Below are 115343 nucleotides of genomic sequence, written 5' to 3'. Positions count from 1 at the left end.
TCGTGAACTCCTCGGTGCTCACGTACCGCACCCGCATCCCCGGGAAGAGCCGCTGGGCGTAGTGCCCCACCGCGTGCAGCAGGTGGGTCTTGCCCAGCCCGGACTCGCCCCAGATGAAGAGCGGGTTGTACGCGCGCGCCGGCGCCTCGGCCACCGCCACCGCCGCGGCGTGCGAGAACCGGTTCGACGCCCCGATCACGAAGGTGTCGAAGGTGTACTTCTCGTTGAGCCGGGTCTGCGACCGCGGCGCGACCGGATCGCCCGCCTGCGGCGCCGAGTAGGTCGGCCAGACCTCGGGCCGGCCGGGCCCGAGCGGACCGGCCTCGCCCGGCACCGGCGGCTCGACGCCCGCGGGCTCGGGCAGCTGCGCGGCCGCGGCCGGGTCCACCGGGATGCCCGACGGCGGGGTCGGCGCGTCCTGCGCGACGCCCGCGGAGCCGTTCTGGGCCGGCGGGGACAGCCCCGGCAGGGGTGCCGTCGCGACGGCGGGGCCGCGGCCGTCGGCGATCTCGCCGAGCGACGGGGCGCCGGGCCGGACGCGGGAGGGCGGGTCGGGTACGTCCGTCCCGCCGGAGGCGGCGTTGGCGTCGACCACCACCGCGAGGTTCACCTGCACGCCCATGTGGCGGCCGATCGCGTCGCTGATCGGGCGCCGGAGGATGCGCTCGATCGCGTCCTTCGCGAACTCGCTGGGCGCGGCGAGCAGGGCCGTGCCGTCGAGGAGCCCGAGCGGGCGGGTCAGCCGCAGGAAGGCGCGCTGCTGCGCGGACAGTCCGGGCGAGCCCGGATCCGTCGCGGGTCCGGCGAGGTCGGCGATGACCAGGCTCCACACCTGGGCGAGGTCACCGGGTTCGGCCACCGCTCGGCCCCTCTCCGCGTGCCGACCTGCTGGGGAGCGGTGGGCACGACCTCGTTCGTCGTCTCGTCGGCGTGGGCTGGGAATCCCCAGACTTATCCACACATGTGCGTAGACCGTACGCAGGGGAGTACGGCGGGCCGCGACCACCCTCCCGTCGGGGGGCGCGCCCGCAGCGTCCGTCGTGGTGACAGTCGGAGAAGCCCCGATCCCCCCGGATGGAACTGCGAAGCCCGCACGCTAACAACGACCGCCCCGAGGTCACAAGACGCGCAGGTCACGAGGCTGTGCGGGGCCGTTCGGGCCGCGGTCGTGGCCTGCGGGGATGACGCAGCGCAGCCGCGTCGTCACCCCGGCGCGGATCCGCGCAGGGGTGGTTTGCGCCGCTCGGAAACGGCTGCGTACCCTGGTCTGCAGGCGCGGTCCGTCGCCGGCACCCCCGTGTGCCCGCCGACCGGTACCCGCGCGACGACCGAGATCAGAAGCTACCGACGGCCCGGACCCCGCGGCGCCGTCGACCGGGAGAGTCGACCGTGAGCAAGCGCACCTTTCAGCCGAACAACCGCCGCCGGGCCAAGACGCACGGTTTCCGGCTCCGGATGCGCACGCGCGCCGGGCGCGCGATCATCTCGGCGCGCCGCCGCAAGGGCCGCACGCAGCTCTCGGCCTGATCCCCGCGCCGTCGGAGTGCTGCCCGCCGGCGCCCGGCTGACCCGTCGGGACGAGTTCGCCTCGACGATCCGCCACGGCCGTCGTGCGGGCCGCTCCCGGCTCGTCGTGCATCTGGACATGGCGTCCACCATCGACCCGGCCTCGCAGGCTCCGCCGCGGGCCGGGTTCGTCGTGAGCAAGGCCGTGGGGAACGCGGTGGTCCGCCACCGCGTCACCCGGCGGCTGCGTCATCTCGTCGCGGCCCGGCTCGGCACCCTGCCGACCGGGTCGTCGCTCGTCGTGCGGGCGCTCCCGCCCGCCGCCGCGGCGACCTCCGCCGAGCTCGGCGCGGACCTGGACTCCGCGCTGCGCTCCGCGTCGAAGAAGCTGCGGGGCCGGGAGCCCGCCCGGTGAGCCCCTCCCCCGTGGCCCGCGTGCTGATCGCGGCGGTGCGCGTCTACCAGCGCTGGATCTCCCCCGCGCTGCCCCCGACCTGCCGCTTCTACCCGAGCTGCAGCGCCTACGCGCTCGAGGCCGTGCAGGTGCACGGCGCGGCGCGCGGCACGTGGCTGGCCGTGCGACGGCTGCTGCGCTGCCACCCGTGGCACCCTGGCGGGGTGGACCCGGTCCCGCCCCGGGCCCCGGAACAGGACCCGGAGCCCGAGCAACCCGATCGCCCCGCCCGCCCCGACGACCGTCGAGCCGCCGACTGCACTGAGAAGTGCGAGGAGCAAGCGCCGTGCTGAACTTCATCTACTACCCCGTGTCGTTCATCATGTGGGTCTGGCACAAGGCGTTCGGCTTCGTGTTCGGCGCGGACTCCGGCGTCTCCTGGGTCCTCGCGGTGATCTTCCTCGTCTTCACCCTGCGCGCCATCCTGTACAAGCCCTTCGTCGGGCAGGTCCGCTCCATGCGGAAGATGCAGGAGATGGCGCCGGAGATGCAGAAGCTCCGGAAGAAGTACGCCAACGACCGGCAGAAGCTCGCCGCGGAGATGCAGAAGCTCCAGTCCGAGAACGGCGCGAACCCGCTCGGCGGCTGTCTCCCGATCCTGGTGCAGGTCCCGGTCTTCATCGGCCTGTTCCACGTCCTGCGCGAGTTCAAGCCGGGCAAGACCGAGAACTACTTCTTCGGCGCCGACGAGGTGCGCTCCTTCGTCGACTCGGACTTCTTCGGCGCCAAGCTCGGCGCCACCGTCATCAACACGCAGTACTCCACGACGACCCTCGCCGAGCTCGGCGGGAACCTCACCAGCCAGCTGATCGTCATGATCCCGCTGATGATCCTCGCGGGCATCTTCACGCACATCACCGCGCGGCACTCGGTCGCTCGCCAGATGGCCAACCCCGCGGCCATGGCGAACCCGCAGACCGCGATCATGAACAAGCTGATGCTGTACGTGTTCCCGATCGGCGTCGTGGTCGGTGGCCCGTTCCTCCCGCTGGCGATCCTCTTCTACTGGGTCGCGAACAACCTCTGGACCCTCGGCCAGCAGTACGTCGTCTACAAGAAGATCGACGCCGAGGAGGCGGAGAAGAAGGAGAAGGCGACCGCGCAGCGCAACTCCCTCGCTCCGAAGCCGGGTCAGAAGCCGCAGCGCGACGTCCGCGACACGTCGGCGAACGGGAACGGCGCCGGGCCCGACGCGGTGGAGGCCGGGTCCGACGGCAGCCTCGACGGCGGTGTCGCGGGTGGCACCGACGGCGGTGTCGCGGGTGGCACCGACGGCGGTGTCGACGGCGAGGCGTCGTCCGCGCCGGCGAAGAAGCCGGGCGCCAAGCCCGTGAACAAGCCGAAGCCGGGTGCGAAGCCCGTGGGCGGCAAGCCGGGGAACCGGCCGGCCGGCCAGGCCGGGCGCCCCGGTGGCGGCGGCAACCGGACGCAGGCCCGGAAGGGCAAGAAACGCCGGTGACCCCCGGGTCGGTCACGCACCGACCCCGACGGACCTTCGAGCGGGCGGCCCGGGCGGCGCCGCCCGCTCACGTCGTCCGACCCGCCCGGGCGGAGCGGACGAGCTGACGTGGAGAGGAGACACACGTGCCGAAGACCGCGGAGAGCGGGTCAGAGGACCAGCTGATCAAGGAGGGTGACATCGCGGGCGACTACCTCGAGCGCCTGCTCGACATCCTCGACTACGACGGCGACATCGACCTCGACGTCGAGGCCGGCCGCGCGATCGTCAGCATCGACGGCGGGGACGACCTCGTGAAGCTCGTCGGTGACCGCGGTCAGACGCTGGAGGCGCTGCAGGAGCTGACCCGGCTCGCGGTGCAGCAGGCCTCGGGCAACCGCAGCCGACTCATGCTGGACATCGCCGGCTGGCGGCAGAGCCGCCGGGACGAGCTCACCGAGCTCGGCACCCGTACGGCGCAGGAGGTCAAGGAGTCGGGGCAGTCCGTGCGGCTGCGGCCGATGACCCCCTTCGAGCGCAAGGTCGTGCACGACGCCGTCGCCGCGGTCAAGGGCGTCTCCAGCGAGAGCGAGGGCGAGGAGCCGCGCCGGCAGGTCGTCGTCTTCCGCGACAAGTGAGGCCGGGTCCCTCCGGACCCGCACCCCAGCACCCGCCCGCGCCCTCCGTGTCCGCACCGGACCGGAGGGCGCGGCCGTGTCCGGCCCCTGGAACACCTGGACGGTTTCACGTGGAACATCCTCCTGCCGCGGCGGAGAAGGTCTTCGGCGACCGGCTCGACCGCGCCGCCCGGTACGTCGAGCACCTCGCGACGTCCGGCGTCGAGCGCGGCCTCATCGGCCCGCGCGAGGCGGACCGCCTGTGGGATCGGCACGTCCTGAACTGTGCCGTCGTCGCGGAACTCGTGCCGGACGGCGCGAAGGTCGTGGACGTGGGTTCGGGAGCGGGCCTCCCCGGGATACCGTTGGCGCTGGCTCGTCCGGATCTTCGGATCGTGCTCGTGGAGCCGCTCGCCCGCCGGGTGGAGTGGCTCGGCGAGATCGTCGACGATCTGGGCCTGTCGCTCACCGTGGAGCGGGGACGGGCCGAGGAGAATGCGATTCGGCGTCGATGGGAGGGGGCGGACGTGGTGACCGCTCGTGCCGTCGCGCCGCTCGCCCGGCTCGCCGGCTGGTCGATCCCCCTGCTGCGGGTCGGCGGCAGGCTGCTCGCGGTCAAGGGCGCGTCGGCGCCGGACGAGATCGCCCGGGACACCGCGGAGGTCCGCCGGCTCGGCGGCGGCACGCCGGTGATCGAGCGGTGCGGCCTGGGCGTCGTCGACCCGCCGAGCACCGTCGTCTCGGTCGAACGGGAGAGCCGGCCCGCAGGCAGGCCACGGAGGAGGCGCTCGTGATCCCGCCGATCCACGTGACACGTCGTCAGGAAGGCCCCGTGCGATGAGCATCGGCTGGACCCCCATCGCCGAGGAGGCGGAGCGTGCCGCCCGTCTGCGGCACCCCGACCGGCACTCGATGCCGAAGCCGGCGCACCGGCGGATCCTCACCGTCGCCAACCAGAAGGGCGGCGTCGGGAAGACCACGAGCACGGTCAACATCGCCGCCGCGCTGGCGATGCACGGCCTGCGGGTGCTGGTCGTGGACCTCGACCCGCAGGGCAACGCGAGCACGGCCCTCGGCGTCGAGCACCGGGCCGGCACACCGTCGATCTACGAGGCGCTGCTCGGCGAGATCGGGATCGTCGAGGCCGCCGCGGTCAGCACGGCGTCGGACAACCTGCTCTGCGTGCCGGCCACGATCGACCTGGCCGGTGCCGAGATCGAGCTGGTCAGCATGGTCGCCCGCGAGTCCCGGCTGCGACAGGCGCTCAACGACGAGGTGCTCGACGAGCTCGCCGTCGACTACGTGCTGATCGACTGCCCGCCCTCGCTCGGCCTGCTGACGGTCAACGCGCTCGTCGCCGCCGCCGAGGTGCTCATCCCGATCCAGTGCGAGTACTACGCGCTGGAGGGCCTCGGACAGCTGCTCAGCAACATCGACCTCGTGCGCTCGCACCTCAACACCGCACTGCACGTGTCGACGATCCTGCTGACCATGTACGACGGCCGCACCAAGCTCGCCGACCAGGTCACCTCGGAGGTGCGCCAGCACTTCGGCGGCACCGTGCTGCGGACGGTCATCCCGCGCAGCGTCAAGGTCTCCGAGGCGCCGGGCTACAGCCAGACGGTGCTCGCGTACGACCCCGGATCGCGCGGCGCGATGAGCTACGTCGACGCGGCCCGGGAGATCGCGGTGTACGGCTCGCGGATGGGCGGGCCGGAGACGAACGGGGCGTAGATGGCCGAGCGCAAGGGCGGGCTGGGCCGCGGCCTGGCCGCGCTGATCCCGACGGCACCCCCGGGCGAGCAGCCCGGCCGTCCCTCTCCCCCGACGCCGTCCTCCCGGGTGCCGGACTCGTGGGACCGGGGCATGCCCTCGGGTCCGTCCGTGCCTGCGGCACCGTCGGTGCCGGGGGCGATCGCCGAGGCCGGGGCGGTCTACCGCGAGATCCCGGTCGCGGCGATCCGCCCGAACCCCAAGCAGCCGCGCAGCCAGTTCGACGACGAGCACCTCGCCGAGCTGGCCCACTCCATCCGCGAGTTCGGGCTGCTGCAGCCGATCGTCGTGCGCGAGACCGGCCCGAGCGACTTCGAGCTCGTCATGGGCGAGCGGCGCTGGCGGGCCTCGCAGCAGGCCGGCCTCGAGGTGCTGCCCGCGATCGTGCGCCGCACCGGCGACGACGCCATGCTCCGGGACGCCCTGCTGGAGAACATCCACCGCGTCCAGCTGAACCCGCTGGAGGAGGCCGCCGCCTACGAGCAGCTGCTCGCGGAGTTCGGCGTGACCCAGACCGAGCTGGCCGACCGGATCGGCCGCAGCCGGCCCGTGGTCACCAACATGATCCGGCTGCTGCGCCTCCCCGTCGCCGTGCAGCGGCGGGTCGCCGCCGGCGTGCTGTCCGCCGGCCACGCCCGGGCCCTCCTCGGGCTCGACGACGCGGAGGCGCAGGAGGAGCTCGCCGCCCGGATCGTCGCCGAGGGCATGTCCGTGCGCGCCACCGAGGAGGCCGTGGTGCTCGCGCGCAACGAGAGGTCTCCGGGCAAGCAGCGGCAGTCGCGCTCCCGGCCCGGCCCGACCGCGGGGATGACGGAACTGGCCACCCGGCTCTCCGACCGCTTCGACACCACGGTGAAGGTGGAGATGGGCGCCCGGAAGGGCCGGCTCGTCGTCGAGTTCGGGTCGGCGGAGGACCTGGAGCGCATCGCCGGGTTGATCGAGCGCAGCTGATCCCCGTCCGTCAGCGAGAACGGCGTCGCCCTGATGGGCGGCGCCGTTTCACGTGGAACATCAACCCCGTTCGACGGCGCGTTCCACGAGTGCCGCGAACACGGCGCCCAGGTCGCTCCCCTCGGCCGCGACGGCGGTGGGCAGCAGCGAGGTGTCCGTGAGACCGGGCGACACGTTCACCTCCAGGATCTGCACCCGCCCGTCCTCGTCGACGACCGCGTCCATCCGGGAGACGTCGCGCAGACCGAGCAGCGCGTGCGCCTGCAGCGCGGTCTCCCGGAGGCGGTCGAGGACGTCCTCGGGTAGGCGGGCGGGGCAGTGGAAGCTCGCAGCACCCTGCGTGTAGCGGGCGGTGTAGTCGTAGACGCCGCCCGGCACGTCCACCTCGACGGGTGGCAGCGCGCGCGCCTCGGCGCCGTCGTGGACCACGGACACGGCGACCTCGGTGCCGGACACGAACCGCTCGGCCAGGACGGTGTCGGCGTAGGCGAGGCAGCTGACCATCGCGGACGGCAGCTCGGCCGCGGAGCGGACCACCTGGGCGCCGAGGGCCGAGCCGCCCTGGTCCGGCTTGAGCATCAGCGGCAGTCCGAGGCGGTCGACCATCGCGTCGAGCACGGCCTGGGCGCCCAGCTCGCGGAACGTGGTGTGCGGGAGCGCGATCCAGTCCGGCGTGTGCAGGCCGGAGCGGGCGAGCTCGGCCTTGGCGGTCGGCTTGTCCCAGGCACGCCGGCACGCCGACGACGCGGTGCCCACGAACGGCACGTCGAGGAGCTCCAGCACGGCCTGGACGGCCCCGTTCTCGCCCTCTCCCCCGTGCAGCGCGACGATCGCCGCGTCGGGCCGCTCGGTGCGCAGGCGCTCGATCAGTGCGGCGTCGGCATCCCACTCGCGCACCTCCAGGCCGCTGGCCCGGAGCGCTCCCGCCAGTCGACGCCCGGATCGCAGGGACACCTCACGCTCGTGGGACAGTCCACCCGCCAGCACGGCCACGCATCGATCGCTCACCCGGGCATTCTGCGCCACCGTCCCGCCGGGCTCTGCGTCCGGTCCGCGCTGTTCCACGTGAAACATCGACCTCTCGGGGACGGACGATCGGCAGCCGAGCGAGGGAAGTTCGACCCTGTCGGAGGACGCCTCGACGCGCGAGGGTGGCGCGATGCTCCTCTCGCACCTGGCGCTCACCGTGCGTGACTCCGAGCGCTCGTGTCGTTTCTACCTCGACACCCTCGGCCTCGACGGCACGGCGATCCGGGAGAAGTGGGGCTACCGGCTGCGGATGTCGGACGGCGTGATGTTCGCCCTCCTCGACGGCGAACCACCTCCGCCGGAGCTCCTCGCTCGCATCCACTTCGGCTGTGCCCTGCCCGACCCCGAGGCCGTGCACGCCGCGCGCGAGCGGCTCGCGAACGAGGGAGTCCGGGAAGTGGAGTGGTGGGACGAGCCCGGCTACACGTCGGTCAAGGTTGCCGACCCCGACGGCTACGTCGTCGAGCTCTCCTTCGAGACGGACTGAGCCGCCCCTGTGTTCCACGTGAAACGGGTCCGGAACGACGAACGCCCCGCGGCGTGTACCGCGGGGCGTCCGGAGGAGCAGAGTTCAGGCCGTGTCGGGGCTCGGGGTGTGCGACCCCCTCCGCAGCTCGGGTGCGGGGACGGCGGGGAGACCGAAGGTGCGCCGGACGTCCAGCTCCGCCTCGATGACGCCGGCGAGCCGGCGGACGCCCTCGGTGATGCGCTCCGGCGTCGGGTAGCAGTACGAGAGCCGCAGCTGCCTGCTGCCGAGCCCGTCGGCGTAGAACCCGGTACCCGACGCGTACGCCACGCGGGCCGTGACGGCGCGCGGCAGCATCGCCTTGGCGTCGACCCCCTCGGGCAGCGTGACCCAGACGTAGAAGCCGCCGTCCGGCACCGTCCAGGTGCAGCCCTCGGGCAGGTACGTGTCGAGCGCGGTGAGCATCGCGTCCCGCCGCTCCCGGTACTGCTCGGTGTACGCCTTCACCTGCGCGCGCCAGTCGTGCTTCTCCAGGTACCGCGACACGATCATCTGCGTGAAGCTCGGCGGGCAGAGCGTGGCGGACTCCGCCGCCAGCACGAGCCGGTCCCGCACCGCCGGCGGCACGAGCGCCCAGCCGACCCGGAGGCCGGAGGCGAAGGTCTTGGAGAAGGAGCCGAGGTACACCACGTCCCGGTCCAGCGAGCGCAGCGCCGGGTAGCGCGTGCCGCTGAAGCCGAGCAGGCCGTACGGGTTGTCCTCGACGACACCCACGCCGTACTCCGCGCACAGGTCGAGCACCCGCTGCCGGCGCTCGACGGCCAGGGTCACGCCGGCCGGGTTGTGGAAGTTCGGGATCGTGTACAGGAACTTCGGGGTGACACCCTGCGCCGCGAGCGAGCGCAGCGCCTGCTCCAGCAGCTCGGGGACGAGCCCGTGCTCGTCCATCGCCACGTGGATCACGCGTGCCTGGTACGCCGCGAAGCTGCCGAGCGCCCCGACGTAGGAGGGCCCCTCGGCGAGCACGACGTCCCCCGGGTCGCAGAACAGCCGCGTGACGAGGTCGAGGGCCATCTGCGACCCCACGGTGACGACGACGTCGTTCGGGTCGGCCTCGATCCCCTCCTCCCGCATGACGTCGCAGATCTGGGCGCGCAGCGCGGGCACGCCCTGCGCGGAGCCGTACTGCAGCGCGACCTGTCCCTCGCGGGCGACGAGGTCACCGATCTCGGCCGACAGCGCGTCGAGCGGGAGAGCGGCGAGGTTCGGCATGCCGCCGGCCAGCGAGACGACCTCGGGCCGGCTGGCGACCGCGAACAGCGCGCGGATCTCGGAGGCGACCATCCCGGAGGTCCGTGCGGCGAACCGCTCGCTGGGCGGGACCGGCGCGGCTGCCGCCGCCCGCTCGACGGAGGCGTCGGGCTGCTGCGGGGACGGCGGGATCGTCACGGTGGATCCTCCAGATCGACTGCGGGACGGAGCGGACGTCGGCACAGATCGCCGCCCGGCGGCCACGCGCGCGCAGCCTCGGGGAGCGAAAGTGGCTCCTGAGTGTAACCGGGACGGGTGTACGTCCTGCCCTTCGGCGAGGCTGAGACACCGGTCGCAGCAGCCGGGGTGTCGCAGGGCCCCCGACCGACCTACCATCGAACGGCCTTCGTGATCACACGGGGGCTCTCGACCACGCGGAACCCGATCGGGTCGCCCGCCCGGAGGTAGCACGTTGTCCTGGCACGTCGCCGCGGTCAACCTCGACAACCTGGGGGACCTCCCCAAGCGTTGTCGCTCCTGCGTCTTCTGGGAGCTCGCACCGCACCTCGCCAAGCAGGCCGAGGAGTTCGGCACCACCGAGCTCGAGAAGGAGGCCTGGGTCTCGGAGATCCTGCTCGAGTGGGGTTCGTGCGGGAAGGTCGTCTATGTGCGCGGTGCGCCCGCCGGTTACGTCATGTACGCGCCGCCCTCCGCCGTCCCCCGCGCCACCGAGATGCCGACCGGCCCGGTGAGCGCCGACGCCGTGCTCCTCACGACCCTCCAGGTGATGCCGGAGTACGCCGGCGAGGGCCTCGGACGCATGCTCGCCCAGTCGGTGGTGAAGGACCTGACGCGCCGCGGCGTCAAGGCCGTCGAGGCGTTCGGCGAGGCGCGGCCCGGCTCCGAGCCCGGCTGCATCATCCCGGCCGACTTCCTGCGGAGCGTCGGGTTCAAGACCGTCCGGCCGCACCCGCGCTGGCCCCGCCTGCGGATGGAGCTCCGCTCGGGGATCACGTGGAAGGAGGACGTCGAGCACGCGCTCGAGCAACTCCTCGGGACCGTCACGATCCCGATGCAGCCCGCGGCGCCGGTCGAGCAGCCCGGGTACCGGGTACCGGCCCCCACCGGGGGGTGCGTACGCGCGATCTGAGGGCGCGCTGTACGGGCCGCTGAGCGGCGAACTACACGGGTGTAAGTGAGAGGGCCGGGAACGCCGACATGGCTGTTCCCGGCCCTCAGACCGATTCTCCCGGCCTCAGATGGCCTGGGCCTGGTTCCGGTTGATCTCGTGGGCCAGCACGTCCGAGAACGTGAACGTGCCGGTCGGCTGGTCGTTCTGACCGAGCAGGTACAGCCGCTTGACGGCCACGAGGATGCCCTCGGCCACCACGTCCCGGAAACCGGGGTCGAGCAGCTTGGTGCGGTCGCCGATGTGCGTGAGATAGCCGAGCTCCACGCGCACGGCGGGCATCTGGGTCAGCCGGAGCAGCTCCCAGGTCCGCGCCTGGCTGCCGCAGTCCAGCATCGCGGTGCGGGTGAGCAGCTCGCGCTGGATGAGCCCGGCGAGCGCCTCCCCCACCGTCGAGGTGGCGCCCGAGCCGTTGCCGAAGTGGAAGGTGGCGAGGCCCTGGGCGTACATGCTGCGGTTCGCGTCCGAGTGCAGCGAGAGCACGAGGTCGGCGTTCGCCTCGTTGGCGAACGCGGCGCGCTCGGCCTCGGCCGGGCAGGTGTCCTCCCGGCGAGAGAGCAGCGCCTCCATGCCGGTGGCGGACATGCGGCCGACGAGCCGGCGGGCGAGGTCCCACATCAGGTCGGCCTCGCAGACCCCGGCCACCTGGACGCCGCGGTCGAGGCCGCCGTGCCCGGGGTCGACGACGATCCGCTTGCCGCGCAGCCGTGGGCCGGCGCGGCGGAGCAGCTCCTGCTCGCGCAGCAGGCCCGGCCGGCCGCCGACCACCTTGCGGCCGAGCTGCCGCAGCGCGCGCAGCGTGCCCGGACCGCACACGCCGTCGGGGGTCAGCCCGTAGTCCCGCTGGAAGCCCCGCAAGGCCTGCTCGGTGCGCTCGTCGAACACACCGGACGGGCGGCCGGGGTCGTAGCCGAGCTCGAGCAGGCGGGTCTGCAGCTGGCCGACGTCGTCGCCGCTCATGGGGGCGGACACCATCAGGGCGAGCATCCGGTCCCCGAGCTTCCACCCGGCCTCACGCAGCGCGCGGTAGGTGTCCGGGCCGACGATCCCGTCGGTGATCAGCCCGCGGCGCTGCTGGAACGCCTGGACGGCCCGCTCGACGGCCCCGTCGAACACGTCGTCGGATCCCGGGGCCGGGGCGGCGGCCAGCAGGCCGAACCGCCGCAGCGTGGTCCTGATCTCGACGACCGCCGGGCCGCGGTCCCCGCGGCGGAGCAGCTGCATGCACCCCTCGCTCGATCTCCGTCGCGCCGGCCACGGCGCGTCTCGATGGCCCGGGACGGCTCACCTGCGACACGGCACACGGTCTGCCGTCTGCGGCGTGCCGACCCGGTTCCCGGCCGTCGACCATTCTGCCCTGCGGCACCCCGTCCGGGGGACAGCGGGGCGAGCGCGGGCGTGTCCGCGCAGCCAGCGGGCGCAGAAGGCGCCGAACGGCCGAACGGCCCGCCGACCGATCGCCCGGTGTTCCGGACGATCGGCGACAGGCCGTGTCGGGTCGGTTGCGGAGCGCGCTACAGATAGTCCGACAGGTCGCTCAGCAGGGCCGCCTTCGGCTTGGCACCGACGATGGTCTTGACCGGCTGGCCGTCCTTGAAGAGGATCATGGTCGGGATCGACATGACCTGGTACTGCTGGGCGGTCTTGCCGTTCGCGTCGATGTCGAGCTTCGCGACGGTCAGGTTGTCCTTGTGCTCGCCGGCGATCTCGTCGAGCACCGGGGCGACCATCTTGCACGGCCCGCACCACGTGGCCCAGAAGTCGACCAGCACGGTCTTGTCGCTCTTGAGGACGTCCTGCTCGAACGTGGCGTCGGTGACGTCCACGGTGTTGTTGCCCATCGCGATGCTCTCCTTCGGTACTGCGCCGGGTCGGTGTGGAAGCGGAAGGGGTCAGTGGACGGCCGCGGCGACGTCCTCGGCGTCCGTGCCGTAGCCGCCGCCGGCCATCTCGGGCGTGACCGGCTCCTCGGCCAGCCAGCGCTCGGCGTCGATCGCGGCCGAGCAGCCCGAGCCGGCTGCGGTGATGGCCTGCCGGTAGGTGTGGTCGACCAGGTCACCGCAGGCGAACACGCCCGGGAGGTTGGTGTAGGTCGAGGGGGCGTTCGTCTTCACGTAGCCCTCCTCGTCCAGCTCGACCTGCCCGCGGACCAGCTCGCTGCGCGGGTCGTGCCCGATCGCCACGAACATGCCGGACACCTCGAGGGTGGACTCCTCACCGGTCACCGTGTCCTTGAGCTTGAGGGCGGTGACCCCGCCCTCGCCGAGGACCTCGAGGACCTGCTTGTTGGTCGCCCAGTGCATCTTCGGGTCGTTCTTGGCGCGCTCGAGCATGATCTTCGAGGCGCGGAACTCGTCGCGGCGGTGCACGATCGTGACGGTCTTGCCGAAGCGGGTGAGGAAGGTGGCCTCCTCCATCGCGGAGTCGCCCCCACCGATCACGGCGATGTCCTTGTCCCGGAAGAAGAACCCGTCACAGGTCGCACAGGCCGACACGCCGCGGCCGAGCAGCTCCTGCTCGCCCGGCACGCCGAGGTAGCGGGCCGCGGCGCCCATGGCGAGGATGACCGCGCGGGAGCGGTAGGTCACGCCGTTGGCGACGACCTCCTTGACCGGGCCCTCCAGCTGCAGGGACTCGACGTCCTCGGCGCGCAGGTCGGCGCCGAAGCGCTTGGCCTGCCCGCGCATCTGCTCCATCAGCTCCGGGCCCATGATGCCGTCGGTGAAGCCGGGGAAGTTCTCGACCTCGGTGGTGGTCATCAGCGCGCCACCGAACTGGGTGCCCTCGAACACCAGGGGCGCGAGCTGGGCGCGCGCGGCGTAGATCGCCGCGGTGTACCCGGCCGGTCCGGAGCCCACGATGATCAGGTCGTGGATCTTCTGCTCGGTGCTCACCGATGCCTCTCTTCCCGCTCGACTCGCTCGGCCCACTCAACACGATCCTAGGAGCGGGCATTCCCCCGCCGGGCGGCGCACGGAACGCACCGTCGCCCCGGTCACCCGCCCGTGGTCAGGTCGGCGAGCACCGTCTCGCAGCCCTCGGCGGGCACCACCGCGCGCACCCGGCCGAGCACGCCGGTCCCCAGGACGAGCAAGGTCCCCCGTCGCCCCCCGACGACGACCGGGCGCCCGGCGAGCAGCGGACCGCGGGCCGGCGCGGCCCCGCCCCGGGCCAGGCACGCCGCGAGCGCCGCGGGGTCCCGCAGCCCGCCGACCTCGAGCGTGCCCTTCGCGAGGACCCGTGCGGCGGCGGAGGCCGGGTCGACCGCCTCCCGATCCGGGCCGGTCGACGGTCCGACGACGGCCGCGGCGACCAGCGCGGCCGCCGCGGCGGTCAGCAGCAGGGGACGGCGACGCACCTGCCCCGACCTGCGGCGGAGTCGCCGTAATGGAAAATCGTCACTTCGACGACTGTCGCCGCTCATGAGTCCCGGAGCGGCGTCCGCCCGGTCGACCGCGTCGAATCCCGCCGCCAACCGGGCGGCGACGGCGGTGGGCATCGGGGCCGGTGGCACCGCCGCGAGCTCGGCCCGGGTCGCGGCGAGCGCGGCCAGTACCCGCCCACTGCCCGGCTCGGACGCCGCGATCACGCGGGCGGCCGCCTCCTCGTCCGGCAGGCCGGCCTCGGCCTCGGCCAGCCGGGTCAGCCAGCCGCTCCCGCCCTCCCACTCCCCCGGTCGGCTCACGCGCCCTCCTCCCGCAGGTGCCCGAGCAGCCCGGCGAGCCGGACGCGGCCACGGGCGCAACGGCTCTTCACGGTGCCCACGGGCACCTGCAGGATTGCCGCCGCCTCGGCGACCGGATATCCCATCACATCGACGAGAACAACCGGTATGCGCTGGTCAGCGGGCAGGTGAGCCAGGGCGTCGAGCACCGCGAGCCGGGTGGTGGCGCCCTCGGCGGGATCACGCCCGACCGGCACCCGGTGCGGGTGTCCGTAGCCCGACGGCGGGCGCGCGCGGTCGTACCGGATCCGGTCGACACACTTGTTCACCACGATCCGGTGCAGCCACGTGCTCACCGACGCCTCCCCGCGGAAGCCCGCCGCGCGACGGTAGGCCGACTCCAGCGCGTCCTGCAGGACGTCCGCGGCGTCCTCCGGGTCGCGCAGCACCCGCAGCGCCACCGCCCAGAGCCGGTCGCCGTGCCGGCGCACGAGCTCGTCGAACGCGCGGCGCTCGCCGGACCGGTGCGCCTCCAGCAGCTGCAGGTCGGACCGGGCGTCGAGCAGGGGCACGCGGCGGACGCTAGGAGCCGGGCGCCCCTGCGCGGTCCGGAACGGCGGAACCGTTCACGCCAGCGAACGACGGACCGGTCGACCACGATCCCGTCGACCACGGACCCGTCGACCACGGACCGGCCGGGCCACGGACGGGGACTACACCCCGGCGCGGTAGAAGGTGAGCTCGTCGATCTGGCTCACGTTCGCGTCCCCGCCCCCGCCGAGCTTCGTGATCCACACCAGTACGTGCTGCGTGGGCTGGCTGTCGGCGAGCGAGATCGTGGTGCTGCCGGAGCCGAGGGTCTCCGTGGTGAGCAGCTGCGTCTCGTCGAGGTCGGCGTCGACGGACGGCGCCGACCGGATCTCGACGACGGTCCCGGCGCTCGGCGAGCGCACGGTGAGCCGGGAGAGCTGCTCGACCGAGGCGAAGGAGGCCATCAGGCCCACGCCCGGCTTGAGCGCGGGGAGCTGCTGCTTGTAGGTGAAGGTGGCCCAGCTCGTGGCGGGGTCGCCGTCGACGGCCCGCTCGACGTCCGAGGCGTTGTCCCGGTCACCGGTGCGGTCGTACACCTCGAGCGACACACCACTGACCGCCACGCTGACGGCCGGGCCGCCGGGCGCGGTCGGGGCCGGTGCGCCCGCCGCCGCGCTGTCGCCGACGACGATCGCGGGGGCGTTCGGCTCGCCGAACATGGCACCGAGCTGCACGCCCAGGTACCCGAGCACGACGAGCACGCCCGCACCGAGTACACCCAGGCCGATCAGCAGCTTCCGCCGCCGGTCCGGGTCCTGCGGCGCGGCCTTGCGCGTCTTGGCCTGCCACACGTCCCCGGGCTCGGCGCCCACGCCGTCGTGCTCCGGCGGGAAGAGCGCGGCCCGGTCGTCCTCGAGGACGACCTCGCCGATCATCCGGTGCACCGCGGCGGCCGTGTGCACCCGGCCGACGACCGGTCCGGCGCCGTGCGCGCCCAGCGCGGCCGTGCAGACCGCGTCGAGCTCGACCGGGATCCCCGGGCGCAACGCCGACGGCGGCACCGGGGCGCCGTGCTCGTCCCGCTCCGGGGAGGGCAGCCCGGCGCGGGCGGCGTCGGACCCGGACAGCGGCCAGCGCGAGGTGAGCAGCGTGTAGAGCACGGCCCCGAGGCCGCGGACGTCGTCCTCGGGCGTGAGGCCGGGCCGGGGCAGCACGAACGCGACCTGTGCCCGCCCGTCCCCGGTGACCCGGATCCGCTGTGGGTGGTCGGTGCCGAGGACCAGGCCCCGGCCGTGCGCCTCGTCGGCGGCCGCGGCGAGCTGCTGCACCATCCGCGCCGCGCGCAGCGGCTTGATCAGCCCGCCCGCGACGGCCTCGGTCAGGCTGTGCTCGGCGACCCACTCCGTGACGGCGGCGCCGAGCACGTCCGACGGGACGCCGGGCGAGCCTGCGGCCAGCACGTCGAGCAGGCGGGCGCACCCCGGGTGCTCGAAGCCGCCGGAGCGCAGCGCGCGGACGATCATCTCGCCGGCGCGGGCGGTGCCCTCGGGGTCCTCGTCCGCCTCGTCGGCGGGGAGCCGGCGCAGGACGGTGACGCCGACGTCCCGCTGCAGGATCGTGTCCTCGGCCCGCCAGAACTCCGCGCCCGCGCTCAGGTCCGACCCGACGCGCAGCACGAGCCGGTAGCGGTTGCCGAGGACGGTGCCGGGGCCGGTCGCCGCCGTGGAGCGGACGGCGCCCCCTCGGGCGAGCGGGGCGGCGGTCACCGGAGGGGCGGACTGGACCGAGCGGACCGTGGCCGCGTCCGACGGGCCGGCCGGGCTCGGGATCGCGGTGCCCGGGACCTCGGGGGTGGCGCCGGCGACCGGAGCCGCGGCGACCGGGGCGGCGGCTGCGGCGGCACCGGTGCCCGGGCCGGGCACAGGCTTCTCCTCCGTCTGCCCGCTCACCGGTCGCGACCTCCACCCCGTGCGCCCCGCGCGACTGTCGTGTCCCCCTGCTGCCGCCGAGTCGTCAGCCTACGGCAGATCGCCGTCCGACGCGGTGACCCCGCGCCGTGACGCGTGCCGGAGCCCGGGCGGGAACTCGGCGGGCCCCACGGACGTTCCGGTGGGTCGCTCGGCGGGCCGCCGCGCAGGTCCGGGGCCCTCCGGCCCGCCCGTGACCGGCGTGTCGGCGGGGCCCGGGCCGGCACCGTTCGGTGCCGGGACGCCGGGCGGGCGCACCGGTACGGGCGGCCGGACGGGCCCGGTGGGCGGTCCCGAGCCGGGTCCGCCCGGTCCCGTCCCCCCGTCCGGACCTGACCGGTCGCCCCGGATCCGGCGGACGATCCGCCGGGCGGCGAGCAGGACGAGCAGCACGCCGGCCACCGCCGTGAGCCAGATCGTGACCGTGCCGTACACCGTCGAGCGCACCTGCAGCCGGGTCGGCTCGCCGAGCGCCCCGCCGTCCGGAGTACGGACCGAGGCCTCGACGGTGAACTGGCCGGCGCGGAGGACCTCGGCGCTCACCCGGACCTGCACCCGGCCGAGCGGGGGCACGCGCTGCACCGGGATCGGGGCGACGCGCAGGCCGGCCGTGCTGGCCAGCTCGACCCGGACGGTCATCGTGATGGGCAGCCCGTTGGCCACGGTCAGCGGCACCGGGGCGTCCCGTGTGCCCAGGGAGAACGGCCCCGGTGGCTCGAGCACCCGCACCGACCCGACCAGCTCGTCGATCCGGGTGCCGACCAGGTCGGCCTGGGCGCGGGCGGCGGCGGGGTCGCCGCGCCACCACCCGGACACCGCCCGCAGCAGGCCGCGCAGCAGCGGGTCGAACACCTGCTCCGGCGGTGCGCCGACACCCGTCTCGTAGTCGGCCGCCGCCCGGAGCCGCTCGACGTCGTCCCGGTCCGCGGCGACGGAGGCGACGACGGCCGGCGGGATCTCCTGCGCCCCCATCCGCACCGGATAGGCCAGCCGCTGCCGGTCCGCTCCCGGCGGGGCCCCGGCCGCGACGGAGGCGCCGAGCGCGCGCGGCTCGGCCAGCCCGGCGGCGATGAGCCGGCCGGCACCGTCGAGCAGGGCGTCCGCGCCGCGGCCGTCGATCGCCCAGCGGTGCGGCGGGGCGAGGACCAGCGGCCCGGCGGTGCGGGCACCCGCGCTGAACGCCCGGAAGGCCAGCGCGCCGAGCGCGTCCTGCGTACCCAGGGCCCCGGCTCCACCGGCCGGGCTCGCGCTGGTCGTGGCGGCGGGGCTGCCGCCGGCGGCGAGGGTCAGCAGCGGATCGGTGAGCACGCCGACCGTCGACGTGCCGCTCGCGGCCGGGTCGGCCAGCGGGACCACCCCGGAGACCTGCGCGGCCCCGGGCTGCTCGACGGAGTCGGCGGAGAGCAGCGCGGCCGACGACCCGTCGCCGGCCTGCCCGACGTCCGCCAGCGTGGCCTCGTCGAGCGCGCCGTCCGCCGGCCACACCGTGTCGGCCAGCACCGGCGTGCCCAGCAGCCGCCCGGTCAGCTCCCGGCCGTCGACGAGCGCCCGCCGGGCCAGGTCCGACGCCCCGGACCGGACGAGGGCGACCAGGTCGGCGTCGCTCTCGGCGAGGGCGAGCACGCAGCTGCCGCGCAGCGTCGCGGAGAGCCGGGCCAGCCACGCGCGGGCGGCGTCGGCGCCGGTGCCCGGCACGACCGTCCCGTCCGGGGCGCGCACCTGGTAGCCGTCGGCCATCTGCGCGGCGGTCTCGACGAGGTCGGGGTCGACGGCGACGCACACCCCTGCCCGCAGCGGCGAGCCGACGGGGGCGCGCGCGGACAGGGCGTCGACCAGGCCGGCGAGCCGGCCGCCGGGGGCGAAGGAGGCGGCGAGGCCGTCGTCGGTGAGGGTGACCGGCTCGCCGGGCACGGTCGGGAGCCGGCGCGGCGGCTCGACGATCGGGTAGAGCAGCGTCATCGGGGTCGAGCCGGTGGGCTGCCCGGTCGGCCCGGTCGGCCCGGTCGGCGCGCCCGTGGCGCCCGCGGGCAGCGAGAGCACCGGCAGCAGCATCCGCACCGCGGCCATCCGGGCGCGCAGGCCCTCACGGGTGCCGTTGACGTTGACCAGCAGGGCGTGCACGCCGGTCCGGGCCAGGGCGAGCGTGCTCGACGGCGGCCCGGTCAGCGCGACCGACAGGGTGACCGGGGCCGACGCGCCGGCCGCGAGGTCCGGCAGATCGGTGAAGGCGGGGGTGACGGCGTCGGCGGCGTCGTCGCCGGCCAGGGCCTCGCGGACCGCCGCCTCGCTGCGCAGCGGGTCGCTGCGCTGGACGCGGACGCCGAGGTCGGTCACCGGGGTGGAGCCGGTGTTCGTGAGGGTGCCGGTGAGGGTGAGGGTGGCGGGGCCGTCCGCGGTGACGACCCGGGGCGAGGCGGCCGTGAGATCGAGCCGCAGCCCGGTGTCCGTGGCGGGCGGGGCGTCCGGCTGCGCCTGCGCCGTCCCCGCCGTGCCGACGAGGGTCACGAGCAGGGCGAGGATCGCGGCGGCCGCCGCGACCGCTCTCACGCGGTCTCCTCCAGCAGTTCGGTCGCCCGCCGGATCAGCCGTCGCTCGTCGGCGTAGGCCAGCCGGCCCTCCAGCTCCCCGAGCGGCACCCAGGCGACCTCGGCGACCTCCACGTCGTCGTCGCACAGGTCGCCGCCGAGGGCCCGCATCAGGAAGTGGTGCACGGTCTTGTGCACCCGGCGGTCCTCGGCGACGAACCAGAAGTCGATCGTGCCCAGGGGTGCGACCACGCGCCCGATGATGCCGGTCTCCTCCTCGACCTCCCGCACCGCCGCCTCCTCGGCGGTCTCACCGGCCTCGATGTGCCCCTTCGGCAGGGACCACAGCAGCCGGCCGCGGCGGTCGAGACGGCCGATCACGGCCGCGCGGCCCAGCTCGTGGTCGACGACGAGGCCACCCGCGGACGTCTCGTCGACCGTCCGCAGGCGACGGCGCCGGTCGGCGGGTCTCCCCGCGCGGCGCCCCCCTGAGCGGCCGCGGGAGGAGGACATGTGGCGATGGTAACGAGCCGGGGCCCCCGCGGTCGGGTTCCGCGCGAGGCCGTGGGTCACGAGCCGTTCCCGTCCCGGTACCCGGCGTGTCCACCGGTGTCGATCACGCGGCGGATCCCCGGGGCGGTCCCGCGGCGCGCCGCCTACACTGGCCCGCCGTGTCTTCCCCGCTCGTGACCTCCGGTACCGCCCTCGTGGCCGACCCCGCAGGCGCTCCGGACCGGCCCGACGCGCTGCGGCGCGCCCAGGAGAATGCGCTCGTGGAGCTGCTCGACATCCCCGCCGTCGCCGACGAGCTCGGCGACCGGTTCCGCGCGGCCGGGCACACGCTCTACCTCGTGGGCGGCAGCGTCCGCGACGCGCTGCTCCGCCGCGGCGGGGCGGACCTCGACTTCACCACGGACGCCCGGCCCGAGCGCATCCTCGAGATCGTCGCCGGCTGGGCGGACGCGACCTGGGACACCGGCATCGAGTTCGGGACCGTCGGCGTGCGCCGCGGCGCCGACACGCTGGAGATCACGACCTTCCGCGCCGACGCCTACGACCGGGTCGGGCGCAAGCCGCTCGTCCGGTTCGGCGACTCGCTCGAGGGCGACCTGGTCCGCCGCGACTTCACCGTGAACGCGATGGCCGTCGAGCTGCACACCGCACCCGGCGACCGCCGGTTCGTCGATCCGTACGGCGGCCTCGCCGCGCTGGCCTCGGGGGTCCTGGACACCCCCGCCTCGCCGCAGGAGTCCTTCGCCGACGACCCGCTGCGGATGCTGCGCGCGGCCCGGTTCGTCGCCCAGCTCGGCTTCACCCCCGCCGACCGCGTGACGTCCGCGATGGCGGCGATGGCCGGCGAGCTCACCCGGATCACCAGGGAGCGGGTCCAGGCGGAGTTCTCCAAGCTGCTGCTTGGCGCGCACCCGCGGCGCGGGATCGAGCTTCTGGTCGACTCCGGCCTGGCCGAGCACGTGGTGCCCGAGGTGCCCGCGATGCGGCTGGCGATCGACGAGCACATGCAGCACAAGGACGTCTACACGCACTCGCTCGTCGTCCTGGAGCAGGCGATCGACCGCGAGGAGCCGGGCGAGCCGGACCTGGTGCTGCGGCTCGCCGCCCTGCTGCACGACGTCGGCAAGCCGCCGACCCGGCGCAAGGAGCCGGACGGCCGGGTGAGCTTCCACCACCACGAGGTGGTCGGCGCGAAGATGGTGCGCAAGCGGCTCCGCGACCTGCGGTACCCGAAGCACGTGGTCGACGACGTCGCCCAGCTCGTCTACCTGCACCTGCGGTTCCACGGGTACGGCAAGGGCGAGTGGACGGACTCGGCCGTGCGCCGGTACGTCGCCGACGCCGGGCCGCTGCTCGACCGGCTGCACAAGCTCGTCCGCTCCGACTGCACCACCCGGAACCGCCGGCGGGCCGCGGCGCTGCAGCGCTCCTACGACTCGCTCGAGGAGCGGATCGCCGAGCTGCGCAAGCAGGAGGAGCTCGACGCCATCCGCCCGGATCTCGACGGCAACGCGATCATGCAGATCCTCGGGATCCCGCCGGGCCCGCAGGTCGGCAAGGCCTACAAGCACCTGCTCGCGCTGCGGATGGAGCACGGGCCGATGAGCCCGGAGCAGGCCGAGGCCGAGCTGCGGTCGTGGGCGGCGGAGAACCTCTGAGTCAGGTGCGCCGGCGCAGCTGCGCCTCGTGCCCGGCCAGGCCGAGCAGGTAGACCAGGGCGGCCGAGCCGAGCAGCCACGGGGAGTTCCCGTCCGCCGGGGCGAGCAGCGCCGCCGCGGCGACCGCGACGACGTAGCAGGTGTTGAACAGCGCGTCGTAGAGGGCGAAGACCCGGCCCCGGGCCTCGTCGGCGGTCTCCTGCTGGATGGCCGCGTCGGCGCACAGCTTGACCACCTGACCGGCGGTGCTCAGCACGAAGGCCGCGGCGAGCACCGTCGGGATCGTCGTCACCGCCGCGACGCCCACCTGGGCCAGCGCGGCGACCACGAGGCCCGTCCGGATCGTGGTCGCGCGGCCCAGGCGGTGGGTGAGCCACGGCGTGACCAGCGCCGCCACACCGACCCCGGCGCCCGCGGCCATCACGACCTGCCCGACGCCGGCGAGCCCGGCCCGCCAGATGCCGGCGTCCTGGAAGGCGTAGCGGAAGAGCAGCAGGGACAGCAGCGTGCTCATGCCGAAGGCCAGCCGATGGGCGCCGACCGCGCAGAACGAGGCACTCGCGGTGGGCACCCGCACCACCGCGCGGGCCCCGTCCAGCCACCCGCGGGCGACGGCGGCGGCGCTGCTGCGCGGCTCGGTCCCGTCCGGCCCGAGGGCCCGGCGGGCGAACCCGGCCGCCGCCAGGGCCGCGACCAGCGACCCGAGGATCGCGAGCGCCGTCGTCACCCCGGAGCCGGCGTCGCCCGCCCCGACGAGCTCCCGGACGCCGATCGCCATCGCCCCGCCCAGCGCCGCCGAGGCCGCCCCGGCGGTCGACGCCACGACGTTGGCCTCGACCAGGTTGCGCGGCTCCACGACGTGCGGCAGCGCCGCGGACAGCCCCGCCCCGACGAACCGGCTCACCCCGACGACGGCGAGGGCGCCCAGGTAGAGCGGCGGCCCCGCCACCCCGGTCCCCACGGCCACGGCGACGATCGCGATGAGCACACCGCGGAGCAGGTTCGCCGCGAGCAGCACCCGGCGGCGGTCCCAGCGGTCCAGCAGCGCGCCCGCGAAGGGCCCGATGAGCGAGTACGGCAGCAGCATCACCGCGAGCCCGGCCGCCACCGCGAGCGGATCGGCCTGGCGCTCGGGGTTGAACAGCACCGCGCCGCCGAGCGCGGCCTGGAAGAAGCCGTCCCCCCACTGCGCCGGGACCCGCGAGGCCATCAACCGGCGGAACCCGCGGCCCTGCAGCAGCGCCCGAACGCCGACCTTCCCGCCTGCCACCGGGGTCACGGGCGGAGCGGGGTTCGGGAGGGACACGGGGGGAGCGTACGTCCCGGGGAGCGGGTGCGAATATGGGCGAGTGAGGGACGACCGACCCGGCAGGCAGGCCACCGCACCGGTCGGTCCGGGCACCCTTCTGGTGGCCGCGCCGAACCTCACCGACCCCAACTTCTCCCGCACGGTCGTGTACCTCGTCGAGCACCGCGAGCACGGCAGCCTCGGCGTGGTGCTCAACCGCCCGTCGGAGGCCTCGGTGCGGGACGTGCTCCCCCGGTGGGCGTCGCTGGCGTCCGGGCCCGGCACCGTGTTCGTCGGCGGCCCGGTGGACGGGACCACCGCGCTCTGCCTCGCCAGCCTGCGGCCGGGACAGCGGGCGGACGGCGTCGACGGCGTGGTCGCGGTGAACGGGCCGGTCGTGCTGGTGGACCTGGACAGCGAGCCGGCGGCCTTCGCCTCGCGGGTCCGCGGGCTTCGGGTGTTCGCCGGGTACTCGGGCTGGGACTCCGGGCAGCTCGCCGGCGAGATCGCGCGCGGGGACTGGTTCGTGGTCCCGGGCCTGCCGGACGACGTCATCACCGACCGGCACGCGGACCTCTGGGGCCGGGTGCTGCGCCGCCAGGGCGCGCCGCTGGCGCTGCTGTCGACCTTCCCCGTGGAGATCGGGCTCAACTGACGCGCCGCGGGTTCTGCTGCCCTGCTGCCCTGCTGCCCTGCTGCTCGGGTGACGCGTTCGTGACCGGCCGGACCTTCCGCCGGCGCGGTCCGGCGGGGACCCTGGGGAACCCCGCACGGACCGAGGAGGCCGGATGTCCGCTCGCGTCCCGTCGCGCGCCCGTCTCGCCGCCGCGGCCGCGCTCGCGCCCCTGCTGGTCTCGTGCTCGGTCCTCGTGACCGGCACCCCGACCCCGGCCCCGCCGCGCACGATCGACGGGGCGCAGCTGGAGCACGACGTGCGGGAGGTGCTCGCCGCGAACCCGTCGACGGAGGCGCTGGCGTCGGCGCCGGTGCAGTGCCCGCAGCAGGTCGTCGTCTACCCGCAGCTGGTGCTGTTCTGCCAGGTCGTGCAGGGCAACGTGATCCGCTCGATCCCGGTGACGGTCCTCGACCGGGACGGGAACTACCAGGTCGGCAAGCCGTTCTGACGTCCGTTCACCATCAACGTCATACGTACGTGTAGGACGTTCGTACTGGAAGTCCCGCGAGTCGCGAGGTCCGCCGGCGAGAGTTAGGAGTTCCGACCGCGCGAGTCGCGAGTTCCGGCGGCGCGAGTCGGGAGTTCGGGCCGCGCGAGTCACGAGCTTCGGCCGCGAGTCGGAGCTGTGGCCGCGCGAGTCGGGAGTTGTGGCGAGGCGAGTCGGCAGTTGTGGCGAGGCGAGTCGGCAGTGTGGCGGCGAGTCGGACGTTCACGTCGACTCGCGCCGCGATGCACCCCGAGGAGTCCTCCCACACCCGCGTGACGCCACCTCACACTCCGTCGGTCCGTCCCACACCCGGCCGACGGCCCGTGGGACGCCTCGCGAGATGTACGGGCCCAGGCGCGCGGGTGCGCGACAGGGTCGATCGAGAGCCAGGGTCGATCGAGAGCCAGGTGGCTGATCGAGAGCCAGGGCTGATCGACAGCAGGGTCGATCGAGAGCCAGGGTCGGCGGAGGACCGGTCACCGACGTCGAGACCGACGCCCCGAGCGGCCCGAGGCCGGGAGCCGACCGACGCTCGGCGCGGATCGGCGCTCAAAGCGGACGGACGCTCGGAGCTTCGGGGCTCGGAGCTGATCGGGGCCCGGAGCCGACCGCCGCCCGGAGCTGTCCGCCGCCCGGAGCTGTCCGCCGGCCCGGAGCTGTCCGCCGCCCGGAGCTGTCCGAGGCCCGGAGCCGACCGACGGTCGGAGCTGATCTGCGCCCCGAGCTGACCGGCGCCTGGAGCTGATCGAGGCCTGGAGCTGATCGAGGCCCGGCTGATCGGGGCTCGGAGCTGATCGGGGCCGGGAGCTGGTCGGAACCCGGAGCGGATCGTGCGCTCGGAGCCGACCAAGGCCGGGACCGCACGAGGCCCGGAGCGCCCGACGCCCGGAGCCGGCACAACCGAAAGCGCCGCTCACACCGCGTCGACAGGGTGTGGCGCTGAACTGCAGGGTGTGCGGAGGGGTCCGGCCGGCTGTGCCAGGTTCAGCCGGGTATGGCGGGTCGGGCCGGGTTTGCCGGGTCGGGGTGCTCGTGTCGGGCCGATCCGTAGCGGCCACATTTCCGGCGGCGGCCCATCTCCGGGCGGCTGCTCCATCTCAATGCGGCTGGCCCATGGACGGCGCACCGAGAGGTGCTGCGAGGCCATGTCGAGAAGCCAGGCACACCGGTCGACCGGATCGGCCGAGACGTCGGCGTGCACCTCGGCGTCGGCGCCGCCCGGTGGGGTGGCGTGCCGGCCGTTGCGGTCAGCGGGTGGCGGTGCGGCAGCCTTCGACGAGGTCGCAGCCCGCGCAGGAGCCCGTGCAGCCGCTGTCGGCGGACTCGGCGGCGCGGACGGCGGTCTCGATCCGGCCGGCGCGGTCGCCGAGCGCCCCGCCGATCCCGGCGAGCACGAGCGACCCGATCGCCCCGATTCCCGTCACGGTCCAGCCGAGCGCGGGCGTCGGGCCGGCCAGCAGCACCACCCCGGCGAACAGGCAGATCGCCCCGGCCGCGGCGAGCGGCGGTGCCGCGACACGGTTCGCCGAGACCCAGGCGGGCGCCGACTCGAGCGTGGCCGCGGTGCGGACGCCGGCCCAGCGGTTGCGCGGGAGCAGCGAGCGCGCCCCCAGCACGGCGACCGTGACCAGCGCGACGCCGGCCAGGACGAAGAGCACACCGAGGACGAGGCGCAGGGTCGCGGGCACGCCACCAGGGTAGATCGGGCTCCCCGCGGCCCGCCGCGCGCCCGGCGCACTCCCGCCGGGCGCCGCCGGCACCCCGCCGCACCGCCACACCAATGGCGGCCGCGCGACCGGACCCCGCGCCCGGCCGCAACCGGACGCGCCGACCCCCTGCCGGACCGCACACCGTCGGCCGCCGCGCGACCGGACCGCGGGCACACGCCCCCCGGCCGGGCGCCGCCAGCACGCCTGCGGGACCACACACCGCCGCCCGCCGCGTGGCCGGACCCAGGACACACGCACGCCCGGCCCGGGCGCCGCCGGCACCCCCGACGGACCCACACCGCCGGCGACCGGGACACCGAGCACCGCACCCCCGCCCAACCCCGTCGAAGCCCGTCGGCCAGCGGCGTTACCCTGGGTACGCGTTCCACGGCCCGCCGGAAGCCCGGCCTCACCGGCGCCGCGCCGAGCCGCACGCCGCCGACCACCCGGGCCGACCGGGCACGGGCGGCGCGGCTCCCGGCGAACCGCACGAGCAGGCCGACCGGCGAACCGTCTGCGACGGTTCATCCTCGAGGTAGAGCGGGATCATGAGCACGGAGAGCACGACCATGGCGCCCGGAGACGCTCCCGCGTCCCCGCCCCATCGCTACGACGCGCGCCTGGCCGGCGAGATCGAGCGCCGCTGGCAGGACCGGTGGGAGGCCGAGGGCACGTTCCACACGCCCAACCCGGGCGAGCCGGGCTCGGAGAAGCCCAAGGCGTACGTGATGGACATGTTCCCGTATCCCTCGGGCGCGGGCCTGCACGTCGGGCACCCGCTCGGCTTCATCGGCACGGACGTGCTGGGCCGCTACCTGCGGATGACCGGCCACAACGTGCTGCACCCGATGGGCTTCGACGCGTTCGGCCTGCCCGCCGAGCAGTACGCCGTGCAGACCGGCACGCACCCGCGCACGACCACCGAGGCGAACATCGCCCGGTACAAGGCGCAGCTGCGGCAGCTCGGCCTGGCGCACGACCCGCGCCGGTCGATCGCCACCACGGACGTCTCGTACTACCGTTGGACCCAGTGGATCTTCCTGCAGATCTTCGAGTCCTGGTACGACACCGACGCCGACCGCGCCCGGCCGATCGCCGAGCTCAAGGCGGAGTTCGAGGCCGGCACCCGCTCGACCCCGGACGGTCGCCCCTACGCCGAGCTGGAGGAGGCGGAGCGCCGGGCGCTGATCGACTCGTACCGCCTGGCCTACATCTCCGAGGCGCCGGTGAACTGGTGCCCCGGCCTGGGCACGGTGCTGGCCAACGAGGAGGTCACCGCCGACGGCCGCAGCGAGCGCGGCAACTACCCCGTCTTCCGCCGCAACCTCAAGCAGTGGATGATGCGGATCACCGCGTACGCGGACCGGCTGGCCGCCGACCTGGACCGGGTCGACTGGCCGGAGTCGGTCAAGGCGATGCAGCGGAACTGGATCGGCCGCTCCGAGGGCGCCCGGGTGCGCTTCCCCGCCGCCGGCGAGCAGATCGAGGTCTTCACCACCCGCCCGGACACGCTGTTCGGCGCCACCTACATGGTCCTGGCCCCGGAGCACCCGCTCGTCGACGTGCTGACGCCGGCCGCGTGGCCCGAGGGCACGGACGAGCGCTGGACCGGCGGGGCGGCCACCCCGGCCGAGGCCGTGGCCGGGTACCGCGCCGAGGCCGTCCGCAAGTCGGAGCTGGACCGGCAGGAGAACAAGGAGAAGACCGGCGTCTTCACCGGTGCGTTCGCCGTCAACCCGGTGAACGGCGAGGAGATCCCGGTCTTCGTCGCCGACTACGTGCTGATGGGCTACGGCACCGGCGCGATCATGGCGGTGCCCGCGCAGGACCAGCGGGACTGGGACTTCGCGACGGCGTTCGGGTTGCCGATCGTGCGCACCGTCGACCCGGGCGAGGGCTGGGAGGGCGAGGCCTTCACCGGCGAGGGCCCGGCGATCAACTCGGCGAACGCCGAGGTCAGCCTGAACGGGCTGGGCGTCACCGAGGCGAAGCGCGCGATCATCGACTGGCTGGCGGCCAAGGGTCACGGCGAGGGCGTCGTCCAGTACAAGCTGCGGGACTGGTTGTTCTCCCGGCAGCGCTACTGGGGCGAGCCGTTCCCGATCGTGTGGGACGAGCACGGCCCCGTCGGGCTGCCGGAGGACCAGCTGCCGGTCGTCCTGCCGGACGTCGACGACTACTCCCCCAAGACCTACGACCCGGACGACGCCGACACCGAGCCGGAGCCGCCGCTGTCGCGCGCCGAGGACTGGGTGAACGTCGAGCTCGACCTGGGCGACGGGCCGAGGAAGTACCGCCGCGAGACCAACACGATGCCGCAGTGGGCCGGGTCGTGCTGGTACTACCTGCGCTACCTGGACCCGGAGAACGACGAGCGGTTCACCGGCGTCGAGGCCGAGAAGTACTGGATCGGCAAGGAGCCGGAGATCTCGCCGGTCGACCCGGGCGGCGTGGACCTCTACGTCGGCGGCGTCGAGCACGCGGTGCTGCACCTGCTGTACTCCCGCTTCTGGCACAAGGTGCTGTTCGACCTGGGGTACGTGACCAGCGAGGAGCCCTTCCGGAAGCTGTTCAACCAGGGCTACATCCAGGCCTACGCCTACACCGACTCCCGCGGGCTGTACGTGCCGGCCGAGGAGGTCGTCGAGGACGAGAACGGCCGTTTCACGTGGAACGGCCAGCCCGTGAACCGTGAGTACGGGAAGATGGGCAAGTCCCTGAAGAACGTCGTGACGCCGGACGAGATGTGCGACCGGTACGGCGCGGACACCTTCCGGCTGTACGAGATGTACACCGGTCCGATGGAGGCCTCGCGGCCCTGGTCGACCCGGGACGTCGTCGGACCGCAGCGGTTCCTGCAGCGGGTGTGGCGCAACCTGGTCGACGAGAACACCGGCGAGCCGCGGGTGACCGACGACGAGCCCGACGCGGACACGCTGCGGGCGCTGCACAAGGCCATCGCCGGCGTGCGCGAGGACTTCCCGGCGCTGCACTACAACACGGCGGCCGCGAAGCTCATCGAGCTGAACAACCACCTGACCAAGGCGTACCCGGGCGGGGCGCCGCGGGCGGTGGCGGAGCCGCTGGTGCTGATGCTGGCGCCGCTGGCCCCGCACATCAGCGAGGAGCTGTGGCAGCGGCTGGGCCACGAGGCCACGCTGGCCTACGAGTCCTTCCCGGCGGCGGACGAGCGGTACCTGGTCCAGGAGACGGTCGAGTACCCGATCCAGGTCAACGGCAAGGTGCGCTCGCGCGTGACCGTCCCGGCCGACGCCGACTCCGCGGCCGTGCAGGCCGCCGCGCTGGCCGACGAGAAGATCGTCGCCGCGCTGGCGGGGGCCGAGCCCCGGAAGGTGATCGTGGTGCCCGGCCGCCTGGTGAACGTCGTCCGCTGACGGCCGGTCGCTCAGCCCGTCTCCGACGCCCGCCGCCGCTTCAGCGGCCGCACCGCCCGCCGGGTCGCCCCGGTCCGCGGGGGTGCGCTGCGGGCCGGGTCGTCGAGCCACTCGTCGACCTCGGTGAGGACGAGCTCGGCGTCGGCGAGTGCGGCCCGCGCCTCCTCGACCGGTGCCGCGGCCCAGGAGCGCTCGGCGAGCGCGGCACGGTTGAGCAGCGAGCGGAGCAGGCGCCCGGTGACCGGGTCCATCGCGCGCTCACGCACGACCCGCCGGACGTAGGCCGAGACGATGTCCGACGGCTGGTCGCGGGTCTCGTCGAGCGCCCCCAGCGCCACCTGGGCGGCGTCGAGTGCCGCGCGGGCGGCCGCGGTCACCGCCTGACCGGCGAACCCGTTGCCGGCGAGCAGCTCGGCCGCCGCCAGCTCCCGCCGCGCCCGGGCCATGCCGGGCCGCGGACCCGGAGCGGGCGCCTCCGCGTTCGTCACCGCAGCCGCACCGCCTCCGTGCGCGCACGGACGAGCCACGGCTCCTCCGGCCGGGACAGCTGGGCCTGGGTCACGGGGTAGGCGCAGACGGTGATCCCGGAGCGCTCCGTGTGCCGCCACAGCACGGACTCGAGGGTGCCCAGCTCGGCCCAGGGCGACTGCATGTCGTCGAGCACCACCAGCAGGTCCAGCTCCGACTCGACCGAGCCCTCCCCGCTCGCCCACGGCCCCACCAGCAGGATCTGGTGGAGCCGGTCGCCGTAGTGCGCCGCGATCTCGGCGGCGACGGTGGCGGGCAGGTCTTCGTTCTCCGGCGCCGGGTCGGGGTACGCGGCCGCGGCGCGCTCGGCGGCGCCGGGGTCGACGAGCCCGGCGTCGGCCAGCCAGTCGAGCGCGCGGCGCCGGGCCCGGGCGTCCCGGAACCGGAACCACTGGTCCCGCACCTCGGGGAACTCGAACAGCGTGTTCTTGAAGCGGCGGAAGGCGCCGCGGCCGTTGAGCGCGCGGTCGAGCATCTCGGCCGCCCGGCGGTGCTGGACGCCGGCGGTGAAGTCCGCCATGTCCTGGTAGCCCTCGCGCGAGCCGGTCTGCTCGATCGGGACCCAGCCCTGCTCCTCGAGCTCCTCGGAGTCGTCGGGCTCGCCGGTGCACCCCTCGGGCATCGTCGGGACGATGCGGCCCGTGCGCGGGTCGATCCACCACTGCACCTCGGGGTGGCGGTCGTCGAGGGCGTTCGCCAGCTCGCCGAGATCGACCTGCGCCGGATCGAGCATGGCTCGCACCCTACTCACGCGCGGGCCCGGCGAACCGGTGGTCGCCCGGGCGGACCAGCCGCGACCGGGCTCGGCCGCTCAGCGCGGCCGGATCACGATCTCCGGGAGGTGGGCGTCCGCGGTCGCGGTGACCGCGCCGACGACCGCGGCGGCGACGCTCTCCGGGCGGAGGAACCTCGAGCCGTCGTACTCCCCGCCCTCGTGCGCGACGACGGCCCGCTGCATGTCCGTGTCCACCCGCCCGGGGTGCACGGACGTCACGCGCAGGTCGGGTTCCTCGGCGCGCAGCGCGTCGGCGAACGCGCGCAGTGCGAACTTGCTGGCGGCGTAGGAGCCCCAGCCGGCCCGGGCGGTGAGCCCCGAGCCGGAGTTGACCAGGACGACGTCGCCGCGCGCCGCCCGCAGCGCGGGCAGCAGCAGCCGGGTCAGCCCGGCCACCGCGACGACGTTGACCTCGAACTGGTGCCGCCAGGTGTCCGGCGCGGTCTCCTCGATCCTGCCGAGGAGACCGACGCCGGCGGAGTGCACCAGGACGTCGAGCCGCGCCAGGTTCAGCCCGGCCACGGCCGCGGCGACGGAGCCGTCGTCCGTCAGCTCGACCGGCCAGGCCCGTGCGCCCGCGAGCTCGGCCGCGAGCGACTCGAGCGCCACCGTGTCCCGCCCGCCCAGCAGCAGGTCGTGCGTGGGGGCGAGGGCACGGGCGACGGCGGCGCCGATGCCGCGGGAGGCGCCGGTGACGAGGGCGAGCGGCCGGGGGTCCACGGCCGCCACCCTAGATCGGCGGCCGGGACCCCGCGGCTCGGACGCCGACCGGCCTCTCGGATCAGACCCGGCGGGCGCCGCTGAACGGCATCGCGTTCAGCGAGCCGATCTTCACCGGCTGGCCGCTGGTGCTGGCGTGCACGACCTGGCCGTTGCCGATGTAGATGGCCACGTGGCTGACCGGCTTGTAGAAGAACACCAGGTCGCCGGGCTGCAGGCTGCCCTTCGAGACCGGGGTCCCCACGGTCGACTGGGCGCGGCTGGTGCGCGGGATCGAGATCCCGGCCTTCTTGAACGCGAAGCTCGTGAGGCCGGAGCAGTCGAACGCCGACGGGCCGGCGGCGCCGTAGCGGTACGGCTTGCCGACCTGCGCGAGCGCCGTGGACAGGGCGGAGGCGCGCTTCGCGGCGGGCGAGAGGCCGCTGGTGGCGGCCTCGACGGCCTGGGCGGGTGCGGTGAACGCGACCGTCCGCACCGCGGCCTCGACGGGGGCGGCGGGAGCGACGGCGGCCGGGGCGGCGGCCGGGGCCTCGGCGACGGCCCCGGTGGAGGCGGGCGCGAGGGAGAAGAAGGCGGCGGCCGCTGCGGTGGCGGCGACCAGGGTGGAACGCAGGAGCGCAGGTTTGTGCTCGGGCACCGGTGTGCATCCTCGTGGAATCGCACCGCCCGACGGCCGCCGGACCCGCTCGGGGGAGAGCGGGGACCGGGCTGACGGGTGCGGTGGGGAGTACTCCGGCCGTGCTGAGGGAGCCGTGTGGGAGCCCGGGCCGGCGACGCACCCGCCCGTCCGGGCGGTGACCCCGTGCCCGTCCTCCCGGGTGGAGGGCGGTGTCGCGAGGCCGCGAAGGAAATTACGAACGCATTACTGTCGTCGCCATGACGCAGATTACATTTCTCACCGGAAATTCGGGTGACCGTCCTCACCGAATTGGTGACACGTTCGGAGCAGTCGTGATCGTGATCAGCACGTGATTGTGTGCTCAAACTCGTCAATGCAGGTGAGAGAGCTTGGTGTCGGTCACGTGATGTGGCCGTAATGGCTCCGTCCGGGTGAAATCATTTCCGCTCCGGAAGCTCCACGAACATTTCCGGAAGGCAAGCAAAAAAGGAACCCCGGCCGAAGCGGGGCTCCGGCCGGGGTCCTGGCGAGGGTGGCGGGGGGTCTAGCGCTCCCGCTCGCCCCGGATGAACTCCTCGACGGCGGTGCGGGCCTCGGAGTCGCTGTACTGCTCCGGCGGGGACTTCATGAAGTAGCTCGACGCGGAGAGGATGGGACCGCCGATCCCGCGGTCCTTCGCGATCTTCGCGGCGCGCACGGCGTCGATGATGATGCCCGCGGAGTTGGGCGAGTCCCACACCTCGAGCTTGTACTCGAGGTTGAGCGGGACGTCGCCGAACGCGCGGCCCTCGAGCCGGACGTAGGCCCACTTGCGGTCGTCGAGCCAGGCCACGTAGTCCGACGGGCCGATGTGCACGTTGTCCTTGCCCATGTCCCGGTCGACCTGCGAGGTCACCGACTGGGTCTTGGACACCTTCTTCGACTCGAGCCGCTCGAGCTCCTTCATGTTCAGGAAGTCCATGTTCCCGCCCACGTTGAGCTGCATCGTGCGGTCGAGCTGCACGCCGCGGTCCTCGAAGAGCTTCGCCAGCACCCGGTGGGTGATCGTGGCGCCCACCTGCGACTTGATGTCGTCGCCGACGATCGGGATGCCGGCGTCGGCGAACTTCTGCGCCCACACAGGGTCCGAGGCGATGAACACCGGCAGGGCGTTCACGAAGGCCACGCCCGCGTCGATCGCCGCCTGCGCGTAGAAGCGGTCGGCCGCCTCACTGCCCACCGGCAGGTAGGAGACGAGCACGTCCGCCCGCGTGTCGCGCAGGACCTGGGCGACGTCGACGGGCTCCTCGTCCGACTCGGCGATCGTCTCCCGGTAGAAGCGGCCCAGCCCGTCGAGGGTGTGGCCGCGCTGCACCGGGACGCCGAGCGGCGGCACGTCGGCGATCTTGATCGTGTTGTTCTCGCTGGCCGTGATGGCCTCCGAGAGGTCGCGGCCGACCTTCTTCGCGTCGACGTCGAACGCGGCGACGAAGGTGACGTCGCGCACGTGGTAGCCGCCGAAGTCGACGTGCATCAGGCCGGGGACGCGGGTGGCCGGGTCGGCGTCCGCGTAGTACTGGACGCCCTGGACCAGCGACGCCGCGCAGTTGCCGACGCCGACGACGGCGACACGCACCTCACTCATGCCGGCTCTCCTTCTTTCTCGGTCGGGGACTTGGGCCTTCACGGCCTGCTGGGTCCGGCCTCGTCGCCGGGGTGACGCTCCCGCTCGATGAGCTCGTTCAGCCACCGCACCTCGCGCTCGGTGGTGTCCAGGCCGAGCTCGTGCAGCTCGCGGGTGTACCGGTCGATCTGCTCGCCGGCCCTGGCGAGCGCGGCGCGCAGCCCCTCGCGGCGTTCCTCGACCGCCCGCCGCCTGCCCTCCAGGATCCGCATCCTGGTCTCGGCGGGCGTGCGGGAGAAGAACGCCAGGTGGACGCCGAAGCTCTCGTCGTCCCAGGTCTGCGGGCCGGACTCGGCCAGCAGCTCGCCGAACCGCTCCTTGCCGTCGGCGGTGATCCGGTAGACGCGCCGCGCGCGCCGGGACCAGCCGCCGCCCGTCGCCGGTGGGCTGCCGGACCTGTCCGGGTCCTCGACGATCAGACCCGCGCGAAGGAGCCTGCGCAGCGCCGGGTAGAGCGAGCCGTAGGAGAAGGCGCGGAACCCGCCGAGCCGCAGCCCGAGCTGTTTGCGCAGCTCGTAGCCGTGCATCGGGGCTTCCAGCAGTAGCCCGAGGATGGCGAACTCGAGCATCCGCCTCCCTCCTCCCACGCGCCGCCCGGGAACCCCGCTGTCCCCGGCGATCGGTCGGAGCACTATATCGACCCGATACATCCGCGCACAGCCCTCGACGCGCTGTCGGTCGGGTGCGGGCCCGCGGCCGAGATCCCGGCCACCCTCTCGACCTGCGACTGCACCGGGCGCTCACGCCCGTCCGGGCGGTTCGGGGACCGCACGGCCGGGTGGCTGAGTACCCTGGTCGGGTGCTCACCCAGCGACAGGTCGTCGACTACGCGTTGCAGCGCCGTGCGCTGCTCGCGGAGGTCTACGCCGGTCGGGTGGGAACCGCGGAGGTCTGCGACGCGAGCCCGTACCTCCTGCGCGCCGCCCGCTTCCACGGCCGGCCGACGCAGCAGCAGTGCCCGGTGTGCCGCAAGGAGCGACTGACCCACGTCTGGTGGGTGTTCGGCGAGGAGCTCCGCCACGTGTCCGGCTCGGCCCGCGACCCCGAGGAGGTCGAGGAGCTCGCGGCCCGGCACGGCGAGTTCTCCGTCTACCTCGTGGAGGTCTGCCGCACGTGCAGCTGGAACCATCTGGTCCAATCGTCGGTGCTGGGCACCGGCGCCCGGCCCGACCGCCCGCGCCGCCGGAGGACCGCCGCCGAGTGACGAGCCCCGCCCCGATCCCCGCCCGATGAGCCCCGACCCCGTGAGCCGTACAGCGCCCGCACCCCACGCCCCAGCCCGGTCCGCCCATGCTCCCCGCAGGCGGACCGGAGAAGCACGGAGCCCGCGGTGACCGATCAACGCAGCGACCGACCAGGAGCCGGTGGTCCGCCGCCCCGGCCCGGAGTCCCGGACGTCTGGGACATCCGCCCGAACCAGGGCCCCCCGCCACCCGGTGGGGGGCCCTGGCAGGGTCCGGTCCGATCCGGCCCGCCGCCGCAGCAGCGGCCGCCGGGGCCGCGGCCGGTGCCGCCCGGGCAGCCGGGTCCGTACGGCCCCCCGAACCGGCCGGTGCCGCAGCGCGTCGGCCCGGGTCCGCAGGGTCCACAGGGTCCGCAGGCGGGCCCCGGCGGTCCGGCGCAGCCGCCCGCGCGGCCCGCGCCGCTGCTCACCCACGACCCGAGCACCTCGGGGCCGGACGACCGCCCCACCTCCCTGGCGCTGGCCGATCCGCCCGGCCCCCCGCCCCGCCGCCCGGGCCCCGGCGGCAACGGCGGCGACGGTCGACCGGGAGGACGGAAGCGGCTCGTGCGCCGGATCGTGCTGTGGGCGCTGGTGGCCCTGGTCCTCGGGCCGTTCCTGGCCTTCGCGATCGGCTGGGTGGCCTTCAGGGTGCCCAGCGCGGACGACGTCGCCAACACCCAGGTCGCGACGTTCACCTTCGCCGACGGCAGCCCGCTCGCCACGGTCCGGCCCAACAACATCAACCGGACCAACGTCGCCCTGGACCAGGTGCCGGCGCCGGTGCAGCACGCCGTGCTGTCCGCCGAGGACCGCTCGTTCTTCTCGAACCCGGGCTTCGACATCTCCGGCATCGGCCGGGCCGTGTGGAGCCAGCTGACCGGCGGCATCGGCGGCGGCTCCACGATCACCCAGCAGTACATCAAAGTGACCACCGGCCAGGACCAGTTCTCGCTCTGGCGCAAGTACAAGGAGATCGTGCTCGCCGCGAAGATCTCCAAGGAGCAGACCAAGCAGGAGATCCTGGAGAACTACCTCAACGCGATCTACCTGGGCCGCGGTGCCTACGGCATCCAGGCCGCGAGCCAGGCCTACTTCGGCAAGGACGTCCAGCAGCTGAACGCCTCCGAGGGCGCGATGCTCGCCGGGCTGATCCAGTCGCCCTCGCGCTGGGACCCGGCGAAGAACCTGGAGAAGTCCCAGGAGCGCTGGAACTTCGTGCTCGACGGCGAGGTCCAGATGGGCTGGATGACCCCGGCCGAGCGCGCGCAGCAGCAGTTCCCGCGGTGGCTGCAGCCGACCGCCGCCGAGGGCGGCATCCCCGGGGACGCGAACGGCCACATCTACAACCAGGTCCGCGCGGAGCTCGAGCAGAACGGGATCTCCGAGGCGGAGATCAACACCGAGGGCCTCACGGTCCAGACCACGATCGACCCGGCCAAGCAGAAGGACGCGGTCGACGCGGCCAACCAGGTGCTGAAGGGCCAGCCGGACAACCTGCGGACGGCCCTCGTGTCGATCGACCCCAAGACCGGCGCGGTGCTCGCCTACTTCGGCGGCAACGACGGCGTGGGGCTGGACTACGCGCAGGCGTCCAAGCAGCCCGGCTCGTCGTTCAAGCCGTTCGTGGTGGCCGCGGCCCTGCAGCAGCCGGACCCGATCGGCCTGGGCACGCAGTACGACGGGTCCTCCCCGCAGACCCTCGCGGGCCAGAAGGTGTCCAACTCCGAGGGCGTCAGCTGCGGCCGGTGCTCGGTCAAGACGGCGATGACGCAGTCGATCAACACCGTCTTCTACCGGATGGCGCTGGACGTCGGCCCGCAGAAGGTCGCCGACGCGGCGATCAAGGCGGGCATCCCGGCCGGGCCGCTGGCCAACCCGACCGGTGGCATCTCGCTGGGCGACAAGAACGTCACCACCGAGAACATGGCCGCCGCCTTCGCCACGTTCGCGGCGGACGGCGTCGCCCGCCAGCCCTACCTCGTCGCCAAGGTGACCACCAGCGACGGCCGGGTCATCTACGACCACGGCGCGGGCACCTCGGCCGGCACGCAGGCGTTCAGCCAGCAGGTCGCGCGCAACGTCACCGAGTCGATGACGGACGTGGCGAGCTCCTCGCGGATCGGGCTGCGGGACGGCCGCCCGGTCGCCGCCAAGACCGGCACCGTGCAGAGCAGCATCGAGGGTCAGAACAACGACGCCTGGACCGTCGGCTACACCCCGCAGCTGGCCACCGCGGTGTGGGTCGGCACGGACGACAACTCGCCGATCAAGAACTCCGCCGGGCGGCCGATCTACGGGCGCATGCTGCCCGGCTCGATCTGGCAGCAGTACATGTCCGACGCGCTGCGGGGCACGGAGGTCGAGCCCTGGTCGAAGTTCACGCCGATCGGCCAAGCCCCGGTCTCCGACTACGCCGGCCAGTCGAGCTCGCCGACGCGCTCCGTGGACTCGGACGACGGCGGCGAGGACGCCCAGCAGTGGCGCAGCCGGGACGGCGGCGACAGCAGCGGCGACAGCGGCAACCGCGACTCCGGGAACGGTGACTCGGGCCGCGGCAACGGCAACAGCGACTCCGGGGACGGCAACGGGAACGGGAACGGGAACGGGAACGACGGCGACGAGGACGGCGGCGACTAGGTGACGTCGCGGCCGGTCGCACCGGAGGACGCCCCGTCCCCCGCGGCCCGGCGGCCGGCGCGCAGCCCCGAGCCGCCGCGCGAGCCCGCGCGGGTGGTCCCGACGTGGACCGAGCCGCTCGCCGCGGCCGCGAGCCGGGTCGTCGGCGGTCCGCTCGGCCGGCACGCGCTGGTCGGCCGCGCCGCCTTCTGGACCCCGCTGCGGGTGGTGCTGCTGCTCGCCGTGGTCACGCTCGCGCTGAGCTGGCTCGGCAAGTCGCCGTGCCTGCAGCAGTACCGCACGGGCGACGGGCAGCTGGCGCTCGACTGGCAGAACAACCGCCAGTACGTGGCCCTGTGCTACTCGGACACGGTGCCGCTCTACGGCATCGAGCGGCTCGACGACCCCACGGCCGTCCCCTACCGCGACGCGTGGACCGACACCTCCGGCGGTGGCGCCCCGCAGACCCGGTACATGGAGTATCCGGTGCTCACCGGCTTCTACCAGTGGGCGGCGGCACGGCTGACCGACGGTTGGCTGGCCGCCGCCGAGGCACTGCCGCTGCCGAGCGCGCTCCCGGTCGTCGTGTACTTCGACCTCGTCGCCCTGGGCCTGGCCCTGGCCTGGATCGTGGCGGTGTGGGCGGTGGTCCGGCTCCGCCCCGAGCGGCCCTGGGACGCGGCGCTGGTCGCGGTCTCCCCGCTCGTCGCGGTGCACGCCTTCACCAACTTCGACACCCTGGCCGTCGCCCTGGCCTGCGGTGGGCTCCTCGCCGTCGCCCGGCGGCGGCCCCTCCTCGGCGGGGTGCTGCTGGGCCTGGGCGGCGCCGCCAAGCTCTATCCGCTGCTCCTGCTGCTGCCGGTGCTGCTCGTCGCCGCCCGCCGGCGCGAGCTCGGCACGGCGTGGCGGACGATCGGCGCCGCCGTCGTCACGTGGCTCGCGGTGAACCTGCCGGTGGCGCTGGCGTGGCCCGCGGGGTGGTGGGAGTTCGTCCGGCTCAACCGGACGCGCCCCGCCGACCCGGACTCGCTGTACTACGCGCTCTCGTACTTCACGGGGTGGAGCGGTTTCGACGGCCCGCTGCGCGCCGACCAGGCGCCGAACACGCTCAACGCCGTCACCGCGGCCCTGCTCGTGATCGCCTGCGCCGGGCTGGTCGTGCTCGCGGCCAAGGCACCCCGGCCGCCGCGGCTGGCGTCCCTGGCCTTCCTGATCGTCGCCGCGTTCCTGCTCGTCAACAAGGTCTGGAGCCCGCAGTACTCGCTGTGGCTGGTCCCGCTGGCCGTGCTCGCCCTGCCGCGGTGGCGGCTGCTGCTCGCGTGGATGGCCGTCGACGCGCTGGTCTGGGTGCCGCGGATGTTCTTCTACGTCGGCACGGAGGACAAGGGGCTGCCGCCGGACTGGTTCCTCGGCGCGGTCCTGCTGCGGGACGCCGTCGTCGTGCTGCTGTGCGTGCTCGTGGTCCGCTCGATCCTGCGGCCCTCGCGGGACCCGGTGCGGGCCCGCGATCCGGGCCGCGATCCCGACCGGGACCCGGACTGGCCGGTGCGACAGCGGTCACAGCCCAGCGCACGCCGCGTCCCGGTGGGGCAGAGTCCGGAGCATGGCAACGGGTGAGGGCGGGGTCGACGTCGACCCCGGGAGCCGGGTCACGGAGCTGCGCGCGGCCGTCGGGCAGCGGCTGGCGGAGTTCGAGCGACGGGCCGTCGAGCGGCCCGACCTGAAGCACTCCGCGGTCACCGTCACGCTGGTCACCACCGGCGGCGCCGGTCTGGCCGACGGGCTGGCCTTCCTGCTCACCCGGCGGGCCGCCACCCTGCGCCGGCACTCCGGGCAGTGGGCGCTGCCGGGCGGACGCTGCGACCCGGGCGAGACGATCACCGAGACCGGTCGCCGGGAGCTGCTCGAGGAGGTCGGGCTCGAGCTGGGCGAGGACGCCGTGCTCGGGCTGCTCGACGACTACGTGACCCGCTCCGGGTACGTCATCACGCCGGTCGTGCTGTGGGGCGGCGAGGTCGGCGAGCTGACCCCGAACCCCGCCGAGGTCGGCGAGCTGCACCGGATCCCGCTGGCGGACATCGACGTGGAGCCGCGCTTCCTCACCATCCCCGAGTCCGAGGCTCCGGTCATCCAGGTGCCGCTGTTCGACCGGTTCGTGCACGCGCCGACCGGGGCCGTGCTGTACCAGGTCCGGGAGCTGCTGCTGCACGGTCGCCCGACGCGGGTGGACCACCTGGAGCAGCCGGTGTTCGCCTGGCGGTGAGATCGGCGCCGGTCTCCGGCTCGCGGGCGTCGACCGTCGTGGGCGTGCGGAGGAACAGCACGAACAGGAGCACCAGCAGGACCGCCTTGCCCCACACCCCGAGCACGACCGCCTGGGCGGCGAACCCGGCGCCGATCCCGGCGTCGGCGCCGGCGTCGAGCAGGTGGAACCAGCGGAAGATCCCGATGCCGATCAGCGCGTCCGCCGCGAGGTAGGCCGTGATCCAGCCCCAGCGGACCCGCAGGAGCACCAGGAACGGCAACAGCCAGAGCGTGTACTGCGGCGAGTGCACCTTGTGCAGCAGCAGGAAGCCGCAGAGCATCGCGGCGCTGACCCCGATCCAGGGGTAGACCGCCCCGCGCCGCCACCGCAGCATCCCCACCGCGGCCGCGACCACGAAGGACAGCAGCACCAGCGCGGGCGACAGCACGGCGACGACCGGCTCGAACTGTTCGCCGGCGCCCAGGTCGGCCATCAGCGGCCGGACGCCCCAGAACCAGACGGAGTTGGTGCTGACGTCGATCGGGCGCTGCTGTTGGAAGGCGAACGAGGCGGCCCAGCCCGGGAAGCCTAGCACCGCGAAGGGCAGGTTCACCGCGACCGCGGTCAGCGCGCCGGCCAGGCACACCCGCACCGCGCCCGTGACGTCGAGGCCCGCGCCCGGCGGGCGTCCGCGGGTGAGGACGTAGAGCGCCAGGGGCAGCAGGAACGCCCCGGGGTAGAGCTTCACCGCGAAGCCCAGGCCGAGCAGCACCGCGGCCGCGGTGGCGCGCGTGGACAGCGGCACCTCCCGCCGCAGGCCGTGCAGCACGAACACCGCGCCGACCGCGCACGCGACGGCCGGCAGGTCCCAGTTGTGGAAGGCGTAGAGCACGAGCGGTGGGCCGAGCGCCCACACCAACGCCCGCCAGCGCGCGAGCCGGCCGAGCATCCACCCGGCGACCAGCCCGAACGGGGCCAGGATCAGGGCTGAGGCGAGCAGGAAGCCGGCGTCCGTCGAGGCCCCGAGCGCGCCGAGCCACATCAGCACGCCGGTGAGCACGGGGTACTCGACGGTGCCGCCCCGCAGCTGCCCGTCCGGCGAGATCGAGCCGTGGACGTAGGGAAAGACGTGCCGGTCGACGTCCCGCCCCAGCCACAGCTTCTGGACGTCCGAGTAGCAGACGTCCCGGTACTGTCGGACCGCGAAGTCCGGGGCCGAGCGGCCCGCCGCGTCGAACTCGGGGCCGGTGCAGCGGGCCTTGTTCGCGTAGCCCAGCAGCAGGGTCAGGCCGGTGAGCAGGACGAGCAGGACCAGGCCCGCGGTGCCGAGGGGCGCGCGGGCGGCGCCCGGCGAGGCGGAGTGGTCCCCGGACCCGCGCGCGGCGGGGCCGGCGGGCCGCGCGGCCGGGGAGCCCGCGGCCGCGCGCTCGCTCACCGCCCGAGCTTCTCGCGCAGGAACGCGATGTCCGCCGGCTGGCCCTCGGCGGGTGTCTCCACGACGACCGGGGCGCCCGCCGCGGCGCACACCGCCGCCAGCACCTCGGGCTCGATGGTCCCGGACTCCACGTTGGCGTGCCGGTCCCGGGCGGAGTCGAACTCGTCCCGCGAGTTGTTCAGGTGCACGAGGTCGATCCGGCCGGTGATCGCCTTGGCCCGGTCCACGACGTCCACCAGCTCCTCGCCGGCGGCGAAGGCGTGGCAGGTGTCCAGGCAGAAGCCGACGCCGAACTCGCCCACCGCGTCCCACAGCCGGGCCAGCGCGTCGAACTTGCGGGCCATCGCGTTGTCCCCGCCCGCCGTGTTCTCGATGAACACGGGCACCGCGAAGCCGCCCTCGTCCTGCTGACGCTGCACGAACTTGCGCCAGTTGTCGACGCCGACGGCCGGGTCCTCGTCCTTCGTGACGTGCCCGCCGTGCACCACCAGCCCGATCGCGCCGACCGCCTTCGCGCCCTCCGCGTGCTGCACCACCAGCTTGCGCGAGGGGATCCGGATGCGGTTGTTCGGCGAGGCCACGTTCACGACGTACGGCGAGTGCACCACGGTGGCGACCTCCGCGGCCACCAGCGCCTCCGCGTGCGGATGGGGCTGCGGCTTCTTCCACCCCTGCGGGTCGGCGAGGAAGAACTGCACGATCTCCGCCCCGCGCTCGGCCGCCGCGGCGAGGGGGTCGTCGTCGCGGACGTGGGCACCGATGAGCATGCCGACGAGGGTAGTGACCCCCACCGACACTCCCGCACTCCCGGCGGCCCCGCGCCCCTCCGGCCCGTCGGGCGACATCGTCGCCCGGGCCGACCGCCCGGCCCGGCCGCCGTTCCCGACCGGGAACGATCGCGGGGTGGGGCCGGACGGGCGAGAACGCGCTGGTAACCTGGTGTCCAACCGCTCCGACCGGTGGCCATCCGGGCCGCCGCGACGAGCCGGGTCCGGGCCCCGTATCCCGGCCCGGCCCGATTCTGTCGGTGCGGGGTGAGAACCTCCTGCCGCGGAAGCGCCGCGGCCGTTCCAGTCCACAGGAGGTGAGTGGTTCTCATGCGTCACTACGAGCTCATGGTCATTCTCGACCCGAGCCTGGACGAGCGCACGGTGCAGCCGTCGCTGGAGACCTTCCTGAACGTCGTCCGCTCCGACGGCGGTTCGGTGGAGAAGGTCGAGGTCTGGGGCAAGCGTCGCCTCGCCTACGAGATCGCCAAGAACGCCGAGGGCATCTACGCGGTGCTCGAGGTCCAGGCGGAGCCGGCCACCGTGGCCGAGCTCGACCGCCAGCTGGGTCTGAACGAGTCCGTCCTGCGCACCAAGGTGCTGCGCAAGGAGCCCAAGAAGGCCGCGAAGGCCGCCCCCGCGCGCACGCCCGCCCCCGCCGCGAGCTGAGGAGGCCCCCATGGCCGGCGAGACTGTGATCACCGTGGTCGGCAACCTCACCGCCGACCCGGAGCTGCGGTTCACCCCGTCCGGGGCGGCCGTCGCCAACTTCACGGTGGCGTCCACGCCGCGCACCTTCGACCGCCAGTCCGGCGAGTGGAAGGACGGCGAGGCGCTGTTCCTGCGCTGCAACATCTGGCGCCAGGCCGCGGAGAACGTCGCGGAGACGCTCACCCGCGGTGCGCGCGTCATCGTGCAGGGCCGGCTGCGGCAGCGGTCGTTCGAGACCCGCGAGGGTGAGAAGCGCACCGTCATCGAGATGGAGGTCGACGAGGTCGGCCCCTCGCTGCGGTACGCCACGGCCAAGGTCAACAAGGTCAGCCGCGGCGGTGGCAGCGGCGGCTTCGGCGGCGGCGGTGGCGGCGGCGGTTTCGGTGGCGGTGGCGGCCAGGGCGGCGGCTACGACGACCCGTGGGGCTCCGCCCCGCCGGCCGGCAGTGGTCCCGCCGCGGACGACGAGCCCCCCTTCTGACCTCGATCCACACCCCCGCCGAGCGCGGGGACCGGTACACCCAGGAGCACCAGCAATGCCCAAGCCCGTCCTGCGCAAGCCGAAGAAGAAGGTCTGCGCGTTCTGCAAGGACAAGGCCCAGGAGATCGACTACAAGGACACCGGTCTGCTGCGGAAGTTCATCTCCGACCGCGGCAAGATCCGGGCCCGCCGCGTGACCGGCAACTGCCGGCAGCACCAGCGGGACGTCGCCGTCGCGGTGAAGAACAGCCGCGAGGTCGCCCTCCTGCCGTACACCTCGACCGCCCGCTGACCGAGGAAGGAGTAGCACCGTGAAGCTCATCCTCACCGCCGACGTGCCGAACCTGGGCGCCCCCGGCGACATCGTGGAGGTCAAGGACGGCTACGGCCGTAACTACCTGCTGCCGCGCCAGTTCGCGATCGTCGCGACCCGTGGCGCCGAGAAGCAGGTCGAGCAGATCCGCCGCGCCCAGAAGGCCCGGCAGATCCGCGACCTGGGCCACGCCCAGGAGGTCGCCGGCTCGCTGAAGGAACTGGCGGTCAGCGTCAAGGCGAAGGCCGCGGGCGACTCGGGCCGGCTGTTCGGCTCGGTCACCCCGGCCCAGATCGTCGAGGCCGTGCGCGCCGCCGGCGGTCCGGCCCTCGACCGGCACTCGGTCGAGATCGCCGAGCAGATCAAGTCGGTGGGCACCCACCCGGTGAAGGTCCGCCTGCACCCGGAGGTCACCGCCGAGCTGCAGGTGGCGGTCGTCGCCGCCTGACACCCGGCACCGGCGGGCCCCAGCCCGTCACGTTCCGTCACGAGGGCGGGATCGTGGTCGTCTCGACCGGGTCCCGCCCTCGCGGCGTTCTCGGCGACGTGATCGCCCTCGGTGTCGATCGCACTGCGGATCTTCGGACGGGTCTCGACGAGCGGCGGCACACCGACCGTCCGGCGCGTGCGAGCGACACGCGGAGGTTGCGCCCGCGTCGCTCGGTGACCCCCCGGGTGCGCCAGGTGGACAGGCGGTGACCGCCTCCGACACGCCCGCCGGGGGACGCGCCGGGCCGCCCGGAAAGAAAGTTGTCCACACCGGGTCCTAGGGTCCTGATCTGCGGAAAGTCGCCCTCATCAGGGGTTGTCCCCACGGTGTCCACAACTCGGTGGGGAGGCTCGCCTGCCCTGTCCCCGATCCGTCCCCACGCCCTCCCCAGGGTTGTCCACACGCGGGTTTGGGCGTGGGCGCCGCGTCCCCTACCGTCACGTGCCCGGGCCGCGTGGACGATCGCCGGCGCCCCGCGCACCGTTCGTCGCACGCCGCCCGAGGGCGTGACCTCGGACGGGTACCGGCGGGAGGGGACGATCGTCGCGCGGCCGGGAGAACCGGCTGCGGATCGAACTCATGTTCGATACGATGGGGCCACGTGGTGACAGGGGGTGACGTCGGGCATGGCGGTGACGGATGACCGTCCCAATCGGCCGCGAGCCGTCCGCGACGGCGAGGGCCGTCCCGGAGGGGACTCCGCGGGCGGGGTGGTCCCGAACCCGTTCGACCGCCAGCCGCCGCAGGACCTCACCGCGGAGCAGTCCGTGCTCGGGGGCATGCTGCTGAGCAAGGACGCGATCGCGGACGTGGTGGAGGTGCTGCGGCCGGACGACTTCTACCGGCCCGCGCACCAGACGGTCTACGACTGCATCCTCGACCTCTACGGGCGGGGCGAGCCGGCCGACGCGGTCACGGTGTCGGCGGAGCTGCAGCGCCGCGGGGAGCTGATCCGGCTCGGCGGCGCGCCGTACCTGCACACCCTGATCGCCACCGTGCCGACCGCGGCGAACGCGGCGTACTACGCCGAGATCGTGGCGGAGAAGGCCACGCTGCGGCGGTTGGTCGAGGCGGGCACCCGGATCGTGCAGCTGGGCTATCACGGGGCCGAGGGTGCGGAGGTCGAGGAGGTCGTCGACCGGGCCCAGGCGGCGATCTACGAGGTCACCGAGCGGTCCACCAGCGAGGACTACGTCCCGCTCGAGGAGTTGCTGCAGCCGACGATGGACGAGATCGACGCGATCGCCTCCCGCGGTGGCGTCTCGCTGGGCGTGCCGACCGGGTTCGCCGATCTCGACGCGTGCACCAACGGGCTGCACCCGGGGCAGATGATCGTCGTGGCGGCCCGGCCGGGTCTGGGCAAGTCCACGCTCGGGCTGGACTTCGCCCGCTCGTGCTCGATCAAGCACCAGATGACCAGCGCGGTGTTCTCGCTGGAGATGAGCAAGTCCGAGATCGTGATGCGGTTGCTGTCGGCGGAGGCGCGGATCCGGCTGGCCGACATGCGCGCGGGCCGGATGAGCGACGACGACTGGACGCGGATGGCGCGGCGGATGTCCGAGATCTCCGAGGCGCCGTTGTTCATCGACGACTCGCCGAACCTCACGCTGATGGAGATCCGGGCCAAGGCGCGGCGGCTCAAGCAGCGCAACGACCTGAAGCTGATCATCCTGGACTACCTGCAGCTGATGACCTCGGGCCGCAAGGTCGAGTCCCGCCAGCAGGAGGTCTCGGAGTTCTCCCGGCAGATCAAGCTGCTGGCCAAGGAGCTCGAGGTGCCGGTCGTGGCGATCTCGCAGCTCAACCGTGGCCCGGAGCAGCGCACGGACAAGCGGCCGATGATCTCGGACCTGCGTGAGTCGGGCTCGATCGAGCAGGACGCGGACATGGTGATCCTGCTGCACCGGCCGGACGCGTTCGAGCGGGACGACCCGCGCGCCGGCGAGGCCGACCTGATCCTGGCCAAGCACCGTAACGGCCCCACCAACACCATCACGGTGGCCCACCAGCTGCACTACAGCCGCTTCGCCGACCTCGCCCACGGCTGAGCCGGATGGGTCCGGGCCGCGTCGGTTCGGCTCGCGTCAGGTCGGCCGCGTCAGGCGCGGTCGGGTCCGGTCGCGTCGGCCCGGGCGTCGATCCGGGCGACGGCGTTCCGGGCGTTGATCCTGGCGGCGGCGTTCCGGAGGACACGGGGTACGAGGGCACGGTGGACCGCGGAGGCCGGGCGCCACAGCAGCCTGCCGGCGCGGTGCTCGTAGCGGACGAACGTGGCGAGCGCGGCGTGCCCCTCGCTCGTCGTCACCACGAGGTTCGCGCTCAGGAGCGGTCCGGCGGTGGCCAGCCGGATCCAGCCGTCCCTGCGCCCGGTGACGCGCCAGCCGGCCACGGTGTCGGGGCCCCGCTCGGGATCCAGCCGTAGCCCGAGCAGGACCTGCCAGATCAGTTGCTCGCCCGGGGTCGGCACGGAGCCGAACATCGCGCGGGCCCACTGCTCGGCGGACGCGTTCCCGTCCTGGGACGGCACCGTGAACAGATCGGCGTAGTCGACCGTGGACAGCGCCGCCCGCGCCCGCACTGCCGGCGGGATCTCGGAGACCCCGCGGACACCCTGCACGGCCATCACGCACCTCCTATACGGTGGCGTACAACAGAAGCCTGAATATACGGCTGCGTACAACAGACGGGAAGGGGTCGAGCGTGGGCGTCGCCCGGACACCGCGCCGGAGCTGGATCGAGGCCGGGCTGCGCGCGCTGGCCACGGGCGGGCCCGACGCCGTCCGGGTCGAGTCCCTCGCCAAGAGCCTCGGGGTGACCAAGGGCGGCTTCTACGGGTACTTCGCGGACCGGGAGGCGTTGCTGCAGGCGATGCTCGACACCTGGGAGCGCGAGAGCGTCGACGAGGTGCTGGCCCGCGTCGAGCGCGAGGGCGGCGCCCCTCGGACCCGGATCCACCGCGCCGGGATGTTGACCTTCTCCGGTGACAGGCTGCTGCCGATCGACCTCGCGGTCCGCGCCTGGGCGCGCCGGGACGAGGCCGTCGCGGACCGCCTGCGCCGTGTCGACAACCGCCGCATGGCACTGCTCCGCGAGATGATCGGCACCTTCTGCGCCGACCCGGACGAGGTCGAGGCCCGTAGTCTGATCGCCTTCTGCGTGGCGATCGGCGAGCACTTCCTCGCCGCCGACCACGAGGGGCGGAGCCGGGCCGAGGTGCTGTCCCGGGCCGCCGACCTCGTCCTCGACCGGCCGGCGCGCGGGATCCGCTGAACCGCCCGTCGTGGGGCCGACCCCGAGCCCGGTCGGCGCCGACCCGCCGCCGATCAGGGGCCGAGCAGCGGTCCTCGGTGTGGGCCGCCGCCGAGTCGCTCGGTGATCAGTGGCAGGTGTCCTCGTGCCCCACGTGGGCGTGCCGCTCCACCTGCAGCGTGCTGTGGGCGAGCCCGAACCGCTCGCGCAGCGTGGTGCCCGCGCGGTCGAGCACCGAACCGCCGCAGCCACTCGCATTGGGCTCGTGGTCGGCGACCACCAGGTGCGCGGACATGGACGGCGTGCGGTCGTTGATGGCCCACACGTGCAGGTCGTGCACGGCCGTCACGCCCGGCACGGCGAGCAGCGCGGAGCGGACCTCGGCGACGTCGATCCCCGCCGGCGCGCCCTCCAGCAACACGTGCCAGACCTCGCGCAGCAGGCCGACGGCGCGAGGCAGGATCAACGCGGCGATGAGCAGCGAGGCGAGGGTGTCCGCGTAGGGCCAGCCGGTGGTCACGAGCACGGTCGCCGCGACCATGACGCCGACCGAGCCCAGCGCGTCCCCCAGGACGTGCAGCATCGCCCCGCGCAGGTTCATGTTGCCGCGGTCGCCGCCCGCGAGGATCACGAGCGAGACGACGTTGCCCACGAGCCCGGCCGCGCCGATGACCAGCAGCGGCAGCCCGGGGATCGCGGCGGGTTGGAACAGCCGGGACACGCCCTCCACGGCCACCCACACGACCACCGCGACCAGCGCCACGGCGTTGAGCCCGGCGACCAGCACCTCGACCCGGCCGAGGCCGAAGGTCCGGTGGTGGCAGGCCGGCTTCGCCGCGAGCACCGACGCGGCGACGGCGGCGGCGAGCGCACCCGCGTCCGTGAGCAGGTGGCCCAGGTCGGCGAGCAGGGCGAGCGAGCCGGTGAGCAGCGCACCGACGCCGCCGAGCACGGCGCAGGCCATGGTCACGAGCAGCGCGGCGACCAGCCGGCGGCGATCGCTGCCGGCCGCATGGCCGTGCCCGTGCCCGTGCCCCGTTCCCATGGCCCGCACGCTACCTATGCGTGATCGTGCATGCAAAGAGGAGGGTCACCTCACCGGGCGACGCCGATCACATCCGGCGTCCGGTCACAGCCCCGCTCAAGGTCACGATTCGGTCACCTACACTGGTACCCGGTGCACCCGGATCAACGGCGAGCGGGCCGCTCCGTTCCCCAGCCAGGCCTTGTGATCCCGGGGGTGCCCCGAACGATGCTCAGCGACCGTGAGCGCAGCCAGTTCGCCCTGATCGAGCAGGGTCTCATGTCCGGCGATCCGCTGTTCGTCGCCCGGTGCAGCGCGCTCGGACGCAAGCTGCGCCGGCACCGTCCGGCCCCCTCCCGCACCGGCGGCCCGGCCGGCCGCTCGGTGCACACCGCAGGGCTCGTGCCCACGATCCTGCTCGGCGGCGGCCTGCTGCTGCTCGTCCTCGGCGGGGCGGCGGCCGCGGTGCCCATCGTCGTCGCCGGGATCCTCATGGCGATGGCCGCGCTCGGCCTGGCCCTGACCGCGCCGCAGCGGACGACGCGGCCGGACACACCGTAGGACGCGCTCCTCAGGTCAGGTGCCCGAGGAGGAGGTGGTTGGCCTCCTCGGCACTCTGCATCGTCGCGAGGTGCCCGCCGTGCAGCACCTCCAGGTGCGCCCCGGGGATGCCCGCGGTGATGGTGCGGGCGTGCGGCTCGACGGGCGTCGGCTTGTCCTCGTCCCCCGCGATCACGAGCGTCGGCGCGGTCACGTCGCCCAGCCGGTCGCGGTGGTCCCACACCTCGATGGCCTCGCAGCAGGCGATGTAGCCGTCGTCGGGGGTGTCGGAGACCCACCCGATCGCCCGGGCGACCACGTCGGGGTGCTGCTCCGCCCACTCCGGCGTGAACCACCTCTCGACCACGCCCGGCGCGATGCCCGCCGTGCCCCCGGCCTTCACGGCCTCGATGCGCTGCCGCCAGATCGCGGGGTCCGGGAAGTTCGAGGAGGTGCAGCACAGCACGAGCCGGGCGATGCGGTCCGGGTGCTCGGAGCCCAGGTACATCCCGACCATGCCGCCGAGCGAGAGTCCGCACCAGTGCACGCGGTCCACGCCGAGCGAGTCGAGTGTGGCCAGGACCGCCTCGGCCAGCATCTGCATCGTGTAGGGGCCCGCCGGGTTGGGCGAGGCGCCGTGTCCAAGGTGGTCCATGCGGATGACCCGGAAGTGCTCGGCGAGGGCCGGGACGTTCGGCTCCCACATGTCGAGCGTGCTGCCCAGCGAGCCGAGCATCACGAGCGCGGGCCCGTCCTCGGGTCCGTCCGTCCGGGTGTGGAGCAGGTCGGTCATGGGCCCGATCCTGTCACCCGGCCCGCAGGGCGGCGACCTCCGCGGCGGTGGGGGGCGCCGTGACGCCCACCTCGTCGGCGACCTCCAGCGGCCAGCCGGTCTCGGCCCGCACCCGGTCCACCGAGACGCCCGGGTGCACCTCGGTGAGCACGAGCTCGGCGGTGGCGGGATCGGGCCGCAGCACCCCCAGGTCGGTGACGACGGCGACCGGGCCGGCGCCCCGCAGACCCACCTGCGCGCGGTCCAGCGGGCCGGTCAGCGCGCCGGGTGCGGTGACGAAGTCGACCCGCTCGACGAACGCGGACAGCCGGTGCGGCAGCAGCACGACGACCCGGCCCGCGCCCGTCGCGATCTCCGCGGCCGCGCCGGCGCCGGAGAGTCGGGCCGTGGGCTCGTCGTACTCGCCGAGGACGGTGGTGTTGACGTTGCCGAAGGCGTCGACCTGGTCCGCGGCGAGCAGCCCGACGTCGACCCGGCCGCCCTGCAGCCAGTAGGCGGCGAACTCGGCGGCACCGGCCGTCGCCGCGGGCACGCCGTCGACGGTCCCGTCGTCGCCGAGCACGGTGAGTCCGGGCGCGTGCGTGGCGCGGGCGAGCCGGGCGGCCCGCCGGGCCGGACCGCAGCCCGCGACGCACACCTCGCCGTCGCCCAGCAGCCGCGCGGCCGTGACGAGCATCTGGTCGCTCACGCGCGGATCCCCTCCAGCCAGGTCGTGAACCGGTTCCGGTCGCCCGAGACCGCCGCCCAGGCGAGGTCCACGCCGTCGTCGCAGGGGTCCGCGCCCGGGTGGCGCTCCGGCCCGGCGGGCACGACGGCGATCCGGGTGACCGCGAACGCGGGGAGGACGACCGCGCCGTGCTCGGGCTCGAGCTCGTCGACGACCTCCTCGACCGTGACGAGCGCCTTCCGGGCGGCGAGCACGGCCTCCTTCCGCAGCCCGGGGACCCCGCCGAGCTGCACGTTCCCGGCCCGGTCGGCGCGCTGCGCGTGCACCACCGCGAGATCGGGGCGCAGCGCGGGCAGCGCGGTGAGCTCCTCGCCGGTGAACGGGCACCGGACCGTCGCCGCGTTCGTGACGGCCGCCAGGTCGGTGCCGGCGTAGCCGTCGCGGACGGTCGCGAAGGGCAGCCCCGACGCGCCGGCGACGTACCGCGCGGCCATCCCCGCCTGGGTGTGCTCCTCGATCTCCAGCGGCGCCGGCCAGCCCGCGACCAGGGCGTCCCGGATCCGGTGCAGGGCCGGGTCGAGCCGGGCGAACACCAGCCGCGTCACGCACCCGGCGCCGACGAGCTGGTCCCCGGCCGGGCCGGGCGCGGTGCCGACGAGCGTGATGTCGCGCGGCCGGCGCCGCAGGATCGCGTGGGCGGCGGCCACGGGGATCGACGCGCCGAGTCCTTCGAGGGCGATCTCCGCGCCGTCGTGCACCAGGGCGTCGACGGCGTCGGCCAGCGCCGAGATCGTGGCCACGGCGCGAAGCTATCCGCCGCGCGGAGGGGCGGCAACCGGACGCACGTGACCGCCGTGACCCCTGCGGTGCTGGTCACGATCGGGGGCGGCCCGGACACCCACGGTGCCACCCTCGTCCCATGACCAGCGTCTTCCCGCAGAACGAGGCCGCCGAGGGTGCCGGTCCCGCCGCGGCCGCAGGCACCTTCCGGATCGGCGAGGGACCCGTGGTCCACCGCCTGGGTTTCGGGGCCATGCGGATCACCGGGCCCGGCGTGTGGGGCCCGCCCGCCGACCCGAAGGCCGCCATCGAGGTGCTGCGCCGCGCCGTCGACCTCGGCGTGAACCTGATCGACACCGCCGACGCCTACGGCCCGGGCACCTCCGAGGAGCTGATCCGCGAGGCCCTGCACCCGTACGAGGGCCTGACCGTCGGCACGAAGGCGGGCCAGCTGCGCCCCGGACCCGGGCAGTGGACGCCGTGCGGCCGCCCGGAGTACCTGCGCCAGCAGTGCGAGCTGAGCCTGCGCCGGCTCGACGTCGAGCGGATCGACCTGTTCCAGCTGCACCGGGTGGACCCGACGGTCCCGGCGGCGGAGCAGTTCGGGGTGCTCGCCGAGCTCAAGGCCGAGGGCAAGATCGGCGAGGTCGGGCTGTCCGAGGTCTCGGTCGAGACGATCGAGCAGGCCCGCGGCATCGTCGAGGTCGCGACCGTGCAGAACCGCTACAACCTCGCCGACCGCGCGAGCGACGACGTCCTGCGCCACTGCACGGAGAACGGCATCGGCTTCATGCCGTGGCACCCGGTCGCGGCCGGTGCGCTCGCCCAGCCCGGCGGCGCCGTCGCCGAGATCGCCTGGGCGCACGGCGTGACCGCGCCGCAGGTCGCGCTGGCGTGGCTGCTGCAGCGCTCGTCGGTGATGCTCCCGATCCCGGGCACCGCCGACCTCGGCCACCTCGAGGACAACTGCCGCGCCGCCGGGCTCGAGCTCGACCTCGCCGAGATCGACCGCCTCGACGCGGGCCTCACCGAGCTGTAGCCACGGCTCGTCGCGGCGGCCCGTCGCTCCGGCTCGCGGTGAGGGGACGTCTACGACGCCCTCCGCTCGGCCCCGGTGCCCGCGGGGGCGGCACGTTCGGCGGTGCGGGTGATGTTGCGGACCATGCCGCCGAAGACGATGCCGTGGAAGGGCGCCACCGACCACCAGTACAGGTGGCCGGCGAGGCCGTGCGGCACGAACACCGCCCGCTGGGTGTAGCGCGAGCCCGCGGCGTCCGGCGCGACGCCCATCTCCAGCCAGGCCAGCCCCGGGACCTTCATCTCGGCGCGCAGCCGCAGCAGGGTGCCCTCGTCGAGGGCCTCGACGCGCCACCAGTCGAGCGCGTCGCCGACGTGCAGCCGGTCGGGGTCGCGCCGCCCGCGCGCCAGCCCGACGCCGCCGACGAGCCGGTCCATCCACCCCCGCACGGACCAGGCCAGCGGGAACGAGTACCAGCCGCGCTCGCCGCCGATCCCGACGACGACCCGCCACAGGTCCTCGGGCGGCGCGGTGCACGGCTGCGCGCGGTCGTCGGTGTACACGCTGCCGCCGGACCACTCGGGGTCGCTGGGCAGCGGGTCCGACGGCGCGCCCTCGACGGCGGCGCCGGACCAGTGCGTCTCGACGTCCCCGCCCCTGATCCTGGCCAGGGCCAGCTCGACGGCGCGGTCGTAGCCGATGCGGCCCTCGGGCGGGTCCGGGACGTACCGCAGGATGTCCTGCTCGCGGCACACCACCTCGTGCACCAGCGACTCGATGAGCGGCGCCGCGATGCCCTTCGGCACCGGCGTGACGATGTTGACCCAGTGCGCCGAGAGCCGCGGCGTGAGCACCGGGACGCCGATGACGCGGCGCCGCCGGAGTCCGGCCACCGCGGCGTAGCGCTGCATCATGTCCAGGTAGGTCAGCACGTCCGGGCCGCCGATGTCGAAGGTCCGGTTGACGTCCGGCGGCAGGTGGGCGGCGCCGATCAGGTAGCGCAGCACGTCCCGCACCGCGATCGGCTGGATGCGGTTGCGCACCCATTGCGGCGTGAGCATGACGGGCAGCCGCTCGGTGAGGTAGCGCAGCATCTCGAAGCTCGCCGACCCCGAGCCGAGGATCACCGCGGCCTGCAGCGCCGCCGTCGGCACCCCGCTGCGGAGCAGGACCTCGCCCACCTCCGCGCGCGAGGTGAGGTGCTCGGAGAGCGGTCCGTCCGGGTGGAGCCCGCCCAGGTAGACGATCCGCCGCACGCCCGCGTTCCGGGCCGCCTCGGCCAGGATCAGCGCGGCCCGGCGGTCGATCGAGGAGAAGTCCCGGTCGGCCAGGGAGTGCACCAGGAAGTAGACGACGTCGACGTCCTCGCAGGCCCGCCGCACGCTCTCGGCGTCGAGCAGGTCGCCCTGCACGATCTCCGCGTGCCGCGCCCACGGCACGTCGCGCAGCTTGCCGGGGTCGCGGACGAGGCAGCGCACCGCCGAGCCGGGCCCGCCCTCCTCGATCAGCCGCGGGGCGAGCCGTCCGCCGATGTACCCGGTCGCGCCGGTGATCAGGTATCGCACCCGCCCGATCCTCCCGCCGACGGGCGGGATCGGCACGTCAGGCCGAGCGGCGCAGCCGGCTCTGGACCCGGCTCCACCAGGACGGCACCCGGATGCGGTGCGCCGTCTCGGCGTTGGCCTCGTGCGGGTCGACGGCGTTGATCGTGCGCGCGGGGGGCTCGTCGTCCCGGACGAAGGAGCGGATCGCGGCGCTGAGGGTGGCGAGCAGCGGCACGGCCAGCAGCGCGCCCGGGATCCCGGCGATGACGACGCCGCCGGCGACCGCCAGCACCACGGCCAGCGGGTGCAGCCGGACCGCCCGCCCGAGCAGCAGCGGCTGGAGCACGTGCCCCTCAAGCTGCTGCACGGCGATGACGATGGCGAGGACGATCACGGCTGGGACCGGGCCGTTGGCCACGAGCGCGATCAGCACCGCGACCGCGCCGGTGACCACGGCGCCGACGGTCGGGACGAACGCGCCGAGGAACACCAGGGCGGCAAGCGGGACGACGAGCGGGACCCCGACCGCCCACAGCCCGATCCCGATGCCGATGGCGTCGACGAACGCGACGAGCACCGTCGCCCGCGTGTAGCCGACGAGCGTCGCGAAGGCGCGCCGCCCGGCGATGTCGACCTTCTCCCGGCGCGCGCGGGGGGCGGCCTTGAGCAGGAAGATCCAGATCCGCCGGCCGTCGTACAGGAAGAAGATCAGCGTGAAGATCGTGAGCGCGAGCCCGGCGCCGACCTCGGTGATCGTCGCGGCCGTGGTGAGCACCCCGGACGTCAGGTTGGCCTGGCTGTTGGTGAGGGCCTGCCCGATCTGCGCGGGGATGGTGCGCAGCTGCTCGTAGCTGAGGTTGAAGGGCGGCCGGGCCAGGAACTGCTGGATGGACGTGAGGCTCGCCGTGAGCTGTTGCTGCAGCTCCCCGAAGCCGCCGACGAAGGTGTTGACCACGAACGACAGCAGCCCGCCGAGGACGCAGAGGCCCGCGACGATCGTGATCGCGACGGCCGGGCCGCGGGGCACGCGGCGGGCGACCAGCCAGTGCACCACCGGCGCCAGGAGCGCGGAGATCAGCGTCGCGATCGCCACCGGGATCACGACGACCCGGAGCTGGATCACCAGGAACACGAGCAGCCCGAGGGCCGCGGCGACGATCAGGCCGCGGGCGGCGACCTCGGAGGTCACGCGCAGCGGGGTGGGCACGGAGGAGGCCGCGCTGCGGCGGCGCTGCTCCGGGACGACCGGCGACGGCGGCGGGACCGGCGTGCCCGCCGCTTCCGGGGTGGACGGGGCCGGCCTGGTGATCTCGTCGTCCGCCACGGGGTCGATCTTCGGGCCGCTCTCGCCCGCCCGATCGTCGGTCATTGGCGAACGGTAGCCCCTCGGGCCCGGTGACGTGCGCGGATCCGCCGTGATGTTGGCCGGCCGGGGCCCGCGCTGCTCCGTTCCGGTGGCCAGGAGTTGCGCTGTCCACCGCGTTGGCCTAGCGAGACGACCGCTTCATCACGGAACGCCGAATTACACCCGTGTAGTTGACACCCTCCGGAACGACGGCTGGTGCGCCCGGGTGAGAAGCTCGTGACGCTCCGGAGTACGCGGTGCTTGCGGCGTCACGGAGGACCGTAGTGATCGGCGACCGCCCGGCGCCCGGCCGACACGCCGCTCGACGATGATCATGCTCGATGGTGTGGCCGCCACGCCCGCCGGGCCCGCGGTGCGGTGGCGCGGGGACCAGCGCGGACGTCGTCGGCCGGCGCCGGCGCCGCGCGGCCTCGCGGCCGTTCCCAAGATCGTCCGGAGGGGCCACGCGGCCGGCGCGGGAGCCGTCGGTCCCGATCGGGTGAGGAGGAGGCGGAGGTGCTGGTCCCGACCCCTCGCCGGGCCGTCCGAGGCCTTGGCGAGCCCCGCCGGGGCGTCACGGAGCGTCCCGAAAGTGGCGAAGTCGACTGCGCAGAGCGACAACGTCTGCACGGCCGTGCCGCCACACCACCCGAACGAATGGACATGGCCCGAAAGCGGGTAACGACCGTTCCCGGCCCGTTTCCCCGGGCAGGTGACCCCGTTGTGGGTGGTGTGTGCGGCCGAACGGCCCTGTGGGGACAGGGCCGATGGCAGCATCGCGCGGCACACGGACGACGCGAGGTGGAGACATGACGGAGGTGCGGGGCGTGACCGACAGGGAGCGAGCCCTCGACGGGGCGGTCGGCCGGCGGAAGGCCACGGTGCGGGTGCGGGGCGTCGAGGACACCGGTCCCTTCCCGGGGCGGCACGCGAGCCGGACCGAGATCGCGGCGGAGACGCCGATCTTCCACGCCCTCACGGTCGGCGGCTGGCGCGGCCGGCAGACCGAGCAGACCGCCCGGCAGGCCCCGGCCCGCCGGCCCGGCCGCCGCTCGGCCGAGGCGCTGGACGACTTCCGCCGCGACCCGCTGACCGCGCCGATCCCGGTGCAGGCCTACTCGACGCTGACCCAGCGCACCACCTCGCCGGTGCCGCCGGTGCCGCCGGTCCAGCCGCTCCCGTCGATGCCGTCGGTCCGGTCGGCGCAGCCGGAGCCGGTCCCCGCCCCGGTGTCGGCGGGGTACGACCGCGCGCCGCTCTACGCCGCGCACGTCCCGACCTACGCGCCGGCCGCGCCCGCGTACACCTCGCTGACCGACACCGGCCCGCACGCGCTGGCCGAGCTGTCCTCGCGCACGGGCCGCCACCACCGCCGGGCCGTCGGCTCGGGTTCGGGGCACCACCACCTGGCGTACTGACGCCGCGCCGAGCGTCCGCTAGCGGAGCTCGCGGAGCGCGCATCTGGTACGGGGACGAGGACCCCGGAGCTGGGGAGCCCCGGTGATGAAGGAAAGAGGACCCGGCGCCGAGAGGCCCCGGTGATCAGGAACGGACCGCGGCAGCTTCGGGCCGCGGCGGACGTCGGTCGGCTGGGGAGCGGATCGGCGTCGACCAGGGGCCGGTGGCCCGGGGTCCGGGGGAGTGACCGGATCGCGGAACCACCGGCCCTCGTCGTTCGCGCCGATCAGGGGCCGAGGAGGGCCTCGAGGTGGTCGCCGCCGAAGAGGCGGTCGGGATCGAGCCGGTCCCGGACGGCGACGAACTGCGGCAGCTCCGGGTAGGCCAGCGCCACGTCGGCGGCGGTCCAGTCGTGCCGCCCGGCCCAGTGCGGCCGCCCGCCCATCCCCTCGAGCACCGAGCCGACGAGCCGGAACAGCGGCCCGTGGTCGTCGCCCCGCTGGGTCCGGACGGTGACCCAGGCGGTCGCGCGGCCGTGGGCGGGGTGCAGCCAGCCCGTCTCGGCCGGGCCCGTCCGGACCTCCACCGGCCGCCGGACCTCCCGGTCCCGCGCCGCCGTCGCCGCCCCGAGCTCGCGGATCGCCCCGGCGAGGGCCTCGCGCGGCAGCGCCCACTCGGTCACGCCCCCGCGACCGGGGTGCGGATCGGGCAGCAGGTCGTGCGGCGACCCGGTCACCACGCCCTCCCAGCGCGGGACCGGCCGGGAGCGCTGCGCCGACCACTGCGCCGACGCCGTGTGCCCCAGCCGCGTCACGACCCGGCCGAGCGCCTCCACCGGGCCGGTCGAGGCGGGCTCGGGATCGGGGTCGACGACGGGGCCGGCCCACCGCAGCAGCGCCTCCCCGCTGGGCAGGTGCAGCTCCACCGCCGCGAACCGGTGCTCGTCGAGCGGGCCGCCGACCTCCAGGACCTCCTCGGCCCCGACCGCCTCCTCGTGCGCCTCCACCTGCCCGGCCGGCACGGTCCGCAGCTCCACCTCGGTGACGACGCCGAGGGCGCCGAGGTGGGTGCGCAGCGCCTCGAGCTCGGGCTCCCCGGCCGCGACCTTGCGGAGCCGGCCGGTGCCGTCCACGAACCGCATCCCGACGACCTGGTCCGACAGCGAGCCGATCGTTGCGCCGCTGCCGTGGGTCCCGGTGGCGACCGCGCCGGCGACGGTGGCCCCGGGTCCGTGCGTGACGGTCGCCAGGGCCCGCCCGCGCTCGGCCAGCGCCGCCTGCACCGAGGCGAGGGTGGCGCCCGCCCGGGCGCGGACCGTGTCGGAGGTGACGGCGACGATGCCGGTGAGCGCCGAGCAGTCGACGTGCACGTCGTTGGTGAGGGTCAGGGTGCTGTCGGACCAGCCGGAGCCGAGCGGGCGGACCGTCTGCCCGCGCTCTCCGGCGCGGCGCAGGGCGGCGACCACGCCCGCCTCGTCGAGCGGCCGGTCGGTGCGCCGGGGCCGGCACTGCTGCCCGCCCCACCAGTTGACCCACATCGCGTCGAGCGTAGGAGCCTCAGCCGTGCAGGCGCGCGGCGGCGGCCCGCAGGTCGGCCCGGGCGCGGGCGGCGTCGACCTTGACCGGCTCGCCGTCGTCCACCACCTGCTCGCCCGCGACCCAGACGTCCCGGACCAGCCGCGACCCGCCCGCCCAGACCAGGTTGGACAACAGCTGGGCGTCGTCCTCGGGGTCCACGAAGGCCTGGTCGTCGAGGTCGACGTGCACGAGGTCGGCCCAGCGGCCCGCCTCCAGCGCCCCGAGGTCGGACCGGTCGATCGCCTCGGCGCCCTCCCGGGTGGCCATGAGCAGCACGTCGGCGGCGGTGAGCGCGGCGGCGTCGTCCTCGCGGACCCGGGCGAACAGGGCGGCGAGCCGCGCCTGGTGCCAGAGGTCGAGGTCGTCCCCCGACGCCGGCCCGTCCGTGCCGAGTCCGATGCGGACACCGGCCCGGCGCAGGTCCGCGACCGGTGCGAGGCCTGCCGCGAGCTTCCCGTTCGACCCGGGGCAGTGCGCCACCGCGACGCCGTGCCGCCGGTAGAGCGCCACGTCCGCCCCGGAGAGCTGGACGGAGTGCGCGGCGAGGACCCGCCCCCCGAGGGCGCCGACGGCCTCGAGCTCGGCCGGCACGGAGCCGAACTCCTCCCGCTGCGCGAGGTCCTCCTGCCGGGACTCGGCGACGTGCACGTGCAGCAGCGCGCCGCGTTCCCGGGCCGCCGCGGCCGTGGTGGCCAGCGCCTCGGGCGGCAGCGTGTAGGCGGAGTGCGGCCCGTACCCGAGCTCGATCCGCTCGTGCGGGCCGGACCGCAGCCCGTCCGCGTCGATCCGGGCGGAGACGTCGTCGCGCATCTCCTCCCAGGTACCGAGCCGGTCCCAGCCGGGCGCGGCGATGATCCCCGGGGTCAGCAGCACCCGGGAGCCGGCGGTGAGCACGGCGTCGATCACGGCGTCGGCGACGAAGTACATCTCCACGGAGGTGGTGCAGCCGGTCCGCAGCAGCTCCACGGCGCCGGCGGTCATCCCGACCCGGACGTCCTCCTCGGTGAACCTCGCCTCGGCCGGCCACATGACGTCCTGCAGCCAGGACATCAGCGGCAGGTCGCCCCCCATCCCGCGCAGCGACAGCATCGGGGTGTGGCAGTGGGTGTTGACCATGCCGGGCATGAGCAGGCCGGGCAGCTCGTGCACCGGGCCCCCGGGCGGGGGCGCCTCCGCGCGCGGGCCGACGCGGACGATGCGCCCGTCCGGGCCGACGTCGACGATCCCGTCCCGCAGCACGGGGAACCCCGGCCCGCAGGTCAGCACCACGGGCGCGGCGAACCGTTCGCCCCCGGTGGCCCGTGCGGCCGACCCGGAGGTCACCGGCGCGGGTCGAGCAGCGAGCGCAGGGACCGGAAGGGCGGCAGCCAGGCGCCGGTGTCCGGCAGGGTGTCGAGGGTCATCCGCGGCAGCGGCTCGCGGAACACGCCGTCGATGTCCTCGAGGTCGAGGAAGGAGATCGTCTCGGAGTTCAGCGCGAAGTTCGCGTACTCCCGGAACCCGATGACCGTGACGTCCGTGTGCTGCTCGATCAGCTTCTCGAGCGGCTCCCGGAAGGCCCGCCCGTCCCCGGACGCCACCACCACGTGCCGCAGGTGGCCCTCCTCCTCCCGCATCTGGATGTGCCGGAGCATGTCGTCGTCGATGTCGGAGTCCTCGGTGACCTTCGGCTTGGCGAAGACCGCGAACCCGACGTTGCGCAGCGCCTCCACCCAGGGCCGCACGACCTCGGTCGACCCCGGCACCACGTTGGTGAACACGCAGGCCTCGGCCACTGCCTCCGGCCCGGCGAGGTCGAGCAGCCAGCGGCCGACGGCGTCGAACCGCGGGCGGAAGGCCGCGGTGGGCCGCGCGCCCAGCAGGGAACCGAGGCTCATGTCCATGTTGGGCGCGTCCCAGACGAGCAGCACGCGCGGGAGGGGGCCGGTCGACGTCACGGGGTCCGGGTCTCCCGAGGGTGGGTGCGCATGCCCGTGACCCTATCCCGCCGGGGACCCGGGTGTGGGCCCGTCACACTGACCGGGTGAGCACGAATGCAGCGGCCGATCCCCCGACCGATCCCCGGGCGACCGCGGAGCGGGTCGCCAAGGCGATGGTGCACCACGACGAGGCGATCCGCGGGGCGGGCATCCGGCTCGTCGACGTCGGGCCGGGGCGGGCGCGGACCGCGCTGACCGTCGAGGAACGGCACGTCAACGGGCACGGCATCGTGCACGGCGGGTACCTGTTCTTCCTCGCCGACGCCGCCTTCTCCTTCGCCTGCAACAGCCACGGCGTCTCGACGGTCGCCTCGGGCGGCGACGTCGCCTTCCTGCGGGCCGCGCGGGTCGGCGAGGAGCTCGAGGCCGAGGCGGTCGAGCGTGCGCTCGTAGGGAGGACGGGGCTGTACGACGTGACGGTGCGGACCGCGGCCGGCAAGGTGGTCGCCGAGTTCCGGGGCCGGTCCCGCGCGGTGCCGCACCTGCCGGCGCCCACCCTCGACCAGCACGACTAGCGCACGTACAGCAGGTCCCGGATCGCCCGGCCCTCGCGCACCGCGCGCTGCTCGAACTTCGTCAGCGGACGCGAGTCCGGCCGGGGGAGCCAGCCCTCCGGGCCCGCGTCGGGCGCGCGGTGCAGCAGGGGGCAGGCGTCGCACACCTCGCGCATCTGCAGTGCGTAGTGCTCCCAGTCCGTGGCCAGGTGCAGCCATCCGCCCGGCCGCAGCCGGGACGCGGCGAGCGCGACGAACGCGGGCTGGACCAGCCTGCGCTTGTGGTGCCGCCGCTTCGGCCACGGGTCCGGGAAGAAGATCCGGATGCCCTCGAGCAGGCCCTCGGGGACCGCGCGCTCGAGGAGGTCGACCGCGTCCCCGCGGAGCAGCCGCAGGTTCTCCAGACCCGCCTCCTGCCGCAGCATGAGCAGCCGGGCGAGCCCGGGCTCGTAGACCTCGACGGCCACGTGGCCCACCTCGGGCGCGGCGGCGGCCATCGCGGCGGTGGCGTCCCCCATCCCCGGGCCGATCTCGAGGATCACCGGCGCCGCGCGGCCGAAGAGCGCCTCGGGGTCGAGCCGCCCGAGCGCCGCGACGTCGCCGCCGTACTCCGGCCACCACCGGTCCCACGCGTGCTGCTGGCCCTCGCTCAGCCGGTTGCGCTGGTGGACGAACGAGGGGATCCGCTGATGCGTCTCAGGCACCGTCGGCCGCGGGCAGGGAGACGTGCGAGGTCGCGCCGGGCAGCTTGCCCCGGACGTACCCGGCGGTGGTGAAGCCCAGGCAGAGGACGACGGCGGCCGCGGAGGCGGGCCGCTTCGCCTTCACCTCGCGGATCAGCGCCTTCGGCAGCACGGTCGCCACGTACCTGCTCTCGGTCGACAGCGCGTCCCCCTGCCCGACGAGCTTGGAGACGGCCGCCTTCGACAGGCCCTCCGCCCAGCTGCGGCGGCGCAGGTAGGACCAGTCGACGCGGTCGTCCGAGACGCGGTGGTCGACCTCGGCGCGCGGCTCGAAGAGGATCTTCACCTCGCGCCCGTCGGCCTTGTAGGCCTGCCGGGCCCGGATGCAGAGCTCGGTCTCCTCGCAGCCCAGCGGGTTCTTGCCGATCCGGCCGATGTCCTCGGCGAACCCGCCGACCCGCTTGAACACCTCGCGACGCAGGGACATGTTGCAGCCCATGAGGTTGCGGACCTCGGCCTGCTCGGTCGGCTGACCGGTGTAGGTGCAGCCGACGACCCAGTCCAGCTCGCCGGTCGCGTCCCGCCCGCCGGGCGCGCCCGGGAGGGTGGCGGGGCGGCCGGAGTCGTCGACGGCGGTGCGGGCGACCGGCCAGCGCGGGTGCGCCACGCCGCCGACGCCGATCACCGCCGGGTCGGCGTAGGGCGCCAGCAGGGCGCGGAGCCAGCCGGGGCGGGCGGTGGCGTCGTCGTCGAGGAACACCACCACGTCGCCGGTCGCCAGCTCCACGGCGGTGTTGCGGGCACCGGACAGGCCCTGCTTGTGCGCGTTCGGCACGACCTGCACCCGCGGGAACGCCTCGCGGGCCCGCTCGAGCAGCCCCTCGTTGTGGTCGACGACCACGATCGTCTCCACCGGCAGCACGTCCTGCGCCGCCACCGACTCGACGGCGGCGACGATGTCGGCCCACCGCTTCTCGGTGTAGACGCAGACGACGACGGTCGCGGTGACCGGCGGCTCGGGCGCGGGCTCGAACAGGTTCACGGGGCGAGGTCCTCCGGGTGCGGTCCGCCGGCGGCCGACTCCTCCCGCGGTCAGTTCTTCCGCTTGTCGGCGCGCCGGTGCTCGGACAGCAGGGTACGCAGCACCCGGGTGCCGTCCGCGAAGGTGCGCAGGTTCGTCTCGCCGAACATGCGCTGCTTCTCGACCGACGGCACCTCGGTGATCTTCAGGCCGGCGGCCGCGACGCGGCAGTTGAGCACGGTCTCGATCTCGAACCCGTCGCCCCAGAGCATCGTGCCGTCCTCCGGCTGCGGCTCCGCCGGGTCCGGCAGCTCCAGCAACGGGAGCAGGTCGGCCCAGAAGGCGTTGTAGCCGTAGCAGAGGTCGGTGTACGACGTGCCGAACAGCGCGTTGGCCACGGTGTTCAGCCCCGCGTTGCCGGTGCGGCGCAGCAGCGTGATGTCGTCGCTGCCGCCGCCGGCCGCGAAGCGGGTGCCCTTGGCGAAGTCGGCGCCCGCGACGAGCGCGGAGACGAACGCGGGGATCTCCGCGGGGTCGGCCGAGCCGTCCGCGTCGAACATCACGACGACGTCCCCGGTGGCCGCGGCGAACCCGCACGCCATCGCGTTGCCCTTGCCCTTGCGGGTCTGCGTGATGCAGCGCACCCACGGCAGGGTGCGACGCGCCGTGCCGATGGTGTCGTCCGTGGAGTTGCCGTCCACGACGATGATCTCGTGCACCGCGGGGCGCACCGCCGCGATCTGCGGCAGGACGACCTCGAGGTTGCGGGCCTCGTTGCGGGTCGGCACCACGACCGTCACGGCCGGGTTGGCCGAGCGCCGCGGCGACGGCCGCGGCCGCGGCCTGCGGATGCCTGCGGGCGGTCCCGCGGGCGGGGCGTGGAAGGGCCCGGGCGGCAGGGCCCCGGGAGGGGCACCCGGCGGCATGGCCCCGGGCGGGCCGGGGCGGTAGCCGGCGGGCGGGGGCCCGTAGGGACCCGGGCGCGGGTTCGGTCCGGGATGCTGCCCGGGGCCGCCGGGCCGAGGTCCGCGGTACGGCGGCGCCCCGGGCGCCCCGGGGGGCACCGGCGACGATGCCGGACGGGCGGGCGTTACGGCGCTCACACAACCTCCAGACGGGTCCGCTCCACTCGGGACAACGAGCGTCCGCGACACCCGGTTACGGGTGATCGCGATCTCACTCGCCGGGGACCGGGCCGGTCGGGGAGCGTGACCGTGTCGTGACCCGATCCTCGTAGTCGTACGCATCCTGACGCGTCCGATCGGCGGCAGGCTCGACGGTATGTCCGAACCGACCGGTCGTCCCCCCGCGCTCGACGAACGGCTGCTCTCCGTGGCCCTCGAGCTGACCCGCCTGGGCAGGCGGGTCGACGAGCTCGGCGGAACGGTGAACGCGCTGGTCGCGGAGTTGCGCGGCGGTGCGGCGGGCGGGGTCCCGGGTGGCCTCGCGGAGGGCTCGGCGGCGGGTCCGGCGGAGGCCGCGCGACCGTCCGCCGACGCGTCGGGACCGCCCGTCCCACCGCGCGTGTCGCGCCACTACACCCCCGATCCTGTGGCCACGCTGTGGACGCCACCGTCGGGTGTGTCGTCGGCGCCGGTGGGTGGCCCGTGGGGACCCGTCCACCCGGGGTTCCAGTACCCGGCGCCGATCGGGCCGCGCCCGCCCACTCTCGTCGAGCGGCTGCGGGGCCGGCTCTCCGGCCCGGCCCTGCTGGCGGTGACCGGCGCGGCCGTGACGCTGCTCGGCGTGGTGCTGCTGCTCGTGCTGGCGGCCTCGCGGGGATGGTTCTCCCCGTCCGGGCGGGTGGCGGCGGGAGCGCTCCTCGGCGCCGTCCTGGTCGGTCTGGCGCTGCGGCTGCACCGCAGGCCCGAGGCGCGGACCGGTGCGCTCGCCCTGGCGGGTACCGGCATCACGACGCTGTACCTGACGGTGGCGGCCGCCACCGCCCTCTACGACCTCCTGCCGGACGTCGCCGGGCTCGTCGCCGCGCTCGCCGTCGCGGCCGGCGGGGTGGTGCTGGCCGACCGCCGGCGTTCCCAGGCGCTCGCCGTCGGGACGGTCGTCGGCGCCGCGCTGCTCGCGCCGTTCGTCGCCGACGGACCGGGTCCGCTGCTCGTCGCGCTCGTCGTGGTGCTGCAGGCCGCCGCGGTGCCGGCCGTGGTGCGGCAGGGCTGGGGCGGGCTCGCGGCCACGGCGGCCACCGCGCCGGCGCTCTACGGCCTGGTCGACCCGTACGACGAGCCGCTCGTCCCGGCGATCGCGGCCGCGGTCGCCGCGCTCGTGGTGGGGCTCGTGCCGACACCGCTGCTCGACCGGCTGCTCGACCGGCCCGGGCACCGCACCGCCCCGGTCGCCGTGGCCTGGGTGGTCGCGGCCGCTCCGCTCCCGCTGCTGGCGCTCGCCGCGCGGACCGACCGGTGGCCCGGCGCCGGGCTGGCCCTGCTCGCGGCCGTGGCGCTGCTCGCGCTCGCGATCCCGGCCGGGCGCGCGGCCGTGCGGCTCACGGCGCTCGCGGCCGGCTCGGTCGCGGTCCTGGAGGCCACCGTCGTGGCGTTCGACGGCGGCACCCTGCACGCGGTCCTGCTCGGCGAGGGGGTGGTCGTCCTCGTCGCCGCGGCGGTCGTGCGGAGCCGGCCAGCGTTGCTCGCGGGCGGCGGTTTCGCGCTGATCGGCTACCTCGGTGCGCTGGCCGGTGAGCTGCCCGACCCGACCTCGGTGCCGGCGCTCCCGGTCCCGTTCCGCGGCCTCGTGCTCGCCGTGCTGGTGCTCGCGGCGGCGGTCGCGGCGCTGGTCGCGGCCGGCCGCACCGGGCTGATCCGGGCCGACGCCCGCACGGCGGTGCTGTGGGGCCCGCTCGCGCTCGTCGCGCTGCACGGCGCCACGACGACGGTGGTGACCGCCGCCCTGCTCGTGTCGCCGGACCGCACGGGCTTCCTCGCCGGGCACGCCCTCGTCACCGTGTCGTGGACGGTCGCGGCCTTGGTCCTGCTGGCGCGCGGGATCACCCGGCCCGCGCTACGGGTGGCGGGGGCGGTCCTGGTGGCGGCGGCCGTCGGCAAGCTGGTGCTGTTCGACCTGCTCGCCCTCGACGGCCTCGCCCGCGTGGCGGCGTTCCTCGGCGCCGGGCTCGTCCTGCTGGCGGCCGGGCACCGCTACGCGCGGGTGGTCGCCGGCGGCGCAGCCGGACGCGAGGAACGGGACCAGGAGTGACGGCGTGGCCTCGGCCGCCAGCCGCAGCGCCTCCCGGCCGTCGACGTCGTGGGCGTGGAAGGCGCCCCGGCCCGCCGCCGTCGTCGCGCCGAGGGTGACGAGCCCGGTGCGCCGCTGCAGGACCGTCTGCCGCACGGTCCAGCCGATCACCCCGTCGAGGTGCAGGGCCACGGTGGTGCGCCGCAGCGACCCGGCGCGCACCACGAGGTAGCCGCCGACCAGGGCGTGGCCCAGTCCGCGGTAGGTGTCGATCGCGATCGCCGCGCCGACCGGCGCGCCGACGGCGAGCAGGACGGCCGCGGCGACCACGGGCCACCCGGCCCCGGTGGTGACGCCGGCGACGACCAGCGCCACCACCGGCGGCGCGACGACGAGTGCGGCCCGGCGGAGCCTGCGGCGGCGCGCGGCGGGCGGGTGCGGGCGCAGCGCCGCGGCCGTCGGCGAGCGGGACTCGCCGAGGATCACCGCCGCGACCCGCTCGGCCAGCCGTCGCGGCGCGGTCGGCAGCAGGGTGCGGTGCTCGGTGCTCTCGGCGCCGCTCCCGACGAGCAGACCGGTCGCCACCGCGTCGACGCGCGCGGCACCGGCCAGCCGCACCCCCAGCGGCTCGACGAGCTCGACGCCGGTCAGCCGGCGCTCCTCCAGCGAGATCGACCGGGTGGTGAGCACCCCGCGGCGGACCCGCAGCGTGCTGCCCGGCTCACGGTCGAGCCGGAACCCGCTCCACGTCTCCGCGTAGACCAGGAACGCCAGCACCGTCCCGGCCAGCAGGATCCCGACCACGACCAGCACGACCCGCACGGCGGGCGGGACCGTCCGCAGCAGCCCGCCCAGCGGCCGGTCGACGAGCGCGAGGACCACGGTCAGCACCGCGATCCCGAACAGCGGGGTGGCGGCGGTGAGCACGCCGTAGCGCAGCCAGCGCGGGTCCAGCTCGGCGATGCGGCCGTCGGCGGGGCCGGCGGGCGGGCCGCCCGCGGAGCGCATCCGGTCGAGCAGGAGCGTGCGCAGCCGGTCCGCCTCCATCCGCTCGACCGGCCGCAGCCGCAGCGTCGCCTCCCCGCGCCCGCGCTGCTGGCCCGTCCCGACCCGGAGGGTGACCAGGCCGAACGCGCGGAGGACCGGGCCGGCGGTCACGTCGACGGTCCGGACGCGCCCGATCGCCAGGCTGCGCGCCCGCCGGACGACCACCCCGGTCCGCAGCTCCACCCGGTCGGCCGTGATCCGGTAGCGCGAGCACCGCCAGCGGGCGTAGGAGGTGGCGACGGCGAGGCCGACCACCGCCAGCGCGACCGCGAGCGTCCACAGCGCGACCGGCCCGGCGAGCTCGGGCGCACGCACCGCGACGGCGACCACGGCCGTCGCGCCGAGGACCGCGACGGTCACCGTCGCCAGCACGCCCGCGACCGGCATGCCGCGCGGGTCCAGCCCGGTCCAGCCGGCCGGGTCGGTCTCGAGGCCGACGCCCCCGGACAGCTCGGCGACCCGACCGGCACCGGGCGGCGCGCCGGGCCTCACCGGCCCGCTCCCCCGCCCCGTCGGCCCACGGTCGTCCCCCCGTCAGTCGCGTCCACTTCCTCGACCGCTCACTCTGACGTACCGACGGCCCGCGGGCGAGTGGCGGGGTGCGATCGGCCGGAACCCGTCCGCGTCCGCGCCGGTGGGCGGTGATCGTCCCCGGGCCGCTGTTCGGCGACCCGCCCGTGCTCGCGGCGGCGCGACCGATGATCGCCCCGGACGGAACGGGCGCGGGGGTGCGCCCCGACGATCACGTGATCGTCGTGGTGATCATGCTCGGCCGGGCGGTGGGACCACAGTGGCCGCCGGGCCGGTTCACGGTCGTGAAGCGTTGGGCGGAAACGCCCTCGCCCGCGGCCGGCCCGCGTGATGCTCCGCCGCGTGACCACCCTCGCGGGCACCCACCCGTCCCCCACCCGCCGATACGCGGAGGCGTTGCGCGCCAGACGGTCCGAGCTGGTCGCCGCGCTGGCCGAGTGCGACGGGCGGCACCGGGCCCGGCTGCGCGGCGATCTCGCCCTCGTCCGGCTCCGCGGCACCGCGGATCTCACTGCGTCCCTTCGTGATCTGCGCACCCTGAGCGCGCCGTGGATCACCGGCCCGCGCTCGTCGCTCCCCGAGGTCCTGGAGCCGGCGATCGGCCGCGCCTCGGCCGCACTCCTCGCGCGGTCCCGCAGCGACGCCGAGGCCGCCGTGCGGCGCGCCGCCGGGCGCATGCTCGGCCCGCTTCCCCTGCCGCGCGAGCTGATCCCGCGCCCGGTGCCCGCGCCGACGGTCGTCGCCGGGCTGCCCGACCCGCCGGGACGCGTGGGGTGGCTGGACGCGCTCCTGCGGGCCGGGTCCGGCGCCGGCCTGGTCCGCCTGGCGCTGGTGCTCGTCGCGGGCGCCCCGGCGCTCGGGCTGTCGGTCGCGGGCGGGCGGACCCTGCTGCCGCTCGCGATCGGCGCGGCGGTGGCCGCCACGGTGCTGCTCGCGCGGCGCCGGCGCGCGGCCGTCGAGCGCGAGCAGTGGGGGTACTGGCTGGACATCGCGCTGCGGGACGCCGAGGCGGCGACGGTGTCGGCCTTGTCCGCCTTGCTGATCGACCTCGAGCGGCGGTCCACGGAGCTGCTCGACCGCACCGCCGGCGAGCGCCGCACCGCGCTCGCCGCGGAGTTGCGCTCACTGGGAGGCCCCGGTGCGCCCTGACCCGTACGACCCGCACACCGGCCCGCCCGCCGCGGCCAGCACCGGTCCGTCCGACGTGGACGCTCCCGTTCGGCCCGAACCCCTCGGCGCCGCGATTCCCCGGCCCGACCCGTCCGCACCCACCCGGGTGGCGATCGGGCCGGGCGACCTCGACACGGACGTCGACGGCGTCGCCGACTCCGTGGTGCTCGCGGACGGCGCGGACCTGGTGCTGCACACCGACCTCGACGGCGACGGCCTCGCCGACCAGGTCCTCCGCCCCGGTCCGGCGACCCTCCCGCCGCGCACCCCTCCACCCACAGTGGATCCTCTGGCACGCTCTCCGGCGGACGTCCGGTGGTGGGCCCCGTGGACCTGGTTCGCCGATCCCTGATCGCCGGGGGTTCCCTACCGGCGAACCCCTGTGCGACAGGCGCCACCGCCCGGGCCCGCTCCGCGGAGGTGCCACGCCCGTCCGGTGCGGATAGGTTCTGCGCGTGGCTCCCGCCGGCTCCGATCCCCCCGCCCGCCCCGGTCACGCGGCCCCCGCGTTCCTGGGGCCGGACCCCGTCGACGCCGTGGACCCGGAGTTCCGCGCCCTGCCGCTGCAGGCGCTGGCCGGGGCGGCGCTGAGCCGGGCCATGCTGCTGGGCGCGCAGCACGCGGACGTCCGGGTCGAGCGCACGGTGTCGCAGCGGATCTCGTTGCGGGACGGGACCGTCGAGGCCGTCTCGGACGGCGTCACGACCGGGCTGGCGGTCCGTGTGCTGGTCGACGGCGTGTGGGGCTTCGCCTCGCACGTCGAGCTGACCGTGCAGGCGGCGAGCGCCGCGGCGGAGCGTGCGGTGGCGGTGGCGCGGACCCTCGCCCCGGTCGCGCTGGAGCGGATCGAGCGCGCCGACGAGCCGGTGTACCCGGACGCGGTCTGGGTGTCCGCCCACGACGTCGACCCGTTCACCGTGCCCACCCGGGAGAAGGTGGAGCTGCTCACCGACTGGTCGCAGCGGCTGCTGGCGGCCGACGGGATCGACCACGTCCAGGCCTCGGTCGTGCAGGTGCGGGAGTGCAAGTTCTACTCGGACCTCGCCGGCACCACGACGCTGCAGCAACGCGTCCGCGTCGAGCCCGGGCTCAGCGCCACGACCGTCGACCCCGGCGCCGGCACCTTCGAGACCATGCGCACCCTCGCGCCCCCGGCCGGCCGCGGCTGGGAGTACCTCACCGGCACCTCCTACGACTGGGAGGACGAGCTCGCCCGGCTGCCGGAGCTGCTGGCGGAGAAGACGAAGGCCCCGTCCGTCGAGCCCGGCGCCTACGACCTGGTGATCGACCCGACGAACCTGTGGCTGACGATCCACGAGTCGGTCGGCCACGCCACCGAGTACGACCGCGCGATCGGGTACGAGGCCGCCTACGCGGGCGGCTCCTTCGCCACCCCGGACCAGCTCGGCAGCCTCCGCTACGGCTCGGAGCACATGCACGTGACCGGCGACCGCACCGTCCCGCACGGGCTGGCCACCATCGGCTACGACGACGACGGCGTGGCCACCTCCGAGTGGGACCTCGTGCGCGGCGGCACGCTCGTCGGCTACCAGCTCGACCGCACCTTCGCCCCGCGGCTGGGCCTCGAGCGGTCCAACGGCTGCGCCTACGCCGACTCCCCGCACCACGTCCCGATCCAGCGGATGGCCAACGTCTCGCTGCAGCCGGACCCGCTGCGCGACACCACGACCGACGAGCTGATCGGCGGGGTCGAACGGGGGATCTACGTCGTCGGCGACCGCTCCTGGTCCATCGACATGCAGCGCTACAACTTCCAGTTCACCGGCCAGCGCTTCTTCCGGATCGAGAACGGCCGGCTCGCCGGGCAGCTGCGCGACGTCGCCTACCAGGCCACCACGACCGAGTTCTGGGGCGCGCTCGCCGCCGTCGGCGGACCGTCCACCTGGCGGCTCGGCGGCGCGTTCAACTGTGGCAAGGCCCAGCCCGGCCAGGCCGCACCCGTCAGCCACGGCTGCCCGAGCGCGCTGTTCCGCGGCGTCACGGTGCTCAACACCCGCGAGGAGGGCGAGTGAGCGGCATGCTCGGTCCACAGGAGTCGGTCGAGCGGGTGCTGGCCGCGGCCGCGCACCTGACTGGCTGCGCCGTGATCGTCTCGGAGACCAGCGAGGCCGTGCTCCGCTGGGCCAACTCGACGATGACCACCAACGGGCACACCACGTCCGCACGGGTCACCGTGATCGCGTTCGTGGACGTGCCGGGCGGTACCGCCGCCGGGACCGTCTCGTCCGGGGAACGGATCACCGAGCGCGAGCGGCTCGCCGACCTCGTCGGGGCGGCCGAGCGCAGCGCCCGGGACGCCGGGCCCTCGCGCGACGCCGCGCCGCTGCCGGAGCCGACCGGCGACGCGGACCCGGCCTGGGCCGAGCCGGCCGCGGCGACCTCGATCGCCGTCTACACCGACCTGGCCGCGGGCCTCGCCGAGGTCCTGGCCGGACCGTCGCGCCAGTTCGGCTTCGCCGACCACTCCCTGACGACGACGTGGCTGGGCACCTCCACCGGCGTCCGCCGCCGGTGGGTCCAGCCGACCGGCTCGGTGGAGCTGAACGTCAAGAACGCCGACTCCTCGGCCTGGACCGGCACGGCGACCACCGACTTCACGGACGTCGACGTACGCGCCCTGGCCGCCGAGGCCGAGCAGCGGCTGGCGTGGGGCGCGCGGAAGGTCCGCCTGGAGCCCGGCCGGTACGAGACGGTGATGCCGCCGTCGTGCGTCTCGGACATGCTCGTCTACGCGGGCTGGTCGATGGAGGGCCGGGCCGCGCAGGAGGGGCACAGCGCGTTCACGGGCAAGGCCGGCGTCGGCGAGCGGCTCACCGACCTCCCGCTCACGCTCTTCTCCGATCCCGCCGCGCCGGGTCTCGAGTACGAGCCCGTGGTGATCACGTCGAGCTCCGGCGGCGGGGTCAGCGTGTTCGACAACGGAGCCCCCACCCGCCGCGTCGACTGGATCCGGGGAGGCGTGGTCGACGAGCTCGTCTACTCGCGGGCCGAGGCGGCCGAGTTCGGCACCGCGTTCACCCCGCCCGGCGACAACCTGCTGCTCACCGGCGGCTCCGCCGCGACGCTCGACGAGATGGTCGCCCGCACCGAGCGCGGCCTGCTGCTGACCTGCCTCTGGTACATCCGCGAGGTCGACCCGGCGACGCTGCTGCTCACCGGGCTGACCCGGGACGGGGTGTACCTGGTCGAGGGCGGCGAGGTCACCGCCGAGGTCGACCACAACTTCCGGTTCAACTACTCGCCGCTGGACATGCTGCGGCGCACCACGGAGGTGGGCCGCACCGAGCCGGCGCTGCCGCGGGAGTGGAAGGACTGGTTCACCCGCGCGCGGATGCCCGCGATGCGGATCCCGGACTTCCGGATGTCGTCGGTGTCCCTGGGGAAGTGATCAGGCGCAACTGATCCGCGGACGGCCGGTCACCGCCCGAGGTGCCGGTCGAGGAACTCCCCGATCAAGGGGGTGAGCGCCGCCGCCCCGGTGAGCGGGGCCCACTGCCCCGCCCCCGGCACGGCCGCCCGCTCCCAGTCCGGCCGGGCCTCGGCGAGCACGTCGACGAGCGCGCGCACCGGCTCGAGCGAGCCCGGGTCGTGGATCAGCAGGGTGGGTGCCTCGGCGGTCGCCACCTCGGCCAGGGTGAGCCCGGGGTCCGTCAGCGCCTCGAACTCGGCCAGCCGGTGGGCGAGGCCCCGGTCGATCGCCGCCCGCCGCTCGGCGGGCAGCCGGTCCCACACCCCGGGCCCCAGCCAGTGGTCGGTCAGCTCGCGCGCGGCCTCGTCCGGGCGGCCGGCGGCGAGGCCGGCCCGCAGCCGGTCCCGCGAGGCCCGGACCGCGTCGAACAGGTCGTCCCGCCCGGCCCGGGCGAGCAGCGCGAAGGGCGTCGGCTCGACGAGGACCAGCGCCCGGACGCGCTCGCCGAGCTCGACGGCGGCCCGCATGGCCACCGCCCCGCCGAAGGAGTGCCCGACCAGTCCCAGCCGCTCCGTGCCGCCCGCCGTCACCGCGTGCACGAGCCGGACCGCGTCGGTCAGCGTCTGCGGCCGGTCACCGGTCCACGGCGGAGTGGCGCCGTGGCCGTGCATCTCGAGCGTCAGCACCCGGTAGCGGTCCAGCAGCGAGTCCACGAGCCGGTCCCACACCCGGCGCCCGCCCGCGATCGAGCCGAGCAGCACGACCGGCGGGCCCGCCCCCACGCGGTCCACGTCCACCTCGACGACCCCGCGTCGCACCAGCACCATCCGATTCGTCCCTCCGGGCCGGGGGTTCGGCCGGAGGGGACCCGGCGTTAGCCGCGCGGGATGGAGATCAACAACTCCCGCAACCGGGCGACCAGCGCGTCGACGCCGACGTCGCCGGTCAGCGGGGCTCCGGTCAGGGTCCGCAGGTAGAGGCCGTCGCCGACCAGTTGCACGAGCCAGGAGAGCACCGGGTCCGGGATCTCGGTGCGCAGCGCGGTGAGCCCCTGGGCGTCGACGTCGGCGAGGGCGCGCCTGGTGGCTTCGCCGGTGGTGCTGCCGTCCGCGATGCGCAGCGCGGCGAGATAGGTGCGGGTGAGCCCGACCGGCGACGCGGCGCCGGGCACGGAGGTCTGCAGGTAGTAGGCGACGGCGCCGTCCGGGTTCCCGCGCATGTGCTCGACGTCGGCGGCGCTGCGCTCCCGCAGCCGCTGCAGCAGGCCCTCGGCCAGCGCCTCCTTGGACCCGAAGTGGTAGAGCAGGCCGCCCTTGGAGACCTCGGCCGCGGCCGCGACGGCCTCGAGCGTGGCGCTCGCCGGACCCTGCTCGATCAGCAGCGTCTCGTAGGCGTCCAGGACGCGGTCGCGGGCGCTCGGCACATCCGGACCCTACCCACAGGCCCTGCGGTGAGGCCGCTCACCAGCGGAATGACGGGCTGGACCCGCCGGTTGGAGCGACTGTACCGTCTGGACGGTAGAGCTGTACCGTCCAGACGGTACAGTCATGTTCCCGCCCCCTCTCGCGCCCCGAGGGCACCGCCGACCCCGCGCCGCCCGACCCCGCGCCGCCCGACCCCGCAAGGACCCGCACCGCCATGACCGCCACGCTCCCGACCCGCTCCCCCGTGTCGCCCGGCACCCGCGCCGGCCTGCGCGAGTGGCTCGCGCTCGCCGTGCTCTTCCTGCCGACGCTGCTGGTCGCCGTCGACAACACCGTGCTGGGCTTCGCCCTGCCCGCTATCAGCCGCGCGCTGCGCCCCGAGGCGACCACCCTGCTGTGGATCGTCGACGTCTACCCGCTGGTCCTGGCGGGCCTGCTGATCGCGATGGGCGGGCTCGGGGACCGGATCGGGCGCCGGCGACTGCTGCTGACCGGCATCACCGGCTTCGGCGCGGTGTCCCTGCTGGCCGCCTTCGCCACGGACGGGACCCACCTCGTCGCGGCCCGGGCCGCGCTCGGCCTCTTCGGCGCGATGCTGATGCCCTCGGTGCTGGCGATCCTGCGCACGGTCTTCGTCGACCGCACGCAGCGCAGGCTCGCGCTGGCCGTCTGGGCCACCGCCTTCGCCGCCGGTGCCGCGCTGGGCCCGATCGTCGGCGGGCTGCTGCTGGAGCACTTCTGGTGGGGCGCGGTCTTCCTGGTCAACGTGCCCGTCGCGGTGCTGGTGCTGATCGCGGCCCCGCTGGTGCTGCCCGAGTCGCGGATGGCGCACCCCGGCCGCCCGGACCTCGGCGGCGTCGCGCTGTCGATGCTCGCCGCCGTGCCCGCGGTCCTCGCGATCCACACGGTCGGCGAGCACGGCCTCACCGTCGCGGCCGTGGTCGAGGCGGCCGTCGCGGCCGCGGCCGGGGCGCTGTTCGTGCGGCGCTGCCGGGAGCTGCCGCGCCGTGGTCGCAGGCCGCTGATCGATCTCGACCTGTTCGCGTCCCCGGTGGTGCGGATGTCCGTGCTGGCCAACGCGACCACGATGTTCGCCCTCACCGGGCTGCTGTTCTTCGCGGCGCAGTACCTGCAGCTCGTGCTCGGCCGCTCCCCGCTGGAGGCCGGCCTGGTGCTGGTCCCCGGGATGATCGCGACGATCCTCGCCGGGCTGGGCGCCGCGGGGCTGGCCAGGCGCTTCCCGCTGCGGGTGCTGGTGCCGGCGGGCCTGACGCTCGCCGCCGCGGGCTACGCGTTCTGCACACGGCTCGGCGTCGGCTCCGGCGCGACGCTGCTCCTGGTCGCCGCGGTGCTCATCGGCGCGGGCATCGGTCTGTCCGAGACGATCACGAACGACGCGATCCTCGCCGCCGCACCCGTCGACCGGGCCGGGTCGGCGTCGGCGGTCGGCGAGACCGCCTACGAGCTCGGCGCGGTGCTGGGGACGGCGGTCCTCGGCAGCGTGCTGAGCGCGGTCTACCGGGCGGCCGTGGCGGTGCCCGCCGATGCCGCCCCGGGGGTGCCGCTGGGCGGCGAGGCGTCGGGGACGGCACGCCAGACGCTGGGCGGGGCGGTCGACGTCGCCGCCGGTCTGCCGGGCCCGGCCGCGGACGCGCTGCTCGTCTCGGCGCGGCAGGCCTTCGCCGTCGGCGTCGACGTCACCGCCGGGGTGGGCACGGCCGCGCTGCTGCTCGTCGCACTCACGGTCGTCCTGGGCCTGCGCCGCCGCTGAAGCCGCCCAGGAGCGGGGTTCGGGCGCGTGGTGGATCCCTCCTGCTCTCGGACGCGACGCCTGGGCGCGTCAGGGATCCATGACGCGGCTCGTTCCCGCGTCCTCGGCGAGGCGGGCGGCGAGCCGGGCCACCGCCTGCCGGACCTCGTCCGGCCGCACCACGGTGAACCGCCACGCCAGTCCGGCGAGGGCGCGGGCCATCCCGTCCGCGTCCTCGGCCCGCGCGCGCAGGAGCGCGCCCTCGGGATGGGGCACCACCGTGCCGAGCCAGGCAGGCCAGCGCCGGGCGACGTCCGCGGGCGGGCCGTGCACCAGGACCTCCACCTCGAGCCGGTAGGGCACCTCCGCCAGCCCGGCGACGACGTGCGCGACCGGGTCGAACCCCTCCGGCGCCGCGAAAGCGGCGCCGGTCGGCTCGACCCGGCCGACCCGGTCCAGCCGGAAGGTGCGCACGGCGCCGCGGCGGTGGTCGTGCCCGGTCACGTACCACCGTCCGGAGTGGAAGACGAGCCCGTACGGGTCCAGCTCGCGGGTGCTCTCCTCGCCCCGCCACGACCGGTACTCCAGCCGCACCCGCCGCCGGTCCCGCACCGCCTCGCCGAGCCCGAGCAGGACCGCGGCCGCGGGCGCAGTGCCGTCGCGGGCCGCGGTGGTGAAGCCGAGGGCGCCGGCCACGGCGGCGACCCGGTCGCGCAGCTCCGCCGGCAGCACCCGCTCCACCTTCGCCCGCGCGCTCGCGACGGCGGGGGCGGCCGCGTGCATCCCGGTGCGCTCGGCGGCGAGCAACCCGAGCACCACGGCGACGGCCTCGTCCCCGGACAGCATCAGCGGCGGCAGCTTGTAGCCGGGCAGGAGCCGGTACCCGCCGTACCGCCCGCGCTCGGCGACGACCGGGACCCCGAGGCCCTCCAGCGCGGCGACGTACCGCCGAACCGTCCGGACGTCGACCTCCAGCCGGTCGGCCAGCTCCGGCCCGGTCAGCCCGGGACGGGCCTGCAGGAGCTCCAGCAGGGCGAGCACGCGACCGGCCGACATCCGTCCAGTAAACAGGACGGGATCAGCCCGGATTCGATTCTATTGTTCAACCCATGACGACATACGTGCTGGTCCCCGGGTTCTGGTTGGGTGCGTGGGCGTGGGACGCGGTCGCCGCGGAGCTGCGCGCCGCCGGCCACGAGGTGCACGCCGTGGAGCCGGGTCACGAGCCGGAGGCCACCGCGGAGAGCCACGTCGAGGACGTGCTGCAGGCCCTGGAGAAGGCCGGCCCGGCGGTCCTGGTGGGGCACAGCGGCGGTGGCCCGGTCTGCGCGGCGGCCGCCGAGCGGGCCCGGGAGCGGGTCACGCGGCTCGTGTTCGTCGACACCGGCCCGCTGCCCGACGGCGTGGCCCAGGTCGAGTTCAACCCGCCCGAGGCGCAGGAGTGGATCCGTTCCCGGATCGCGGAGCACGACGGGGTGCAGCCGATGCCCACGCGCGCCGAGTTCGCCCGGCTGGGCACGAGCACCGAGGGCCTCGACGACGAGGCCTTCGCCGCGCTGCACGCCCGCGCGCTCGCCGAACCGGCCGGCGCGATCCTCACCGGCGCCCGGCGCGCCACGCCGGATCCGTCCCTGCCGAAGACGGTCGTGGCGTGCAGCTTCACCGAGGCGCAGGCGCGCGAGCTGATCGCGGCCGGGGTACCGGCCTTCGCCGAGATGGCCGGGCCCGAGTGGTCCTTCGCCGAGCTCCCCACGGGACACTGGCCGATGCTCAGCGAGCCCGTGGCGCTGGCCCGGCTGCTGCTCCGGCTCGGCGATCCGGTGTGACGGCGGGCGGCCGCCCCGAGGGGCCGGGCGAGTACCCCGCTCGTCCCGCGCCCAAACGCCGTTCGGCGCATTCCCTCGTCGTCCCCGGGTGCCCGCCCGGCGCGTCGCGCCGTTCCGGGCGTACCCGGTCCGCACCATGTCCGTTGAGCCTCGGGTCGGGTGAAGTCAACGAGGAGCTGTCCCGCGCCACCGACGCCGCGGCCGGCGAGTGCGAGGAGGTCGGACCGTGTCCCTGGACGCTGTGAGCGCGTACACCCTGGTCGTGGGCGACGAGGACGGCCCGGCGGACGTGCAGGTGTTCTCCACGGCCGAGGCCGCCTGGCGCGCGCTGGACGCGGAGATCCGCCTCCGGTGCGGCATGCGGCCCCGCCCGCGGCGCGTCACCGACCCCGAGGCGGCCGCCCGGCTGGCCGACGCCTGGCGCGCCGGCGAGCCCGAGACGCGCTTCTGGCAGGTGCAGGCGCACCGGCTCCCGATCCTCCTCCCGGCCATCGCCGGCACCCCCGCCCGGCCCACCGGTCGGCCCACTCGCACGGGTGCGTTGCGCAGCGCCTGAAGAGCGCGGGAATTGCTGTTCCGCCGGGCATGGTTGCGCATTTCGAATTCCTAAGCCCTGAGCGCGATTTCACACCGGTGTCATGACCCCGTCGCACCCCTGAACCACGGGACCCGCCGCGCGGCCCCGCGGTCACGTCACGGACCTGCCCGGATCCGCCGCGAATGCGGTGGTGAGGGGTTTTGTCAGCACAAACTGTATCGATTCCATGATCGGTGTTGTGAGTCAATCGACAGTTCGCATCGATGTGTGGAACGGGGCCGGACCGGTAACCTCCGTAGTCATCTTTCCCCGTTACAGGCCTCGTCCCGACCAGGCGAGGCTCTGCCAGCATTCCCCGGCCGGGGAACGGGGGCCGGCCAGGCTAGGAGACTCACATGACCGCAGCGACCGTCCCAGGGATCGACGATGCGCCCACGACCAACGCGCGCCTGCTGTCATGGGTGCGTGAGATCGCGGAGCTGACGACGCCGGAGGCCGTCGTCTGGTGTGACGGGTCCGACGCCGAGTGGGACCGCATGACCAGCCGGCTCGTCGAGGCCGGGACCTTCGTGAAGCTGAACGAGGAGAAGAAGCCCAACAGCTTCTACGCCGCCTCGGACCCGGACGACGTCGCGCGGGTCGAGGAGCGCACCTTCATCTGTTCGGCCACCGAGGAGGGCGCCGGCCCCACGAACAACTGGGCCGACCCCACCGAGATGCGCGAGACGCTGCGCGGGCTGTTCCGCGGCTGCATGCGCGGCCGCACGATGTACGTCATCCCGTTCTGCATGGGCCCGCTGGACGCCGAGCACCCGATGCTGGGCGTGGAGATCACCGACTCCGAGTACGTCGTGGTCTCGATGAGGATCATGACCCGGATGGGCGCCTCGGTGCTGCCGCTGCTGGACGGCCCCGCGGGCGAGAGGTTCGTCCCGGCGGTGCACTCGGTCGGTGCACCCCTCGAGCCGGGGCAGCAGGACGTGCCCTGGCCCTGCAACGAGACGAAGTACATCACCCACTTCCCGGAGACCCGGGAGATCTGGTCCTTCGGCTCCGGTTACGGCGGCAACGCGCTGCTGGGCAAGAAGTGCTACGCGCTGCGGATCGCCTCGGCCATCGCGCACGACGAGGGCTGGCTCGCCGAGCACATGCTGATCCTCAAGCTGATCAGCCCGGAGGAGAAGGCCTACTACGTCGCGGCCGCCTTCCCGTCGGCCTGCGGCAAGACGAACCTCGCCATGCTGCAGCCGACCATCCCGGGCTGGCGCGCCGAGACCGTCGGCGACGACATCGCCTGGATGCGCTTCGGCGAGGACGGCCGGCTGTACGCGGTCAACCCCGAGTTCGGCTTCTTCGGCGTCGCGCCGGGCACGAACTGGAAGACCAACCCCAACGCCATGCGCACGATCGAGGCGGGCAACTCGATCTTCACCAACGTCGCGCTGACGGACGACGGCGACGTGTGGTGGGAGGGCCTCGAGGCGCCGGGTGGGGGGGACAAGCCCGAGCACCTCAAGGACTGGAAGGGCAACGACTGGACGCCGGAGTCCGGGACGGACGCCGCGCACCCGAACTCCCGCTACACCACGCCGATCTCGCAGTGCCCGGTCGTGGCGCCGGAGTGGCAGGACCCGAACGGCGTGCCGATCTCGGCGATCCTGTTCGGCGGCCGCCGCAAGACCACGGTCCCGCTGGTGACCGAGGCCCGCGACTGGCAGCACGGCACCTTCATGGGCGCCACGATGTCCTCGGAGAAGACCGCCGCCGCGGCCGGCGGGCTCGGCCAGGTGCGCCGTGACCCGATGGCCATGCTGCCCTTCCTCGGCTACAACGTCGGCGACTACTTCCAGCACTGGGTGAACGTCGGCAAGAGCGCGGACGCCGGGCAGCTGCCGCGGATCTTCTACGTCAACTGGTTCCGCCGCGGCGAGGACGGCCGCTTCCTGTGGCCGGGCTTCGGCGAGAACAGCCGCGTGCTCAAGTGGGTCATCGAGCGGATCGAGGGCAAGGCCGCCGCGGCCGAGACCCCGATCGGCTACGTGCCCACGCCGGACCAGATGGACCTCGAGGGCGTCGACGCCACCGCGGAGGACGTCGCGGCCGCGCTCAAGGTCGACCCCGAGGAGTGGAAGCAGGAGATCCCGCTCATCGAGGAGTGGTTCGACAAGGTCGGCCACAAGCTGCCGACCTCGATGCGCGACGAGCTCGAGAACCTCAAGCAGCGCCTCGGCATGTGACCGGCATGTGATCGGCTCCTGGCCGACCCCCTGTCACGGACGGCCCGTCCCGGACCCCCGGGGCGGGCCGTTCCGCGTCCGCCGGGTCCCGTCCGGGTGCCGTGATCGAACTCGCCCGGCGCGTGTCCGGCGATCTCCGCGCGGCCGACCTACGATGCGCCGCAGTCCGAGCCTTGCTGGTCGTCGTCGATCGAATCGGGGAGTCATGGCCGCACGCGAAGGAGGGTCCGGGTTCCGCTGGAGCCCGTGGAACCTGCTGCTCCTGGTCCCGCTGCTGATGCTCGTCACGCCGTGGTTCAACAGCACGGACCCGGTGCTGTTCGGGATGCCGTTCTTCTACTGGTCCCAGTTCCTGTGGGTGCCGGTGGGCGTTGTGTGCGTGCTCATCGTCTACCTGCGGACGAAGGGCGACGGTGAGTACGCGCCGGACGCCGACGAGCGGGTCGACGACCTCGACGAGGGGGCGCGGCGATGATCCAGTGGGTGGAGCTGTCCGTCTTCGTCGTCCTCTTCCTCGTGGTGACGGTGATGGGCTTCGTCGCCTCGCGCTGGCAGCGGGGCGGCGGGCTGGACCACCTCGACGAGTGGGGCCTGGGCGGCCGCAAGTTCGGCTCGTGGATCACGTGGTTCCTCGTCGGCGGTGACCTCTACACGGCCTACACCTTCGTCGCGGTGCCCGCGCTGATGTTCGGCGCCGGCGCGATGGGCTTCTTCGCGCTGCCCTACACCGTGGTGTTGTACCCGATCGTCTTCCTTCCGGTGCTGCGGATGTGGTCGGTCTCCCGGGTGCACGGCTACGTGACGCCGGCGGACTTCGTGCGGGGCCGCTACGGCAGCTCGCTGCTGGCCTTCCTCGTGGCTATCACCGGCATCGTCGCCACGATGCCCTACATCGCGCTGCAGCTCGTGGGCCTCGAGGCCGTGCTGCGGACGATGGGGCTCAACGGCACCGGCATCGCCGGGCACCTGCCGCTGCTGGTCGCGTTCGTGATCCTGGCGGTCTACACGTACCAGTCCGGGCTGCGGGCGCCGGCGCTGATCGCGTTCGTCAAGGACATCCTGATCTACCTGGTCATCCTCGTGGCCGTGATCTACCTGCCCGCCAAGTTCGGCGGCTGGTCGGACATCTTCGGCGCGGCCTCGGACAAGCTGGCCCAGCCGAGCCCGGCGACCGGCAAGCCGGCGGGCTCGATCCTGCTGACCGGCAACAACCAGCTGCAGTACATCACCCTGGCGCTGGGGTCGGCGCTCGCGTTGTTCCTCTACCCGCACTCGCTCACCGGTGTGCTCGCCTCGCGCGGGCGGGACGTGCTCAAGCGGAACATGGTGGCGCTGCCGGCGTACTCGCTGCTGCTCGGGCTGCTGGCGCTGCTCGGCTACGTCGCGATCGCCGCGGGCTCCAAGCCGATCACGAACAACGCGACCGGCCGCCCGGACACCAACACGATCATCCCCGTGCTGTTCGACGGCCAGTTCCCGGACTGGTTCGCGGGCGTCGCCTTCGCGGCCATCGGCATCGGGGCCCTGGTGCCGGCGGCGATCATGTCGATCGCGGCCGCCAACCTGTGGACGCGCAACATCTACAAGGAGTACATCCACCGCTCCGCGACGCCGTCCCAGGAGGCGCGGCAGGCCAAGCTGGCCTCGCTCGTCGTCAAGTTCGGGGCGGTGGCCTTCGTGCTGTTCGTCGACCCGCAGTTCTCGATCGACCTGCAGCTCATCGGCGGCGTGATCATCCTGCAGACGCTGCCGGCGGTGGCGATCGCCCTCTACACGCGCTGGCTGCACCGCTGGGCGCTGGTGGCGGGCTGGCTCGTCGGCATGGCGTACGGGATGTACCTGCTCTACCTCATCCCCAACCCGGCGGCGAACAGGGCGCACTTCGGCGGCTCCGCGCTCACCCTCGACAAGCTGACGATCTTCGGCTGGCACCCGTTCGCCGGCTCCCAGGTGCAGATCTACGTGGGCTTCGTGGCGCTGGTCCTCAACCTGCTGGTGGTGGTCGTCGTCTCCGCGGTGCTGCATGCGCTCAAGGTCGGCAACGGCGCGGACGCCACCCAGGGCCCCGACTACCACGCGGACGAGGGCTCGAAGCGGCTCCGCCCGGTTGCGGACGTGCTGACCCACTGAGCCCTGAGGCGGGTCCGGGTGGCGGGGGTCGGGCGAGCGCCCGACGCCCGACCGGACCAACGCGTCGCGTGCGTGCGGCCGAACGAGCCCTGTGCGTGACCGGAACGTCCCGTACGTGTTGCAGGACCACACCGTCGCGGTGGAACATCGTGGCCGCCCGAGCGATACCCCCGGTGACCGCCGGGTTCGACGGCGGTGGCTGGAGGTGAGTGATGGCGGAGATGCGACACGTGGTCCGCCACCTGCCCACGGCGGGGAGCGGGCGGGCGGGGGAGCCGGAGGAGGAGCCCGTGGACGGTGCCGACGGCGCCGGTCCGGGACCCGACGCGCCTCGTGAGGCCTCGGGACTCGGCGACCTCGTGGAGCGGCTGGCGGAACGCGCGGCCGACGAGGCGGAGTCCTCCGCTCCCACCGACGGCTCCGCCGCGGGCCCGCCCCCGGCCGACGCGGCCACCCTCGCCGCGGCCGAGCAGGTCCGCGCCCGGATGGAGGCCGGTGCCGCGCCGGCGGGGCTGCGCCGGCTCGCCGAGGCCCTCGCCGGGAACGACGGCGCCGGATCCCCCGCCGGGGCCGGTGCGGCGGTGCCCCTGGTGCCCCTGGTGCCGCGGCAGCGCACCGCGCCGGACGAGCACCCCGCGCCGCTCACGGACGTCGTCGCGGCGGTCCGCACGGAGTCCTTCCTGGTCCTGGAGGGGCACCGGCCGGAGGAGGTCGCCGCCGCGGTCCGCGACCTCGCGCGGACCGGGCTGCGGGTCGCCGTCACCGCCGCCGGCCTGGTCCGGCTCGACGCCGTCGCCCCCACCGTCGACCGGCTGCCCGCGCTCACCGGGCCCGAGCAGCGCGAACTGCGGCTGCTCCTCGCCACGGCCACCGCCCGCCGGGAGCACGCCGGGCGGGAGATCCCGCCGCCGCCCGCGTTCCCGCCGGTCGACGAGATCCGCGCACTCTGCGCCAACGCCTCCGGCTCCGGGCCGGCCCGCGGCGGGGCGCCGGACCTGCTCCGGGACGTCCTCACCACGCTCGACGAGCCGCGGCTCGCCGCCGTCGCCGGGGTCGCCCGCGCGGTGCGCGCAGCCCTCGACGCCCTCGGCCCGCGGGAGGGCTCCTGGGCGTGGCCGTTGCTCGCCAACCTCGTGCACTCCCGGCACCGGCCGGTGTTCGACGCGCTGCGGGCGACCGCGGCGGCGGCCCTCACGATCGCCGACCGCTCGCGGGACCTGCCGCTCGTCACGCTCGCGGGCCCGCTGCCCCCGCACGCCGGCGAGCTGCTCGTCGACTACCGGGAGTTCCTCGACTCCGGCGGCCGTGCCCGGCGGCGCTTCCGCATCGGGATGCAGCGCGAGGTGCAGCCGGTCCTCGACCTGATCCGGGTCGGCGGGCAGGTCCCGGCCGACGCCCGGTCGGTGCACGCCGCCGTCCTGCACGTCGACCTCGCGACCCGGCTCACCGCCGTCGACGAGGGGTGCCGCGCGCTGCTCGTCCCGACCCCGCGGGACGTCGGCGACCTGCGTGCGCTCGTCGCCGGGCTGGACCGGGTGGACGAGGCGGCGCGGGCGGTCGGCCAGCTGCGCCACGACGTCCTGTTCCTGCACCCCACCTCGCCGATCGCCGTGCCGGACCTGGCCGCCGCCGAGCGGGTCGCGACCGGGATCCTCGACGTCGCCGAGCACGGCTCCGCGGCCGAGGCGGCCGTCCGGCTCGACGCGATCGCGGACGGCCTCGCCGGCTCCGGCCCGGTCGAGGAGCTGGTCGGCGGGCACCGCGCGGCCGTCGAGGCCCTGCGGGCGCGGGACGCCGAGGCCTACGAGGCCGCCCTCGCCGCCCTGGCGCCGGCCCGCCGGGAGGCGGCCGACCAGGCCCGGTGCGACGAGCTGCTGGCCCGGCTGCGCGCCGAGGACCCGGAGGCCGCGGGTGCGTACGCGGACGGGCGCGGGTTCGTGTGGAGCGTGCCGCTGGAGGCGCTGCTGTCCCGGCTGCCGGCCGACGACGTGCTCGACGCCGTCGTGGTGCTCGACGCGGGGGAGCTCTCCGTCGAGCGGCTCCTCGTGGCCGCCGCGGCGCCCCGGCTGCTGGCGGTCGCCGACTCCCGTGCGCACCCCGACGAGGGCGGCCCGACGGTGCTCGGAGCGCTGCAGCGGGCCGCGGCCCCTGTCGTCGCCCCGCCGCGCCCCCCGGATCCGGGCGGTCGTGTGGTCCGCCTCCCCACGGCCCGCCGCCCCGAGGCGCCGAGGCGTGAGCAGGCGGGAGCCTGAGGGTCCCCCGTGCGCGGCGGACCCGGGGTGCACGCCCGGGATCCGTGGTCTTCGTCGGCCGTGGAGCGCAGTGAGCGCGGTTCCCGTTCCCGGGCTCGCGATCGCGAGGAGCGAGGCCGCTCGTGGGACATGATCGATCCGGGTGGGACGCTGCGGCTGCCCGGGCGACACTGCCGTGCCCCTCGCGGCGATCACCGCGACGCTGATCGATTCGAGTGCTACGCGGCTGCTCCGCGCCTCGCATCCGGTGACGCTCGCGATGATCACGGTCCACAGCGCGTCCGCTCGGCGGGTGCGCGGGCGGGCCCACTCTCGAGCGCCGGCATCGGGTGGGCGCGCCGCTCCCGTACGCGAGCGGGCGCGATCGACGCGGACCCGAGGCCGGCACACCCGGCGGCACGCGGCGCATCCGCTCCGGCGTCCTCTCACTCCCGCGAGGCGCGTCGCACACGCGGTCGACGACCCGCGGATCGAGGCCGGCACACCCGGCGGCACGCGGGGCACCGCGCCGGCGCCCTTCCACACCCGCGAGGTACATCGCACATCCGGTCGCCTGCCCGCGGATCGATATCGGCACACCCGAGGGCACGCGGCGCACCCGCTCCAGCGTCCTTCCACACCGCGCGGCATGTCGCACATGCGGTCGACGGCCCGCGGATCGAGGCCGGCACACCCGGCGGCACGCGGGGCACCGCGCCGGCGCCCTCCCACACCCGCGAGGCGCGTCGCACATCCAGTCGACGGCCCGTGGGACGCACGAGAAGGTGTGCCGCTCGGACGACCCGCTCCCGCCCGCGTGTCGGCCCGATTCCCGTCTCGCTCGCCGACCTCGCAGGGACGATCCGCTCCCGCCCGCGTCGGCCCTCTCCCGTCTCGCTCGCCGACCTCGCACACCCCGAGGGGCGTCGCACGGGTCGTCGACGGGGTGTGGGGCGAACCCCGCGGGTGTGCCGCGGCGCCCGGGCGGGTGTGGGAGGGCCGGCGGGGTCGGCGGCACAGCGGCGAGGGCGGATCACGGCCGCCTGGTCACCGGCGGGGAACATCCCGGTCGTGGACCTTCCCCGGCGGCCCCGCAAACGTCATCATCTGCGGGCATGGGGGTGCCCGAGGAGATCCGTACCCGGTTGTCGGACTGGTGCGCGGAGTGTCTGTCCGCGGAGGAGCGCGAGCGCCGCCGGATCGGTTACACGACGGTGGGCGACCACGTGACGATCCTCGACCGCCGCCCGCCCGCGTTCCCCGAGCTGGGCGCCGTCTGGTCCTCCACGCCGCTCGCGCAGCTGCGCAACGAGCCCGGGACCGGGCGCTGGGTGCTCTACATCCCCACGTCCTCCGGCGAGCGCTGGGAGCGTCAGGAGCCCTCGGCCGACGATCCGTTCGTGCTGCTCGACCGCATCCGCTCGGCCGTGCGCGCGGCGGGCGCGGCCGGCTGAGTCCGGACCCGCACGCAACCGGCGGGGCGGCGGGCCGCACACCCCGGTGGGCCACACCCCCCGGCACGCCGCACACCCCGGCAGGTCACACACGCCAGCGACCCGGGGAAGGGCCCCGCACCCGTGTCCGAGCGGCCCCGGCGGAGGTACGGTCCGGGGCATGGGAGAGCACGCGGTGAGTCGCTTCGGGCACGTCGAGCTGGAGGACATGCCCGAGGACCTGCGGGAACGGATCGGCGCGATCGCCGAGAAGTCCGGGTTCGTCCCCAACGTGTTCCGCGCCCTGGCGAAGCGTCCTCGGGAGCTACGCGCCTTCCTCGACTACCACGACGCGCTCATGGACTCCGACGACGGGCTGAGCAAGGCCGAGCGCGAGCTGATCGTGGTGGCGACCTCGGCCGCCAACCACTGCACCTACTGCGTGGTGGCGCACGGGGCGATCCTGCGGATCCGCATGAAGGACCCCGAGATCGCGGACAAGGTCGCGACGAACCCGTTCGCGGTCGAGCTCAGCCGCCGCGAGCGGGCCATCGTGGACCTCGCGCTGCTGATCGCCGCCGACTCCGCCACCGTCACGGACGCCGAGCTCGAGGACGCCCGCGCCGCCGGCCTCACGGACGACGAGATCTGGGACGTCGGCGCCATCACCGCCCTGTTCGCCCTGTCGAACCGCATGGCACACCTGACCGCGCTGCGGCCCAACCCGGAGTTCTTCCTGATGGGCCGCCTCCCCCGCTGACCGGGAGAAGGGACAGCCCGTCACGACCGTCACGGCCGCACGGCGGCGCCGTCGACAGCAAGGTCCCCGAGCAGCCAGCGGTCGAGGATCGCGGCGTAGGTCCCGTCGTCGATGAGCGAGGCCAGCGCGGCGCGGACCGCCGGCACGGCGCGGTTCTCCACGATCATCCCGGCCGTCCCCTCGCCGTACGGGGCGCTCGGCAACGCGAGCTTTCCCTTCCCGAGGACGACGGCGTGGCCCGCGGCCGGGGCGTCTGCGACGAACGCCTCGAGCTGGTCCGCGAGCAGCCGGCGGGTGGCGTCCTCCGCACCGCCGACGGGCACGATCTCGATCTCCGGCCGCCGGTTGTCCAGGCAGTGGAGGTTCTCCTCGGTGACCGCCGCGTGCTGCGCCGACCCGGCGACGACGCCGAGGCGGTGCCCGCAGAGCGTGGTCGGCTCGATGCGGTCGGGGTTGCCGGGCGGCGTGACGATCGCGGTGCGGGCCGCGAGCCATGGCAGCACGCTGCCGCCCAGCGGGGCCTCGGGAACGGGGACCGGCAGGATCCCGACGTCGTGCCGGGCGCCGACCAACGCCCGCGGCAGTGCCGTCGCGGAGACCCCGTCGGTCAACGACCGCAGGCCGAGCCGGGCGGCCACGGCGGAGCCGAGCTCCTCCTCGGGACCGGTCGCCGGCCGGGCGACCCCGGGGACGGCGACCCTCAGCGTCCCGCCGGCGAGACCGGCCGGGAGCAGGGCGACGAGCGCAGGATCGGCCGCCACCTCCGGCAGCGGCTGCTGGACGACGCCGACGGGCGGCGCGGGCGTGGTCGCGCACCCGACACCGCCCAGGAGCAGCGCCCCGGCCGCCAGGACGGCCGCGACGAGCCGGGTCGGTCCTCGCACACGCATGCCTCGATCGTGTCATCCCGCCTGGTCGGTGCCCGATTCGGGTGCTTCGCCCGCTTTCGCCGGGGCCGTCACCGAGACCTCAGAGCACCTTCGAGAGGAACGACCGGGTCCGCTCGTGCTGCGGGTTCGCCAGCACCTCCCGCGGCGCGCCCTGCTCCACGATCACGCCCTCGTCCATGAACACCAGCGAGTCGCCGACCTCGCGGGCGAAGCCCATCTCGTGGGTGACCACGACCATCGTCATGCCCTCCCGCGCGAGCCCCCGCATGACGTCGAGCACCTCGCCGACGAGCTCGGGGTCCAGCGCCGAGGTGGGCTCGTCGAACAGCATGAGCCGCGGCGACATGGCCAGCGCCCGCGCGATCGCCACGCGCTGCTGCTGCCCGCCGGAGAGCTGCGACGGGTAGTTGTCCCGCCGGTCCGCCAGGCCCACCCGGTCGAGCAGCTCGACCGCCCGGGCCCGCGCCGCGGCCTTGTCCTGGCGGCGCACGACGACCGGCGCCTCCATGACGTTCTCGATCGCCGTCTTGTGCGGGAAGAGGTTGAACCGCTGGAACACCATGCCGATGTCCCGCCGCTGGTGCGCGACCTCGGACTCGCGCATCTCGTAGAGCCGGCCGTTGCGCTCCCGGTACCCGACGAGGTGCCCGTCGACCCGCAGCCGGCCGGAGTCGATCCGCTCGAGGTGGTTGATGCAGCGCAGCAGGGTGGACTTGCCGGAGCCCGACGGCCCGATCACGCAGCTCACCTCGCCGGGCTGCACGACCAGGTCCACCCCGCGCAGCACCTCGGTCGCGCCGAAGCGCTTGTGGATGCCCAGGGCCTCGACCATCGGCGTCATGCGGCGACCTCCTCCGGCCGGCGGCGCAGGAAGCCCAGCAGGGACGGTCCCGGCGGTCCGGTCTGCAGCCCGCGCCCGTAGCGCCGCTCGATGAAGCCCTGCCCCACGGACAGGATCGACGTCAGCGCCAGGTACCAGATCGCTGCCACGATGAGCAGCGGGATCGTCTGGAAGTTGACCGAGTAGATCCGCTGCACGGACGTGAGCAGCTCGAAGTACCCGATCACCACGACGAGCGACGAGGTCTTCAGCATGGAGATCGTCTCGTTGCCCGTCGGCGGGATGATCACCCGCATGGCCTGCGGCAGCACGATCCGGCGCAGCGTCTGGGCCCGGGACATGCCCAGCGCGCCGGCCGCCTCGGTCTGCCCGTGCTCGACCGACGCGATGCCGCCACGCACGATCTCGGCCATGTACGCGGCCTCGTTGAGCCCGAGGCCGAGCAGGCAGGCCGCGAACTGGTTGATCAGCTGGTTGGTGTCGAAGGTGACGAACTCCGGCCCGAACGGGACCCCCAGCGACAGCCGCGGGTACAGCGCCGACAGGAAGTTCCAGAACAGCAGCTGCGCGATCAGCGGCGTGCCCCGGAACACCCAGATGTACAGCGCGGCGACCGAGCTGAGGATCCAGTTCGGCGAGAGCCGCATGACGGCCAGCAGCACGCCGCCGACGATCCCGATCGCCATGGACAGGACCGTCAGGATCAGCGTGTTCTTCAGCCCGTTGAGCACGGGCGGTGAGAACAGGTAGTCGCCGACGACGGGCCAGCCGAAGCCGTCGTTGGTCACGATCGTGTGGACCAGCATGGCGGCCAGGACCGCCATGACGGCGACGGCGACCCACCGTCCCGGGTGCCGGACCGGGACGGCGTTCATGGGCTCGGGACGGTCGGGCCGCACTGTCATCGGGGCACGCTCAGGCGTTGATCTGCGAGGTCGGGATGGCCCCGTTGCCGACGTTCCACTTGTCGAGGATGGCCTTGTAGGTGCCGTCGTCCATCAGCGCCTGGACGGCGCCCTGGATCGCCTGCGGGAACTCGGCCTGCCCCTTCTTGAGCACGATGCCGTAGGGCGCGGTGTCGTACGGCTCGCCGACGACCTCGACGGCCTTGTTCGTGGTGGTCACGGCGTAGGCGGCGACCGGTGAGTCCGCGAGCATGCCGACGATGCGCGACGAGGTCAGGGCGAGCGTGACGTCCGTCTGCTGCTGCAGCTCGGTTACCTGGATCGCCGGCTTGCCCTGGGAGGTGCACTCCTGGCTGCGGGTCACGACCTCCTCGGCCTGCGTGGTGCCGGCCTGCACGCCGATCGCCTTGCCGCAGAGGTTGTCCGCGGCCAGTCCGTCCGGGTTGCCCGCCTTGACCGCCAGGCTGGTGCCCGCGGTGAAGTAGCTGACCATGTCGACCGTCACCGTGCGCTCGGGCGTGATGGAGAAGGACGACATGCCGGCCTCGTAGCGGGCGCCGTCGATGCCCGGGATGATCCCGGAGAACTGGCTGTTCTGGAACTCGGCCTGCAGCCCCAGCTTCTGCGCGATCGCCGTGCCCAGGTCGACGTCCATCCCGATGATGGTGCTGCCGTCCGTGTCGGTGAACTCGTTCGGCGGGTACGAGGCGTCCGTGCCGAAGACGAGCTTGCCGTCGGCGGAGACCGACGCCGGCACCTTGGCGGCGAGCGCGTCGTCCTTCGTGGGGGTGGGGATCGCGGGGGCCGAGGTCGCGCCTGCGCCTCCGGTGCCCCCGCCGGAGCCGTCGCCGCCGGAGCCGCAGGCGGCCAGGACGACGGCGAGGGCCGCCGCGGCCAGCGCGGCGGGGATCGTTCTGTTTCGGGCGGACACGCCGGCACCTCCTCATCCGTCCGCGCCGGGTCGACGCGGTCGACGGGATGCTGCCACCTGGCCGCCGGAAGGACATCCCGGAACGATCGTCCGTTACCCGACGGACACATGGTTATGCCGGGCGGCTCCTGGGAACCTGGACATATCACCGGCCGTTGTCGGTGCAGAACGGACGGTGGACGACACCGGACACGACGGGAGGAAGCGCATGGCGGGCTTGTTCAAGAAGCTCGGCGCGCTGGCGGGTGCCGCCGAGGCGGCGCGCCGCTACGCACGGAAGAACCCGGAGCAGGCCGGGAAGTACCTCGACCAGGCGGCCCGGTTCGTCGACAAGCAGACGAAGGGCAAGTACTCCGGGCAGATCCACGGGGTCGCGCAGAAGGCCAAGGGCGTCGCCGGGATCCACGACCGGACGCAGGGCTACGGGCACCCGGGGCAGCCCACGGGGCAGCAGGGCCCGGGGCAGCCCGGACAGCAGTCCCCGGGGCAGGGCTACGGGCCGAACGACCCGCCCGCCGCCCCCTACCGCGGCGCCTGACCCGGAGTCCGACACGCGCTCGACACCGAGCGCGACACACAGCTCGACAGGAGCCCGACGCGGCGCCCGATCCGGGGCCGCACGACGGCCCGGCCGGCCCGGTCACCCAGCACGGGTGGCCGGGCCGTCGTCGTTCCGGCGCCCTGCCCGGCGGGTCCGTCGCTCCGGGTTCCGAGGATCGGACGCCGAACGGAGCCGTGTCCCCACGCACGCGCCGCCGGGTGATCCCGTGGCTTCTCGCGATCCCCCTGCCGGCGCGAGCCGTGCCACTATCGGCCTCACAGGACGTCCGGCGTGGGGCGGCCCACACACCCGAGTGGTCCGTTGCCGGGCGTCCGCCGGCCCGCGGGTCAGTGTCGGAACAGCACGGACCCCGCGTGCCGTGAGCACGAGGAGGAACGCGTGTCCCGTCCACAGAGCTGGGTCCCGACCGATCCCCGATCCGCACCGACCCGGGAGCACGTGCTGTCCGGGCTGAAGGGCACCGACGAGGGCGGTGCCGAACTCGTCCAGCTGCTCACCCCCGAGGGGCAGCGCGTGTCCGACGAGCGGTTCGGCTCCTACGCCGACGACGTCGGCGCCGAGGAGCTCCAGGGCTTCTACCGCGACATGGTCCTGGTCCGCCGCATCGACCGTGAGGGCAACGCCCTGCAGCGCCAGGGCCAGCTGGGCATCTGGGTGCCGCTGCTCGGCCAGGAGGCCGCGCAGATCGGCGCCGGCCGCGCCGCCACCCCGCGCGACATGATCTTCCCGAGCTACCGCGAGCACGGCGTGGCGTGGTGCCGGGGGATCGACCCGACGGACCTGCTGGGCATCTTCCGCGGGACCGACCACGGCTCGTGGGACCCGATCGCGGCCCGGTTCCACCTGTACACGATCGTCATCGGCAACCAGTGCCTCAACGCCACCGGGTACGCCATGGGGCAGCGGTTCGAGGGCAAGGTCGGCGAGGGGCCGGACGCCGAGGCCACGATGTGCTTCTTCGGCGACGGCGCCACCAGCCAGGGCGACGTCCACGAGGGATTCGTCTGGGCCGCCGCCTACGACGCGCCGGTCGTCTTCTACTGCCAGAACAACCAGTGGGCGATCTCGGTGCCGCTCGAGCGCCAGACCCGGGTGCCGCTCTTCCAGCGCGCCCGCGGCTACGGCTTCCCGGGCGTGCGGGTCGACGGCAACGACGTCCTGGCCTGCCTCGCCGTCTCCCGCTGGGCCCTGGAGGAGTGCCGCACCGGCAACGGGCCCGTGCTCATCGAGGCGTTCACCTATCGCATGGACGCACACACGACGTCGGACGATCCCTCGCGCTACCGGCTCGCGGACGAGCTGGAGCTGTGGAAGCTCAAGGACCCGATCGAGCGGGTGCGGGTGAACCTGGTGCGCGAGCACGGCGTCGGGCAGGAGTTCTTCGACGAGGTGCAGGCCGAGTCGGACGAGCTGGCCGCCCGGTTCCGCGCGTTCTGCGTCGCCATGCCGGACCCCGCACCGGACCGGATGTTCTCCGAGGTCTACGCCGAGCCGTCGCCGCAGCTGGAGGCGCAGAAACAGGCGTTCCTGGAGTACCACGCGAGCTTCGAGGCCGAAGGGTCGCTCGCGGGACCGAGCACGGGGGGAGTGTGAGATGACGACGATGACGCTCGCCAAGGCGCTCAACTCCGGGCTGCGCGCGGCGATGGAACGGGACCCGAAGGTCCTGGTGATGGGCGAGGACGTCGGCAAGCTCGGGGGCGTGTTCAGAGTGACGGACGGCCTCGCCAAGGACTTCGGCGAGCAGCGCGTGCTCGACACCCCGCTGTCCGAGAGCGGGATCATCGGCACCGCGGTGGGCCTGGCCATCCGCGGCTTCCGCCCGGTGTGCGAGATCCAGTTCGACGGCTTCGTCTTCCCCGGCTACGACCAGATCGTGTCGCAGCTGGCCAAGGTGCGGTTCCGCTCGCAGGGCAAGGTGCCGATGCCGGTGGTCGTGCGCATCCCGTTCGGTGGTGGGATCGGCGCGGTGGAGCACCACAGCGAGTCGCCCGAGTCGCTGTTCGCGCACGTCGCGGGGCTGAAGGTGGTCGCCTGCTCCAACCCGGACGACGCCCACTGGATGATCCGCCAGGCCATCGCCAGCGACGACCCGGTGATCTTCTTCGAGCCGAAGCGGCGGTACTGGGAGAAGGGCGAGGTGTCCGAGAGCGAGCCCGCCCCGCTGTTCTCCTCGCGGGTCGTGCGCTCCGGCGCCGACGTCACGGTCGCCTGCTACGGACCGTTGGTGAAGACGTGCCTGGAGGCGGCAGCCGCCGCCGAGGCGGAGGGCACCGACCTGGAGGTGATCGACCTGCGCTCGCTGTCGCCGCTGGACCTCGGTCCGGTGTTCGCCTCGGTGCGCCGCACCGGCCGGCTGGTGGTGGTGTCCGAGGCGCCGTCGGAGGCGTCGGTGACCTCGGAGGTCGCCGCCCGGGTGCAGGAGGAGTGCTTCCACTCGCTGGAGGCGCCCGTGCTGCGGGTGACCGGCTTCGACACCCCCTACCCGCCCTCGAAGTGCGAGGACGACTACCTGCCCGATCTCGACCGCGTGCTCGACGGCGTCGACCGCGCCCTGGGGTGGTGAGCGTGCCCGAGACCTTCCGCATGCCGGACGTCGGTGAGGGCCTGACCGAGGCCGAGATCGTGGCCTGGCAGGTCGCCCCCGGCGACCCGGTCACGGTGAACCAGATCCTGGTCGAGATCGAGACGGCGAAGGCGGCGGTCGAGCTGCCCTCGCCGTTCGCCGGGACGGTCACGGAGCTGCTGGCCGAGCCGGGCGCGACGGTGCAGGTCGGTGAACCGATCATCAGGATCGAGACGGCCGGGTCCGGCGAGGGGAAGGGCGCGTTGATCGGCGAGGCCGGCGCCGACGGCCGCATCGCCACCCTGGTCGGCTACGGGCCCCGGCAGGGCGCTGCGCGGCGCCGCCCCCGCAAGGGCGTGCCCGGCGCGGCGGCCGCGGTCGCGGAACCCGCCCGGCCGGTCGAGCCCGAGGTCGCCCCGGTGGTCGCCGGCGAGGAGGCCGCCGCCCAGGTCGGTCCGTCCGCCGCCGCGGCCGCCGCACCGGACCTCGATCAGGGCGCGGGCGGCCGGCCCACCTCCCTCGTCCCGCTGGCCAAGCCGCCGGTGCGCAAGCTGGCCAAGGACCTCGGCGTCGACCTGCGGGTCCTCGCCGGGTCCGGGCCGGGCGGCGTCATCACCCGCGAGGACGTGCGGGCGGCGGCGTCGGCGCAGGCCGCCGGCGGGCCCGGTACGCAGGTGGACCTCGTCGGTGGGGTCGGTGCTCATGCTGAGGCCGAGCCCGCCGGGGCCGAGCCCTCTGGAGCCGAGCCCCCTGGGGCGTCCACCGCGGTCGGGCCCGCGGCGGGTGCGCCTCGGCCCGCGTCGCCGGGCGGTGTGCGCCGGGAGCCCATCCGCGGCGTTCGCAAGGCGACGGCGGCGGCGATGGTGCAGTCCGCCTTCACCGCCCCGCACGTCACGGAGTTCCTGTCGGTCGACGTCACGGCGACGATGGAGCTGCGCGACCGGCTGCGGGCCTCCCGGCCGTTCGCGGACGTCAAGCTCACGCCGCTCGCGTTCGTCGCCAAGGCGGTGTGCCTGGCCGCGCGCCGCACGCCCGCGGTCAACGCGAGCTGGGACGAGCCGGCGGGCGAGATCGTCTACTACGACCACGTCCAGCTCGGGATCGCCGCCGCGACCCCGCGCGGGCTGATGGTGCCGAAGATCCGGGACGCGGACCGGCTCGACCTGCACGGCCTGGCCGTCGCGCTCGGCGAGCTGACCGAGACCGCGCGGGCGGGGAGGACCGCGCCGGCGGACCTGGTCGGCGGCACGATCACGATCACCAACGTCGGGGTGTTCGGCGTCGACACCGGCACGCCGATCCTCAACCCCGGCGAGGCGGCGATCCTGGCCGTCGGCTCGATCAAACCCGCGCCGTGGGTGGTCGACGGCGAGCTCACGGTGCGGACGGTCTGCCAGCTCGCGCTCTCCTTCGACCACCGGCTGGTCGACGGCGAGCAGGGCTCGCGCTTCCTCGCCGACGTCGGCGCCCTCCTCGAGGACCCGGCCACCGCCCTGCTCTGGTGACCCTGCTCCGGTGGCCCCGGCGGCGCCGACACCGCGCTACCGACACCGGTGAACGGCACTTTCGCTCACTAGATGTGAGCGAGAGCGGCGTTCGCTCAGGGAACTGTGCGGGAGTCGTGCGAGCCGAGCGGTGCACGAGCGGCACTTTCGCTCACTAGGAGTGAACGAGAGTGCCGTTCGTCTATCGGGGGCGGGTGTCGGGAGCAAAATTGCGGTCCCGCGCGTTGGACGGGTATGCCGTTCGTGCTGCTGTACCTGGTGGTCGAGATCGTCGCCGTGGTCGCGCTGGGCTCCTGGATCGGCGCCCTGCCGACCCTGCTGGTGCTGCTCGCGGGCTCCGTGCTGGGCCTGTGGCTCGCCCGCCGGGAGGGGCTGCGGGCCGCGCAGGCGCTCGCCGACGCGGCGCGCAACCGCCGGGTCGCCACCTCGGAGACCACGGACGGCATGCTCGTCGCCGCCGGCGGCCTGCTGATCTTCGTGCCCGGCCTGGTCACGGACGTGCTGGGCCTGCTGCTGGTACTGCCGCCCACCCGGGCGCTGGTGCGGCGCCGGCTCGTCGCCTCCACCGAGCGCCGGCACCCCGACCTGCGGACCGCGCGGATCCGCGGCGAGGGTCAGGTGATCGACGCCGAGGTCGTCGACGTGCAGCCCGGCGCTCGGACGGACGCGCGCGGCCATGCCGGGCCCGGCACGCCGGGGCGCCCGGTGGGTCCCATGGTCATCGAGGGCACCGTCGTCGACGGCCACTGACCGCGGCGGGCCCCGGTGCCGTGCCGGTGCCGTCCCGTACCGGGCTATTCGGTGTCGGAGGTCAGGAAGGCGACCGTCACGGGGCCGCCGTCGTTGTGCAGCACCGTCGCGCCGCCGCTCGTGAGCAGCAGTCCGACGGCCGCGGTGAGCACGGCCCGGGCGGTCGCCCGCAAGCCGGCCCGGCGCCGTCGTCCGGGGCGCATCCGCAGTTCCTGGCGGGTGCGTCGCGTCAGCCGGTGCCGTCCCCCTCGAGAACCCACGTGTCCTCCCGTCACGAACCGAGTGACTACTCCGAACGAGTGTCGGGCTCGCGCCGGGAATTGCGCTACTCGGAGGCGCTGATTCACCCGTTGGTACGGGAATTTCGAGCGTGGAATAGCCCTGATCACGAGCCGATCAAGGTCCAGGTCGTGGTGCAGCGGGCGGTGACCCGCACCGGCTCCGGCTCCAGCCCCAGATCGGCGACGTCGGGTCCCCCCTCGGCCCGCGCGCGCACCGCCATCATCGGGGCGACCCCGTGCTCCGGGGCCTCGCTGAGCCGGACCAGCCGGCCGAGGCTGCCGCCGAGCGCCGCCGCGTAGCCCTCGGCGCGCCGACGGGCGTCGGCCACCGCGCGGCGTTGCGCCTCCGCGAGCACCGCGTCCGGGTCGGCCAGCGACCACGACGGCCCGGACAGCGACGCCGGCTCCGCGCCCAGGAGCAGCGACACCGCCTCCTCCAGCACGTCCGTGTCGTCGACGCGCACCTGGATCGCCTCGCTCGCCCGGCACCCGGCGGGCTTCGAGCCCTTGTACTCGGTGTGCACGGACACCCGCCGGCCGCGCACCGTCAGCCCCGGGAGGCCGAGAGCCTTCTCCGCCGCGGCGACCCGCCGCCCCAGCTCCTCGGCGGCGGCGGTGCGGCTGCGCCCCCGCGCGTCGAACACCACGGACAGCTCGGCCCGGTCGGCCGTGTGCTCGACCCACCCGCTGCCCTCGGTCACGATCTCCGGTGCGCTCTCGGTCACGGCCCGAGCCTCCCAGATCTCCGGCCGATCACGGCATATCGCGGAGTATCGGCCGGGAGCTAGACGAGTGCAGACGAGGCGATGGTTACCGTGAGCAGGTGTACGCCCCCCTCCGGCACCTGCGCCGGTCGGTTCGCCGTGGTCGCTCCGACGCACCCGGCCGCACCGTCGACCTCCTCGGCCGCGCCGGTCTCCTCGCCTACGGCGTCGTCCACCTCGTCGTGGCCTGGCTCGCGATCCGCATGGCGATCGGCCTGCCGGGGGGCTCGGCCGACGCGCAGGGCGCCGTCGCGGAGATCGCGACCGGCGCCGGGGCCGTCGGGCTGGTGGTGGCGGTGGTCGGCCTCGTCGCGTTCGCGATCTGGCAACTCACCGCGGCGGCGCTCGGGTTTTGCTGGGTCTCCGGCGGCGAGCGGGTGCGCAAGCGGGTCGGCGCGACCGCCAAAGCGGTCACGATGCTCGGGCTGGCGGTGGTGGCCGTCGCCTTCCTGCGTTCGGGGCCGCGGTCCGGCGACGCGGGGGCCCGGGACGTCGTCGCCGACCTCCTGGTGTTGCCCGGCGGACGGCTGCTGGTGGCGGCCGCGGCCGTGACCATCGGGGTGCTCGCCGTGACGATGACCTACACCGGGGTGCGCCGGACCTTCATGGGCGATCTCGACGTCCGGCGGCTCGCCCCCGCGCTGCGCCGCGCGATCGAGGCGCTGGGCGTGCTCGGGCACCTGGCCCGGGCGCTGGCGCTCGCCGTGGTCGGGGTGCTGGTGTTCACGGCGGCCGTGGCGTCCGACGCGCGCCGGGCCGGCGGGCTCGACGCCGCGCTGCGCGCCCTCGGCGAGACGCCGCTCGGGATGTCCCTGCTCGTCGTCGTCGCGCTGGGGTTCGGGGCCTTCGGGCTGTACTGCGTCGCCGACGCGGCCTTCCGTCGAGCCTGACATACCGTCTTCTAGACGGAGTGCTAGACGAGCGCAGACGGACCGATCGGCGACACGCCATCCTGCGGGATAGCGAAATCTAGGGTCGGCGCGAGACGCGCGGATACCGTGCGATCCATGGATCCGGTGCGCAACCCGTTCGCTCCCGGCGCAGGTCAGCGCCCTCCGGAGCTGGCGGGGCGGGACCGCGAGGTCGACGCGTTCGAGATCGTGCTGGAGCGGGTCGCGCGCGGCCGCCCGGAGCGCAGCCTCGTGCTGACCGGGCTGCGCGGCGTCGGCAAGACGGTGCTGCTCGGGGAGCTTCGGTCCATGGCGGTCCGCGCGGGCTGGGGATCGGGGAAGATCGAGGCCCGGCCGGACGCCGACCTCCGCCGCCCGCTGTCCGCCGCCCTGCACCGGGCGATCCGCGACCTGGCCGTGCAGCACCCCCGGCAGGAGCGCGTCGACGAGGTGCTGGGCGTGCTCAAGGCCTTCGCCCTGCGGGCCTCGCCCGACGGCGCCCGCATGCGGGAGCGCTGGCAGCCCGGCATCGACGTGCCGGTGCGCAACGGCCGCGCCGACTCGGGCGACATCGAGATCGACCTGGTGGAGCTGTTCACCGAGGTGGCGGAGCTGGCCAGCGAGGTCGCCACCGGGATCGCGATCCTCATCGACGAGATGCAGGACCTGCGGCCGGACGACGTCTCCGCCCTCTGCGCCGCATGCCACGAGCTCTCGCAGTCCCGCATGCCGCTGGTCGTGGTGGGCGCCGGCCTGCCGCACCTGCCGGCGGTGCTGTCGGCGTCGAAGTCCTACTCGGAGCGGCTGTTCAAGTACGCCCGGATCGACAAGCTGGACCGCAAGGACGCGGACTTCGCCCTGATCGCCCCGGCCGAGCGGGAGGACGCGAGCTTCGACGCCGAGGCCCTCGACCAGCTCTACGAGCGCTCCGGCGGCTACCCCTACTTCGTGCAGGCCTACGGCAAGGCGGCCTGGGACGCGGCGCCGACCAGCCCCATCCGGGCCGAGGACGTCGCCCTGGCCGCGCCCGAGGCGGAGGCGGAACTGGCGGTCGGCTTCTTCGGGTCCCGCTACGAACGGGCGACGCCCGCGGAGCGGGAGTACCTGCGCGCGATGGCCGAGCTGGCCGAGGGGACGGACGAGCCCGTCGTCACCTCGACGATCGCGCAGCACCTGGAGCGCAAGCCGTCGTCCCTGTCGCCGGCACGGGACAGCCTGCTCAAAAAGGGCCTGGTGTTCTCCGCGCAACGCGGCCAGATCGCCTTCACCGTGCCCCACTTCGGCCGGTACCTGCTCGCGTCCACCTGACGCAACGCTGCCCCTTTCGAGTGAACCGGGTATTTCGCCATCGGGGGCGTAACGCACCGGCGTGACGGGACGAATTCTGGAGTAGCCCCGTGGCGCTGTCGGACCCCCGACCTGGCAGCTCCGCGGGGCCTCTTCGTGCCCGGCCGCGTCGCCGGGTCCGTCCCGGTGCCCGGCTCGTGCCCGAGGCGACACCGGCGGGTGACGGCGTCCGCGCTGCCCGTAGCATCACTCCGGTGCCGGAGCCGAAGTTCGAGATCCAGATGCTGCACGACCGCGTCATGATCAGGATCGTGGAGTCGGCGGGCGAGCGGCGGAGCTCCTCGGGGATCGTCATCCCGGCCACGGCACAGGTCGCCAAGCGCCTGGTCTGGGGCGAGGTCTTCGGCATCGGCCAGCACGTGCGCAGTGTCAAGGTGGGTGACCGGGTCCTCTTCGCTCCCGAGGACCAGTACGAGGTGGAGGTCCAGGGCTCCTCCTACATCGTGATGCGCGAGCGGGACCTGCACGCCGTCGCGACGGAGCGCACCGAGCACGGAACGGGCCTGTACCTGTAGGCGCGCGGTGCGCGGCACGGAACCGTCCCGGGGGCACGCGGGGCGGCGGACATCGGTGGGGAAGGAACACGGCGTGATGCCCGAGCGGCAGCCCTCGCCCGGCGAGGTGGACGAGCAGACGGCCGGCGGCGGGGGGAACGGCGCCGGCCCGGTCACGGACGGCCCACGGCCGGCCGACCGCGCCTCGCGCACGGACAGCCCGCGGGGCGACGCGTTGTTCTCCCCGGCACCGCGCACCGCTCCCCAGCCGACTCTGCGGCCCACCCCGAAGCCCCGCGAGCAGGGTGGCGCCCCGGGTGCGGCCGGGACGAACGGTGCCGCCGCGTCCACCGGTGAGGCCGCCACCCGGCCTTCCCCGAGGCCGAAGGGCCCGATGAGCTCCGGCGTCGCGGTGACCGGGGCCCAGGCCTCCACCTCGAACGGCGTGCGGACGACCCCCGCCGGCTCCGTACCGGCTCCCACGGCCTCCCCGACCGGATCCGCCCCGGCCGGCCCTGCCCCGGCTTTCGGCTCCGCCGCCGGCAACGGCGCTGCGCGGGACGGCGCGGGCCACGGTGCAGCGTGGGACGGCGTGGGCAACGGTGCCGCCCGGGACGGCGCGGGCAACGGTGCCGCCCGGGAGGGCGTGGGCAACGGCGCTGCGCGGGACGGCGCCGGCGACGGTGCTGCGCAGAACGGCGAGGACGGTGCCGCGGGGACCGCCGGTTCGGCCGGGACCCCGGGTGCTGCCGGGACCCCGGGTGCTGCCGGGACTTCGGGTGCTGCCGGTACCGCCGCTGCGGCAGGCACGGCCGCCGCGACCGGAGCTGCCGCCGCTGCGGGAACCGCCGCCGGGCCTGACGCGTCGGGCCGCGACGCCGAGAAGGGCGGCGCCGCGGCGGGTTCGGCCGAGACCGGCCCCGCCGCCGGGAAGGCCTCGGACGCCGACGGCGCCACCGCCGCTCCCGGCACCGGGTCGGACGGCGCCCCGACCGGCGCCGCGGACCACTCCGCCGTGGCTGCGACGACTCCGACTCCGGCGGCAGCCGGGGCCACGAACCCGCAGCCCCCGGCCGCGCCGGAGCCCCAGGTCCCGACCACCGCGCCGACCACGGCGTCGACCGGCGTCCCGACCACCGCGTCGACCCCCGCGGGGACCCCCGCGCCGACCCCCGCGCCGACCCCCGCGCCGACCACTGACACACCCGACGCCGCCTCCCCGACCCCGCCGACCGGCGAGCAGCAGCCCTCCGCCCCGGCCGCCGGCACCCCCGCCGCCTCCCCCGCGGCGGCATCGAGCCCTTCCCCGGCTGCCGCATCGGCGCCGGCCCCGGCGGACCCGTCGGACACGGACGAGCGACCCACCGCCGTCCACCCCGCCGCGACCGGTTGGGGCACCGAGGACACCCAGGTGCTCCCGCGCGCCGGGGCCGCCACTGCCGTCACGGCCGCCGTCGACCAGCCGACCCAGCGCCTCGGCGCCCCGGCCCGCCCGGTCGACCCGCCCACCGAGCAGTTCCGCATGAGCGCGGGCGGCGCGGTCCCGCCGGCCCGCACCTCGGGCACCCCGCCGACCGGGGACGGCCCCGCCGGCTCGGGCCGCAGCGGGGGCCGGCGCAAGCGGCCGCTCCTGATCGTCGCCGGCGTGGTCGCCGTGCTCGGCCTCCTCTACGTCGCCGACCTGGTGATCTCCGCGGGCAACGTGCCCCGCGGCGTCACCGTCGCCGGGCTGGAGCTCGGCGGACTGTCCAAGGCCGACGCCCGGCAGCGCCTGCAGGAGGCGATCGAGCCCCGCTCGTCGCTCCCGGTCCAGATCACCGCGGGCCCGGTGCAGAGCCAGATCGACCCGAAGGCCGCCGGCCTCGAGGTGGACTACCAGGCCACCATCGACCAGGCCGGCGCGCAGCCGCTCAACCCGGTCACGCGCATCTCGTCGTTCTTCTCCGAGCGCGAGGTCGGCGTGATCAACAAGGCCGACGAGCGGTCCGTCACCACCGCGCTCGAGCAGCTCAAGCCGGTCGTCGACCAGGCCCCGGTCGAGGGCAACGTCCGGTTCGAGGGCACCACCCCGGTCGCCGTCCCGCCGGTCCCGGGCCAGACACTGGACCTGCCCGCCGCCGTCCGCGTGCTGGAGCGGGACTGGGCGTCGGGGGCGCCGGTCGCGCTGCCGCTGATCCCGCAGCCGACCGCCACCACGAACGAGGACGTCCAGGAGGCCATCGAGAAGGTCGCGACGCCGGCCGTCTCCGCGCCCCTGACGATCACCGGCGAGGGGGCGAACGCCGTCCTGCAGCCCGCGGACATCGCGTCCGCCCTGACCTTCCGGGCGGACGCGGCGGCGAGCCCCAAGCTCGTCCCCGAGATCAACAACGAGGCGCTCAAGGAGGTCGCGTCGCCGCAGCTCGCCGCGACCGAGACGCCGGCCCGGGACGCCAGCCTGGACTTCTCCTCCGGCACCCCGGTCGTCGTCCCCTCGCAGGACGGCCGCGGGATCGACTACGACAAGACCTTCGAGGACGTCGTCGACGTCCTGACCGGCTCGGGAGAGCGCAGCGTCACCGCGGTGTACGCCGACCAGAAGGCCGAGCTGACCACCGAGAAGCTGTCCTCGCTCGGCATCACCGGCGAGATCAGCTCCTTCACGACCGGCGGCTTCGCGGCCGACTCGGGCCAGAACATCAAGCGCGCGGCCCAGCAGATCAACGGCACGATCGTGCAGCCGGGCGAGACGTTCAGCCTCAACGCCCTCACCAACCCGCGCAACGCGGCCAACGGCTACGTCGAGGCGGGCATCATCGAGAACGGCCACTCGGCCCGGGGCGTCGGCGGCGGCGTGTCGCAGGTGGCGACCACGCTGTACAACGCGGCGTACTTCGCCGGCATGGTGGACGTCGCGCACAAGGAGCACAGCTTCTACATCAGCCGCTACCCGGTGGCGCGCGAGGCCACGGTGTTCGACGACATCATCGACCTGAGGTTCCGCAACGACGGGCCGACGGGCGTGCTCATCCAGACCTTCTGGACACCCTCGAGCATCACCGTGAAGCTGTTCGGCACCAAGCGCTACGAGGTGACCTCGGAGACCGGGCCGCGCACCAACCCGACCGAGCCGCAGACCATCACGGTCCCGCCGGGCCAGCCGTGCACGCCGTCGAAGGGGTCCCAGGGCTTCACGGCCACGGACACCCGGGTGATGCGGAACCTGGAGACCGGCGAGGTCACCCGGAAGACGCGCACCGTGAAGTACAACCCGTCACCGAACGTGATCTGCGGCTGACCTGCGGTCGGACGATCGGGGCGAGCCGCCGTTCAGCCCTCGCGTGACACCGGTCACGGTTCGTACCCTCCTCCTCGGACAACGACGCCGAGGATCGGGGGCACGGATGCGCATCGCGGACGTCCTGCGGAGCAAAGGGCACGCCGTCGCGACGATCGAGCCGCAGGCCACGGTGGCGGATCTGCTCGCGCGCCTGGCCGAGGGCAACTACGGCGCCCTGCCGGTCGTCGAGGGCGGCCGGCTCGTCGGGATGGTGTCCGAGCGCGACGTCGTGCGGAAGCTGCACGAGCAGGGTGCGGCCCTGCTCGACTCCCCCGTCTCGGCGATCATGACGACCGTCGTCGCCACGTGTACGCCGGAGGACAGCGCGACCGACCTCGCCCGGGTGATGACCAACCGGCGGGTGCGGCACCTGCCGGTCGTGGTCGACGAGGAGCTGCGCGGGATCGTCTCGATCGGCGACCTGGTCAAGGCCCGGATCGACTCCCTGGAGCGGGAGCGCGAGCAGCTGGAGTCCTACATCGCCCAGTAGCCCGGTCGACGAATGAGCGAACGGCGCTCTCGCTCACTTGGACTGAGCGACGGCGCCGTTCGTGCGTCGAGGTCCTCCTAGAACGCGGCCTCGTCCAGCTCCATCAGGGAGTTGTCGGCCACCTCGACGATCGCCTTCTCCGCGGTCAGCCGCGGCAGGACCGTCTTCGCGAAGAACCGGGCGACGCCGATCTTGCCCTCGTAGAACGCCGTGTCCCGGGCGGAGACCTCGCCGGCCAGCGCGTTCTGCGCGACGTCCGCCTGGCGCAGCAGCAGCCACCCGACGAGCAGGTCGCCGACGGCCATCAGGAACCGCACCGAGTGCTGGCCGACCTTGTAGAGGTTCGTCACGTCCTCCCGGGACGCGACGAGGTAGCCGGTCAGCGAGCCGAGCATGCCCTGGACGTCGGCGAGCGCGGTCGCCAGCAGCGCCCGCTCCTCCTTGAGCCGGCCGTTGCCGGTCTCGTTCTCGAGGAAGGCCTGGATCTCGCCGGCGACGGCCATCAGCGCCTGGCCGTTGTTCCTGACGATCTTGCGGAAGAGGAGGTCGAGGGACTGGATCGCCGTCGTGCCCTCGTACAGCGAGTCGATCTTCGCGTCGCGGATGTACTGCTCGAGCGGGTAGTCCTGCAGGAAGCCCGACCCGCCGAGCGTCTGCAGGGACTGCAGCAGCTGCTCCGACGCCCGCTCCGACCCGACGCCCTTGACGATCGGCAACAGCAGGTCGTTGACCTTCTCGGCGAGATCGACGTCGCCGCCCTGACGGATCCGGTCCTGGAAGGTGCCGGTGTAGAGGTAGAGCGCGCGCAGACCTTCGGCGTACGCCTTCTGCGTCATCAGCGAGCGGCGGACGTCCGGGTGGTGCGTGATCGTGACGCGCGGGGCGGTCTTGTCGGTCTGCCGGGTCAGGTCCGGGCCCTGGACGCGCTCCTTCGCGTACTCCAGCGCGTTGAGGTAGCCGGTCGACAGGGTGGCGATGGCCTTCGTGCCGACCATCATCCGCGCGTACTCGATGACCTGGAACATCTGCGCGATGCCGTCGTGCACCTCGCCGAGCAGCCAGCCCTTGGCCGGGACGCCGTGCTGGCCGAACGTGAGCTCGCAGGTCGTGGAGACCTTGAGGCCCATCTTGTGCTCGACGTTGGTCACGAAGGCGCCGTTGCGCTCGCCGAGCTCGCCGGTCCGCCCGTCGAAGTGGAACTTGGGCACCAGGAACAGCGACAGGCCCTTGGTCCCGGGCCTCGGGTCGAGGCCGGGCGCCTCGGGGCGGGCCAGCACCAGGTGCATGATGTTCTCGGTCATGTCCTGGTCGCCGGACGTGATGAACCGCTTCACGCCGTCGAGGTGCCAGGAGCCGTCCTCCTGCAGCACGGCCTTCGTGCGGCCGGCGCCCACGTCCGATCCGGCGTCCGGCTCGGTGAGCACCATCGTGGCGCCCCAGCCCCGGTCGATCATGATCTCGGCCCAGCGCTTCTGCTCGTCCGTGCCGTTGGCGTGCACCACGGAGGCGAAGTTCGGGCCGGCCATGTACATGTACAGCGCCGGGTTGGCGCCGAGGACGAGCTCCGACGCCGCCCACTGCACGGACGGGGGTACGCCGAAGCCGCCCAGCTCGGCCGGCAGGGACAGCCGGTACCACTCGCCGTCCCACAGGGCCTTGTAGGAGTCCTTGAAGGACTGCGGCAGCGTGGCCGTGTGGGTCGTCGGGTCGAAGACGGGCGGGTTGCGGTCCGCGTCGGCGAAGGACTCGGCGAGCGGGCCGGTGGCCAGCGTGTTCAGCTCGCTCAGGATGCCCTTGGCGGTGTCGACGTCGACGCCCTCGAACGCGCCGGTGCCGAGCTGCTCCTGGACGCGGAACACCTCGAACAGGTTGAACTCGAGATCGCGCACGTTGCTCTTGTAGTGGCCCATCGCGGTGCTCCTTCCTACCGACGGGTAACTCCTGGGGCCGAGCTTATACCGGTTGGTAACCACGGCAACCGTCCCGTGCTCGCCGCGCGGCGGTCACACCTTCGTGTCGACCGGTTGTGCACGGAGCGTGTGTGATCCAAGGTTCCACCGGGGCGGATGTGACTCGTGTGACCGTGCGGGTCATCCGAAGGGGCAGGGGGACCAGATGGGTCGTCGGCGCGGGGTGACGGGAGTGGTGCGCGGCGATCTCGGCCGCCGCGGCTTCGTCCTGGGTGGACTCACGACGGGCGCGCTGATCGCCGCACCGGGAATCGGGTGGGCGGGCGAGCGCCCGGGCGGCGGCGCGGTGACGGACGGCGTGGCTTCGCCGGACATCATCGACTGCGCCGGCTGGGGGGCCCGCCCGAACAGCGCGATCGTGCCGATCTGGAACCAGCGGCCGGTGAAGATCCTCGTGCACCACACCGCGTCGGCCAACGTCGCGGACACGAGCCGTGCGGCCGCCGACCGGGTCGCCCGCGCCATCCAGAACTTCCACATGGACAGCCGCGGCTGGCTCGACACCGGCCAGCACTTCACGATCAGCCGGGGCGGTTTCGTGCTCGAGGGCCGGCACCGCTCGCTCGAGGTGCTGCGCATCGGGCAGCGCCAGGTCGAGGGCGCGCACTGCACGGGGCAGAACGTCGTGGCGGTCGGGATCGAGAACGAGGGCACCTACATCGACCAGGACCCGCCCGGCGCGCTGTGGGACTCGCTGCGCACCACCTGCGCCTACATCTGCGGTCAGTACGGGATCGCGCCGACCGAGCTGTACGGGCACCGCGACTTCAAGAACACGATATGCCCGGGCGACCGGCTCTACGGGATGCTCCCGCGGCTGCGCAGCGAGGTGGCGGAGGTGCTCGGCCGCCGCGTCGAGGAGGCGGACACGCACAAGGCGAGCTGGCCGCTGCTGCGCGCGGGCGACACCGGCGACGCCGTCCTGGCCGCCCAGTACCTGCTGCGCGACGCCGGGGTCCGCACGAACGCCGACGGCCGCTACAGCCCGGCCACGGTCGCCGCCGTCACCGAGTTCCAGCAGGCCACGGGCGCCGAGGAGCCGAACGGCATCCTCGGCGGCGAGTCCTGGCCCGTCCTCGCGCGGACGGTGCACCGCACCGCGGAGGCGGGGTCGGACGCCGCGCGGGCGGTCGGGGTCCTCACCGCCGGGCGCTCGGCCGAGGCGGTACCCGAGACCGTCGACCACCCGGCCTGGCAGGACCTCCTCGGCACCTCCGGCTCGCCGGTGAACACCGCCGTCGACCCGGCCGGCCCGCCGCAGTAGGCGGGCTCCACGTCCCGCCGCGCACTCCACAGAGGAGCGGCGATGCGGCCCGGAACCTGAGAACGGTCCTCACCCGATCGGGGGGTCGTGGCTGCGCCGATGCGGCGGCGCAGCGCTGCACCCCCGTGGATCGATACGCTCGGTCGTCGCACGGTCGGGGGGCCGTAAGGGGGTGGAGGGGTGTCCGAACCGGACCCGGGCGAGGCGCTCGCCGGGGCGCCCGCGGCACGCAGGCTGGTCCGCGCGATCGCCGCGGACCCGGGCGCCGGACTGGTGTGCGACGTGGTCGGCCCCGCCGGGGCCGGCAAGACGACGACGCTGCGTGCGGTCGCCGCGGCCTGGTCGACCACGGTCACCACCTCCCTCGGGGAGGTGCCGGAGGACGGCCCCCTCGTCGTCGACGACGCCCATGCGCTCCCCGAGGCCGCCCTCGAGCGGTTGTGCGAGCACGCGGCCCGGCCCGGCGCGCGACTCGTCGTCGCCCGGCGGACGTGGCCCCGCGGTCCGCAGCTGGCCGCCCTCGGCGCCGCGCTGAGCACCCACCGCCCGCCGCTGGTGCTGGGCGCCCTCGACCGCACCGGCGTCGCGGCCCGGGCCGCACGGCTGCTCGGCGGCACCGCCGCGGACGCCCTGGTGGAGCACGTCCACACGAAGACGGCGGGGCAGCCCGCGCTCGTGGACCGGATGCTCGCCGAGATCGTCGAGCGGATCGGGCCGCAGCACCGCACCCGGCTGCTGCGCGACGCCCCGCCCGGCTCGCTGCGGGTGCCGGTGCCGACCGGCCTGCTCGACCAGCTCGGGCACCGGCTCTGGGCGCTCGACGCCCGGGTGCGCGAGCTGGCCGTCGCCGTCGCCCTGGGTGCCCCGCTCGACGCGGAGGTGCTGGTCCCCCTGCTCGGCCTGCTGGACTCCGCGGGCGGCGGGATCGACGAGGTCGACGAGCTCGTCGAGGAGGCCCGGGCCGCCGCCGTCCTCACCCCGACCGGCGGGCCCGCACCGCTCGTCAGCAGCGCGATCCTGCGCGCGACCCCCGAGGCGCGGCGGCTGGAGATCCGCCGCACCCTCGCCGAGGTCGAGCTGGACCGGGGCGGCAGCGTGCTCACCGCGGCCCGCGGCATGCTCGGCACCGGCGCGACCGGCACCCGGTCCGCGGAGGTCTTCACCGCCGCCGGCGACGAGCTCGCCCGGACCGCCGCGGACGAGGACGCCGGGCCCTTCTACGCCGCGGCCGTGGCGGCCGGGGCGCCCGCGCTGCCGTTGGCCGCCCGCCGCGCCGAGGCCGCGATCCGCGCCGGCCGGCTCGACGACGCCCTCGCCGAGGCCGACCAGGTGTTGTCCTCACTGGACCGGGTCGACGTCGACGACGCGCTGCGCGCCGGGACGGTCGCCGCCGCGGTCCTCGCCCACCGCGGGATGCTCGCCCGCAGCGCCAAGCTGTACCGCTGGATGGCGGGCGCGGGCGCCCCGACGGCCCTCGCGGTCACCGCGCTGGTCGGCACGGGGGCGCTCGAGGAGGCCCGGGCGGCGCTCCACACCCCGGCCCCGCCGCCGGTCCCGAGCGGCCCGCCGACCTCCGCCGGATCCGTCCTCGGCGCCCCGCCCGGCTTCGGGGGCGCCCAGGCGGCCGGCGGGCCCGCGCGCCCGCCGACCCTGCTCGCCGGCGCCGAGGAGCTCACCGCGCAGGGTGTGCTCGACTCGGTCACCGGCTCGCCGACCCGCGCGCTCTCCCAGCTCGCCCGCGCCGCCGCGCTGCTGGAGTCCTCCACTCGCGCCGCACTGCTGCCGGACACCCCGGCCGCCCTCGCCGCGCTCGTGGCGGTGCAGACCGGGGAGCTCGACGTCGCGACGTCGCTCCTGGAGCGGGCCGTCACCGTCCGGCTGGGCGGCCCCGCCGCGGCGGCCCGCCACCGGCTGCTGCTCGGCTGGATCGCGCTGAACCGGGGTGCCTTCGGCGCCGCCCGCGCCCACCTCGACGCCGTCGGCCGGGAGGGGCTCGAACCGCGCGACGAGCTGCTCGCCTCCGCGCTCGAGGTCGCCCTGGCGCGCCGGGCCGGCGATCTCGCCTCGCTCATGCCGCTGTGGGGCCGGGCCCGCGAGGCGATCGTGCGCCATCCCGTGGACCTGTTCGTGCTGCAGCCGCTGGGCGAGCTCGCGATCGCCGCGACCCGGCTGCGCGAGCCGAGCTGGGTCCGCCCGCACCTCGACGAGGCCGAGGCCCTGCTGGACCGGCTCGGCAGCCCGCCGCTGTGGGCGGCGCCGCTGCACTGGGCCCGGCTGCACGCGGCGATCCTGGCCGAGGACCGCGAGGAGGCCGCCGAGCACGCCGCGGCCCTGCAGGGCTCGGCCTGCGGCAGCCGGTTCGCCGAGGCCATGGCGGTCGCCGCACCGCACTGGGTGGCGCTGCTCGACTCCCGGGTCGACGCCCCGGCGGTCGAGACCGCCGCGCGGGGCCTGCACGCCGTCGGCCTGTCCTGGGACGGCGGCAAGCTCGCCGGCCAGGCCGCCATCCGCACGGACGACCGCAAGGCCATGAGCGCGCTGCTGACCTGCGCCCGCGCGTTGCAGGGCCAGCAGACGCCACCGGCACCGGCCCGGACCTCACCGTCGTCGGCCTCGTCCCCGCCGACGTACCACTCGTCGTCGCCGGAGCAGCGGCCCGCGCCGACCGCGGTCCCCGCCGAGGAGGAGCCCGCCGACGGCCCGCTCTCCGACCGCGAGCGCGAGGTCGCCGCGCTGGTGCTGGAGGGCCTGACCTACAAGCAGATCGGCGAGAAGCTGTTCATCTCGGCCAAGACGGTGGAGCACCACGTGGCCCGGATGCGCCAGCGGCTGGGGTCGACGAGCCGGGGCGAGCTGTTCGCCCAGCTCAAGCGGATCGTCGGCTGATCCTCGCCCGATCGGCGGCTCAGCGCAGCCGCGCCAGCATCCCCTCGCAGCTGCGCACCACGACCCGCGCGGCGTCGGCCGTCGCCCGGCTCGCGAGCGGGCTCTCCGCCCGCCGCTGCCAGCGGACGACGGCGTCGAGCGCGGCCGCGCGCAGCTCGTCCGGCCCCGCGGCGGGGTCGAGGCCGAGCCGGGCCGCGACGCCGCTGCCGTCCCCACCGAGGAGGCGCTCGGCGTCGTCCAGCGCGTCCGCGGGGAAGGTGACGGCGCCGGCCCGCAGCGCCGACAGCATCCGGAGCTCGACGAACTCGTGGGCGCCGGCGAGGATCCGCTCCATCTCGGCGGCCAGCGGCTGCGCGGTGGGGCGCGGCTCACGCTGCAGCACCAGCTCGACGGCGAGCAGCGCCGACCGGGCCTTCAGCAGCTCGCGACGCTCGGCGAACTGCGTGGTGAGCACCGAGCGCAGCTCCTCGAGCCCGCTGCGCCGCACGAGCTCGGCCGCCAGCGCGGACGGGTCGGTCACGCCCTGGCGGATCAGCGTGGTGCCGAGCCGGACGCCGAAGAGCCCGAACCGCTCCACCAGCCGCGACCGGACCTCCGGCGTTGGCGCGCCCTCCACCTCGCGGTTCGCGAAGCGGTCCGCCGAGAGCAGCAGGGCGTCGAGCTCGGCCCGCGGCATGCCGGCGAGGCCGGCGAGCGCCGCGTACTCGTCCTGCCGCATGGTGCGGCCGGTCTGGGCCAGCAACCCGGCCACGGCCACGACGGTCTGACAGAGCCCGCGGATCTTCGCGTCGGAGCGGTACCGGCGGGCGATGCGGCGGGCCGAGGTGAGCGCGTCCAGCCGGCCGACGCCGATCTCGTCCGCCCTGGACAGGACCGCGATGGTGTTCACCGGGGTCGCCCGGGCCACGCCGCGGTCCAGGAAGGACTCGAGGAACCGCACGTCCGTGCTGTGCAGGTGCCGCATCAGGTAGACGACGGCGTCGGCCTGCGAGGGCGAGTCGTCCGGCGCGAGGAAGGCACCGGCGCGCGCGGCGGCGTCGGCCGACAGCGAGGCGATGCCCGGGGTGTCGACGAGCGTGGTGCTCCGCAGGTACTGCGAGGGCCAGTCGACGACGAGCCGGTCCACCTGCTCGGCCGGCAGCCCGCCGAGGTCGAGCTGCAGGGCGCCGTGCGAGCGGGCGATCGTGAGCTGGCGCGGCGCGCCCCCGCGCGGGAACAGCTGCACCCGCGGGGCCGGCGCGTCCTGGTACCAGGTGACGACCCGGGTGCACTCGCCCGCGTCCGTCGGCGCGATCTCCTCGCCGACCAGCGCGTTGAGCAGGGTGGACTTACCCGCCTTGACCTTGCCGGCGATGGCCACGCGCAGCGGCTCCTCGAACCGGGCGAGGTGGTGGTGCAGCCAGCCGACGGCCTGCGGGCTGTCGGCGTAGGTGTCGAGGGCGCGGCGCAGCAGGGTGCGGACCTCGGCACCCAGGCCCACCGGCCGGGCCGGGGTCCGGAGGGTGGAGTGCTCGGTCACTTCTCGTCCACCAGGGCCCGGGCCCGCTTCGCGAGGGCCTCGACGCGCGTGATCTCGGCCTTGAGGTCGTCGATCCGCTTCTGCCGCTGCGAGACGTCCGTGTTCACCGCGCTCTGCGCCGCGGACACCGACGTCGCCAGCGACACCGACAGCTCCTCGGCCAGCACGGTGAAGTGGTCCCGCAGCTGGCGCTGGGCGCGGCGCAGGGTGTCCCGGGAGTCCTTGCCGACCTGGAAGGTCACCTCGTCGATGTGCCGGCGCACCGCCGTCTTCGCCTCGGCGCGGCGCCGCTCCAGGAGCCGCTTGCGCTCGTCCCGCACGGTCTTGCCGCCGAACAGCAGGCCCGCGGCGATGGAGAACGGGTTGAGCAGGGCCAGGCCCGCGAAGCTCGTCGCGAGCCCGATCATCAGCAGGCCGCCGTAGCCGCCACGCATGCCGACGAACAGCTTCTGGCCGACCCCGAACTTCTCGCCCTCCGGCTGTTCGAGGGCCTGGACGGTGCCGCCGAGCCGGCTGCCGTCGATGTGGATCTCGGGGAGCGCGGCGTCGGCGCCCTCGGCGAAGTGCTCGGAGACCTGCTCGGCGAGCCAGCGGGCGCGCTGCGCGGTCCACACGTAGTTCGCCGAGGTCGCCTGGCTGACCTGCTGGTGGAACCACTGCGCGAACTGGTCCCAGATGTCCGCCGGGTCGGCGTCGTCCAGCAGCTGCTCGGCCTCGCGGGTGACCGAGCGGAGCCGGTCCCGCAGGTCGTACTCGATGTCCGAGATCAGGTCGGCGACGCCGTCGTTGAGCGTGATCTGCCAGCGCGCCGAGCGCTGCCGCAGGTCGTCCGCCCGCGCCTTGGCCCGGGTCAGCTCCTCCACCAGCGCCTCGGCCTTGCCCGGGTCCTCCAGGGCGGCGAGCTCGGCGGTGAACTGCGCCGAGAGCTGCTCGGCGACGGCCCGGACGTCCTGGCTGGTCGAGCGCCGGTCCAGGTCGTCCGCCCGGGCGACGACCTTGCGCAGCAGGAACCCCACCAGCGGGGCGAACCCGGACTCGCTCATCAGCTCGGCGTCGCCGGTCTCGGCGCCCGCGAGCCGCAGCGCCGACGAGACGGGGTAGATCTCCGCCTCCACACCGGCCTTCCGCAGGTGGCCCTTGTCGAGCTCGACGATCTTGCGCCAGTGCGGGTAGAGGTCGGTCTTGGTGACCACGCACCCGACGTTCGGGCACAGGCCCATCGCCGAGCGCAGGAAGTCGATCTCGGGTGCGGTGTACTCCTGCGCGGCGTCCGAGACCAGGACGACGGCGTCCGCGGTCGGGAGCGCGGCCATCGTCGCGGCGCCGTGGGCGGAGCCCAGGCCGCCGACGCCCGGGGTGTCCACGAGCACCAGTCCGCTCTGGAGCAGCTTGCGCGGCAGCGTGACCTCGGCGTGGTGCAGGCCGGCGCGGTTCTCGGGGTTGCCGGCCTCGGAGACGAAGTCGGCGAGCCGGGAGGTCTCGACCACGGTCCGTTCCTCGACGGGCTCGGCGCCCTCCGCCGCGCCCGGCGGCACCTTCACCAGCGTGACGGTGGTGGTCTCGCCGAAGCGGACCTCCGTGGGCACGGCGGTGGAGATGTCGTCGTCGACCGGGCAGACCGGGGCGTTGACCAGCGCGTTCACCAGCTGGCTCTTGCCCTGCTTGAACTCGCCGACGATCAGCACCCGGACGTTCGGGTCGGCCAGCCGGGCGCGGGTCGCGTGCAGCCGGACCGCGAGGTCGGGCCGCTCGTAGGCCGTCGTGGCCTTGAGCGCCAGGTCGACCAGTTGGACCGCTGCCGGTACCGCCACCGAATCGTCGTCCTCCCCGGTCCCGACCGTCGGGACACCTGCCCGTCACATTCTGCCTGCCCCGGACCCGCGATCACGACGAAGGCCCCGACACCCTCGGGTGAGGGTGCCGGGGCGCTCGGCCACGCGGGAGGCGTGTCAGCTCTCGAGGACCAGCTCGTTGTTGCTGCCGATGTTGGTCTCGGAGTCGACGTCGGTGTTGCTGATCGTGGTGTCCTCGTCCGAGACGCTCGACTCGAAGTCGTTGTCCTGGTTGTAGGAGTCCTCGATCTCGGTCGAGGTGTTGGTCTCGGTCGAGTACTCGTTGCCCGAGTTCGTGACGTCGTAGTTGCCGGAGGCCGAACCGCCGACCGACAGGGCGCCGCCCTCGTCGACCGAGACGTCATCGAAGGAGGCGCTGTTGGCGTCGCCGGAGCCGAAGGCGGTGGTGTTGCCGTCGCCGTCGACCACGTTGTTGCCGTCGCCCACGACGTTGCCGTTACCGGTGGTGATCGTGGAGTCCTCGATGTCGCCGCCGGCGGCCACCGCGCCGTCACCCGACGCCGTCACGGCGTCGATGTCGATCTCCTGCTCGAAGTCGCCGCCGTCGGTGTCGATCACCTGGTTGATCGAGTTGTCCACGATGGTGTCGCGGTCGTCGATCCAGTTGTTGGTGACGTAGGTGTTCAGGTACTTGACCGCGTGCTCGTGGTCGGACTCGTGCGGCTCCTTGTGCGGGGGCGGCGGCGGGGTGTGGTGGTGGTTGCCGCCGGTGTCGTACTTCCGGTCGAAGTCCGAGTCGTCGTTGTCCTGGATGAGGAGCGCGGCGTCGTGCACGTCCTCGGCGGTGAACTCGGTGAGCCCGCAGCCCTCGATGAAGGCGGCCGGGTCCTCCTTGAAGGCCTCGGCGGCCTCCGGGTCGTTGAGCAGCTGCAGGATCAGCTCGATGAGGGTCTGGGGGGATGCCATGTCGTTCGTCTCCGGGAGAGTCGTGAAGCCGTGAGGGAGGGGGAGCGGAGGTCAGCTGACCTCGACGTCGACCTCGTTGTTGCTGAGCACGTTGGTCTCGGTGTCGATCGTCGTGTTGGTCTCCTCGTAGGACTCCGACTCCGACTCGAAGGAGACGTCGTTGTCCTGGTTGTAGGAGTCGTCGATGTCGACCGAGGTGTTGGTCTCGTTGCTGACCGAGTTGTACGAGTCGGAGACGTCGTAGTCGCCGGTCGCGTTGCCGCCGACCGAGAGGGCGCCGCCCTCCTCCACGGAGACGTCCTCGAAGGAGGCGCTGTTGGCGTTGCCCGAGCCGAAGGCCGTGGTGTTGTTGTCGCCGTTCACCACGTTGTTGTCGTCGCCGACGATGTTGTCGTCGCCCGTCGTGACGACCGAGTCCTCGATGTCGCCGCCGGCGGCCACCGCGCCGTCGCCCGACGCCGTCACGGCGTCGATGTCGATCTCCTGCTCGAAGTCGCCGCCGTCGGTGTCGATCTTCTGGTTCACCGAGTTGTCGACGATCGTGTCGTTGTCGTCGACGTAGTTGTTGGTGACGTACTTGTTGATGTACTCGACCGCGCCCTTGTGACCGTCGTGGTCACCCTCGTGGTGCCCGCCGTGGTGCGGGGCCGCGGCGGCCGCGACCAGGTGGTTGCTGCCCGTGTCGTAGTTGCGGTCGAAGGACGCGGTGTCGTTGTCCTGGATCAGGACGAGGGCGTCGTGCACGTCCTCGGCGGTCAGGTCCTCGAGGCCGGCGTCCTTCAGGGTGCCGTACGGGTCCTCGCGGAAGTCCTGCTGGAGGTCGAGGGACTCCTCGTCGTTGCCGATGAGCTTGAGGAGGAACTCGAGAAGCGTCATGGGAATCGTCTCCGTGGATCGTGGGTGTGTCGGCGTCGCGCCGGGCGACCCCGGCTGGCGTTGATCCGAAAGGTAGGAGCGCGGGGCCGCTCCGCCATCGGGGATCGGGCACGGTTCCCCACCGGGTGGCATAGGGGATCGGGAGGGGCGCGTTAGGGGCTCGCCGGGGACCGGCACCCCCCGGCGTCACCCGATCGTGTCAGGAGGGGGTCGGGGACGATAACGCCACGACGCCGTGGCGCGATGGCCTGACAGGCGTGCGGGGGCGCGCCGGGGGCAGAGCTGCCGGTGTTCGGCGGGGGGAACGACGATGGGCTACCAGCTCGGCATCGACCTGGGGACGACCTACAGCGCGGCGGCCGTGTGCCGGCCCGCCGGCGAGCACTGGGTGGCGCCGGAGATGGTCGCACTCTCCGGTCGCCGGACCGACGTGCCCTCCGTCCTCTTCCTCGGCCCGGCCGGCGAGGTGCTGGTCGGCGACGCCGCCGAGCGCCGCGCGGTCACCGACCCCGACCGGGTGGTCCGCGAGTTCAAGCGGCGGGTGGGGGACCCGACGCCGATCGTCGTCGGCGGGCGCACGTGGGCGCCGGAGGAGCTGTGCGCCCGGCTGGTCCGCTGGATCGTCGACCAGGTCGCCGACCGCGAGGGCGGCCCCGCCGAGCGGATCGCCGTCACCCACCCCGCCTCCTGGGGCGGGCACAAGCTGGAGCGGATGGCCGAGGCCCTGCACGACCAGGGCCTGACGGTGACCTTCCTGGCCGAGCCGCAGGCCGCCGCCCTGCACTACGCCGCGGGCGAGCGGGTGGCCGCGGGCTCCACCATCGCCGTCTACGACCTGGGTGGGGGCACCTTCGACGCCGCCGTCGTCCGCAAGACGGACCGGTCCCACTTCGCGCTGCAGGGCCGGCCCGAGGGGATCGAGCGGCTCGGCGGGGTCGACTTCGACCAGGTGGTGTTCGACCACGTCGTCGCCGGTGTGCCGGAGGCCTTCGAGGGGCTCGACGACGGCGACCCGGCCGTGCTCGCGGCCGTCGCCCGGCTGCGGCGCGAGTGCACCGAGGCCAAGGAGGCCCTGTCGGCCGACACCGAGGCGTCGATCCCGGTCCTGCTGCCGGGGCACCGCGGCGCGGTCCGGCTGCACCGCACCGAGTTCGAGGACGCGATCCGGGACCGGGTCGAGGAGACGGTCGAGGCGCTGCGCCGGGCCGTCGCGTCCGCCGGGCTGCAGCCCGCGGCGCTCGACGCCGTGCTCCTCGTCGGCGGGTCCTCCCGCGTGCCGCTCGTCGGGCAGCTGGTGTCGCAGGAGCTCGGCCGGCCCGTCGCGGTGGACACCGACCCGAAGAACGCGATCGCGAAGGGGGCGGCGCTCGCCGTCTCGCCGCGGCCCACGGCCTCCTGGCCGGCGGTGGCGCTGGCCCCGATCCCCGGCGGGCCCGTCACGTCCACGGGCGGCACGGGCGCCGTCCCTGCCCGATCCCTCGCCGAGTCCTCGTCGGGGTCCCTTCCCGCGTTGATCGGCGCGACGGCCGCCATCGGCCCCCTCCTCGGCGAGCCGACCGGCCCGCTCCGGACCGCCGGCCCGCTCGGCACCACCGGCCCGGTCGGGTCGACCGGCGGCCGGGCCCCGGCCGGGCCCCCGCCGCGACCGGTGATCCCGGCCTCCGTCCCGACGGACCCGGACTGGGAGTACGACGCGGAGCCCGAGGGCCGCCGGCGCCTCCCCGTCGGCCTGCTCGTCGGCGTGGGCGGGGCGCTCGCGGCCGCGGGCGTGGTGCTGGCGGCGGTGTTCTGGCCGTCCCCCGCGCCGGCGGCGAGCAGCGGGGTCGGCGGGATGAGCGTGCCCACCTCGGGCGCGCCGGCCGCGGATCCCACCACGGTGTCCGCCACCCTCGACCCGACGACGGCGGACCGGGCGCCCGCCGGGCAGGTCGGCTCCGTCCGGTCGGCCGGCGGAGGGACCGCGCACACCGGCCGCGCCACGCCTCCCGCCGCGGGTGGGGCGCGGACACCGGCCGTCGGCGGTGCGGCTCCCGCCGCTCCCGCGCCCGGCC

At 74.6% G+C, this 115343-nt stretch carries 102 protein-coding genes and 1 pseudogene (1 of these 103 running past the window's edge); 55 read left to right on the top strand and 48 right to left on the bottom strand.

Annotated elements, in window-relative coordinates:
* Window positions 1-832, bottom strand: partial view of a chromosomal replication initiator protein DnaA gene (gene dnaA, locus ABD990_RS12435; protein ID WP_345380769.1) — the 5' portion only. It extends 797 nt beyond the left edge of the window; 832 of the gene's 1629 nt are visible here — the first part of the coding sequence; it begins with the start codon at window positions 830-832; its stop codon lies off the left edge, out of view.
* A 557-nt stretch (window positions 833-1389) separates the two neighbouring features.
* Between dnaA and rpmH the strand changes: the two genes are divergently transcribed.
* From rpmH to ABD990_RS12395, 8 genes are all read left to right on the top strand, one after another.
* Window positions 1390-1527: a 50S ribosomal protein L34 gene (rpmH, locus tag ABD990_RS12430; RefSeq protein ID WP_345380587.1), complete on the top strand. Its 138-nt coding sequence runs from the start codon at window positions 1390-1392 to the stop codon at window positions 1525-1527.
* Between the two features lie 16 nt (window positions 1528-1543).
* Window positions 1544-1921, top strand: coding sequence for a ribonuclease P protein component (gene rnpA / locus ABD990_RS12425; protein ID WP_345380586.1), 378 nt, complete (start codon window positions 1544-1546; stop codon window positions 1919-1921).
* Window positions 1918-2253, top strand: a complete 336-nt coding sequence (yidD, locus tag ABD990_RS12420) for a membrane protein insertion efficiency factor YidD (protein WP_345380585.1) — start codon at window positions 1918-1920, stop codon at window positions 2251-2253. Before rnpA ends, yidD begins: the two co-directional genes overlap by 4 nt.
* Window positions 2247-3419, top strand: a complete 1173-nt coding sequence (gene yidC / locus ABD990_RS12415) for a membrane protein insertase YidC (RefSeq protein ID WP_345380584.1) — start codon at window positions 2247-2249, stop codon at window positions 3417-3419. The genes yidD and yidC overlap by 7 nt, the downstream gene beginning before the upstream one ends.
* A gap of 125 nt (window positions 3420-3544) precedes the next feature.
* Window positions 3545-4036: a Jag family protein gene (locus tag ABD990_RS12410; RefSeq protein WP_345380583.1), complete on the top strand. Its 492-nt coding sequence runs from the start codon at window positions 3545-3547 to the stop codon at window positions 4034-4036.
* 110 nt (window positions 4037-4146) lie between these two features.
* A complete protein-coding gene (gene rsmG / locus ABD990_RS12405; protein ID WP_345380582.1) occupies window positions 4147-4809 on the top strand; it encodes a 16S rRNA (guanine(527)-N(7))-methyltransferase RsmG in 663 nt (220 codons plus the stop codon).
* A 43-nt stretch (window positions 4810-4852) separates the two neighbouring features.
* Window positions 4853-5749: a ParA family protein gene (locus tag ABD990_RS12400; protein ID WP_345380581.1), complete on the top strand. Its 897-nt coding sequence runs from the start codon at window positions 4853-4855 to the stop codon at window positions 5747-5749.
* A complete protein-coding gene (locus ABD990_RS12395; RefSeq protein ID WP_345380580.1) occupies window positions 5750-6739 on the top strand; it encodes a ParB/RepB/Spo0J family partition protein in 990 nt (329 codons plus the stop codon).
* Window positions 6740-6799: 60 nt separating this feature from the next.
* On the opposite strand, the gene ABD990_RS12390 is transcribed toward ABD990_RS12395, so the two are convergent.
* Complete coding sequence (locus ABD990_RS12390; RefSeq protein WP_345380579.1) at window positions 6800-7747, bottom strand: D-alanine--D-alanine ligase family protein; 948 nt, start codon at window positions 7745-7747, stop codon at window positions 6800-6802.
* A gap of 151 nt (window positions 7748-7898) precedes the next feature.
* Here ABD990_RS12390 and ABD990_RS12385 point away from each other — a divergent pair, with 151 nt between their 5' ends.
* Window positions 7899-8255 carry a VOC family protein gene (locus ABD990_RS12385; RefSeq protein WP_345380578.1) on the top strand — a complete coding sequence of 119 codons (357 nt, stop codon included), beginning with the start codon at window positions 7899-7901 and terminating at the stop codon, window positions 8253-8255.
* A gap of 84 nt (window positions 8256-8339) precedes the next feature.
* On the opposite strand, the gene ABD990_RS12380 is transcribed toward ABD990_RS12385, so the two are convergent.
* Window positions 8340-9683, bottom strand: coding sequence for an aminotransferase-like domain-containing protein (locus tag ABD990_RS12380; protein ID WP_425569583.1), 1344 nt, complete (start codon window positions 9681-9683; stop codon window positions 8340-8342).
* A gap of 274 nt (window positions 9684-9957) precedes the next feature.
* On the opposite strand from ABD990_RS12380, the gene ABD990_RS12375 reads away from it, so the two are divergent.
* Window positions 9958-10635, top strand: coding sequence for a GNAT family N-acetyltransferase (locus ABD990_RS12375; protein WP_345380576.1), 678 nt, complete (start codon window positions 9958-9960; stop codon window positions 10633-10635).
* Window positions 10636-10740: 105 nt separating this feature from the next.
* On the opposite strand, the gene ABD990_RS12370 is transcribed toward ABD990_RS12375, so the two are convergent.
* The 8 genes from ABD990_RS12370 to ABD990_RS12335 all read right to left on the bottom strand — a co-directional run bounded on the left by ABD990_RS12370 (window position 10741) and on the right by ABD990_RS12335 (window position 19874).
* Complete coding sequence (locus ABD990_RS12370) at window positions 10741-11898, bottom strand: N-acetylmuramoyl-L-alanine amidase (RefSeq protein ID WP_345380575.1); 1158 nt, start codon at window positions 11896-11898, stop codon at window positions 10741-10743.
* Window positions 11899-12188: 290 nt separating this feature from the next.
* A complete protein-coding gene (trxA, locus tag ABD990_RS12365; RefSeq protein ID WP_345380574.1) occupies window positions 12189-12515 on the bottom strand; it encodes a thioredoxin in 327 nt (108 codons plus the stop codon).
* 51 nt (window positions 12516-12566) lie between these two features.
* Window positions 12567-13568 (bottom strand): thioredoxin-disulfide reductase, encoded by a 1002-nt coding sequence (trxB, locus tag ABD990_RS12360; RefSeq protein WP_345380573.1) that lies wholly within the window; start codon window positions 13566-13568, stop codon window positions 12567-12569.
* 101 nt (window positions 13569-13669) lie between these two features.
* Window positions 13670-14359 (bottom strand): hypothetical protein, encoded by a 690-nt coding sequence (locus tag ABD990_RS12355; RefSeq protein WP_345380572.1) that lies wholly within the window; start codon window positions 14357-14359, stop codon window positions 13670-13672.
* On the bottom strand, window positions 14356-14910 hold the full coding sequence (gene sigM / locus ABD990_RS12350; protein WP_345380571.1) for an RNA polymerase sigma factor SigM: 555 nt from the start codon (window positions 14908-14910) through the stop codon (window positions 14356-14358). Before sigM ends, ABD990_RS12355 begins: the two co-directional genes overlap by 4 nt.
* A 141-nt stretch (window positions 14911-15051) precedes the next feature.
* Window positions 15052-16818, bottom strand: coding sequence for a protein kinase family protein (locus ABD990_RS12345; RefSeq protein WP_345380570.1), 1767 nt, complete (start codon window positions 16816-16818; stop codon window positions 15052-15054).
* Window positions 16819-16887: 69 nt separating this feature from the next.
* Window positions 16888-19383 carry a DUF6049 family protein gene (locus tag ABD990_RS12340; protein ID WP_345380569.1) on the bottom strand — a complete coding sequence of 832 codons (2496 nt, stop codon included), beginning with the start codon at window positions 19381-19383 and terminating at the stop codon, window positions 16888-16890.
* Window positions 19380-19874, bottom strand: coding sequence for an NUDIX domain-containing protein (locus tag ABD990_RS12335; RefSeq protein ID WP_037042079.1), 495 nt, complete (start codon window positions 19872-19874; stop codon window positions 19380-19382). The genes ABD990_RS12340 and ABD990_RS12335 overlap by 4 nt, the downstream gene beginning before the upstream one ends.
* Before the next feature lie 194 nt (window positions 19875-20068).
* On the opposite strand from ABD990_RS12335, the gene ABD990_RS12330 reads away from it, so the two are divergent.
* Window positions 20069-21532, top strand: coding sequence for a CCA tRNA nucleotidyltransferase (locus ABD990_RS12330; protein WP_345380768.1), 1464 nt, complete (start codon window positions 20069-20071; stop codon window positions 21530-21532).
* Between the two features lies 1 nt (window position 21533).
* Here ABD990_RS12330 and ABD990_RS12325 read toward each other — a convergent pair whose 3' ends face one another.
* Window positions 21534-22838, bottom strand: a complete 1305-nt coding sequence (locus tag ABD990_RS12325) for an MFS transporter (protein WP_345380568.1) — start codon at window positions 22836-22838, stop codon at window positions 21534-21536.
* A 43-nt stretch (window positions 22839-22881) separates the two neighbouring features.
* On the opposite strand from ABD990_RS12325, the gene ABD990_RS12320 reads away from it, so the two are divergent.
* On the top strand, window positions 22882-23475 hold the full coding sequence (locus ABD990_RS12320) for a YqgE/AlgH family protein (RefSeq protein WP_345380567.1): 594 nt from the start codon (window positions 22882-22884) through the stop codon (window positions 23473-23475).
* A 133-nt stretch (window positions 23476-23608) separates the two neighbouring features.
* Window positions 23609-23944 (top strand): DUF4333 domain-containing protein, encoded by a 336-nt coding sequence (locus ABD990_RS12315; RefSeq protein WP_345380566.1) that lies wholly within the window; start codon window positions 23609-23611, stop codon window positions 23942-23944.
* 1286 nt (window positions 23945-25230) lie between these two features.
* On the opposite strand, the gene ABD990_RS12310 is transcribed toward ABD990_RS12315, so the two are convergent.
* Complete coding sequence (locus tag ABD990_RS12310; RefSeq protein ID WP_345380565.1) at window positions 25231-25671, bottom strand: SdpI family protein; 441 nt, start codon at window positions 25669-25671, stop codon at window positions 25231-25233.
* Window positions 25672-26261: 590 nt separating this feature from the next.
* Between ABD990_RS12310 and leuS the strand changes: the two genes are divergently transcribed.
* Window positions 26262-29087 carry a leucine--tRNA ligase gene (leuS, locus tag ABD990_RS12305; RefSeq protein ID WP_425569591.1) on the top strand — a complete coding sequence of 942 codons (2826 nt, stop codon included), beginning with the start codon at window positions 26262-26264 and terminating at the stop codon, window positions 29085-29087.
* Between the two features lie 11 nt (window positions 29088-29098).
* On the opposite strand, the gene ABD990_RS12300 is transcribed toward leuS, so the two are convergent.
* From ABD990_RS12300 to ABD990_RS12275, 6 genes are all read right to left on the bottom strand, one after another.
* The gene (locus tag ABD990_RS12300) at window positions 29099-29575 is read right to left on the bottom strand and encodes a hypothetical protein (RefSeq protein WP_345380563.1); all 477 of its coding nucleotides are present in this window, start codon (window positions 29573-29575) and stop codon (window positions 29099-29101) included.
* Complete coding sequence (locus tag ABD990_RS12295) at window positions 29572-30348, bottom strand: UPF0158 family protein (protein WP_345380562.1); 777 nt, start codon at window positions 30346-30348, stop codon at window positions 29572-29574. The genes ABD990_RS12300 and ABD990_RS12295 overlap by 4 nt, the downstream gene beginning before the upstream one ends.
* A 78-nt stretch (window positions 30349-30426) precedes the next feature.
* Complete coding sequence (locus ABD990_RS12290) at window positions 30427-31110, bottom strand: SDR family oxidoreductase (RefSeq protein WP_345380561.1); 684 nt, start codon at window positions 31108-31110, stop codon at window positions 30427-30429.
* 61 nt (window positions 31111-31171) lie between these two features.
* The gene (locus ABD990_RS12285; RefSeq protein WP_345380560.1) at window positions 31172-31747 is read right to left on the bottom strand and encodes a C40 family peptidase; all 576 of its coding nucleotides are present in this window, start codon (window positions 31745-31747) and stop codon (window positions 31172-31174) included.
* Window positions 31748-32273: 526 nt separating this feature from the next.
* On the bottom strand, window positions 32274-33353 hold the full coding sequence (locus ABD990_RS12280; RefSeq protein WP_345380559.1) for an inositol-3-phosphate synthase: 1080 nt from the start codon (window positions 33351-33353) through the stop codon (window positions 32274-32276).
* Between the two features lie 38 nt (window positions 33354-33391).
* Window positions 33392-33961, bottom strand: coding sequence for a PadR family transcriptional regulator (locus ABD990_RS12275; protein ID WP_345380558.1), 570 nt, complete (start codon window positions 33959-33961; stop codon window positions 33392-33394).
* Between the two features lie 230 nt (window positions 33962-34191).
* Here ABD990_RS12275 and ABD990_RS12270 point away from each other — a divergent pair, with 230 nt between their 5' ends.
* From ABD990_RS12270 to ABD990_RS12255, 4 genes are all read left to right on the top strand, one after another.
* Window positions 34192-34596, top strand: a complete 405-nt coding sequence (locus tag ABD990_RS12270) for a DUF5318 family protein (protein ID WP_345380557.1) — start codon at window positions 34192-34194, stop codon at window positions 34594-34596.
* A gap of 585 nt (window positions 34597-35181) precedes the next feature.
* Window positions 35182-37254 (top strand): transglycosylase domain-containing protein, encoded by a 2073-nt coding sequence (locus ABD990_RS12265; protein ID WP_345380556.1) that lies wholly within the window; start codon window positions 35182-35184, stop codon window positions 37252-37254.
* Window positions 37255-38850: a glycosyltransferase family 87 protein gene (locus ABD990_RS12260; protein ID WP_425569582.1), complete on the top strand. Its 1596-nt coding sequence runs from the start codon at window positions 37255-37257 to the stop codon at window positions 38848-38850.
* Entirely contained in the window at window positions 38837-39496 is a 660-nt protein-coding gene (locus ABD990_RS12255; protein ID WP_425569581.1) for an NUDIX hydrolase, read from the top strand. The genes ABD990_RS12260 and ABD990_RS12255 overlap by 14 nt, the downstream gene beginning before the upstream one ends.
* Window positions 39497-40909: 1413 nt before the next feature.
* On the opposite strand, the gene ABD990_RS12245 is transcribed toward ABD990_RS12255, so the two are convergent.
* Window positions 40910-41680, bottom strand: a complete 771-nt coding sequence (locus tag ABD990_RS12245; protein WP_345380554.1) for a deoxyribonuclease IV — start codon at window positions 41678-41680, stop codon at window positions 40910-40912.
* 330 nt (window positions 41681-42010) lie between these two features.
* On the opposite strand from ABD990_RS12245, the gene rpsF reads away from it, so the two are divergent.
* The 5 genes from rpsF to dnaB all read left to right on the top strand — a co-directional run bounded on the left by rpsF (window position 42011) and on the right by dnaB (window position 45723).
* Complete coding sequence (gene rpsF, locus ABD990_RS12240) at window positions 42011-42349, top strand: 30S ribosomal protein S6 (RefSeq protein WP_037042071.1); 339 nt, start codon at window positions 42011-42013, stop codon at window positions 42347-42349.
* 10 nt (window positions 42350-42359) lie between these two features.
* Window positions 42360-42872, top strand: a complete 513-nt coding sequence (locus ABD990_RS12235) for a single-stranded DNA-binding protein (protein WP_345380553.1) — start codon at window positions 42360-42362, stop codon at window positions 42870-42872.
* A gap of 55 nt (window positions 42873-42927) precedes the next feature.
* Window positions 42928-43164, top strand: a complete 237-nt coding sequence (gene rpsR, locus ABD990_RS12230; RefSeq protein ID WP_037042067.1) for a 30S ribosomal protein S18 — start codon at window positions 42928-42930, stop codon at window positions 43162-43164.
* Window positions 43165-43183: 19 nt separating this feature from the next.
* The gene (rplI, locus tag ABD990_RS12225; protein WP_345380552.1) at window positions 43184-43633 is read left to right on the top strand and encodes a 50S ribosomal protein L9; all 450 of its coding nucleotides are present in this window, start codon (window positions 43184-43186) and stop codon (window positions 43631-43633) included.
* A gap of 668 nt (window positions 43634-44301) precedes the next feature.
* The gene (gene dnaB / locus ABD990_RS12220; RefSeq protein ID WP_345380551.1) at window positions 44302-45723 is read left to right on the top strand and encodes a replicative DNA helicase; all 1422 of its coding nucleotides are present in this window, start codon (window positions 44302-44304) and stop codon (window positions 45721-45723) included.
* A 50-nt stretch (window positions 45724-45773) separates the two neighbouring features.
* Here the strand turns inward: dnaB and ABD990_RS12215 are convergent, their stop codons facing one another.
* The gene (locus tag ABD990_RS12215) at window positions 45774-46298 is read right to left on the bottom strand and encodes a DUF2867 domain-containing protein (protein ID WP_345380550.1); all 525 of its coding nucleotides are present in this window, start codon (window positions 46296-46298) and stop codon (window positions 45774-45776) included.
* Window positions 46299-46375: 77 nt separating this feature from the next.
* Between ABD990_RS12215 and ABD990_RS12210 the strand changes: the two genes are divergently transcribed.
* Window positions 46376-46945: a TetR/AcrR family transcriptional regulator gene (locus tag ABD990_RS12210; protein ID WP_345380549.1), complete on the top strand. Its 570-nt coding sequence runs from the start codon at window positions 46376-46378 to the stop codon at window positions 46943-46945.
* 106 nt (window positions 46946-47051) lie between these two features.
* Here ABD990_RS12210 and ABD990_RS12205 read toward each other — a convergent pair whose 3' ends face one another.
* Complete coding sequence (locus ABD990_RS12205) at window positions 47052-47969, bottom strand: cation diffusion facilitator family transporter (protein WP_345380548.1); 918 nt, start codon at window positions 47967-47969, stop codon at window positions 47052-47054.
* Window positions 47970-48176: 207 nt separating this feature from the next.
* Here ABD990_RS12205 and ABD990_RS12200 point away from each other — a divergent pair, with 207 nt between their 5' ends.
* Entirely contained in the window at window positions 48177-48509 is a 333-nt protein-coding gene (locus ABD990_RS12200; RefSeq protein WP_345380547.1) for a DUF3040 domain-containing protein, read from the top strand.
* Between the two features lie 10 nt (window positions 48510-48519).
* On the opposite strand, the gene pcaD is transcribed toward ABD990_RS12200, so the two are convergent.
* Genes pcaD through ABD990_RS12185 form a run of 3 tightly spaced genes read right to left on the bottom strand, consistent with a single transcriptional unit; the run spans window position 48520 to window position 50748 of the window.
* Entirely contained in the window at window positions 48520-49281 is a 762-nt protein-coding gene (pcaD, locus tag ABD990_RS12195; protein WP_345380546.1) for a 3-oxoadipate enol-lactonase, read from the bottom strand.
* Between the two features lie 13 nt (window positions 49282-49294).
* Window positions 49295-49957 carry a CoA-transferase gene (locus tag ABD990_RS12190; protein ID WP_425569590.1) on the bottom strand — a complete coding sequence of 221 codons (663 nt, stop codon included), beginning with the start codon at window positions 49955-49957 and terminating at the stop codon, window positions 49295-49297.
* An 8-nt stretch (window positions 49958-49965) separates the two neighbouring features.
* The gene (locus ABD990_RS12185) at window positions 49966-50748 is read right to left on the bottom strand and encodes a CoA transferase subunit A (protein ID WP_345380544.1); all 783 of its coding nucleotides are present in this window, start codon (window positions 50746-50748) and stop codon (window positions 49966-49968) included.
* Between the two features lie 119 nt (window positions 50749-50867).
* On the opposite strand from ABD990_RS12185, the gene ABD990_RS12180 reads away from it, so the two are divergent.
* On the top strand, window positions 50868-51767 hold the full coding sequence (locus tag ABD990_RS12180; RefSeq protein ID WP_345380543.1) for an aldo/keto reductase: 900 nt from the start codon (window positions 50868-50870) through the stop codon (window positions 51765-51767).
* 50 nt (window positions 51768-51817) lie between these two features.
* Here the strand turns inward: ABD990_RS12180 and ABD990_RS12175 are convergent, their stop codons facing one another.
* Both ABD990_RS12175 and ABD990_RS12170 read right to left on the bottom strand, forming a co-directional pair.
* Complete coding sequence (locus ABD990_RS12175) at window positions 51818-53311, bottom strand: SDR family oxidoreductase (protein WP_345380542.1); 1494 nt, start codon at window positions 53309-53311, stop codon at window positions 51818-51820.
* A 37-nt stretch (window positions 53312-53348) separates the two neighbouring features.
* On the bottom strand, window positions 53349-54659 hold the full coding sequence (locus ABD990_RS12170; protein ID WP_345380541.1) for an AI-2E family transporter: 1311 nt from the start codon (window positions 54657-54659) through the stop codon (window positions 53349-53351).
* A gap of 803 nt (window positions 54660-55462) precedes the next feature.
* On the opposite strand from ABD990_RS12170, the gene ABD990_RS12165 reads away from it, so the two are divergent.
* Entirely contained in the window at window positions 55463-56053 is a 591-nt protein-coding gene (locus ABD990_RS12165) for a hypothetical protein (RefSeq protein ID WP_345380540.1), read from the top strand.
* Between the two features lie 266 nt (window positions 56054-56319).
* Here ABD990_RS12165 and ABD990_RS12160 read toward each other — a convergent pair whose 3' ends face one another.
* The 3 genes from ABD990_RS12160 to ABD990_RS12150 are packed head-to-tail and all read right to left on the bottom strand — an operon-like array spanning window position 56320 to window position 59547.
* Window positions 56320-57570, bottom strand: coding sequence for a D-arabinono-1,4-lactone oxidase (locus ABD990_RS12160; protein ID WP_345380539.1), 1251 nt, complete (start codon window positions 57568-57570; stop codon window positions 56320-56322).
* Between the two features lie 19 nt (window positions 57571-57589).
* Window positions 57590-58933 carry an amidohydrolase family protein gene (locus ABD990_RS12155; protein ID WP_345380538.1) on the bottom strand — a complete coding sequence of 448 codons (1344 nt, stop codon included), beginning with the start codon at window positions 58931-58933 and terminating at the stop codon, window positions 57590-57592.
* The gene (locus ABD990_RS12150) at window positions 58930-59547 is read right to left on the bottom strand and encodes an NYN domain-containing protein (RefSeq protein ID WP_345380537.1); all 618 of its coding nucleotides are present in this window, start codon (window positions 59545-59547) and stop codon (window positions 58930-58932) included. Before ABD990_RS12150 ends, ABD990_RS12155 begins: the two co-directional genes overlap by 4 nt.
* Window positions 59548-59702: 155 nt before the next feature.
* On the opposite strand from ABD990_RS12150, the gene paaI reads away from it, so the two are divergent.
* Window positions 59703-60104, top strand: a complete 402-nt coding sequence (gene paaI / locus ABD990_RS12145; protein ID WP_425569589.1) for a hydroxyphenylacetyl-CoA thioesterase PaaI — start codon at window positions 59703-59705, stop codon at window positions 60102-60104.
* Here the strand turns inward: paaI and trmB are convergent.
* Genes trmB through ABD990_RS12130 form a run of 3 tightly spaced genes read right to left on the bottom strand, consistent with a single transcriptional unit; the run spans window position 60101 to window position 62587 of the window.
* On the bottom strand, window positions 60101-60787 hold the full coding sequence (gene trmB / locus ABD990_RS12140) for a tRNA (guanosine(46)-N7)-methyltransferase TrmB (protein ID WP_345380535.1): 687 nt from the start codon (window positions 60785-60787) through the stop codon (window positions 60101-60103). The two genes, paaI and trmB, sit on opposite strands and share 4 nt — an antisense overlap.
* Window positions 60780-61808 (bottom strand): glycosyltransferase family 2 protein, encoded by a 1029-nt coding sequence (locus ABD990_RS12135; RefSeq protein ID WP_345380534.1) that lies wholly within the window; start codon window positions 61806-61808, stop codon window positions 60780-60782. Before ABD990_RS12135 ends, trmB begins: the two co-directional genes overlap by 8 nt.
* A 50-nt stretch (window positions 61809-61858) precedes the next feature.
* On the bottom strand, window positions 61859-62587 hold the full coding sequence (locus ABD990_RS12130) for a glycosyltransferase family 2 protein (RefSeq protein WP_345380532.1): 729 nt from the start codon (window positions 62585-62587) through the stop codon (window positions 61859-61861).
* Between the two features lie 481 nt (window positions 62588-63068).
* Here ABD990_RS12130 and ABD990_RS12125 point away from each other — a divergent pair.
* Window positions 63069-64889, top strand: a pseudogene (locus tag ABD990_RS12125) (DUF2339 domain-containing protein); the annotation flags it as partial.
* On the opposite strand, the gene ABD990_RS12120 reads toward ABD990_RS12125, so the two are convergent.
* A complete protein-coding gene (locus ABD990_RS12120) occupies window positions 64803-66515 on the bottom strand; it encodes a PH domain-containing protein (protein WP_345380531.1) in 1713 nt (570 codons plus the stop codon). The pseudogene ABD990_RS12125 and the gene ABD990_RS12120 overlap by 87 nt on opposite strands.
* Before the next feature lie 381 nt (window positions 66516-66896).
* Here ABD990_RS12120 and ABD990_RS12115 point away from each other — a divergent pair, with 381 nt between their 5' ends.
* The 4 genes from ABD990_RS12115 (at window position 66897) to ABD990_RS12100 (ending at window position 71133) form a co-directional block, all read left to right on the top strand.
* Window positions 66897-67703, top strand: a complete 807-nt coding sequence (locus ABD990_RS12115; RefSeq protein ID WP_345380530.1) for a hypothetical protein — start codon at window positions 66897-66899, stop codon at window positions 67701-67703.
* Entirely contained in the window at window positions 67693-68076 is a 384-nt protein-coding gene (locus tag ABD990_RS12110; RefSeq protein WP_345380529.1) for a hypothetical protein, read from the top strand. Before ABD990_RS12115 ends, ABD990_RS12110 begins: the two co-directional genes overlap by 11 nt.
* Before the next feature lie 103 nt (window positions 68077-68179).
* On the top strand, window positions 68180-69757 hold the full coding sequence (locus ABD990_RS12105; RefSeq protein ID WP_345380528.1) for a TldD/PmbA family protein: 1578 nt from the start codon (window positions 68180-68182) through the stop codon (window positions 69755-69757).
* Between the two features lie 5 nt (window positions 69758-69762).
* Window positions 69763-71133 carry a metallopeptidase TldD-related protein gene (locus tag ABD990_RS12100; RefSeq protein ID WP_345380765.1) on the top strand — a complete coding sequence of 457 codons (1371 nt, stop codon included), beginning with the start codon at window positions 69763-69765 and terminating at the stop codon, window positions 71131-71133.
* Between the two features lie 29 nt (window positions 71134-71162).
* Here ABD990_RS12100 and ABD990_RS12095 read toward each other — a convergent pair whose 3' ends face one another.
* Window positions 71163-71981, bottom strand: coding sequence for an alpha/beta fold hydrolase (locus ABD990_RS12095; RefSeq protein WP_345380527.1), 819 nt, complete (start codon window positions 71979-71981; stop codon window positions 71163-71165).
* A gap of 47 nt (window positions 71982-72028) precedes the next feature.
* Window positions 72029-72577 carry a TetR/AcrR family transcriptional regulator gene (locus ABD990_RS12090; protein ID WP_345380526.1) on the bottom strand — a complete coding sequence of 183 codons (549 nt, stop codon included), beginning with the start codon at window positions 72575-72577 and terminating at the stop codon, window positions 72029-72031.
* Between the two features lie 215 nt (window positions 72578-72792).
* Between ABD990_RS12090 and ABD990_RS12085 the strand changes: the two genes are divergently transcribed.
* Window positions 72793-74349, top strand: a complete 1557-nt coding sequence (locus ABD990_RS12085; protein ID WP_345380525.1) for an MFS transporter — start codon at window positions 72793-72795, stop codon at window positions 74347-74349.
* A gap of 69 nt (window positions 74350-74418) precedes the next feature.
* Here the strand turns inward: ABD990_RS12085 and ABD990_RS12080 are convergent, their stop codons facing one another.
* Window positions 74419-75384, bottom strand: a complete 966-nt coding sequence (locus ABD990_RS12080; protein WP_345380524.1) for a helix-turn-helix transcriptional regulator — start codon at window positions 75382-75384, stop codon at window positions 74419-74421.
* Window positions 75385-75437: 53 nt separating this feature from the next.
* Here ABD990_RS12080 and ABD990_RS12075 point away from each other — a divergent pair, with 53 nt between their 5' ends.
* The 8 genes from ABD990_RS12075 (at window position 75438) to ABD990_RS12040 (ending at window position 85483) form a co-directional block, all read left to right on the top strand.
* Window positions 75438-76154 carry an alpha/beta fold hydrolase gene (locus tag ABD990_RS12075; protein ID WP_345380523.1) on the top strand — a complete coding sequence of 239 codons (717 nt, stop codon included), beginning with the start codon at window positions 75438-75440 and terminating at the stop codon, window positions 76152-76154.
* Window positions 76155-76380: 226 nt separating this feature from the next.
* On the top strand, window positions 76381-76710 hold the full coding sequence (locus ABD990_RS12070) for a hypothetical protein (protein WP_345380522.1): 330 nt from the start codon (window positions 76381-76383) through the stop codon (window positions 76708-76710).
* 377 nt (window positions 76711-77087) lie between these two features.
* The gene (locus ABD990_RS12065; RefSeq protein WP_345380521.1) at window positions 77088-78929 is read left to right on the top strand and encodes a phosphoenolpyruvate carboxykinase (GTP); all 1842 of its coding nucleotides are present in this window, start codon (window positions 77088-77090) and stop codon (window positions 78927-78929) included.
* A gap of 205 nt (window positions 78930-79134) precedes the next feature.
* Entirely contained in the window at window positions 79135-79404 is a 270-nt protein-coding gene (locus ABD990_RS12060; protein ID WP_345380520.1) for a DUF3311 domain-containing protein, read from the top strand.
* On the top strand, window positions 79401-81059 hold the full coding sequence (mctP, locus tag ABD990_RS12055; protein ID WP_345380519.1) for a monocarboxylate uptake permease MctP: 1659 nt from the start codon (window positions 79401-79403) through the stop codon (window positions 81057-81059). The genes ABD990_RS12060 and mctP overlap by 4 nt, the downstream gene beginning before the upstream one ends.
* A 212-nt stretch (window positions 81060-81271) precedes the next feature.
* On the top strand, window positions 81272-83311 hold the full coding sequence (locus ABD990_RS12050; RefSeq protein WP_345380518.1) for a hypothetical protein: 2040 nt from the start codon (window positions 81272-81274) through the stop codon (window positions 83309-83311).
* A gap of 1094 nt (window positions 83312-84405) precedes the next feature.
* Window positions 84406-84744, top strand: a complete 339-nt coding sequence (locus tag ABD990_RS12045) for a DUF3024 domain-containing protein (RefSeq protein ID WP_345380517.1) — start codon at window positions 84406-84408, stop codon at window positions 84742-84744.
* A gap of 160 nt (window positions 84745-84904) precedes the next feature.
* On the top strand, window positions 84905-85483 hold the full coding sequence (locus ABD990_RS12040) for a peroxidase-related enzyme (RefSeq protein ID WP_345380516.1): 579 nt from the start codon (window positions 84905-84907) through the stop codon (window positions 85481-85483).
* Between the two features lie 29 nt (window positions 85484-85512).
* On the opposite strand, the gene ABD990_RS12035 is transcribed toward ABD990_RS12040, so the two are convergent.
* From ABD990_RS12035 to ABD990_RS12020, 4 genes are all read right to left on the bottom strand, one after another.
* Window positions 85513-86373, bottom strand: coding sequence for a type 2 periplasmic-binding domain-containing protein (locus tag ABD990_RS12035; protein WP_345380515.1), 861 nt, complete (start codon window positions 86371-86373; stop codon window positions 85513-85515).
* A gap of 79 nt (window positions 86374-86452) precedes the next feature.
* Window positions 86453-87214 (bottom strand): amino acid ABC transporter ATP-binding protein, encoded by a 762-nt coding sequence (locus tag ABD990_RS12030; RefSeq protein WP_345380514.1) that lies wholly within the window; start codon window positions 87212-87214, stop codon window positions 86453-86455.
* Entirely contained in the window at window positions 87211-88119 is a 909-nt protein-coding gene (locus ABD990_RS12025; protein WP_345380513.1) for an amino acid ABC transporter permease, read from the bottom strand. The genes ABD990_RS12030 and ABD990_RS12025 overlap by 4 nt, the downstream gene beginning before the upstream one ends.
* Window positions 88120-88129: 10 nt before the next feature.
* Window positions 88130-89050 carry an ABC transporter substrate-binding protein gene (locus ABD990_RS12020; protein ID WP_345380512.1) on the bottom strand — a complete coding sequence of 307 codons (921 nt, stop codon included), beginning with the start codon at window positions 89048-89050 and terminating at the stop codon, window positions 88130-88132.
* 208 nt (window positions 89051-89258) lie between these two features.
* Here ABD990_RS12020 and ABD990_RS12015 point away from each other — a divergent pair, with 208 nt between their 5' ends.
* The 5 genes from ABD990_RS12015 (at window position 89259) to ABD990_RS11995 (ending at window position 94433) form a co-directional block, all read left to right on the top strand.
* On the top strand, window positions 89259-89588 hold the full coding sequence (locus ABD990_RS12015) for an antitoxin (RefSeq protein WP_345380511.1): 330 nt from the start codon (window positions 89259-89261) through the stop codon (window positions 89586-89588).
* A gap of 402 nt (window positions 89589-89990) precedes the next feature.
* A complete protein-coding gene (gene pdhA, locus ABD990_RS12010; protein ID WP_345380510.1) occupies window positions 89991-91205 on the top strand; it encodes a pyruvate dehydrogenase (acetyl-transferring) E1 component subunit alpha in 1215 nt (404 codons plus the stop codon).
* A 1-nt stretch (window position 91206) separates the two neighbouring features.
* Window positions 91207-92178 carry an alpha-ketoacid dehydrogenase subunit beta gene (locus ABD990_RS12005; RefSeq protein ID WP_345380509.1) on the top strand — a complete coding sequence of 324 codons (972 nt, stop codon included), beginning with the start codon at window positions 91207-91209 and terminating at the stop codon, window positions 92176-92178.
* Window positions 92179-92180: 2 nt separating this feature from the next.
* Entirely contained in the window at window positions 92181-93683 is a 1503-nt protein-coding gene (locus ABD990_RS12000; protein ID WP_425569580.1) for a dihydrolipoamide acetyltransferase family protein, read from the top strand.
* 234 nt (window positions 93684-93917) lie between these two features.
* On the top strand, window positions 93918-94433 hold the full coding sequence (locus tag ABD990_RS11995) for an FxsA family protein (protein ID WP_345380508.1): 516 nt from the start codon (window positions 93918-93920) through the stop codon (window positions 94431-94433).
* A gap of 44 nt (window positions 94434-94477) precedes the next feature.
* Here ABD990_RS11995 and ABD990_RS11990 read toward each other — a convergent pair whose 3' ends face one another.
* The gene (locus ABD990_RS11990; protein WP_345380507.1) at window positions 94478-94636 is read right to left on the bottom strand and encodes a hypothetical protein; all 159 of its coding nucleotides are present in this window, start codon (window positions 94634-94636) and stop codon (window positions 94478-94480) included.
* Window positions 94637-94818: 182 nt separating this feature from the next.
* Window positions 94819-95439 carry an SIMPL domain-containing protein gene (locus ABD990_RS11985; protein ID WP_345380506.1) on the bottom strand — a complete coding sequence of 207 codons (621 nt, stop codon included), beginning with the start codon at window positions 95437-95439 and terminating at the stop codon, window positions 94819-94821.
* A 98-nt stretch (window positions 95440-95537) separates the two neighbouring features.
* Here ABD990_RS11985 and ABD990_RS11980 point away from each other — a divergent pair, with 98 nt between their 5' ends.
* The 5 genes from ABD990_RS11980 to ABD990_RS11960 all read left to right on the top strand — a co-directional run bounded on the left by ABD990_RS11980 (window position 95538) and on the right by ABD990_RS11960 (window position 102018).
* Window positions 95538-96368: a DUF1206 domain-containing protein gene (locus ABD990_RS11980; protein ID WP_345380505.1), complete on the top strand. Its 831-nt coding sequence runs from the start codon at window positions 95538-95540 to the stop codon at window positions 96366-96368.
* Window positions 96369-96485: 117 nt separating this feature from the next.
* Window positions 96486-97676 (top strand): AAA family ATPase, encoded by a 1191-nt coding sequence (locus ABD990_RS11975; RefSeq protein WP_345380504.1) that lies wholly within the window; start codon window positions 96486-96488, stop codon window positions 97674-97676.
* A 260-nt stretch (window positions 97677-97936) separates the two neighbouring features.
* Complete coding sequence (locus ABD990_RS11970) at window positions 97937-98230, top strand: GroES family chaperonin (RefSeq protein WP_425569588.1); 294 nt, start codon at window positions 97937-97939, stop codon at window positions 98228-98230.
* A gap of 76 nt (window positions 98231-98306) precedes the next feature.
* Window positions 98307-101486: a VanW family protein gene (locus tag ABD990_RS11965; protein WP_345380502.1), complete on the top strand. Its 3180-nt coding sequence runs from the start codon at window positions 98307-98309 to the stop codon at window positions 101484-101486.
* A gap of 106 nt (window positions 101487-101592) precedes the next feature.
* Entirely contained in the window at window positions 101593-102018 is a 426-nt protein-coding gene (locus tag ABD990_RS11960; RefSeq protein WP_345380501.1) for a CBS domain-containing protein, read from the top strand.
* A 77-nt stretch (window positions 102019-102095) separates the two neighbouring features.
* Here the strand turns inward: ABD990_RS11960 and ABD990_RS11955 are convergent, their stop codons facing one another.
* Window positions 102096-103928 (bottom strand): acyl-CoA dehydrogenase, encoded by a 1833-nt coding sequence (locus ABD990_RS11955; protein ID WP_345380500.1) that lies wholly within the window; start codon window positions 103926-103928, stop codon window positions 102096-102098.
* A gap of 232 nt (window positions 103929-104160) precedes the next feature.
* On the opposite strand from ABD990_RS11955, the gene ABD990_RS11950 reads away from it, so the two are divergent.
* Entirely contained in the window at window positions 104161-105252 is a 1092-nt protein-coding gene (locus ABD990_RS11950; RefSeq protein WP_345380498.1) for a peptidoglycan recognition protein family protein, read from the top strand.
* 180 nt (window positions 105253-105432) lie between these two features.
* A complete protein-coding gene (locus ABD990_RS11945) occupies window positions 105433-108138 on the top strand; it encodes a helix-turn-helix transcriptional regulator (RefSeq protein ID WP_345380497.1) in 2706 nt (901 codons plus the stop codon).
* 19 nt (window positions 108139-108157) lie between these two features.
* On the opposite strand, the gene ABD990_RS11940 is transcribed toward ABD990_RS11945, so the two are convergent.
* The 4 genes from ABD990_RS11940 to ABD990_RS11925 all read right to left on the bottom strand — a co-directional run bounded on the left by ABD990_RS11940 (window position 108158) and on the right by ABD990_RS11925 (window position 113292).
* Complete coding sequence (locus ABD990_RS11940; protein WP_345380495.1) at window positions 108158-109657, bottom strand: dynamin family protein; 1500 nt, start codon at window positions 109655-109657, stop codon at window positions 108158-108160.
* On the bottom strand, window positions 109654-111468 hold the full coding sequence (locus ABD990_RS11935; protein ID WP_345380494.1) for a dynamin family protein: 1815 nt from the start codon (window positions 111466-111468) through the stop codon (window positions 109654-109656). The genes ABD990_RS11940 and ABD990_RS11935 overlap by 4 nt, the downstream gene beginning before the upstream one ends.
* A 138-nt stretch (window positions 111469-111606) precedes the next feature.
* Window positions 111607-112416 (bottom strand): IniB N-terminal domain-containing protein, encoded by an 810-nt coding sequence (locus ABD990_RS11930; protein WP_345380493.1) that lies wholly within the window; start codon window positions 112414-112416, stop codon window positions 111607-111609.
* Between the two features lie 51 nt (window positions 112417-112467).
* Window positions 112468-113292, bottom strand: a complete 825-nt coding sequence (locus ABD990_RS11925) for an IniB N-terminal domain-containing protein (protein ID WP_345380492.1) — start codon at window positions 113290-113292, stop codon at window positions 112468-112470.
* Window positions 113293-113602: 310 nt separating this feature from the next.
* On the opposite strand from ABD990_RS11925, the gene ABD990_RS11920 reads away from it, so the two are divergent.
* A partial coding sequence (locus ABD990_RS11920) for an Hsp70 family protein (RefSeq protein ID WP_345380491.1) occupies window positions 113603-115343 on the top strand: 1741 nt, incomplete at its 3' end.

Origin of the sequence: Pseudonocardia yuanmonensis, assembly GCF_039542425.1 — a bacterium.
Taxonomy (GTDB): Bacteria; Actinomycetota; Actinomycetes; order Mycobacteriales; family Pseudonocardiaceae; genus Pseudonocardia; species Pseudonocardia yuanmonensis.
This window is presented reverse-complemented; position numbering and strand designations above follow the sequence as displayed.

Excerpts from the sequence above, each read along its gene's own strand:
- ABD990_RS12400 (WP_345380581.1), top strand. The coding sequence starts at position 4,853 with ATGAGCATCGGCTGGACCCCCATCGCCGAGGAGGCGGAGCGTGCCGCC.
- ABD990_RS12395 (WP_345380580.1), top strand. The coding sequence starts at position 5,750 with ATGGCCGAGCGCAAGGGCGGGCTGGGCCGCGGCCTGGCCGCGCTGATC.
- ABD990_RS12385 (WP_345380578.1), top strand. The coding sequence starts at position 7,899 with ATGCTCCTCTCGCACCTGGCGCTCACCGTGCGTGACTCCGAGCGCTCG.
- ABD990_RS12370 (WP_345380575.1), bottom strand. The coding sequence starts at position 11,898 with ATGCAGCTGCTCCGCCGCGGGGACCGCGGCCCGGCGGTCGTCGAGATC.
- trxA (WP_345380574.1), bottom strand. The coding sequence starts at position 12,515 with ATGGGCAACAACACCGTGGACGTCACCGACGCCACGTTCGAGCAGGAC.
- ABD990_RS12335 (WP_037042079.1), bottom strand. The coding sequence starts at position 19,874 with ATGTCCTCCTCCCGCGGCCGCTCAGGGGGGCGCCGCGCGGGGAGACCC.
- ABD990_RS12315 (WP_345380566.1), top strand. The coding sequence starts at position 23,609 with ATGTCCGCTCGCGTCCCGTCGCGCGCCCGTCTCGCCGCCGCGGCCGCG.
- leuS (WP_425569591.1), top strand. The coding sequence starts at position 26,262 with ATGGCGCCCGGAGACGCTCCCGCGTCCCCGCCCCATCGCTACGACGCG.
- ABD990_RS12295 (WP_345380562.1), bottom strand. The coding sequence starts at position 30,348 with ATGCTCGATCCGGCGCAGGTCGATCTCGGCGAGCTGGCGAACGCCCTC.
- ABD990_RS12280 (WP_345380559.1), bottom strand. The coding sequence starts at position 33,353 with ATGAGTGAGGTGCGTGTCGCCGTCGTCGGCGTCGGCAACTGCGCGGCG.
- ABD990_RS12275 (WP_345380558.1), bottom strand. The coding sequence starts at position 33,961 with ATGCTCGAGTTCGCCATCCTCGGGCTACTGCTGGAAGCCCCGATGCAC.
- ABD990_RS12255 (WP_425569581.1), top strand. The coding sequence starts at position 38,837 with ATGGCAACGGGTGAGGGCGGGGTCGACGTCGACCCCGGGAGCCGGGTC.
- ABD990_RS12245 (WP_345380554.1), bottom strand. The coding sequence starts at position 41,680 with ATGCTCATCGGTGCCCACGTCCGCGACGACGACCCCCTCGCCGCGGCG.
- rpsF (WP_037042071.1), top strand. The coding sequence starts at position 42,011 with ATGCGTCACTACGAGCTCATGGTCATTCTCGACCCGAGCCTGGACGAG.
- ABD990_RS12235 (WP_345380553.1), top strand. The coding sequence starts at position 42,360 with ATGGCCGGCGAGACTGTGATCACCGTGGTCGGCAACCTCACCGCCGAC.
- rpsR (WP_037042067.1), top strand. The coding sequence starts at position 42,928 with ATGCCCAAGCCCGTCCTGCGCAAGCCGAAGAAGAAGGTCTGCGCGTTC.
- dnaB (WP_345380551.1), top strand. The coding sequence starts at position 44,302 with ATGGCGGTGACGGATGACCGTCCCAATCGGCCGCGAGCCGTCCGCGAC.
- ABD990_RS12215 (WP_345380550.1), bottom strand. The coding sequence starts at position 46,298 with ATGGCCGTGCAGGGTGTCCGCGGGGTCTCCGAGATCCCGCCGGCAGTG.
- ABD990_RS12205 (WP_345380548.1), bottom strand. The coding sequence starts at position 47,969 with ATGGGAACGGGGCACGGGCACGGGCACGGCCATGCGGCCGGCAGCGAT.
- ABD990_RS12200 (WP_345380547.1), top strand. The coding sequence starts at position 48,177 with ATGCTCAGCGACCGTGAGCGCAGCCAGTTCGCCCTGATCGAGCAGGGT.
- pcaD (WP_345380546.1), bottom strand. The coding sequence starts at position 49,281 with ATGACCGACCTGCTCCACACCCGGACGGACGGACCCGAGGACGGGCCC.
- ABD990_RS12190 (WP_425569590.1), bottom strand. The coding sequence starts at position 49,957 with ATGCTCGTCACGGCCGCGCGGCTGCTGGGCGACGGCGAGGTGTGCGTC.
- ABD990_RS12180 (WP_345380543.1), top strand. The coding sequence starts at position 50,868 with ATGACCAGCGTCTTCCCGCAGAACGAGGCCGCCGAGGGTGCCGGTCCC.
- ABD990_RS12170 (WP_345380541.1), bottom strand. The coding sequence starts at position 54,659 with ATGACCGACGATCGGGCGGGCGAGAGCGGCCCGAAGATCGACCCCGTG.
- ABD990_RS12160 (WP_345380539.1), bottom strand. The coding sequence starts at position 57,570 with ATGTGGGTCAACTGGTGGGGCGGGCAGCAGTGCCGGCCCCGGCGCACC.
- paaI (WP_425569589.1), top strand. The coding sequence starts at position 59,703 with ATGGTGCACCACGACGAGGCGATCCGCGGGGCGGGCATCCGGCTCGTC.
- ABD990_RS12100 (WP_345380765.1), top strand. The coding sequence starts at position 69,763 with ATGCTCGGTCCACAGGAGTCGGTCGAGCGGGTGCTGGCCGCGGCCGCG.
- ABD990_RS12095 (WP_345380527.1), bottom strand. The coding sequence starts at position 71,981 with ATGGTGCTGGTGCGACGCGGGGTCGTCGAGGTGGACGTGGACCGCGTG.
- ABD990_RS12085 (WP_345380525.1), top strand. The coding sequence starts at position 72,793 with ATGACCGCCACGCTCCCGACCCGCTCCCCCGTGTCGCCCGGCACCCGC.
- ABD990_RS12080 (WP_345380524.1), bottom strand. The coding sequence starts at position 75,384 with ATGTCGGCCGGTCGCGTGCTCGCCCTGCTGGAGCTCCTGCAGGCCCGT.
- ABD990_RS12075 (WP_345380523.1), top strand. The coding sequence starts at position 75,438 with ATGACGACATACGTGCTGGTCCCCGGGTTCTGGTTGGGTGCGTGGGCG.
- ABD990_RS12065 (WP_345380521.1), top strand. The coding sequence starts at position 77,088 with ATGACCGCAGCGACCGTCCCAGGGATCGACGATGCGCCCACGACCAAC.
- ABD990_RS12060 (WP_345380520.1), top strand. The coding sequence starts at position 79,135 with ATGGCCGCACGCGAAGGAGGGTCCGGGTTCCGCTGGAGCCCGTGGAAC.
- mctP (WP_345380519.1), top strand. The coding sequence starts at position 79,401 with ATGATCCAGTGGGTGGAGCTGTCCGTCTTCGTCGTCCTCTTCCTCGTG.
- ABD990_RS12050 (WP_345380518.1), top strand. The coding sequence starts at position 81,272 with ATGGCGGAGATGCGACACGTGGTCCGCCACCTGCCCACGGCGGGGAGC.
- ABD990_RS12045 (WP_345380517.1), top strand. The coding sequence starts at position 84,406 with ATGGGGGTGCCCGAGGAGATCCGTACCCGGTTGTCGGACTGGTGCGCG.
- ABD990_RS12040 (WP_345380516.1), top strand. The coding sequence starts at position 84,905 with ATGGGAGAGCACGCGGTGAGTCGCTTCGGGCACGTCGAGCTGGAGGAC.
- ABD990_RS12035 (WP_345380515.1), bottom strand. The coding sequence starts at position 86,373 with ATGCGTGTGCGAGGACCGACCCGGCTCGTCGCGGCCGTCCTGGCGGCC.
- ABD990_RS12030 (WP_345380514.1), bottom strand. The coding sequence starts at position 87,214 with ATGACGCCGATGGTCGAGGCCCTGGGCATCCACAAGCGCTTCGGCGCG.
- ABD990_RS12025 (WP_345380513.1), bottom strand. The coding sequence starts at position 88,119 with ATGACAGTGCGGCCCGACCGTCCCGAGCCCATGAACGCCGTCCCGGTC.
- ABD990_RS12015 (WP_345380511.1), top strand. The coding sequence starts at position 89,259 with ATGGCGGGCTTGTTCAAGAAGCTCGGCGCGCTGGCGGGTGCCGCCGAG.
- ABD990_RS12005 (WP_345380509.1), top strand. The coding sequence starts at position 91,207 with ATGACGACGATGACGCTCGCCAAGGCGCTCAACTCCGGGCTGCGCGCG.
- ABD990_RS11995 (WP_345380508.1), top strand. The coding sequence starts at position 93,918 with ATGCCGTTCGTGCTGCTGTACCTGGTGGTCGAGATCGTCGCCGTGGTC.
- ABD990_RS11990 (WP_345380507.1), bottom strand. The coding sequence starts at position 94,636 with ATGCGCCCCGGACGACGGCGCCGGGCCGGCTTGCGGGCGACCGCCCGG.
- ABD990_RS11975 (WP_345380504.1), top strand. The coding sequence starts at position 96,486 with ATGGATCCGGTGCGCAACCCGTTCGCTCCCGGCGCAGGTCAGCGCCCT.
- ABD990_RS11970 (WP_425569588.1), top strand. The coding sequence starts at position 97,937 with ATGCTGCACGACCGCGTCATGATCAGGATCGTGGAGTCGGCGGGCGAG.
- ABD990_RS11965 (WP_345380502.1), top strand. The coding sequence starts at position 98,307 with ATGCCCGAGCGGCAGCCCTCGCCCGGCGAGGTGGACGAGCAGACGGCC.
- ABD990_RS11960 (WP_345380501.1), top strand. The coding sequence starts at position 101,593 with ATGCGCATCGCGGACGTCCTGCGGAGCAAAGGGCACGCCGTCGCGACG.
- ABD990_RS11955 (WP_345380500.1), bottom strand. The coding sequence starts at position 103,928 with ATGGGCCACTACAAGAGCAACGTGCGCGATCTCGAGTTCAACCTGTTC.
- ABD990_RS11930 (WP_345380493.1), bottom strand. The coding sequence starts at position 112,416 with ATGGCATCCCCCCAGACCCTCATCGAGCTGATCCTGCAGCTGCTCAAC.
- ABD990_RS11925 (WP_345380492.1), bottom strand. The coding sequence starts at position 113,292 with ATGACGCTTCTCGAGTTCCTCCTCAAGCTCATCGGCAACGACGAGGAG.